Raw genomic sequence first — 115,343 nt, 5'->3', positions numbered from 1 at the left:
CAATCGCTTGTTCGAGGGCGCTGACGGCCTTGATCAAGGCGCTGCCCTGGCTATTGAGGTACACGCGAAACTCCGACAGCGGGCCGATAAAGGCCACCATCGACGGCTTGGCTTTGGCCTGGGCGTCGGACTCGGCGGTGGGGGTTACCTGCAGGGTGCCGCGAGGGTTGCTCAACAGGCCGCAGGTGATGGCGTAGTCGCCCGGCAGCAGGTTGGCGTTGATCACCTGGCTCAGGCCGGGGGCGATGTTTTCACGTTCTTCGACCACCAGTACGCCGTCGAGGATTTCCCACTCCACTGCGCGATCCGAGCGATTGATGATGCGAAAACTCGCACGACCGGCCGGCACCGTCAGGGCGTTGGGCTCGCAGGCGTGGGCGTGGATGATCACGGCGATTTCGTTGTGATTGACCTGGCGCTTGGCAGCGGCCAACTGCGAGGCGTAGTAGAACAGGCCACCGGCGGCGATCATCACGATCACCGAACCGGCTAGCGCCCAACGCAAGGCGCGAGGTGGCGAGGCGGGGGCAGGGGCTTGGTTTGGCAAGGGACGACCTTACTGGCTGGAGACGGAAGAGGAGGTGGCTGGCGCGGTGGGCATAAAGAACATCACCAACGCCAGCACCAGATAAGTCAGGTAGGCACCCAGGGTGCTGACGGTCGGCGCGTCCTGATAGCCAAACATGCCGGCCAGTACCGAACCCAGCGGGCCATCCATCGGCAGGGTGGCGCTGAAATCGAACAGCACGCTCTGCCAGTGGTTCCACACCCCGGCTTCATGCAGGGCCTGCACCGAGTTGGCGAGGATGCCGGCGGCTACTACCAGGATGAACAGCCCGGTCCAGCGAAAGAACGCGGCGAGGTTCAGGCGCATGCTGCCGCTGTAGATCAGGAACCCCACGACAATCGCCAGCACCAGGCCGAGCAGGGCGCCGATGGGCGCTGCCGGACCTTCGCTTTGCTGGAACACCGCGAGCAGGAAGAACACGGTTTCCAGGCCTTCGCGGGCCACGGCGAAAAACACCATGGCGATCAGCGCAATCACTTGGTTGCGCGAGCCGGCCAGCGCGTGATCCAGGGATTGATGCAGGGAGTGCTTGATCGAGCGCGCGACTTTACGCATCCAGAACACCATGGAACTGAGAATGCCCACGGCCACCAGGCCGACAATGCCTTCGAACAGTTCCTGCTGCTTTTGCGGGAACTCGGCGCTGACCAACTCCAGGCCACCGCCGACCAACAGCGCCAGGGCGGCGGCCAGAAACACGCCAATCCATACTGCCGGCATCCATTGGCCACGGCCGGTCTGTTGCAGGTAGCTGGCGATGATGCCAACGATCAATGCGGCTTCAATGCCTTCGCGCAGCATGATGAGAAAGGGAACGAGCATCGGGCACCGCAACGTAATTAGTTAGGGTGCTAAGTTGTAACATAATGATACTCATTGCTAAACAGAGGATCTTGACGTTTCCTGAACAGCCGCTGAACAGCCCTCTATCTCCTGGCTTCTGCAAGGATTGATGAAATGCCAGGCCTCTCTGTTCCTTCCAGGCCAGCACGCTCCTACAATGGCCGACCTACAAGATTGAGCCCTTGCCCATGTCGGAAAAAGACACAATCTCCATCCACCTGGTTCGCGAAGCCTTGTTGCAAAGTTGCGCCCCCGGTGCGGCGACGCGAGAGGCCCTGAACAAGGTAGGGATCGACCCAGCGTTGCTGGAGCAGCCCGCCGCCCGGGTTCCGGCCCTGGCGTACGCGCGGCTCTGGCGCTTGCTGGCGCGCCGCCGGGATGATGAGTTCTTTGGCATGGACCCGCGCAAGTTGAAGTCCGGCAGCCTGGAGTTCTTGTGTCGCGCCGCTATGGCCCAGCCCACCCTGGGCGAAGCCCTGGAAACCGGCCTGAGCTTCCTGTCGCTGATGCTCGAACACCTGCCGGCGCAATTGGTGCGCCAGCAAAGCCTGGCGGAAATTGTCTTGCTGGAACACGAGCCCGAACCGCGCCGGGCGTTCACCTATTTTTGCTACTGGATGATCGTCCACGGCGTCGCCTGCTGGCTGGCCGGGCGGCGCATCCCGATCCTGGCCATCGAATTACGCAGTGCGCAGCCGGCCTTTTGTGATGATTACCAGGTGATGTTTTCTGACAACCTGCGTTTTGATCGCACCCGTACGCGGATGATCTTTTCGGCAGACTGCCTCGACCTGCCGGTCAAGCGCAGCCCCGAAGAACTCAAGCGTTTCCTGGCCCATGCACCGGCCAATATCCTGGTCAAATACCGCGACCCCGACAGCCTGGCGATGCGCATCAAGCACGACCTGCGCCAGCGCCCGGCCCAACACTGGCCGGAAACCGAAAGCCTGGCCCATGACCTGTGCATGTCCGCCTCGACCCTGCGCCGGCGCCTGGCCGAAGAAGGGCAGACCTACCAGGGCCTCAAGGACAGCGTGCGCAAGGAACTGGCGGTTGTCTGGCTGGCCGAGGCCGATATCAGCTTCGCCGAGATCGCCAGCCGCCTGGGTTTTGCCGATGTGAGTTCGTTCTATAAGGCGTTTCGCAAGTGGTCGGGGTCCAATCCTGGGCATTACCGTAGCTTGATTCTTACCGACGCCAACTAAGCCGTCGGCACTGCGCAGTCTGCATGGCAACAGAGCTTCTGTGACAAGGGGGACAAGCCCCCTCTCCACAAAAGCCGCCGCAAACACCAGAGCAAAAAAAAGCCCCGTGACCGAATGGACCACGGGGCTAAAAATTGGCTGGATGCGACCAACCAAAGGAGCTCTTTACATCACTTGAGGGTGGCGACCACCGTGTCTGGCTGCCAGCCACCACCCAATGCCTTGTAGATCGCCACGATGCCGCGATACAGGTCTACTTCGGCCAGGGCCTGGGCGTCTTCGGCCGCCAGGCGTTCACGCTGGGCGTCGAGCAGCACGAGGAAGTCGGCGGTGCCTTCGCGGTAGCGGATCTCGGCCAGGTCGGCCGCAGCACGGCTGGATTCGCTTTGGCGGATCAGCGAGATCAGGCGCTGTTGGCGTTTGCCGTAGTCGCTGAACGCGTTCTCGGATTCCTCCAGCGCCAGCAACACTTGCTGCTCGTACGTCGCCAGGGCGCCGTCGGCCTCGGCATCGGCGCCGCGCAATCGGGCGCGCACGCTGCCCAGGTCAAAGGCGGCCCAGGTGATGCTCGGGCCCAGGGCCCAGGCATTGGCGGCAGACGAGCCGATCTGCGAGCCACGGCCGGCGGTAAAGCCAAGGAAGCCACTGAGGCTGACCCGAGGAAACAGGTCGGCCTTGGCCACGCCGATACGCGCGGTGGCCGCTGCCAGTTTGCGTTCAGCGCTGAGAATGCCCGGGCGCCGTTGCAGCAGTTGCCCCGGGTCGCCAATCGGCAAGGCCTTGGCAATCGCCGGCAGGTCGGCCGGGCTCAGGTCCACTGTGAGTTTGTCCGGGCGCTGGCCGAGCAGGGTGGCGATGCGGTTGCGTTCGCGCACTTGTTCGGCCTGCAATTGCGGCACGCTGGCTTCAACCGCCGCCAGGCGTGCGTCGGCCCGTACCACGTCCAGTTGGTCGCCGACGCCGGCATCGCGCAGGCTTTCAGTGATGGTGCGCGAATCCTGCTGGTTCTTCAGGTTGGCCAGGGCGATTTTTTCTCGTAGCTGCGCACCACGCAATTGGCCGTAGGCGTCCACCAGTTCGGCAATCATGCTGACTTGCAGTTGATAGAGGTCGGCTTCGGCAGCTTGCTGGTCGGCGTCGCTGGCCTCCAGGTTACGCTGGATACGGCCAAACAGGTCCAGCTCCCAGGCCATGTCCAGGCCCAGGTCATAGCGCTCGCTGTTGACCCGGCGGGTGGTCTGGCCCGGGATCTGCCCTTTGGCCAAGTCGCTGCTGGCGCGGCTGGTGATGGTGGGCATCGCGTCATTGCTGGCGTCATCCCGAATCGCCCGGGCGGCCCGCAGGCGGGCAAACGCTACGCGCAGGTCGCGGTTGCCGCTCAACGATTGCGTCACCAGTTGGTTGAGGATCGGGTCCTCGAACTGCTGCCACCAGATGCCTTCGAACTTGGCGTGGTCGTACTGCTTGGCATCGGCGGCGGCCGTGATATTGGCCGCCTCCAACTGCTGGGTTTTATAGTCCGGGCCCACGGCACAGGCGGCGAGCGCCAATACCAACAGGCTCGGCAAGAACACTTTCACACTCATTGCTGTGTCTCCAGCTTCAAGGCCTTGGCCGCTTTGCGTGCATCGCTGCGCTCCACATAACGGCGGATCAACACGTAGAACACCGGCGTCAGCAACAGGCCGAAGAAGGTCACGCCGATCATCCCGGAGAACACCGCCACACCCATGGCGTGCCGCATCTCGGCACCCGCGCCGCTGGAGAACACCAAGGGCACCACGCCCATGATGAAGGCGAACGAGGTCATCAGGATCGGCCGCAGACGCAGGCGGCAGGCTTCCAGCACCGCAGCCAGCGGGTCGAGGCCTTCTTCCTGTTTGTCCTTGGCGAATTCGACGATCAGAATCGCGTTCTTACAGGCCAGGCCCACCAGTACGATCAAGCCGATCTGGGTAAAGATGTTGTTGTCGCCACCGGACAGAATCACCCCGGTAATGGCCGACAACAGAGTCATCGGTACGATCAGGATTACCGCCAGTGGCAGGCTCCAGCTTTCGTATTGGGCGGCCAGTACCAGGAACGCCAGCAGTACGCAGAGCGGGAACACGAACAGCGCGGTATTGCCCGAGAGGATTTGCTGATAGGTCAGGTCCGTCCACTCGTAGGTCATGCCGTTGGGCAGTTCTTCCTTGAGCAGTTTCTCGATCGCCGCCTCAGCCTGGCCCGAGCTGTAGCCAGGGGCCGCGTTGCCGTTGATTTCGGCGGTGATAAAGCCGTTGTAGTGCATCACGCGGTCCGGCCCCGAGGTATCGCTGACCTTGATAAAGGTCGCCAGCGGGATCATTTCGCCCTTGTTGTTGCGCACTTTCAGCTGGCCGATCTGGTCTTCGTCGAGGCGGAACTGCTGCTCAGCCTGCACGTTGACTTGATAGGTACGGCCGAAGCGGTTGAAGTCGTTGGCATACAACGAGCCCAGGTAGATCTGCAGGGTGTCGAAGATGTCGCTGATCGCCACGCCGTGGGTCTTGGCCTTTTCACGGTCGATAGCCGCATCGACCTGGGGCACGTTGACCGTGTAGCTGGTGAACAGGCCAAACAGTTCAGGCACGTTGTGGCTCTTGGCGATGACGTTCTGCACTTCTTTGTACAGTTCTTCGTAGCCCAGGTTGCCGCGGTCTTCGACTTGCAGGCGGAACCCGCCAATGGTGCCCAGGCCCTGTACCGGCGGCGGCGGGAAGATCGCCATGTAGGCTTCCTGGATATCCGCATACTTGCCGTTCAGTGCCCCGGCAATCGCCCCGGCGGACATGCTCGGATCCTTGCGCTCGCCGAAGGGCTTCAAGGTCACGAACACGATGCCGCTGTTCGGGCTGTTGGTGAAGCCGTTGATCGACAGGCCCGGGAAGGCGATGGCGCTTTCCACGCCGGGCTGTTTCAGGGCGATGTCGGACATGCGCTTGATCACGTTTTCGGTGCGGTCCAGGCTGGCGGCGTCCGGTAACTGGGCGAAAGCCACCAGGTACTGCTTGTCCTGGGCCGGTACGAAACCGGTCGGCGTATGGGCAAACCCGAAGAAGGTCAGCACCATCAGGCCGCCATACACGAACAGCGCGATACCGGTGCCGCGAATCACCCGGCGCACGGTGCCCACGTAGCCATGGCTGGCTTTTTCAAAAAAGCGGTTGAATGGACGGAACAGCCAGCCACCGAAGAGCTTGTCGAGGAACCTGGAAAACCGGTCCTTTGGCGCGTTATGGCTGCGCAGTAACACCGCCGCCAGGGCCGGCGACAGAGTCAGGGAGTTGAATGCCGAGATCACGGTAGAGATGGCAATCGTCAACGCAAACTGTTTGTAGAACTGCCCGGTCAAGCCGCTGATAAAGGCGGCCGGAATAAACACCGCACACAGCACCAGCGCCGTGGCAATGATCGGCCCGGTCACTTCGCTCATGGCTTTTTCCGTGGCCGGGAAGGGCTCCAGGCCCAGCTCGATGTTACGTTCGACGTTCTCCACCACCACGATGGCGTCGTCCACCACGATCCCGATGGCCAGCACCAGGCCGAACAGCGACAGCGCATTGAGTGAGAACCCGAACAGGTGCATCACCGCAAAGGTACCGATCAATGACACCGGCACCGCGACCAGGGGAATGATCGACGCACGCCAGGTCTGCAGGAACAGGATCACCACCAGGACCACGAGGATCAACGCCTCGAACAAGGTGTGGACCACCGCCTCGATCGAGCCACGCACAAACACGGTCGGGTCGTAGGCGATGCGGTAATCCATGCCTTCAGGGAAGCTCTTTTTCAGCTCCGCCATTTTGCTGCGCACATCGTTGGAGATGTCGATGGCGTTGGAGCCCGGCCGCTGGAAAATCGGAATCGCCACCGCCGGCTGGTTGTCGATCAGGGAGCGCAAGGCATATTGGCTGGAGCCCAGCTCGATGCGCGCAATGTCCTTGAGGCGCGTGATCTCGCCGTTGTCGCCGGCGCGAATCACGATGTTTTCGAACTCTTCCTCGGTGACCAGGCGCCCCTGGGTATTGACCGACAGCTGGAAGCTGGTGTCATTCGGCGCAGGCTGCGCGCCCAGGGCACCGGCGGCCACCTGGCGGTTTTGCTCGCGAATCGCGGTCACGACATCGCTGGCGGTCAGGTTGCGCGAGGCGGTCTTGTTCGGATCGAGCCACACCCGCAGGGAGTAGTCGCCCATGCCGAACAGCTGCACATCACCCACACCACCCAGGCGTGCCAACTCATCCTTGATATTGAGGATCGCGTAGTTGGACAGGTAGAGCATGTCGTAGCGCTGGTCCGGGGAGGTCAGGTGCACGACCATGGTCAGGTCGGGGGAGGCCTTGTCCACGGTGATACCGATGCGCGTCACTTCTTCAGGCAGTTTTGGCTGAGTGCGCGTCACACGGTTTTGCACCTGCACCTGGGCGTTATCCAGGTCGGTACCCAGGGCGAAGGTGATGGTCAGGGTCAACTTGCCGTCGGCGGTCGACTGCGAGGACATGTAGAGCATGTTCTCGACGCCGGTGATCGCCTGCTCCAGCGGTGAGGCCACGGTTTCACCGATGACTTTGGGGTTGGCGCCCGGGAAGTTGGCACGCACGACCACGGTCGGCGGTACCACCTCCGGGTATTCGCTGATCGGCAACTGGAACAGCGAGATCGCGCCGGCGATCAGGATCAGCAGTGAGAGCACCGCTGCGAAGATCGGCCGTGATATGAAGAACTTGGAAAAATTCATCTTGTGTGTAGTCCCTTAACCGCGTGGAATCGCGACACTGGCGAGCTTGGGCGCGGCTTTGTTGTCCGGCGTCACTTGCTCCAGGTTGCTGGCTTCAAGCGCTTGTCGTTGTTGGGCCAAGGCGGCGAGGGTGGCCTGGCTGGCCATCGGGATAGTTTCCGGGGCGACCGGCGATCCCGGGCGCACCCGCTGCAGGCCCTTGACGATAATGGTGTCGTCCTTGCTCAGGCCGCTGCGTACGATGCGCAAGCCTTCGATCTTTGGCCCCAATTCAACGGCGCGGTAGGCGGACTTATTGTCGCCATCCATCACCAGTACGAATTTCTTGCCAAGGTCGGTGCCCACGGCCTCGTCGGTGATCAGCACGGCGGAGTAGGTGCCGCTGCCCACCAACTTCAGGCGCGCGTACAGGCCTGGGGTGAAGCGCCCGTCGCTGTTATCGAACACGGCGCGGCCCCGGATGGTGCCGGTGGCCGGGTTGACCTGGTTGTCGACAAAGTTCATCTGGCCCAGGTGCGGGTTGCCCTCTTCGTTGGACAGGCCCAGATACACCGGGGTGGTCGCGCCGCGACGGCCCTGGCGCGCCAGTTCGGTGTACTTGAGGTACACGCGCTCATCGGCGTCGAAGTAGGCATACACCTTGTCGGTGGAGACCACGCTGGTCAGTTCGGTGACGTCGGCGGTCACCAGGTTACCGGCGGTGATCGCTGCGCGGCTGACACGGCCGCTGATGGGCGAGGTGACGCGGGTGAAACTCAGGTTCAGGCGGGCCAGGTCCAACTGCGCCTGGATCCCGGCCACGGCGGCGCGGGCTTCCTGGGCGGCAGTGGTACGGGAGTCGGCCAGCTCGGCGGAAATCGCATTGCTCTGGCGCAGGCGCTCGCCACGCTGGGCTTCGTTGTCACTGCGCGATGCGGCGGCTCGGGTCTGTTGAAGCTGGGCTTCAAGGCGCCGCACTTCGGCCTGGAATGGACGTGGATCGATCTGGAACAGCAGGTCGCCTTTCTTCACCAGCGCGCCTTCGGTAAAGGCTACCTGGTCGATCTGGCCCGACACCCGTGGGCGGATCTGCACGGTTTCCGGGGCTTCGAGGCGGCCGGTGAACTCGTCCCACTCGTTGACGGGTTGCTCCAGCACCTTGGCAACGCTGACTTTGCTGGCGGGCATGGCGGCCGCTTGCTCGGGGGCCTTGCCGCATGCGCTCATCACCAGCACGGCCAGAAGGGCCAGGGGATAGCGCAAATGTTTGAGTGACTGTTCCATGAGGTGCATCCGCCAATGTATTTGAGATGGGCGGATCATGCTCGGCGGTGTGCTATCTCACGAATCGAATGAAACAAAGGTAACTATCATTCGGAATGATATAAGCCTGGGGAAAGCCCTCTAGCATGGGGTTTTCGTTAGGGTGCTATCAATCCCATTGATAGCAAAACACCTTTGCGCGATCTGCAGCCAATCTCGAGTGCCTACCCTGAAGATATTCCCTGTGGGGCTGCGTCAGTTCAGCCAGAGATGCATCAACTGACCCATCGCCATCGCAGGCAAGCCAGCTCCCACTTTCGTTCTGTGGTGTGGCCCAAATATCCAGTACCACCAAGATCCCCTGTAGGAGCGGGCTTGCCCGCGATGGCGCCCGCTCAGCCAGACAAGCATCAACTGACCCACCGAGCTCTCACAAGGCGACAAGCAATACCCCAGCGTGTACCGTTGCGGCCTTTGTGCCGCAGGTGCTGTGGCTGTGGACATTCTTAGAGAGGCATCCATGCAGATCAGGGGAGAGCGGGCCGCGACGGTGTGTGGTTTGGTGGCAATCCTTTTATGGAGCACCGCCGCCGGGTTGATCCGCAGCGTCAGCGAGGTGTTCGGGCCCCTGGGCGGCGCGGCGCTGATCTATACGTTGGGTGCGGTTCTGCTGGTGTCCTGGCTCGGACGTCCACGCTTGCGCGCCACGTCCTGGCCTTACTTGATCATGGGCAGCGGGTTGTTTGTGGCCTACGAGGTCTGTCTGTCTCTGGCCCTGGGCTTTGCCAGCAGTCGCAACCAGGCCATTGAATTAGGTGTGGTGAATTACCTATGGCCGTGCCTGACGGTGCTACTGGCGATTGTCATGAATGGGCAAAAGGCGCGCTGGATCATCGTGCCGGGCAGTGCGTTGGCGTTGTTTGGCATTCTCTGGGTGGTGAGTGGCGATGGCCTGGCATTGGCAACCATCGTCGCCAATGTGCAATCCAACCCGTTGAGTTACAGCCTGGCCCTGGGTTGCGCGATTACCTTTGCCTTGTATTGCAACGTCACACGGCGCTACGCGGGTGGGCAAAACCTGGTGGTGCTGTTTTTCATCCTCACCGCAGCGGTGCTATGGGTCAAATACGGCTTGAGTGCCGAGGTGCTGCCGGCTTTTAGCCTGGGCAGCAGCCTGGAATTGCTGGCCACGGGCGTCGCCATGGCGGGTGGTTATGCCCTGTGGAATATCGGCATCCTGCGCGGCAACCTGACGTTGCTGGCGACCGCGTCCTACGGCGCGCCGGTGTTGTCATCGGCCTTCGCCGCGCTGTGGCTGGGCGCCCACCTCACCCCGCAATTCTGGCAGGGCGCGGTGCTGGTCACGGCAGGTTCGCTACTGTGCTGGCACGCGACGCGCGAGCAGGCCTAGGCCCGCCAGACCAGGGCCGGAATCACGCGGATATAGATCAGCTCACAGACCAACTCGATCAATGTCTGGGTGATGATCGCCGCCGCAGCCAGCATGCGCATGTCTTCCGGCAAGGCCAGCGCCAATGGCAGGACCACCAACGAGTTGCGCGTGGCACTGCTGAAGGTGACTGAACGCGCCGTGGCCGCCGGCAGCCGGAAGGCCCGTGCCGTCAGGGCGCCAACCACAGGTGCGAGCAACATGAAGCCCAGGTAAACCGGGATCACGGGTAACAACTGCTCGATCTCCCGCGCCACGAACGCGATCTGCGAGCCAATCACTACCAGCAGCACCGTCGCCATGGCCGGCACCGGCATCCACGCCCAGCCCTGGTTCCAACGCGCAATATGGGGTGAGCGCCGGGCCCCGGCACACGTCAGTACCGCCAGCAGCAAAGGTACGGCGATCAGCAGCACAAACGCCTCGACAAACGGCCCGAGGGTGATCGTTACCGCAGCCTCACTGGGAATAACTGTCAGGTACAACGGCAGCAGCGCCAGTTGCAGCAACAGCAGAAAGGGCGTGGCGGCCAGGGTCAATCGGGCATCGCCTTTGCCAATATGGGTAAACACCACCACGTAGTCGATGCAGGGCGTGAGCAGCACCAGCAGCGCGCCGATCAGGATCGCCGGTTGATCATGCAGGCCAAGGGTAAGCGCCCAGACGAGCAGGGGGATCAACACAAAGTTGGCCACCAGCAACGCTGCGATGAAGCGTCTGTTGGCCAGGCCCTGGCGCAGTTGCAGAAACGGGATTTGCAGGAACATCGCGTACATCAACACCGCAATCGCCGGAGTGACGAGGCCGCCCAGGCCCTGCGCAGCCTGAGGGGCGAGCAAGCCGCCGACGGCGGCGACGATGACCACCACGAAGTAGATTGCGATCTGGTGCTGCTCAAGCTGGTCTCGGTTCACGGCGTGTCCTTTGGCGCGGGTTCATTGCTGGCGTAAAGCGTGACGGCGCGCAGCAGAGTCTGGTGTACGTGGCTGCGCAGGGTGGCCGGGGCCAAGACTTCAATATCCGCCGCATTGCTCAGCAAAAACAGGCGCAGGCCCTGGGTGTCGTAGAGGCTGCAACTCAAGTCCCAGTGCTGGTCACCCTGGGGCACGATCACTTGGTCGTCGGTCAGCGGGTTCTCGCTCAAGCGGTTATGCAGATTGGCACTCAGGCGCAGCTTGAGCGGCACCGGTGCCTCGCCATGGATGGTCATCAGGTGCTTTTGCGCGTCCAGCGAATTGACGTCGTAATGCGGCGGGCCAGGCACATCCAGCCAACTGGTCTTCACGGCCAGCATGCGATGCAGCATCAGCGCACACAGTGTGCGCGGCCCGTTGCTGCTGTACTTGCCACGCTGATCTGCAGGCACGTACCCGGCCGGCCAATGCTCCTGCTCCACATACGCAGACAGATAGACATTGGAGTCCTGATAGGAGAGGGCCAGGGGTTTCAACAGGTACCGACATTCGACGCCGCCTGCGTCCCTGGGCAGGTAGGTCACTTCCAGGGACACGTCTTCGAGGATCGCCGTTTGAATCGTGGCCAGGTGCGCGGGGTCGTGCTTGCCCGGCTGGAGCAGGGTAAACCGCGTGCCGCTGGTGATGCGTTGGGACCAGGCCAGGGGGCGGGCCGAATGCTTGGTCATCTCCGACGCCGCGTATTCGCGCAGTTCACCGAGCTGTTCGGTATGGGCGTTGAACCCGAAACGCTGGGCATGCTCGAAAATCGCTGCCAGGGTCATGGCTTCTGTGGGAGAGAGCGTCAGGTCAAAACTCTCGCGGCCGGACTTCCAGTATTTGGCCTTTTTATCCGGGCCTTTTTCCCCCACTGCCACCAGTTCGGTTTCGGTCAGGGCTTCAAGATCACGCAGGGTGGTTTTGCCATGGAGGCTGAAGTCATCGAACCACTTGCACAGCGCTGTATGGATGTCTGCGGTCTTCATCGACGTGCCGCTGCGCTGGAGAATCTTGCGCAGCGCGGTGCGGCGTCGGTGATAATTGATCATGGCCGATACTCAAAGACAAAAAGTGGGTTTATTCGCTGGGACTATGTGCTCGCTGGCAAGCAAACCCGCGATTTAGAGCGCCAGCCCACAGGAGCATTTCATGAACTGCAAAACCTATCTAGCCCTGCCACACGTTATTGCGTTCACGCGCTGGTTGGCCTCGGAGCTTGAATCCCAGGTGCTGTTCAAGCATCAGTACGTCAACCGCAAAACCGGCGTGCATTGGTCGTGCAGCAGCTTGTACAACGCATTCGAACACTACCGCTGGAACCATCCGGGCAATGCGCGCCTGGACTTTGCTCCAGGTACCAGTGCGCTCAGCAACGGCAAGGCCCTGGCAGCCTTGGGTAAAGACCTGGTGGCGGCTGCCGGCGACGACGCTCGCAGCGCAGCAGCGGCAAGTGATGTGATGCGCTGGGGTGGTGTCACGGCGCACAACGTGGACTGGTTGCAGACAAACAAGGTTGGCCTGGCGAGCATGCTGCAAACCATCGTGGCAGCGCTGGACGCCGGTGATGAGCGTGCATCGGTGTTGCGCTCCGACCAGTTGCGCTTCAACGCCGGGATGACCAAGGTGTATTCCTTGCTGTGCAAGGACTTCATTATCTATGACAGCCGCGTGGCCGCAGGCCTGGGCTGGTTGGTGGTGAAATACTGCCATGCACACGGCCTGGTAAAAGTACCGCGGGACCTCTGCTTCCCCTGGGCCAAAGCCAAGGAAGACAAAGATGCCCTCGCGCCAAAACGCCGCAATCCCGGCGGCGATGGGTTCAAGTTCACCGGTTTGCGCTCCGGCCACCACCACGCCATGTGGAACCTGCGCGCCAGCTGGTTGCTCAGTGCCGTGCTCAAGCATCCAGACGCTGCCGGCAGCCGCTTCCAGCAGGTGGCGGCGCCGAATGATCCATTGCGTGCCATGGAGGCGGCGCTGTTTATGATTGGCTATGACCTGGGCCAGGAAGCCGAGGCGCCATACCAGGAATACAGCGCCGAGTTTGCCGAGAAGATCCTAGCGGCTGCCCGTGGGAATTTTGTCGAGGTCAGTGCCGATGACCTGATTGCGCAGTTGGATGACATGCTGGCCAAGGCACGGGTGCCAGGCTAGCAATAGCATCTTTAGGCCGGTCTATTTTTGACTGAGTGCCGCCACCGAAAGCCCGGACGCGACGAAGGTCAGTCCGGCGCCCACGTTCAGGCCATTGACCACTTTTGGCTTGCGCTGCAGCCATGTCGACAGCCGCGTCGCAAAAATCCCCATGAGCGCAAAGCCCAGTGCGGTCAACGCGGCGAACCAGGCACCGTAGACCATCATCTGCATGGTGACCGAGCCCAATGACGGGTTGACGAACTGGGGGATGAATGCCAGCACAAACAGCCCCGGCTTGGGGTTCAGCGCCGCCGACAGGAAGCCAGTGAGGAAGATGCTTTTGAGCGGTTGCCGCGCCGCCGGCTTGAAGTTGATCAGGCTGCGCGAGCGCAGGACCTTGATGCCCAGCCATAACAGGTAGCTGGCGCCGATTACCTTGACCACCCAGAAGGCCACGGCGGATGTCTGCATCAGCAGGGTCAGGCCCAGCGATGCCGTAGCCACGTGAAACAGAATCCCGGTGCCTGACGCGATCCCCGAAATGGCTGCGGCCATACGCCCTTGGCTCAGGCCCCTGGCGATTGCCAGCAGATTGTCCGGTCCGGGGGAGAGCACCAATAACAGGCAGGCAGCGCTATAAGTCAGCCAGATATCCAGTGGGAACATTACGACAGTCCTTTCGTCAACGGTTCAAGTCCGCCATCGTGTTCCAACCGGATAACCCGGATCAAGCTTAATTCAACTGCCTGAAAGCTTGCGCTTCAGAACGTCGCCTTCACTTGCAGGCCCAGTATCAGCGCGTTGTCGATCTTCTCCGCGGAAAACGCCCCCGGTTCAATGATGTACTGCACATCCGGGCGCAGGATCAGCCAAGGCGTGGCTTGGTAGCCGTAACTCAGTTCGAGCAACTGTTCGGCACTGTCCAGGTTGGGGAAAGCATTGTCGCTGGCTTCTGCGGCCTGTTGCAGCACATCGCGGCTGCGTGGGTTGGGCACCGCACGGCCATATCCCAGGGCAACGGTGTCCCGTGGCCGGCCGGCGAACGGTTTGTACAGCACCAGGCCGGCGCCGTACCAGCGGCTGAATGGCGACGCTACCTTGCTCGCGGCCGAGTACTGGCCGAACGCATGCAAGGTGCGGCCCTCCGAGGTCTGGGAGTTCCACAGGGCCTGGTCGATCAGCAGATAATGGCCGCCGCGGCCGCTGACGTGTTTATCGCTGCCGATGCGTTGCACGTTGGAGCTGTCGTAGTAATAGCCGAGCTTGTACTCGCCGGGCAGTTCGCTGGCGTGCTTGTAGACCAGTTCGATGGGCACTACGGTGCCGGTGGTGTGCTTGGGCCCCACATGCCAGGCGCGGCTGGAGTTGCCGTTGCTTTGCGGGTCGACATTGAACGCCGCCACGCGCAATTGCCAGGCCGGCGAAAAGTCATACTTCACCCGTGCGCCCAGGTGTGCGTTGGGGTAGTTGGTCCAACCGCTGCCGCCGGACATGTTCAGCGGGTGCCCGCAGAAACCGGCGTTCATGAAGTTGCACAGGATCCCGCTGTCGAGGCCGCCCAGATCGTTGCCCATGGCCATATAACCGAGCTTGAGGTTCAGCGCCGGGGTGAACAGGGTGCGCTCATAACTCAACTCGGTAAGGCGGGTGTAGAGCCCACCGTAGTTTTCCTGGATCGGCAGGCGGTTGCCCACCAGATCCTCGGAGGCGCTATTGCCACGGCGGTCGTTGACCGTCAGTTGGATCTTGTCACCGTTGTGCAGGCCATACAGTTTGCCCAGGTCCAGCTGCACGCCAAGCTTGATGTTTTGCGAGTAACGCGCCGAACGATGCTGGCCGCCATGGGCGTTATAGGCGGTTTCGCCGCTGTAGTCGCCGGTGAACTTGATGCCTTGCTCGTCGAGCTGATGGCGCAGCCCACCCCAGTCGCCGGTGAGGGTGCTGCCGTAGGCGGGCAATATGGCGCCCAGCAGCAGGCTGCCGAGCAAGCGGGTAGAGAGAGTATTCAACGCGAGGTCTTCCTGGAAAAATCACACTATCAGTGGGAGCCGGGAAGTCCGGCTCCCACCTTCAAACAGCGGCGCATAAGCGCCGCGTGGGGCTCAAGGCAGGGCGTAGGCGATTACGTAGTCGCCACGGTCGGTGGACTGGCGCGCACCACCGGCCGTGATGACCACATATTGCTTGCCGGTCTTGGGTGACACGTAAGTCATCGGCCCACCCTGGCTGCCCACGGGCAGGCGGGCTTTCCAGGCTTCTTCGCCATTGGCGCTGTTGAAGGCGCGCAGGTAGAAGTCCTGGGTGCCGGCGATAAACACCAGGCCGCCCTGGGTGGACAGGGTACCGCCCAGGGTCGGCAGGCCCACCTTGATCGGCAGGTGCATGCGAATGCCCAGTGGGCCGGTGTCTTCAACCGTGCCAACGGGTACTTGCCAGGCAATTTTCTGGGTTTTCATGTCGATGGCGGTCAAGGTGCCGAATGGCGGTGCCTGGCACGGAATGCCGGCCACCGACAGGAAGCGGTTTTTGTTCACGGCGTAGGGCGTGCCCTTGAGCGGGACCGCGCCCATCCCGGTGTTCAGCGCTTCGCCACCGGAGGAGGCCTGGGCCTTGTTCTGCGACGGGATCATCTGGATCCACAGGCCCAGGCGCATATCGTTGACGAAGATAAAGCCATGCACCGGGTCGGTGGAAATGCTGCCCCAGTTCATACCGCCCAGGGAACCCGGGAAGCTCAGTGACTTATCGGTACCCGGTGCGGTGTACAAGCCTTCGTAGCGCATGCTTTTGAAGTCGATGCGGCACAGCAACTGGTCATAGGGGGTTGCGCCCCACATGTCCGATTCGCTCAGGGTTTGCGCGCCGATCTGCGGCATGCCCACGGACCTTGGCTGGGTGGGGGAGTATGGCTCATTGGGAATATTGGCAGCCTTGACGGGCACTTCTTCTACAGCGGTCAGCGGCTTGCCGGTGGCGCGGTCCAGTACATAGATCTGCCCGGCCTTGGTGCCGATCACCACGGCCGGTACGGTCTTGCCGTCGGCCAGGGTGAAGTCGATCAGGCTCGGTTGCATCGGCAGGTCGAAGTCCCAGAGGTCGTTGTGGACGGTCTGGTACACCCACTTTTCTTCACCGGTGGAGGCGTCCAGCGCCAGTACGGAGGCGCCGTATTTGTGGTTGAGCTGGGTGCGTTCGACACCATAGATATCGGTGGACGAGCTACCCATCGGCAGGAATACAGTATTCATCAGCGGGTCATAGGACATCGGCGCCCAGCTGTTGGGGGTGCTGCGCACATAGGTACTGTCTGCGGCAGGCGCTTGCTTGTCTTCAGGGTTGCCCGGGTCGAACGCCCAGCGCATTTGCCCGCTGATCACATCAAAACCGCGGATCACGCCGCCTGGCATATCGGTCTGGACGTTATCGGCGACGCGCCCGCCAACCACCACGGTGGTGCCGGCCATCAAGGGCGCCGAGGACAGCTGGTAATAGCTGTCCGGCACATTGCCCAGGCCGGCTTTCAGATCCACTTGGCCGTGGTTGCCAAAGCCTTCGCAGAACTCACCGGTATCGGCATCCACCGCAATCAGCCGTGCATCGATGGTATTGGTCAATAGGCGTCGCTGGCATTGCGCACCGGCGGGCACGCTGGCGGCAATGATCGGCGAACTGTTGGCCTGGTTCGGTTGGGCGATGGGCGCACTGGCGTCGAAATAGGCCATGCCACGGCAGCGCTGCCATACCGCTGATTGGGCGTTGATGCTGTTCTTCCACAGCTCTTTGCCGGTATCGGCATCCAGCGCGATCAGGTTGTTATGGGGCGTGCAGATAAACACCTTGTTGCCGATCTGCAGGGGCGTGAGTTGATCTTCGGCGCCGTTGCCGTCGCTGATGGCCACATCACCGGTGCGATAGGTCCAGGCCACCTTGAGCTTGTCGACGTTGCTGCGATTGATCTGGTCCAGTGCCGCAAAACGGCTGCCGCCTTCGGTGTTGCCGTAGTGTGCCCAGTCCTTCTGCGTCTCTGCCGGCGCAACGGGTGTCAAGCCTGGGCCATCGCCGTTTGGCGCGACGCTGGGGTGGGCGACAAACATATTGCCCGCCGCCACGGCCAGCGCCACCGCCAGCACGCCCGCCACACCGTAGGCACCACGGCCTGCGGCCGGTGCCAGCCACGGATAGACCAGCGCTACCGCCAGGCCAATAACGGCGAACATGAACAGCCGCGAAAACAGTGGCCAGAACACCAGGCCTACATCCAATACAGCCCACACGGCAGTGCCGAGCAGAAAGGCAGCGAACAACCAGGCACCCGCCGGTTTGCGCTGTGCAATCAACAGACCCGCGATGGCCATGGCCACGCCGCCGACCAGGAAGTAGCCCGAGCCTCCCAGACTCAGCAGTTTTGCGCCGCCGACAGCCAAGGCCACGCCGAGCAGGACGATAATGACGCCTAAGCCCAGCAACAGGAATCGAGAGGCGCCAGTGGCGCGGTGTGTGTGTTTCATGTCGAGAAAGCCCGAGGGTGATGGTCCAGGGGGGTAATGATAGCAAGCTAATTAACTGCTTGGTACATTCTATCTGCGCCCAAAAGCAAAAGCCCCGATTAACGGGGCTTTCGCTGGGTGTAGGGCGGCGGGTCAGCTCTCACATTTGATTGTTGGTGTGACGCAAATTTGTGCTTGGCAAAGATCCTCTGTGGGAGCGGGCTTGCCCGCGATAGCGGTGGTTCAGTCACTGTATTTGGCGGCTGATAGACCGCTATCGCAGGCAAGCCAGCTCCCACATTTGACTGTCGGTGTGACGCAAATTTGTGCTTGGCAAAGATCCCCTGTGGGAGCGGGCTTGCCCGCGATGGCGGTGGTTCAGTCACTGTATTTGGCGGCTGATAGACCGCTATCGCAGGCAAGCCAGCTCCCACATTTGACTGTCGGTGTGACGCAAATTTGTGCTTGGCAAAGATCCCCTGTGGGAGCGGGCTTGCTCGCGATGGCGGTGGTTCAGTCACTGTATTTGGCGGCTGATAGACCGCTATCGCAGGCAAGCCAGCTCCCACATTTGATTGTTGGTGTGACGCAAATTTGTGCTTGGCAAAGATCCCCTGTGGGAGCGGGCTTGCCCGCGATAGCGGTGGTTCAGTCACTATGTTTGGCGGCTGATAGACCGCTATCGCAGGCAAGCCAGCTCCCACATTTGACTGTCGGTGTGACGCAAATTTGTGCTTGGCAAAGATCCCCTGTGGGAGCGGGCTTGCTCGCGATGGCGGTGGTTCCGTCACTATGTTTGGTGGCTGATAGACCGCTATCGCAGGCAAGCCAGCTCCCACATTTGATTGTTGGTGTGACGCAAATTTGTGCTTGGCAAAGATCCCCTGTGGGAGCGGGCTTGCCCGCGATAGCGGTGGTTCAGTCACTATGTTTGGCGGCTGATAGACCGCTATCGCAGGCAAGCCAGCTCCCACATTTGACTGTCGGTGTGACGCAAATTTGTGCTTGGCAAAGATCCCCTGTGGGAGCGGGCTTGCTCGCGATGGCGGTGGTTCCGTCACTATGTTTGGTGGCTGATAGACCGCTATCGCAGGCAAGCCAGCTCCCACATTTGACCGTCGGTGTGACGCAAATTTGTGCTTGGCAAAGATCCCCTGTGGGAGCGGGCTTGCCCGCGATGGCGGTGGTTCAGTCACTATGTTTGGCGGCTGATAGACCGCTATCGCAGGCAAGCCAGCTCCCACATTTGATTGTCGGTGTGACGCAAATTTGTGCTTGGCCAAGATCCCCTGTGGGAGCGGGCTTGCCCGCGATAGCGGTGGTTCAGTCACTACATTTGGTGGCTGACACACCGCTAGTATCCGAAACCTCCCGCTGCCCCTTAGAAGGAATACTTCGCCGTAACGGTAAAGTTACGTGGGTCGCCAAATACGTCGTACGGGCTCCAGGTCGAGTTGCTGGCGATGCCCTGGTAGTACTTCTTGTCGAAGACGTTATTGATGTTCAGCTGGGTATCCAGATGCTTATCCACCTGGTAACCCGCCATCAGCCCGACCAGGGCGTAGGCATCCTGTTCGATATGGAATTTGCCGAACACGTTGCTGCCTTTGTTGAACGTCGCGCTCTGGCTATAGAGGTTGGCGCCGATGCGCCATTGGCTCATGTCGCCTTGCAGACGGTAGGTGGTATTGGCCTTGAACATGTGGCGCGGGACGTCGGTGTCGAACAGCGTGCCTTCCTTGCTCTTGTCCGCATCTTTTTCGTACTTGGCCTGGGCGAAGGTGTAGCCGGCAGCCACTTGCCAGTTGGGCGTCAGGGCACCGTTGATCTCCAGTTCCAGGCCCTGGCTGCGTACCTTGCCGGCGGCTTCATAGCAGCCGTAGCTGCCGACGGGGATGACCCGGCAGACGCTGGAGTCGGCCACTTCCGCCGCCCGATTGAGCTGGTCGATCTGGAACAGCGAAGCGCTGGCGTTCAGCGCGCCGCCAAAGTATTCGCCCTTGATACCCACTTCGTAGTTTTCGCCGGTGATCGGCTTGATCCCGTTACCTTCGCCATTCTTCTCGGTCTGGGGCTGGAAGATATCGGTGTAGCTGGCATAGACCGAGTGGTTGTCGTCCAGGTCATAGATAACCCCGGCATAGCGGGTGACGTGGCGCACTTCCTTGGTTTTGCCCGAGGTGTAGTACTGATCGTTGGTCTGGTCATAGATCGAGGTGGCGTCGTACCAGTCCAGGCGTGCGCCGAGGATGACTTTCAGTGGGTCGGCAAGGTTCCAGCGGGTGGTCAGGTAGAGACCTTCCTGATCCACTTTGTCATTGAGGGAGTAAACGTCCGGAACGGTTGGTCTAGCCAGGCCCTTGGGGCTGAAGCCGTTGATGTCGGGTACGCCGACAAACACGTGGCCGCCGGTGGCCTCGGTCTTGAGCTGGCGCTTGCTGGCGCCCACCACCAGTTCATGTTGGCGGCCCAATAGCGAGAAGGGGCCACTGGCAAAAAAGTCATAGGTGGACTGGTCGAAGTCACGGCCCTGGTTGAAGATGCGCTGGCGGTAGGTGGCGTCGTTGTTGCGTTCGAGCACGCCGCCCATCATCTTGAATTCGGACCAGTTTTTTGAGGCGCCCAGGTGCAGGCGCCAATCGTTATCGAAGCGTTGATCGAGTTCGACGAACAGTGTCTTGTTGTTGACGTCCTGGTGCGACCAGCTGTATCCGAAAGTCTTGGAGCGGGAGAAACCCATATGGCTGCCATCCGGATTCACCGGCAAGCCGCCCCAGTTGATGTTGTTATTGTCGTTCTGGTCGGACGCCCCCACGGTCAGGGTCGTACTGTCACTCAGGTCGAACTCGCTGATCCCGTAGAACACGCCGCGCTCGCGCCCGGCGTAATCCTGATAGCTGTCCTTGTCGTTGTAGGCGCCGACAAAGCGGCCACGCACGGTGCCGCTGGCATTGACCGGGCCGGAAACGTCCAGTTCGCTGCGGTAGTTGTCCCAACTGCCGGCGCTGCCGGTGATGCTGGCCTGGAACTCCTTGGTGGGACGCTTGCGCACCATGTTGATGGCGGCCGATGGGTTGCCGGCGCCTTGCATCATGCCGGTGGCGCCGCGTACCACTTCGACGCGGTCGTAGGGGGCCAGGTCGGCGGCCGCCACCCAGTCGGCGTTATAGGTGGTGGGCAGGCCATCGAACATCAGGTTGGTGATGGGAAAACCCCGGGCAAAGTACTCGCTGTTGGCCGGGCGCGAGGCCGACAACCGCAGCCCAGGCGTGGCCTGGACGACGTCGTCAAGGCTGCGCATGCCTTGGTCGTCCATGCGCTGGCGGGTGATCACTGTGACCGATTGCGGCGTCTCGCGCAGGGACAATGGCAGCTTGGTCGCGGTCTGCATCGCCCCGGTGGTGTAGGACCCGCTGTTTTCAGTGGTCGACCCAAGGGCCAGGCCGCTGACGGTAGTCGCGCCCAGCTCGACAGCGCCGCTGGCTTGGCTGCGCGGTATCAGCAGGTAGTTGCCGCTGGCATTGCGCGTAACGGCCAGACCACTGTCCACCAGCAGGCGGTCCAGACCCTCATGCACCCCAAAGTCACCCCGCAGCGCCGGCGCGCGCTTGCCCTGCACCAGGGCCGGATCAAAGGGCAGGGTGATCCCGGCCACCTGGGCGAAACTGTTGAGTGACTCTTCCAGCGACCCGGCGGCCAGGTCGTAATGGCGGCTCTCGGCCTGTTCGGCCTGGACGGCAAAGCTGGCCAGCGGCAGGCCAGTCGCGGCGCCCAGCAACAGGCTCTGGAGGGTTAGCGCCAGAACGCTGCGATGCAGGGGGCGAGGGGGAATCAACGCTTGGGACATGAACGGCGAGCTCCTTTCGAATGACGAGGTGTGTTGCCTGTCTGTCGAAGGGCTGGGCAAAACCCGTAAAAGTTTTTGCGATATTTTCTCATCCGGCTCAACGAGCGACGACACGGGTCCAGAGCGGCGTAAAGCGCTCGATGCGTACCGGCAGCGAATCACTCAGGGCGCTCAAGGCGCGGTCGATGTCATCGAGCTGGAAAACTCCCGAGACCTCTAACTGCGCGATGGCGGGATCGCAGTGCAACCAGCCATGGCGATAACGCGCCAGCTCGGCGCTCAGGTCCCCCAGGTGCATGCGTTTGGCGACCAATTGCCCACGGGTCCAGGCGCTGGCGTTGAGGGTGCTGATCTGGACACGGTGGCTGCCGTTGGCATCAATCAGGTATTCCTCACCGGCGGCAACCAGGACCGGCTCGCCAGCACCTTGAATGGCCACCACGCCATCCTCGACCCGCAGGCGCGTACCCTGTTGCTCGTCACGCACTGCAAAGGCGGTGCCGATGGCCTGTAACTGCGCATGCCGGGTGCTGACCCAGAAGCTGCGGCGCCCACCGGGATCGGCGTTGTCCTTGCCGGTATCGATGAAAATCTCGCCACGGCGCAGGGTGATCAGCCGACGCTGGGCGCCCAATTGCACGTCCACCGTACTGGCCGTGTTCAGTTGCAGGCGGGTGCCGTCGCTCAGCAGGAACTGCCGCCGTTCGCCCACCCCGGTGGCATAGTCCGCGCCCCAGGGCACCAGCGTGCTTTCGCGCAGTGACCAGCCGGTAACGCCACAGGCAAGCAGCCCCACCCCCAGCAGCTTGAGGGCCTGGCGCCGGCTGTGATGATTGTCGTTGAGGCGCTCGAGGGTATCCTGGGCCACGGTGCCGGGCAGCGCGGCCAGGCTCTGAAAGGTGGCGTCGCTTTTTTGCAGCGCTTGCCAGACGGTTTCATGCAGTGCATCGGCCTGGCGCCAGCGTTGGCAGGCTTCCAGGACCTCTGGGGTCGCGCCGCTGGACTCGATTCGCACCAGCCAGCCGACCGCTTGGTCCAGCACGTCATCTGGCGCGATCATCGTTGCGCCAGGTAGCAGTGGCGAATGGCAGTGGCCATGTACTTCTCCACCGAGCTGAGACTGATGGCCAGGCGCTCGGCGATCTCCTTGTAACTGAGGCCTTCGAGCCGCGACATCAGGAACGCCATGCGCACCTTGGGGCGCAGGCCATCGAGCAGTGCGTCGATGCGCACCAGGGTTTCCAACAGGATCAGCTGCGACTCCGGTGACGGCACCCCAGCTTCCGGGAGGTGGGCAATGGCTTGCAGGTAAGCCCGTTCGACTCGCTGGCGCCGCACGCGATCTACCAGTAGCCCGTGAGCCACCGTACTCAACCAGGCTCGTGGCTGACGCAACTCCTGTAACCGCTCCGGCTTGCCGAGGATGTGCACAAAGGTGTCGTGAGCCAGGTCCGCAGCGTTGTCGCCATGGCGCAGCCGCTTGCGCAACCAGTCCAGCAACCACGCGTGGTGATCGATGTATAGCGTGCGGATTTCGGCGTGAGGGGCTGAAGGAGTGGATGGCGACGACACGAAAAGCCTCCGCGCGATAACAGGATGCATTTGAGAATTCGTCGCATCTTAGTGTGGGTGTTGGTGTTCAGCAAGCAAAGTTGCTCACAAACCGGATAAACCAACTGGCGCATTTGCGTGGTGGTGCCTGCACGATCATCCGGCGGATGGGAGCTCAAAGCCGGTATTACCCACCGCAAGCCCAACCCACTAAACTGCGGGCCGACGTCGAATCAGGGAGAAGGCGCTCTATGTACATAGGTGAACTGGCATAACGTACTCATGGGTTGCCTTATCCGCTGACGATGAAACTGAAGTAGATAAGGCAGGGTAGAGCTTGTCCCAAGGGACAGAGTCAAGTGCGATGGTTATGTGAGGCGGCGCAGGTTTGAATACGCCTGCAGCCACCCACATTTGCACCGCAGGTAACTGGCCCTCTAAGTAGATCTCAAGTACCGATAAAGTGTCTGGCGGCTTATTTCAAAATCACGCGCTAGTTTGGATTTACTTTCTCCAGTGCCGGCGCGGTCAATTAAACTTACAACCTGATTGTCAGACAGTTTTTTCTTTCGGCCTCTATAAGCCCCACGCATTTTTGCGCTGGCAATGCCTATTGCCTGTTTTTCCCTCGTTGCTGCGCGCTCGAACTCTGCGATCAGTTCCATTACCGCAATGATGGGTTCCATGACTTCAAGGCAGTCATGCCGAAAGACCAGGTTTTCGTTCAAAAACTCCAGGGTTACCTGCTTTTCAATCAGCCGGCGAGTGATGGTGCACAGTTGCTCGGTGCTTGAGGTGAGCGATGTCATGCTGTCGACCACCACAGTGTCCCCGCACTGTGTGTAGCGAATCAGCCTTTCCAGGCCAGGGCGATTCGCGGCATGGTCTGCAGGGTCATCGCAAAACACTGCGTCAAATACATCATGGCTCGTTTTTTTCTCCGCGCTACCCTCGGATTCTTGTAGAGAGAGCCGAAAATATTTGATGCGATGCAATCTCATGGTGCCTCCTTGGCAATACTTGTACGCAGTTATTTTATCCTTGTACAAACTGTAACTAAATTATTAAAAATTACACAAATGCCTGTAACACTAAGCTCGCCCAAAATACACAGTTGCAAAGAACTGAACTTGTCTTATCATTTTGAAGCTTGGAATGATCCTAACAAGTTTTTCGAAAGCAGTCGATTTCATATTTATTGAGTGGCGCGAGTGAGTTTGCCCAATAAGTTTGAATGCCTGCTGTTTATCGCTCAGACAATTGACTTGACCGGCTTGACGAAGCTGGTAATTCCCCGACGCAAACAGAGGATGAATGGATGAAAGTCTTGGAAGACACCAGCGGAATTGACCGCCAAAGTACCGATCAGGAAAAGATTGATACTGTCACCCGGCGAATTACCGAACATGGGAACTACCTGCGCAAGCGCTACCCGCTCCTGCAGCATCAGGATGCTTTGGGGGCGGGTGTCATGGTGTTTTCCCTGGTAGGAATGGCGGTCACGGGAGGGCTCTACATCAAGGGTTTTATCCCGGGGTGGATGTGTATTTTTATCAATGCTCTGCTGACTTCGTTTATCCATGAAATCGAACATGACTTGATTCATCGGCTTTATTTCCGAAAACAACCACTGGCCCATAATGCCATGATGTTTTTTTGCTGGTTGGCTCGACCGGGAATGCCCAGCCCTTGGCTAAGGCGCAGTCTGCACTTTCATCACCATAAAGAGTCCGGAACTGATTCGGATGTGGAGGCCTGGATTACCACCAGCGGTAGCCCTTGGGGAATGCTCCGGTTATTGAAACTGATGGATGGGTTTGTATTTGGTTTCCTGAATGCGGTTTTTGCTCCGGGGTGGCGGCAAAAGGTAAGATTGTTAGGCAAGATTATTCGACTCAATACACCTTTCGGGCTTTTGTACTGGGGGTGCTGGTATGTGTTCCTCGGTTACCACCTGTATGTCTGGTTTGGTTCAATCGTGGGAGAGGAGGTTAATAGTTCTGCTACGACATTGGCGTTAATGGAAGTCGTCAATAGCGTAGTCGTTATTCTGATCGCTCCCAATCTTATAAGGCAGTTCTGCCTGTTCTTTATCAGCTCCAATATGCACTACTACGGTGATGTTGCCCCGCGTAATGCATTACAACAAACCCAGGTAATGAACCCTTGGTGGTTGTGGCCGTTCCAGATGTTCTGCTTTAACTTCGGCAGTACTCACAGTATTCACCACTTTGTTGTGCGAGACCCATTCTACCTGCGTCAGATGACGGCCCCTTATGCGCATAAAGTCATGGCGCAGGCAGGTGTCAGATTCAATGACTTCGGCACCTATAAACGCGCGAACCGTTTTTCAATGGACCACTCTCAAACGCGTTCGCGGGGTTGAATGTTCCACGCACATTAAATGGTGGGTTCGCGAGAATAACGTTGTTTTAGTAATGGCCGGCCAGGCAGCAGGATCTTTCCTGCCGCCTGGCAAACCAAGGGCAGTACTTCAAATACCAGGAGTTTGATGCATGAAAGCGCAAGGGATATGTGCCAAGCAGTTTGAAGCGGTCCAGCAAGCCTTCGAGGACATGTTTGATGATCCACAAGAGCGTGGCGCCGGGCTCTGCGTGCAAGTAGATGGAGAGAGGGTTATCGACCTGTGGGCCGGTATGGCGGACCAGGAGGGGTCCAAGCCTTGGACCCGCGATACCCTGGCCAATACGTTTTGCGTGGTAAAACCCTATGTCGCGGTGGCTGTGCTGATGTTGGTCGAGCAGGGCAAGCTGGAGCTGGATGCGCCGGTGGCCCGTTACTGGCCCGAGTTCGCCCAAAGTGGCAAAGCCAAGGTGACCTTGCGCCAGGTGATGAACCACACTGCGGGCCTGCCGGCGCTGCGAGCCCCCGACCATAACCCCATGATGTTTGACTGGGACCATATGATACGGGTCCTGGAGGCCGAGCCGCTGTGGTGGGAGCCGGGCACAGACCTGGGGTATGGCACCACCACCTTCGGCTGGATTCTCGGCGAGTTGATTCGCAGGGTGGACGGGCGCGATGCCTGTGTCTTTATCCACGAAGAGATTCTGGACCCCCATGACCTCGAGGTTCACCTCGGTGTGGACGAAAAGCACTTTCACCGTATCGCTCGTTTCGACAATGCCACAGGCCGGGTCGGTGATCCCTACTCACAAGCGTTGCGGACCGTGCTGAAAAACCAGCCATTGCATATCGCGACATTTGCCTTCACCAACCCCGGTATGGTGCCTAGACGCACCAATGACCCTCGCTGGTGGGCGTATCGGCAACCGGCGGTGTGTGGACACGGCACCGCTCACGGCCTGGCCGGTTTCTATAGCGCCTTGCTGGCGGGAAATTTTATCGGTCGCGAACTGCTCAACGAGTTCACCCAAGAGCACAGTCACGGCATGGACCGGACATGGATGCGCCCAATGCGTTATGGATTAGGTTGCATGCTGGAGCAGCAAATCGATCCGACGGCTTCGCTGGCCATGGGCCCCAATGCCTTTGGCCATCTTGGGCTTGGCGGTCCGGTGAGTTTCGCCGACCCCGAAAGTCGAGTGAGCTTTGGTTTTGTCACTACGACTTCGGGTAGCCATACGATGATTGACCCCCGTCCTGGCCGGCTATCGGCTCTTGTTTATGCGGCGCTTTGAAGGGGGTTAATGTTCACCCGTGCTTGATCTTTCAACTGGCGCAGAGGCGTTCATCGTGCAAGCGCCAGCGTGCTGGCCTTGCCCGGCAGGATGAGCGCCGCACCTATCAAACCGAGCACGACCATGCACGCGGACACCAGAATGGCATAGCTAAAACCCTGTACCGAGCTTCCTCCGCCGGCCAGCACTGCAATGCTCACGGCCACACCCACAGCCAGGCCCACCGCAGAGCCGACTTCCTGGGTCGTGGTCAGCATGCCCCCCGCCAGCCCGTGATCCACTTCAGCCACGCCCTCGATACCGGCCACGGTCCACGCCGGAAACGCGATGCCATAACCCACGCCTGCCAACACCGTGCCGGGGAGGATGGAGAGGGCCCAGGACGTATCCACGGCCAACGACATGCCCAGCAGCGCGAGGCCGGCAATGAACAGGGTCATGCCGCCGAGAATGACTGGCTTGGTGTCTACCCTGGCAATCAGTGCCGGCCCGGCCCAGGCGCTGGAGAGGGTGAAGGCGACCGCCATCGGGAGCAGCCCAAGGCCGGTCTGGGTGGCCGTAAAACCGAGGATTTCCTGCATATACAGCGCAACCACGACAAACGTCGGCCCCAGTGCCGTGTTCGCCAACAGCGACACCAGGTTCGCGCCGCCCGTTAGGCGCCTGCAGAAAATCGGAAGGGGCATCAACGGGTATTCGACTTTGCTTTCGACCCAGACGAACAAGGCCAGTAACCCCATGGCCAAAGCAATCAACCCATAGGTGACGGGAGACGAAAGGCCGACGTGCTCGCTGTTGGCAAACGCGAACACCAGTGTTGCGGCCCCCGCAGCGACCAGAATCGCTCCGCCTATGTCCAGGCGCCTTGCGCCCATTGCGGCATCGCGTTGGCCCACCGGCAGGTTGCCTGCCAGGGCTATCACCAACATACCCACGGGCACGTTGATCCACAGCACCCAACGCCAGCCCATGAGGTCGGTGATCATCCCGCCGAGGATCAGGCCTGCGACGAATCCGCTTGCAGCCACCGCAGTCCAGGCACCCAGGGCTCGGTTGCGTGAGGCCTGATCGGGGAAAAGCGCCAGTAGCAACGAAAACGCGGCGGGCGAAAATAAAGCCGCGCCAAAGCCTTGCATGGCCCGAGTGGCGATCAGCATGGCAGGGGTCTGTGAGAAGCCGCCAAGCAGGGAACCCAGGGTAAAGATCACCAACCCGAGCAGGAACACTCGCCGGCGACCAAGCATATCGGCGGCGCGTCCCCCCAACAGCAAAAAGCCGGCAATGGCGACGCCGTACGCGTTGATGACCCACTGCAAGGCGCCGGGCGTAAAGCCCAGGCTTTCCTGGATCTGCGGCAAAGGGATCATGGTGATGGAGAAGTCGAGCAGGGCGACGAATTGCGTCGTGCACAACAATATGAGGCAGAGCCGCCAACGAGGGTGATTCATAGGGGTATCCTGATTGATATAGTTTTTCTAATGATGTTTAACTTCGCTAAACAAGGCTTATCATCAGATGCCCGTTGGCACAGTGGAAACGATCCTTTTTAGTCGCTGAATTTAGGAAAACTAAACTTCATGGCCACATCCCTTCCTTATCTGGCGTTACGTACCTTCGTTGAGGTAGGCCAGCGCGGCAGTATCAAGGCGGCCGCCCAGGCCCTGAACGTCACATCGGGTGCGGTCAGCCAACAGATTCGGCTTCTGGAGGATCGGGTAGGCATGCGGCTCTTCACCCGTGAGCGCAGCGGCTTGCGTCTTACTGAGGCCGGGGCCAGCGTGCATCCCGCCTTGCTCCAGGCGTTCGAACAGATCCAGGAGACGCTGCTGTCGCTGGAACAAGCCAAATCCTGGCAAACCCTGACGGTCAGTACCGTTGCTACGTTCGCGGCGTCGTGGCTGGTGCCGCGCCTGGGCCGTTTCAACCAGCGATATCCACACATCGAAGTGCGGGTCGAAGCGACGTCCGCCATCGCGGACATGCGCCGGGATCGAGTCGACGTTGCATTGCGCCATGGGCTTGGGGTCTATCCCAACTTGCACGTCACGCACTTGATGGCGCCGGTATTGGTACCGGTGGGCAGCCCCGCCCTGGTGCCCGCAAACGTTGTGCTCACGCAGCCGCAGGATTGCCTCGAATACCCCCTGTTGCACGACGCCGACCGCGCAGATTGGCCCTTATGGCTTTCGGCCCATGGCGTTAGCAACGACCCACGTGCCGAACGTGGGAGCGCTTTGGAAGATGACTTCCTGCTTATTCGCGCAGCAGAAGCCGGGCAGGGGCTCGCCCTGGTGCCAGTGGAATATGCGAAAGAGGAAATTGCGGCGGGCCGCCTCGTGCAAGTTTTGGACAAGCCTTGGCCTGCACGATTTGCCTACTACGTCGTGACCCGGCCGGAGGCGATGCAACGTGATGAGGTCAAGGCGTTTGTGGAGTGGGTTATCGAAGAGGCCCAGGGCACTAGATAGTCCCAAGCCAAGGGGCCACGAGGCGCAAAAGTGTAAATCAGCGGCTGTTTTCGGCGTTGCGTTCACAACCCGTCACTTGAGGATAAGGTCGACAAACCAGCACCATATCCTCCTTCGGGGCAAAGCCGTGATTAAGCATGCAGCGTTGCGCCTGGGCTGTGCGCCCGATGCTGGCGACCTTCAGATTCGACCCGAGTGGTTTTGGATAGCCGCAGGCGTACATCACTGGCAGCGTTTCCTGATCATTGGCAAGTTCCGCCGAGAAGTGGCGTGATGCACCCGCTTTACGCCAGGTGACCTGCATACTTTCATACCGACCAGAATCGGGTTTTATTGGGTAGAAGCCTTTATCTTCGCCATAGGGCAATGCTTCAAGTTGGGCGAGACTAAGCGGATGACCATTTTTTTCTTCGACGCAAGCGGGAATGTCCTTCGCTAATTCACAATACTCAAACCCATCTTTACGCTTGAAACCCAGGCGCTGCATACACTGGAAGTGCCGCACACGCTCGTTTATTGGGTAATGCATCATCGAACTGCCCACCGGCTCTCCACATTCCTCCATAGCCGCCCTGACACCGTCTGTGGTCGTGGACGTGCGTTGCCACCGCGTGAATTCGGCTGACGGCGGACAACCGGTGAGTAACAAAGACAGGGCGATCAGGGCCGGGAGGGTGATGATCTGACTTTTGCGGAACATACTGATCCTTGTTAGCTTGAGGCTGCGTCAATGTGCTTTGAATTTTTGGAATTTCAGGCGCGGTAATAGTCGCGCCACAGAGACATAAGGTGTTTTCAGCATGTCCTCAGGCGCATGAGCTAAATTCGCCCGGGCCTGAACGTACGCGTCGTACCCCCGGTGCCTTGGCGCAGGGGGACGCTGTACTGCCGAGGAACCGCCTAGAAGCTGTATTTCACATTGAACATCACGTTGCGCGGCGCCCCCCAGAACACTGTGCCGTAATTGCCAATACCACTGTAGTAGTGCTTGTCGAACAGATTGTTGACGTTGAGGGTAGCCTTCAGGTCGCGGGTGACATCATAGCCGCCAACCAGTCCCACCAGGGCGTAAGACTTCTGCTCGAATTTGGCGGTTGGGTCTTTGATCTCGTACCAATCCTCGTCGCTTGGCTTAAAGAACGTCGAACTCTGCCAGTAGGCATTGCCGCCCACGGTGAATTTGTGCCAATCGCCCTGCAAGCGGTAGTTGGTTGCCATCTTGAGCAGGTGCTGCGGCTGGTTGGTGGCCACGCGCCGGTCAGCCGCGTTATGGGACTCGGCAAAGGTGTAGCCGGCCATCACCTGCAGGTCATTCAGAAGTTCGCCGTTTACTTCCAACTCGACGCCGCGAGTCGTCACGCCTTTCTCTGCCCGATAGGCACTGCTACCGCTCGGTGTGCTACCGCCGGTGGGGACGGCGAAGTTGTCCTGCTTGAGCTCGAACAGCGCCATGCTGGCATTTAGGCGGTTGTCGAAGTAGGCGCCCTTGATGCCGACTTCATAACTTTCGCCGGTGAGCGGGTCGATAGGTTTACCGTCCGGGCCGAGGCTGTAGGCCTGCGGTTTGAAGATGTCGGTGTAGCTGGCGTAGACCGTGTGGTAGGCATCCAGGTCGTAGGTGATACCGGCATAAGGCACGATTTCGCTTGAGTTGGTGGCGCTGGCCGGAAGGCGGCGACCGATGGCGTTGATCGTGTCGATGTCCCATTTGTAGTCGACGATCCGTGCGCCCAGGATCACTGCCAGCGCGTCGGTCGGTTTAAGGATGGTGGCCGCGAACCCGACTTTCTGCCGTGCTTGGATATTGAAGGTCGACCACCATTCGAAGTCCCTCGGTGTCTCGCCATAGCCATCCCACTGGAATACATCGTCGATGATGCCATTGGTAACCCCGTCGTGGCGCTTGGACGTGGATTCGGTACGGGCGATGCTGTAGCCGAATACGGCTTCGTGCATGCGACCACCCAGCGAAAACGGGCCGCGGGCATACAGGTCCAGGCCTTTTTCCTTGCTGGTAGTGTTGAACTTGCTCGCGGTGCCGCTGTTATTCACGTAGCCGCTGTCGCGGTCGACGTTGCCGCCGATGAAACCGTGGGAGATGCTTGCGTCGGCCTGAATGGCCTCACTGCTGATGCCCGAGATCAGCTCCCGCGAACGGTAGTCGCGGCTACTGGCGACCCCCTTGAGGACCCAGTCGTTGTCGAAGCTGTGGGCCAACTCCACGAAAGTGCGCTGGGTTTCCTGATTACGCCAGGTCCAGCGATCGGCAGCGTTGGTGTCACGGTCGAACCTGGCCCTGCGGCCATCTATAAAGAACGCGGGCAGGGCACCGGTTGTGCTGCCGTTGTCATAGTTTTTCTGTACGTCGTGGCCGAGTGTGAGCAGGGTTTTCTCGCTCAAGTCGGCTTCCAGCACACCGTAGAAGGTATTTTGTTCGCCGGTCAGGTAGTCGACATAACTGCGCTGAGACTGCGTACCCGCGACCATGCGGCCACGGATATTGCCGCTGTCGGTCAACGGCCCGGCGAAGTCAAAATCGGCCTGGTATTTATCCCAGGAGCCTGCGCCGACACTGATATGGCCCTGCGCCTCGGCAGTCGGGCGCTTGCGCACTAGGTTGATGACCCCCGAAGGATTGCCGGAGCCGTTGACCAGGCCGGTCGCACCCTTGAGCACTTCGACTCGGTCATAGATCAGGCTGTTGCCGATACTGTAGTTGTCGCGCAATGAGCCGCCGTCCGAGGACAGGCTGGGCACGCCATCGAACTGGAAGTTATCCAGCTTGAAACCGCGCGAATAGAAAGTGAAGGCCTCGGAGCTTTCCTGGTTGACGGTGATGCCGGGGGTTTGCTTCAGGACATCGGAGACACTTTGCAGATTCTGGTCGTCCATCTGCTGGCGTGTTACTACGCTGATTGACTGTGGCGTCTTGCGCAGGCTCAGGTCCAGGCGTGTGGCGGCGGCGGTTGCGCCGGTGGTGTAGGATCCACTGCCTTCTGTGGTGACGCTCAAGCTTTGGCCGGTGATGCTGGTTGCATCCAGTTGCAGCGCTGAACCGGCCTGCGCCTGAGGCGCAAGCACCCAATTGTTACCCACCAGCAGGGCCTCCAGCCCGCTACCAGCCAGTAGTTGGGAAAATCCCTGCTCGGTGCTGAAGCGACCTTTTAGCCCGCGACTCTGCAGCCCCTGGGTCAGCGCCGCATCAAACGATAGCAGCACCCCGGCCTCGCGGGCGAAGCGGTTCAAGGTTGCTACCAACGGCCCAGGGGCAATGTCGTAAACGCGGCTGACCTGTTCGGCATGGGCCTGGGCGTCCGGTGACAGCAGCGGGGCCAGCATCCCGGCCTGCAGCGCGATGGCGCTGCCAAGCAGCAGGGGGGTGAGGTGTGTTCGGCGCGCGTGTGAGTAGATTGTCGCTCTAGACATGACAGCTCCTTAAAATGCCTGTTTGGGCGGTTTTCAGAAGAGCTCGTACGAGAGTGGCCAATCCGACAATGCAACTGAGAATTTCTTTCATTCGTTTGGTTTAAACGGCCGGGGTGAGCCTGACCCAATAGCGCGTCCAGGTATTGACCTTTAGCTTTAGCGCCCCGGCGATTGCCACCAGTGCGCGGTCGGTGTCATCCAACGGGTACACCCCAGCGAGACGCAGCTGCGCTACATCGTCACTACAGCTCAACACACCCGGGCGGTAACGCTGGAGTTCGGCCAGGGCGCGGCGCAGCGGCCAGCCGTCCAACACCAACTGACCATCGCGCCACACAGTGCTGGCAAGGTCAGCCGGACGGGGCTTGGACAGCGGCCCGCTGTTGAACGCCAGGGCCATGCCGGCATCGACCCGCACCTCGTGTTCGCTTGCGGCGTTGTGCACCGCGACAGCGTGTTCGATGACGATCAGCTCGGTGCGGTCTGCATGCAGGCGCACGTTGAAGCGGGTACCGAGGGCGCGCATTCGGCCATGCACCGTGTGCACGCGCAACGGGCGTGGGTCGTTAGCGGTGTAAACGGCAATCTCGCCCTCGACCAGTTCTATCAGCCGCTGGTCTGCGCTGTAGCGGATATCGACGGCAGAATCTGTATTGAGCGTCAGCCGCGTGCCGTCCTCCAAGGTCAGGCTGCGGCGTTCGCCCTTGACGGTGCGCACGTCGGCCAACCAAACCGGCGAGTGGCGATAACCCGTCCAGACAGCCCCTGAAACGCCAAGACCCAGCACCAGGCCCTTGAGGAGCGTACGCCGCCCCAGTTCCCCATGGCCTGCGACAAGGGTGTGCCGTGCCAGCGGACCGGGAACACCGGCAAGATCTGCCTGCAACCGCTCAAGGCGCTCCCACGCCCAACCGTGCAACGGCGACTGATCGAGCCAGACCTGCCACTGCCTGCGGTTATCCGCACAGTCACGCGCCGCGTGGAGCCGCGCATGCCATTGCGCCGCCTCGCGCAGGGCTTTGCGTTGATCGGAAGGATTCATAGTTGCGCATCGAAAGCAAACAGCAGGCACCGCTCTGTCGCCTTGGCCATGTACTTGGTCACCGAGCTGACGGACACCCCGAGGCGCTGCGCGACATCAGCGTAGCTCAGGCCATCGAGCTGTACGTACAGGAAGGTATCGCGCACTTTCTGGCCCAGGCCGTCGAGCATGGCATCCAGTTGCAGCAGGGTTTCCAGCATCAGTAGGCGCTGTTCGGGGGAGCACTCCTCGAGGAGCGGCTGGCTGCCCAGAAACTCAATATAGGCCTGCTCCAGGTTGCGTCGGCGCAATTGGTCGATCATCACCCTGCGGGCCACCGTGGCCAGGAAGCTGCGCGGCTCTCTCAATGGTTGGCGCAGTGCGCTGCTGATCAGGCGCACGAACGTGTCCTGGGTAATATCCGCCGCACGATCTGCATCACCTAGGCGCCTACGCACCCAGCCCTGAAGCCATTGGCTGTGATCGCGATAGAGCGCATGCATATCATCCTGGGGGGAGGATTCGGGCGACTGAGGGTAGGACACCTAGATCTTCCTGGTTACAAGATGCGGATAAGAATGGATCTTAATTATAAGCGGACGAGGAAGGTTTGCAATGCAGTAGAAGGGGGCGATTCAAGTACGCGAATAGGTTGGGGACGCTGCCAGGCCCTCGGCAGTGCTACAGCGTCCTGCGTAGGGAAGGTATGCCCGCACCGTTTCTGCGCGGGCTCGGTCATATACTGGGTGACGCCATCCACGCCTGAACGAATGCATCTACAAGAATGGTAGTACGCGAGTTTGGCACGCGATGCTTAAAGCCCCCATCGCCCAAGCTCAGGCCTGCGCTCATCAAGTAACAGCGCAGGTGCCATCGCGCTCGCGATGTTCAGCAAATGCATGTCGGTAAATACCGGGGATAGCAACTGCACGCCAATCGGCATCTGTGCTTCGTCGAATCCGGCGGGGAGGGCGATTGCCGGCGTGCCGAGGTAGTTACTGGCTCGACTGAACTTGCCAATACTGGCGTGATCAGCGTCCTGGTCATCAAGGGGCAGGGCCCCATGGCCGCTGACAGGCATCAATAGAGCCCCGGATGAGCCGATCGCTCGGGTGAATGCCTCGGCTGCGTATGCACGCTGTGCAACGGCGCTTTCGTAGGCATCACGGCTGATATCCGCGCCGGCAAGGATTCGATTGCGTACAACCTTCCAGAGCAGTTGTTCGGGGTCATGTGCAAGGTGACCAAACTCGCGATACCCCTCATAAGCAATGATCATCGAGTTGCATTCGGAAAGCCGACCGATCGCTAACTCATCATCTGGAACCCAGTACTCCAGCGTCCAGCCGGCCGTGCCCAGCTTGGCCAAGGCTTGATCCCACACCCTGCGGGCGCCAATGGACAGGGCACAGGGGAACGCACTCTGGTCCAGTACCAACACTGTGCCCGGCTGGGGTTGCACCAGCCCACTTGCAAGTTCAGCCTGAACGTTCAACCCATTGTCCGTAGAAGGGCTGGCAAGGATGGCGGTAAGTGTGTGGGCATCGTAAACGTCGCGGGCGATTGGGCCCAGCACGTCCAGGCTGGGAGCGAGTGGCACGACACCGTCCAGGCTGATGAGCCCGCTGGACGGTTTGAAGCCGACCAAGTGATTCAGCGATGCGGGAGCCCGTATCGATCCGCCGGTATCACCACCCACTGCAATCGGGACCAGGCCTGCTGCAACAGCAACCGCCGCGCCTGAAGAGGATCCGCCCGGCGCGCGATGCAGCTTGGCGTCCCAGGGGTTCCAGGGCGTGCCTCGGGTCGGATTCTGCCCGGATAAACCGAAGGCAAACTCGGTCATCTGGGTCTTGCCCACGATCACCATGCCGGCCGCTTGTAATCGTTGCGCGACGGTGCTGGTCACGGCGCTGATCGTGGTCAGACGGCTCAACGAACCTGCCGACGCCAGGGTGTTGGCGATCTCGATATTGTCCTTGATGGCAACCGGTACGCCATGCAGTGGACTCAATGTGTGTCCGGTATCGAGCGCGCGGTCGGCGGCATCGGCTGCCGCCAGGGCCTGCTCGGCGAAGACTACGGTGAAGGCGTTAAGCGCACTGCTGCAAGCAATACGGTCCAGAAAGTACTGCGTGACCGCGCGTGAGGTGGTCTGCCGGGTAGCGATCAGATGGGCAATCTGCAGGGCAGTCTGGAAACAAAGGGCTTCGGATGGTTCGCGCATAATTTCTATCTAAGATATGTGGGTCGGTATCCCCGTGTTCGACCGTCGTTCACGGGGATCGCATCGCGGTGTTCGAGCCAGTGGCTATTTCAGTGGTTTCCCGGCTGTTTCTGGCATTTTGATGAACGTAATCAGGGTGAGCGCGGCGCCTGCGAGCACGTAATAGAAGAACCAGCTCTCTTGACCGTGGCTCTGCAGCCAGGTCAGCAGATAAGGCGTGGTACCGCCGAGCAATGCCACCATCAGGTTGTAGGGCGCACCAATGCCGACGGCGCGAACGCTGCTGGGGAATTGTTCAGACATGATTGCGGGCGCAATCGAGGTATAAAGCGCGTAGAGCAACAGGCCGAACAACTCCACCATCAGGATCGATGAGAACGTCGGCTGCATGCTGGTGATAATCGGGTAGAAGAACAGCAGGTAACCCAGGGCAAAAGCGATCAGTTGCGGCTTGCGCCCGAACTTGTCCGAGAGCATGCCGAAGAGTGGGTGCACGAGCATGAACGCGACCATTGCCACTGTATTCGCCGCAAAGGCTGTGGAGGACTCCACGTGCAGTGCTCGGATGGCATAGGTCGGGATGTAGATGACGAACAGGTAAAAGGCAAAGGTGCTGAGGATCGAAAAGCCCACGATCCGCAGGGTTTCGCGCGGATAATCACGCAGCAGGGTGCGCAGCGGTTGCTTCTCTACCTGCTTGGTTTTTTGCGTTGAGGCTTGCGCTTCAGGCACCGACATACGCAGCCAAATGCCTGCGATACCGCCCAAGGCGCCGAGCAAGAACGGAATGCGCCAGCCGAACTCCCTCATCTGCTCGTCGGTGAGGACGGTGGTCAGTGCCCAGCCAATCGCCGAAGCGGTCAGAATGCCCGCAGCGGAACTAAAGAATACAAAGCTCGAAAAGAAGCCGCGACGGTGGTCTGGCGCCAACTCGGCAAGGTAAGTAGAGGCTGACGCGTATTCACCGCCCAGCGACAAGCCTTGCATCAGTCGCGCGATCACCAGCAAAACCGGCGCCAGCAGGCCGATCTGCTCGTAGGTGGGGGTTATGCCGATCATCAGGGAGCCGCCGGCCATCAGCATGATGGTGACGCCCAGCGCTGATTTGCGGCCATAGCGATCAGAGTAGATCCCCAGGGCCCAGCCACCGATGGGACGCATGAAGAAACCTACGGCGAAAATAGCGAAAGTCGCTAGCAATGACGCCGTTTCGTCAGTTTTCGGAAAGAATTGGGTAGAAAAGAACACCGCGAACGACGCATAGATCGTCCAGTCAAACCACTCCACCGCATTGCCAATGCTGCCAGCAGCAATTTTGCGCGCGGTTGATACCTGCGGCTTTGCCGCGTGGGACGTTTGAGTCGCATAATTCATTGGCTTGTGCCTTTGGGTTTGAATTTTAATTATTTTTAGACATGTGCGGCCTTGTTTTGTTTTAATTTAGCCACTTGATCGAAGGTATTGTAAGAATATGGTCTCGTCAACCGTTGATACGGATGAAAAAAGACATGTTGCGCTGGATGAAACGGATCTGGCCTGCCTGATTGCACTGCAAGCCAACCCTCGTGGCACCTGGCGGGATCTGAGTGCCTGCTGCGATGTGGCGGAGCGTACGCTGTCGCGGCGCCTGCAACGCTTGATGGACAGTGGTTACATCCGGGTCATCGGCGAGCTCGATCCGGTTGTCGTCGGGAGCGGCCCGGTGCTGCATGCATGGATCCGGGTAGCCGACGGGCGCCAGCGGGAAGTGGCGGAGCATCTGGCGCAGTTGCCGCAGACCCAGGTGGTCATGGCGACAACGGGAGAGTTCGACATCTTCACCGAGATCAACTTACCCAGTGTGGAAGCGCTTTCTGACATGGTGGTGCAGGAGTTGCCGCTGGTGCCGGGGGTAAGGCAGGTGCAAACCCAAGTGGTACTCAGATCGTTCAGGCGAGCCAGTCGCTGGCGTATCGATGGTTCGGTGCCGACTGAGCCGGTGCTGGCCGGGCCGGTAAGCCTGAGTGCTGACGAAATGCGGCTACTGGGCGCGTTAATGCTCGATGGAAGGGCCAGCCTGGGCGTGCTTGCCGAAACCTGCGGCGTCAGTGAGCCCAAGGTCCAGCGCATGCTAAGTGGGCTGGTCGACAGTAATGCCCTGACATTTCGCGTGGAACTGGAGCCTCTGTTGGTGGGCTACGGGGTCGAGGCGATTGTGTCGCTCCAAACCCGACCGGGTGCGGCAGAGGGTATCGCCCAGGCGCTGGCAAAGGATGAACACACGCGTTGCCTGTTTGGTACCAGTGGCGGTTCACAGTTGTTTTGGCATGTCTTGTGTCGTGATATTCATGATCTGTGGAGCGTCTCAACCACGCGGATGGGCGCCTTGGAGGGGATCATTTCTTGTGAGACCAATACGGTGGTAAGAGCCTACAAAAGAGCGGGGCGCGTGCGTCGAGGGCTTATGGTTGAGTAGTGTTGCGGCCCATCGACAAGGAGTTTGTATGCAACGGGTGATGATTGTGGGCCAACCTGGGTCTGGCAAAAGCACGTTGGCGCGTAAGCTTGGCCAGTGCACCGGATTGCCAGTGGTTCATATCGACACTATCCACTGGCAGCCAGGATGGGTTGAACGAACCTGGGACGAGAAGACGCGGCTTTGTCTTGAGGTCGAGGCCCGCGATAACTGGATATTCGAGGGTGGCCATTCAGCCACGTGGGACAACCGAGTGGCCCGTGCAGATCTTTTGATCTGGATTGATCGTTCAGCGCCGCTTCGATTTTTGCGCGTCCTGCTCAGAGCACTACTCCATCGCGGGAAGTCTCGGCCTGACTTGCCCGAGAACTGCCCCGAAATGCTGGCGAACCTGCCGGAGTTTTTTGCATTCATGTGGCGGACGAAAAAATCAGCACGGGCAAAGATGCAGCACCTCGTGGCAACTGCACCAGCCGCTTGCCGTGTGGTTCATCTGCGGTCCAATCGGGACACCAGGATTTTTCTCGCAAGCATTGGAAGTTCGACTGGCCCGGCTCCGCGAGATTGATCGGCGCTTACCTGATTGTCACGGTGACTTTGCCTCTCGATCTGCCCTGTTCGACGTACCGCAGCGCCTCGGCTATGGACTCAAAAGGGAACGTTCGGTCAATGACCGGCTTGATGACACCTGTCTCGATAAGCGAAGTGATTTTCTGCAGTTGTGTCCCGTTGGCACGCATAAACAAAAATGCATAGTTCACCCCCTGTTTGCGCGCTTTCCTGCGAATGCCGCTGCTCAGCAGGCGCATCACTTGCCCCAGCACCCAGGACAAGCCTTGCGCTTGGGCAAATTGCGCAGTCGGCGGCCCCGAAAGGGAAATAAGCTGTCCGCCCGGCTTGAGCACCTTGAGCGACTTATCCAGTAGCGCGGTGCCGAGGCTGTGCAACACCACGTCGAAATCGCGCAACTCGTGTGCAAAATCCTGATGTGTGTAATCAATCACCACATCCGCCCCGAGTGCTTTCACCCATTGGACGTTCGCCGTGCTGGTGGTGGTCGCGACGAAGGCCCCGAGGTGTTTGGCAAGTTGAATGGCCAGCGTGCCGACACCGCCGGATCCGGCATGAATCAGCACCTTTTGGCCTTTTTTCAGTTGGGCGGTCTCGACCAGCGCCTGCCAGGCCGTCAAGGCAGCCAAGGGGATGGACGCCGCTTGGGCCATGTCCAGGTTCGCCGGCTTTAGCGCGAGGGCGTTTTCGTCCACGGCAATCAGTTCGGCAAACGTCCCGATCCGAGCCTCCGGGGGACGTGCGTAGACTTCGTCGCCCGGCTTGAATCGCTCCACCGCCGCGCCTGTGCGAATGACCACTCCGGCCAGGTCGTTGCCCAGTACCAATGGAAAGGTATAGGGCAGGATCAGTTTGAAGTCCCCCGTTTTAATCTTCGAGTCCAACGGGTTCACGCTTGTCGCATGCACCTGGATCAGCACGTCGTGCACACCCACCGCAGGGTCAGGCATGTCGCCAATCATTGCGCTCTGCTTGCCGTAGCGTTCGATAAAAAATGCCTTCATGTTGCAGCTGCCCTTGTCGGTGGATCGAGAGTGGGGTGAGGCCGGCCGGCTCGATAATCGTCAGACTTGCGTCAAATAGCGTTGCGCCACGGTGGACTGCCTGATTTGCGACAAAAGGCCCTGACGTGCGGTTTGCAGGGCATCCCAGCGCTCGCCTTCCTGCAGCGCGGGAATGGTCACCGGTTCGCGACGATCGAAGCCGACCAGCGCCGCATCGACCAAATCACCCACTTCCATGATTTCGCTCAAGGTATTGATGTCGATACCGGCGCGGTCCCAGATCTCTGTGCGGGTGGCGGCTGGCAATACGGCTTGCACGTAAACCCCCTGAGGCGAAAGCTCCAGGCTCAGGCCTTGGGAAAGGAACAGCACAAACGCCTTGGTCGCCCCATAGACCGACATGCCGAACTCCGGTGCCAGCCCCACCACGGAGCCGATATTGATGATCGCGCCTTCACCTGCTTTGGCCAGGCGTGGTGCGATGGCGCTGGCCAACCGCACCAACGCGGTGGTGTTGAGGGCCACCAGTTGCGCAACACTATCCGTGCTTTGCTCGATGAACGTGCCGGACTGTGCGGCGCCGGCATTGTTGACGAGGATGCCAATGCGCGCGTCATCACGCAGGCGCGCTTCGACGGTGTGCAGGTCGCTGAGTTGAGTCAGGTCGGCCTGAAGCACTTCAATGGCGACGCTGTGTTCGCCACGCAACGTCGCAGCCAGCGTTTCCAGGCGCGAATGGTCGCGGGCGACCAACACCAGGTCGTGCCCGCGTTGGGCGAAACGCTCGGCGTAAACCGCGCCGATGCCAGTGGACGCACCAGTGATAAGAACGGTAGGGCGAGTAGTCATGATGTGGGCTCTTGGTCTGGAATATGGATTGGGATTGCTGCAGCGATAAACCTGATTCGGTGGGCATGTCGCTGGCATTTAGGATGATGATCGAAATCTAAGCTGTCAACAGTTTTGATTATGATCAGCATCTATGTATGATCGGCTGATGAATTTCAGCGGTGCAGAGGTATCGAATATGCGAGTGTCCAAGGTCCAGGCCCAGGCAAATCGGGAGCACATTGTCGAAACAGCCTCAAAGGTGTTTCGCGAGCGCGGTTTTGATGGTGTCGGCGTGGCCGACCTGATGGCCGCCGCCGGTTTTACCCACGGCGGTTTCTACAAACATTTTGGCTCGAAGGCTGACCTGATGGCGCAAGCGTCGGCCAACAGTCTTGCGCAGTCATTGGCCAGCGCCGAAGCCATGAGCGTGAAGGATTTCATTGACGTGTACGTGTCCAGGGAGCATCGCGACGGGCGCTCCACGGGTTGCACCATGGCAGCGTTGTGCGGTGACGCGGCGCGTCAGTCCACCGAGTTGAAATCGGCCTTCGCTGAAGGTATCGAGCACATGTTGCAAACGCTCGGTGAAAAATACCCGACCGGGCCGGATGCGGCGCCGGGGGAGGCGAGGGCGAAGATGATCGACCTGCTGGCGCGCGCGGTCGGTGCGATCATGTTGTCGCGCGCCTGTCCTGACGACTCGGCGTTGGCCGATGAAATTCTGGCGGTATGTCACACGCAAATGAGCGAATCATTACCTACTCAGTCGTAGGCTCATTTCGTCTTTGGCCCATACCTTTCAAAAACAGCTGTTTGGCCAATTGCCCTGAATTAAGGGCCAGTACTGACCTGTGGCGAGCGGGCTTGCCCCGCGCTGGGCGGCGAAGCCGCCCCAATAGCCTCACCCCGTTCTGCCAGATATACCAAGGTGGCTGTTTTCGGGGCTGCTGCGCAGTCCAGCGGGGGACCCCCTCTCCGCAAGTCGACATCGGCCAACACGTATCAAGACGTGTCGCCATGCAGTCGGTGGCCCGCCGCCTGATGCCCGGGCTAGTGCGCATTATCAAGCCGCAATCAGTCCACCATACCTCCAGGGTATCCCTTTAGACCTTATCCATATTGGACGCTCGCCACGCCACGCCTCAGCCTGAGGCCAATAACTATAAAGAGGCGCACCATGACCGTGCTATTGAGTGAGCGCAGCCAGATTTTCCAGGGTGCCGATGCCTATGCCGTGTCGGATTACGTCAATCAGCATGTGGGCAGCCACTGTATCCGCCTGCCGCCCAAGGGCCGGCCCATGGCGAGTATCAGCCACCGGACTTTTTCCAGCCTGGACTTGTGCCGTATCAGCTACGGCGCGCCGGTGCAGGTCACGTCGGTGGCGCTGGAAACCATTTACCACCTGCAGATCCTGCTGACAGGCCACTGCCGCTCCAATTCCCGGGGTGAGGAGCTTATCTTCGGGCCGGGCGAGAGCCTGCTGATCAATCCCGATGACCCGGTGGACCTGACCTATTCCGCCGATTGCGAAAAATTCATCATCAAGTTGCCGGTGCGCCTGCTGGAAAACGCTTGCCTGGCGCAGCACTGGACACTGCCCCAAGCGGGTATCCGGTTTGCCGCGGCGCGCCATGCGTTGAGTGAAATGGACGGCTTCCTACAGTTGCTCGGGTTGATCTGCCACGAGGCGGAAAACGCCGCCGAGCCGCAAGTACAAGGCCTGTACGAGCGGATCGTGGCCAATAAGCTGTTGGCGCTGTTGGCCAGTAACGTGTTGCGGGTGGTGCCCCAGGCGGGTCAAGGCGGCGGCTTCGAGGCGGTGCGCGAGTTTATCGAGGAGCACTTGAGCGAAGACATCTGCATCGAGCAACTGATGGCCGTGGCCAAGGTCAGCGAGCGTTCGCTGTATAGCCTGTTCGAGCGTCAGGTCGGCCTGTCGCCCCGTGACTATGTGCGCCGGCGCAAGTTGGAACGGGTGCATGCGCGCCTGCAACTGTCCAGCGCGCGTAGCGTGACCGAGGTGGCGCTGGACCATGGCTTTGTGCACTTGGGGCGTTTTTCCGAGGCCTATCGCAAACGCTTTGGCGAGCTGCCTTCGCAGACCTGGAGGCGCCATCGCTGAGCCGCTTGCGCCAGCCGGATACAGATTTGCAGGAAGTGGATATTGGGGCAGGGGACGAACACGTACGGTGAGGGCGCCTGATACAAGAACAACGGAGGGCCTGCCCCATGACCAGTACACTCGACCGCCTCGCCGTACAACTGCGCGAGTCCGTCCAGGAAGACCCCGCGACCGGGGTGTTTCGCTGCCGCCGCGACATTTTTACCGACCCCGACCTGTTTGCTCTCGAGATCAAGCACATCTTCGAAGGCGGTTGGATCTACCTGGCCCATGAAAGCCAAGTGGCCGAGATCAACGACTACTACACCACCTGGATCGGCCGCCAACCGGTGGTCATCACCCGCGACAAACAGGGCACCCTGCATGGCCTGGTCAACGCCTGTGCCCACCGTGGCGCCATGCTGTGCCGGCGCAAACAGGGGAACAAAGGCTCATTCACCTGCCCATTCCACGGCTGGACGTTCAGCAACGCCGGCAAGCTGCTCAAGGTCAAGGATGGGAAGACCGGCGCCTACCCGGACAGCTTCGACTGCGAGGGTTCCCACGACCTCAAGCGCCTGGCGCGCTTTGAAAACTACCGCGGCTTTTTGTTCGGCAGCCTCAGCGAGGCGGTGCCGGAACTGAGCGATTACCTGGGCGAAACCCGAGTCATCATCGACCAGATGGTCGACCAGGCGCCCCTGGGCCTGGAGGTGCTGCGCGGCAGTTCGTCCTATGTCTACGACGGCAACTGGAAGCTGCAGATCGAGAACGGCGCCGATGGCTACCACGTCAGCTCTGTGCACTGGAACTACTCGGCAACCATGGGTCGGCGCAATTACGAGGCCGAAGGCACGCGCACCGTCGATGCCAATGGCTGGTCGAAAAGCCTGGGCGGGGTCTACGCCTTCGATCATGGGCATATCCTGCTGTGGACGCGCCTGCTCAACCCCGAGGTGCGGCCGGTACATGCCCACCGCGCGGCATTGGCCGAGCGCCTGGGCCAGGAACGCGCCGACTTTATCGTCGACCAGACCCGCAACCTGTGCCTCTACCCCAACGTGTACCTGATGGACCAGTTCTCCACACAGATCCGCGTGGTGCGGCCGCTGGCGGTGGACAAAACCGAGGTGACGATCTATTGCATGGCGCCGATTGGCGAAAGCCCCCAGGAGCGGGCGACGCGGATCCGTCAGTACGAAGACTTCTTCAACGTCAGCGGCATGGGCACTCCAGATGACCTGGAAGAGTTCCGTGCCTGCCAGACCGGCTACCAGGGCGCGAGCACCTTGTGGAATGACCTGAGCCGGGGTGCCAAGCAGTGGGTCGAGGGGGCGGACGACAACGCCAGGGCCATGGGCATGCAGCCGCAACTGAGCGGGGTGAAGACCGAAGACGAAGGCTTGTTCGTACGCCAGCATGCGCATTGGGCCCAGAGCCTGCAGCGCGCGATCGAGCGTGAACAGCAAGGCCTGATCGCCAGCGACCGGGAGGTGCAGCCATGAGCCTGTCCCGTGAGCGCCTGCTGGACTTTCTCTACCGCGAAGCGCGCCTGCTGGATGACCGCCAATGGGATGAATGGCTGGCGTGTTATTCCCCCAAGGCGCAGTTCTGGATGCCCGCCTGGGATGACTACGACACCCTCACCGAAGACCCGCACAGCGAAATCTCGCTGATCTACTACCCCAGCCGTGACGGCCTGGAAGACCGCATCTTCCGCATCAAGACCGAGCGCTCCAGCGCCAGCACGCCCGAGCCACGCACCGTGCACATGCTGTGCAACCTCGAAGTGCTGGCCGACGATGGTGCCCAGGTCGAGCTGCGCTTCAATTGGCATACCCTCAGCCACCGCTACAAGACCACCGACAGCTACTTCGGCACCTCGTTCTATGCCTTGGATATACGCGGCGAGCAGCCGCTGATCACGCGCAAGAAGGTGGTGCTGAAAAACGATTACATCCACCAGGTCATCGACATCTACCACATCTGAGGACACCGCCATGACGTATGCCATTGCCCTGAACTTCGAAGATGGCGTGACCCGCTTCATCGACTGCAAGGTGGGAGAGAAGGTGCTCGACGCCGCCTTTCGCCAACGCATCAACCTGCCCATGGATTGCTCGGATGGCGTCTGCGGCACCTGCAAATGCCGCTGTGAAACCGGCGCCTACGACTTGGGCGACGACTATATCAAAGACGCCCTGAGCGCGGACGAAGCCCAGGAGCGCCAGGTACTGACCTGCCAGATGGTGCCGCAGTCCGATTGCGTGATTGCCGTGCCCGTGCCGTCCAGTGCATGCAAGACCGGCACTACGCAGTTTGTCGCGACGCTGGCCGGCATCACCCGCCACGCCGATGCAGCATTGCAGGTGAGTTTCGAACTGGATCAGGCTCCGGTGTTTCTCCCAGGCCAGTACGTGAATATCGGCGTGCCCGACAGCGGGCAGACGCGCGCCTATTCATTCAGCAGCCGCCCTGGCGACACCCACGCCAGTTTCCTGATCAAGCATGTACCGGGCGGGTTGATGAGCGGCTGGCTGGAGCGTGCCCAACCGGGCGATAGCGTAGCGATGACCGGGCCGTTGGGCAGTTTTTACCTGCGAGAGGTGCAGCGACCGCTGCTGCTATTGGCCGGCGGCACCGGCCTGGCACCGTTTCTGTCGATGCTTGAAGTGCTGGCCCTGCGTGGGGAAACCCGGCCGATTACGCTGATTTATGGCGTGACCCGGGATCAGGACCTGGTGCTGGTCGAGGCCCTGGAGGCCTTCGCCGGGCGGTTGCCCAACCTCACGCTTGTCACCTGCGTGGCCGACCCGCAGACCGCGCACCCACGCCAGGGCTATGTCACCCAGCATATGGCCAGCGACGTTCTCAATGGCGGTGATGTGGACGTTTACCTGTGCGGGCCGCCGCCGATGGTTGATGCGGTGCGCCAGCACTTCAAGCAGATGGGTGTGACCCCAGCCAGTTTTCATTACGAGAAATTTACCCCCAACGTTGTCGCCAGCTCTGATGCGGCCTGAGGAAATCAGCATGACTCCACGTTTTGACGCCAAGGTTGCGCTGGTCACCGGTGCCGCCCAGGGCATCGGCCGGCGCGTTGCCGAACGGTTGCTTGGGGAGGGCGCCTGGGTGGTCGCCGTCGATCGCTCGGAACTGGTGCACGAGTTGCAGCACGCCCAGGTGCTGACCCTGACCGCCGACCTTGAGCAGCATGCCGAGTGTGCCGAGGTAATGGCCGCCGCCAAGGTACGGTTCGGGCGCATCGACATTCTGATCAACAACGTCGGCGGGACCATCTGGGCCAAGCCCTTTGAGTACTACGAGGTGGCGCAAATCGAAGCCGAAGTGCGCCGCTCGCTGTTCCCCACCCTGTGGTGCTGCCATTGCGTGCTGCCCTACATGCTGGAGCAGGGCAGCGGCGCCATCGTCAATGTGTCTTCGGTCGCCACGCGCGGGATCAATCGCGTGCCCTATGGCGCGGCCAAGGGCGGGGTGAATGCCCTGACCGCCTGCCTGGCGCTGGAAACCGCTGGCAGTGGTATCCGCGTCAACGCCACCGCGCCCGGTGGCACCGAGGCACCGCCGCGGCGCATCCCGCGCAATAACCAGCCGCAGAGCGAGCAGGAGCGCGTGTGGTACCAGCAGGTCGTCGACCAGACCCTGGATAGCAGCCTGATGAAGCGCTACGCCAACATCGACGAACAAGTGGGCGCAATCCTGTTCCTGGCCTCTGACGAAGCCTCCTATATCACCGGCGTGACCTTGCCGGTAGGCGGTGGTGACCTCGGCTGATTCGCGTTTTACCTGCAGACATTGACGCACAACACCAAGCGGGCAGGGCGTCAGGCCCTGCTCCCTTGGTTGCACCTGGGACCTGCGTCAGCGGCCCCTGATCGTCAGCCATAACCCGCCCCAACTGCCGAAGGGCAGCCAGGTGATATCACCGACGAATGTGTCGGCCAGTTGAGCGGGTTCTGACTCCAGGAGCCCCAGATTTCCCAGGACGCCGGAGGTTACGAACGAGAGCGTATTGGCATCACCGAGGTCGAACAGTCCAGAAAGCCCCTTTTGTGACGTCAGTGAGCTTTCAATGTAGTAAGCGCTCGTGGCGAGGGCGGGCTTGGGCAGTACTTTTACCCAAAAGCGTTCAAGTCCCCGGCCCAGGCTGGACTGCTTCAGCGGGCTGATCACCGCCCTGGATGCCTTGCTGATCAGATCCCTGGCGACTGCCGGTAACGACCGTCCCAGGTACCCGGTCAACTGCGCTGCTTTGCCCGCCAGTGTTCCCAGGCCGCCTAATGCTCCGGTGCCCAGTGACACCCAGGCCAGGATGCTTGACGCGTCGGGGTCATTGTCTGCGACCAGCACGGAGGTGACGCCGGTGGCCAGCGAGGTCGCGGCGAGCCCGACAAGGGCCGCTGTCAGCAACAGCGAGGTACCGCCTGTCATCACTGCGGTCATCACGCCGATCCCTCCCCATAGCAACGTGTTAATCAACGCTCCTTCTCCTCCCTTGAATCCCAACGGCTCTGGCAGCGTGTCCCCCCAGATCTCCCGTAGCCGCTTGTCCACGGAAAAGTGCCCAGTGGGGTCCTGATAATTCACGGGATCGCCTTCGGCACAGTAGGCATAGAGATTAGGCCCACCTTTGCCGAACGGGCTCAGTTCATCGGGGGCGTTAAAGCGCATGCTGGCGGCGTCATACCAGCGCACGCCCATCCCCAGGGGGTACTGGACGTCACGGTATTCACCGTTGAAGCCCAGCAGCGAGTCGGGTTCATCGGAAAAGTGTTCGCCATAGGCGGTGTAGGCGTGGTGCTTGAGGGTTTGTGCCTGTACGTCGTAGCTGGCCAACACGCTGCCACTCCTGTCCCGCAGCTCGAACAGTGTGCGCTCGACGCCTGAGCGCTTGACCCGTTGCGCGGTACAGGCGGTGCTGCCAGGGTTGAGGTTGCGGCTGTTGGCGTTGGTCCCAGGCGAATAGTCGCCGCAGGCCTTGAGTCCGTCGTAGAGCACCTGTTGGGGGCCTGTGCCCTCATCACGGGTCATCAGGCGGCTGGCCGGATCGTAACGATAATGTGTGCTCCCGGCCCGGATCAGCCGGCCCAGCCAGTCATAGCTGTAGGTCTTGCCCGACTGGTCCTGGGTTAGCCGCCCGGTGGCGTCATAACTCAACGTGGCAGACGCGGTGTAATCCCCATGGCTGTTCATGACTTTGACCAAACGGTAGCCATTAAGCGCGTCGTAGGTGTAGGTGGCGGTGTTTTTCGCGGTGCCAAAGGTGGTCACGCAGGTGAGGACGTCACCCAGTGCATCGTAAGTAAATTCCTGCTTGTCGATGGCTTTGTGCGTGGGCGTCTTGGGCCGCCAGACGCCGGTGGTGGTACAGGACTTGAGGCGGCCTGCGGGGGTATAGGTCAGGCTGCGCGAGCCCAACACAGTGGCGCCCTGTTTCAACTGCACCGACTTGAGTTTGTCGTCGGCGTAGTAGGTATTTTCCAGCAGCAGGTCGACTTGGCCGCTGAGGGTGAAGTGGCGGCGGGTTTCGCGCTGCTGGGAGTCGTGGGTGTACTTCACAAGAAAGGTGACGGGTGACGCGGGCGCGAGGTTATAGGGCCCAGCAATGATTTCTTCATTAAACCGCCCCTGGTCATCGTAGGAATGACTGGTGGTGAAATGAAAGTTGTTGGCCGCGTAGCGTTGCCCAGTCGAGCTATACGAGAACAGGGTCTGGTTGCCCAGCGCATCGGTGCTATTGAGCAGCCGCGAACCCAGCGAGTGGGTGTAGAGCAGGTCCTTGCTCTGGCCGGGCGCGGTTTGCACATGCTGTCGGCTGACCCGCAGATAGAGGTCATGGTCGTATTGCAGTAAGCGGTCACCCTCGCTGGCCGTCGCAACATCTTGCATGCCAAAGGCATAGGCAAAAGACGTGTGTGCACTGGCGTCTGCGGTGCTGGTCTTGGCCAGGCGATTGCCCAACTCCTTGATGTAGTCATGCTTCAGGGCCTGGCCATCGGCGGTCAGCGTCGTTGCCGGCACATGGTTGGTACCGTCGTAGGTATAGGTTTCGGTGCTACTGCCTCGGGTCAGCGAAGTGACTCGCCCCCAGCTGTCAACGCTGCGCTTGCCCAGGATCTGTCGAGTGCCACCCGTCTCGATCTCGATCTGCGTCGCGTCCAGCAACAGCCAATGCACTGGGTAGGTGTAGTGATAGGTGTAGACAAAGGGAAGGTCGAGCAGGCCCCGGCCTTTTTCGCTGTGTCTTTCTTTCAGCAGGCGGCCGGCGCTATCGAAGGTGTAGTCGAGGGTGGTGAAACCGAACTCGTTGTCGATTTTCAGTTGCTTGACGCGCTTGGACGGGGTGTAGCCAAACGTCTGGGTCTGGTAGACCTGGCCGGCCTGGTCTTTCCATTCAATCTTTTTGATAGTCTCGTCCACGTTGTAGGACGTTACGATTGCATGCTTGTCAGTGGCCGTGCCGGTCCATTGGGCTCGAGTCAGGGCGATGGGGTCGTACAGGTTGAAGGTCTGCCGGCCATCGCTGTAACGCTGGCTGCTGACCTCGTTCCAGTCGTCATAGTGCGCTTGCTGCCAGTGCACCAGTTGGTTCCCGGCAGCGTCGTAATCGAACTCGGACCGGCGCAGTTCACGGCCCAGGCTGTCATAGGTGACGGCCTTGGTCTGCTTGCTCTGGTTACCCTGCAGCAGGTGCTCGCTGACCAATTGGTCCTGGCCGTCGTATTGGCTCAAGCGCGTCTGGCCGTTGGGGGCGGTGATCTTTATCTGGCCGGGGGCGGGATAGGCATAGGTGGTGACCTGACGATAGGTGGTGCTTTGGGCGCAGACGGTCAGGGTAATCAGTTGACCGAAGTTGTTGTAGGCGTACTCAGTCCGGTTGCCGTCGGCATCCACCTGGCGCACCAGGCGCCCACTGAGGGTGCTCTGGGTTTGCGACGAGGTTCGGGTTTTGCCGGTTTCATCGGTGTCGGTGATGGTGGTGGTCAACTCGGTGTTACCGGCCCCGCCCAGTACATAGCCAAAGGTACGCGCGGGGTCGGAAGCAATCGGTCGCTGGTCACCTGTCCCCAGCGTGCTACGGGTCAGTGTCTTCACGCGGCCCTTGCGAAAGTCGTCGCCTTCGAAGTACTCGATACGCTGGCCGATCAGCGCGGCGCCAGAACGGGCTGCAAAGGTGAGGCTTCCTTGTAAAGTGCTGCTGATTTTCGACTCGCGCAAGCCTGGTATGTCTTTGTAGGCGTGATACTTGAAACTTGAGACGTTCAGAAGCTCAGGCAGTAAGCCGGGCAACAGTTCTGGAATGAGTGCCAGCAGGCCTGGGTTCTCGACGATTTCGGTGTCCAGATAAGTTGAAGGAAACAACTCATTAGGGATTAACTGAATAGGGGTCCATGAGGTGTCGACTTCTTGGTTGGTCTGCTGGGTTGACGCTGATCGGATCAAACTCAGCAAGCTCAGCAATGTATTTTCGCTGTCTGAGGGGCCGTGACTCGAGCCCCCTGGAATCGCCACTGGGGCAGGAATGTAATCCAGTGCCGTGGTGATTCTTTCTTGCCGGTTTTTGACCAGCATGGAGTGAGCATTGAAGCGGTTTTCATTTTTTTCCTCCCTGCTTGTACCCGCCTTTGTATAGGTGGTGGAAATCGTGCGGCTAAGCAATTCTTCCTGCACCTGCATCGTGTATCTTTTTTCGGTTTTAGCCGCCCCCTGAACCAGGACTTGCGATGTGACGTCGTGTTTTGCGTTGTAGTTATAAGTCGTCGTGCGAATCGTCGGATCGCCCTCACGCACGATGGTGCGGTAGTTGTCTTCATCCTGGCGCTCATAGACATACCGGGTAATGACCGGCGTCCCGCCACCGTTGGGGGTGCGGGTATGGGTGCTGACACAGGGCAACGCCGACAACTGGGGGTTGTCCGGGAAGGTCAGGCCGTTGTCCTCGTATTGCACCTGCTCCTGGAGCCCCTCGAAGTGGGTGATTTTGGTCAACAGCCAGCCACAGGTGGGGTGATCGTCGTACTCGAAACTGCTTTTGATAGTCGCACCCAGGCTGACGGATTTGAGTGCGTAATTTTCGATGGCCAGGGCGTAGTCCAGGGTTTCACTTGCGTCATCGGGCCAGAACGTCAGGTTGGCTGCGCTGATGACCGTCGCGGCATCGGGGTCGCCGGGGGTGTATTGCACCTTGAGCAGGCTGCGGGTGGCGTCGCGGATTTCGCTCAACTGGATCTGGTAATAGGTCCTGCCGTCAATGACATGGGGGGTATGCATCCAGCTCAGGGTCAGGCTGTTGTAACCATCGGTGGTCAGTGATTCGGGCACATAAATCCCTGTGTTCCCCACCGCCGCCAACACCTCCTTGCGGCCACCTCTGCGCTGGACCGTCAACTTGCCTGCACTCCATTGCGCAATAATCGCGGACTGCTTGAGATCTTTATCTTTTTCCATTGCCAACACTTCACCGGAATGCAGCGTGAGCTTCTTGTGGTGCTCGCTGAAAGTGGTCATGCAATAGAACCAGCCATCCCCCAGCGCGGCCTCGTTATTGACCACCGGCGTATTGTGCAGGCTCATTTCAATGACCGGTCCATTGCCGGCGTTGCCGATCACCGAGGGCAAGGGCACATAGACTTCAAATAGACCGGTGCGTGGGTCGACGACATTGCGCTTCTGAGTCGTCGCATTGAAGATCGGATCGTTTTCGTCGTCGGTTGGGTCGGTGCCCATAGGGTTATGCGCCATCATCCTCTCCTTGTGTGGGGTAGCCCTGTTTTTACCCAGAAACTACGGGCTCGGCGCCGAGGATGTAACTGTCATATTTCACAGTCGTTTATATCGTCTGGTAATAAATGCGCGCGTTTTTAAAGCTGGATTTTGGAGAGGGGGGCTGTTCTGAGCACTGTATCGCCCGGTGGGGCTAGGCAGAGGATCGCAATGTTCCAGGGCGATCCTTTTCTCCCGGGCTACAGCAGCTTGTCTGGTCAAAAACTCGGCTTCTTCAGGTGAACCTCAGACCACCGCCCGGTCACGGTCACTTCGCCACCGCCGACATCAGCAACTTGCGAATCTCCCCGGTAATCGCGCTTTTGGTGCCTTGCTCCAAAATCCCCACACGGCGTACCGCCAGATCACCCGGCAGCGGTAATACGCGCAGGCTGGGGTCTTTGTGCCAGTCAAAGTTCTTCAGCAGCGGCACGATCGCCACGCCAACTTGCTGGCGCACCAGGTCGGCGATGCCGATGATCGAGTTCAGTTCGAGGATTTCCAGCGGTTCGACCGATTCGCTCTTGATGATCGACTGCACCTTGCGGCCTACCGCGGTGGAGCGGTCATAGCGAATGAACGGCTGGGTCCTGAGCAATTCCACAGCGTCGTCGATGCCGGCGGTCTGGGCGGTGTTGGCGAGCATGACGATGGGCTCGTTGTAGAGCAGGGTCCAGCTCAATCCATCGAAGTTCTGCCGCGCCGTCTCGATCAGCAATGCCGCGTCGAGCTTGGCGGCGTGGACCAGGTTGACCACTTCGTCGGAGCGGGCGGTCATCAGGTTGACCGATATGCGCGGGTGCAGCTTTTTCAGTTGCACCAGGCAATTGGCGAGCAGGCCCATGCCGGAAGTAATGCCGCCGATGGACACTTCACCCTCCATGGCCATGCCATCGGGCGCCTCGGCAATCATTTGCTCGTAGTCCGCCAACAGGCGCTTGGCCTTGGGCAGCAACAACACGCCATCGCGGCTCAGCTTGATCTGCCGCTGGCTACGGTCGAACAGCGGTCGGCGCATCTCTTCTTCGAGGGCGCGCATTTGCTGGCCGACGGCGGCGTTGGTGAGGGCCACACGGTCGGCGGCGGCGGCAAAGCTGCCGTACTCGGCGACGGCGATAAACGTCTTGAAGAAACGAATGTTGCTCATGGGTAGGCCCGCGCTCATGGGTACGCCGGCATCGTAAAGCTTTTGTTTACTCTGATTAAAGTTAAATTAGTTTTTCTTTTTATAGTGCTCGACCAATACTCAAGTCCGAACTGACTCGGCGAACTTTCCAAATGAGCAATCCAGATATCAGCCCTGAAGACGCAGCATTACGTGCGGCAAAAAACGTGTATCACCTCGGCGCCACCACCGTGTACTCCCACTATGAGGACAGCCGGTTTGCCTACACCCTTTATGTGCCTGAAAGCATCGAGGACCGCACCCGGCCGGTAGACCTGGTGGTTTCGCTGCACGGCTCGACCCGCGCGATGGAGATTTACCGCAATGGTTTCGCGGAATTTGGCCGCTGGAACGATTGTGTGATCCTGTCGCCGCTGTTCCCGGTCGGCGTGTTGGGCGACGGCAATGGTGATGGCTACAAGCAGATGGTCGAAGGCGATATCCGTTACGACCAAGTGCTACTCGACATGATTGCCAGCGTTGGCAAGCGCTACGGTCGCAGCTTCGATACCTTTGCACTGTTCGGCTATTCCGGTGGTGGGCAATTCACCCATCGCTTCTGCTACCTGCACCCCGAAAAACTCTGGGCGGCGTCCATCGGCGCACCGGGTTCGGTGACCCTGCTCGATGCCGATCAGGACTGGTGGGTCGGCGTGCGGGACTTTGCCACGCGCTTTGGCAAACCATTGAACCTGCCAGCCTTGCAGCGGTTGCCCGTGCATATGGTGGTGGGTGATTCAGACCTCGAAACCTGGGAAATTACCCACCGTGAAGGCGGCAAACACTTCATGGCCGGTGCCAACGCTGCCGGGCGTACGCGACCCGAGCGCCTGGCTACCTTGAAGGCCAGCTTCGAGGCCGCCGGTGTGCAGGTGCATTTTGACCTGCTGCCCAACGTCGCGCACCAGGGCATCAAGGCCATGCCGGCTGCCCAGGACTTTTTCGCCAAGGTGTTGCGCCACAAGCGCAGCCTGGGCTGATACACCGCAAGTGATGCACTCAGAACAGACCGCATAACAATAACCAAGGATTCACTCATTCTGATGCCGGTCCTGCCTTGGCTCCCGCCACTGACCGGAAAATTCCTTCAAGGAGTCTTTCTCCCGTGAATAGTTACGTAAAGACGGCATTGGCCGTCGTAATGTCGGCGTGCACCGTCTCCATGGCCGTTGCCCAGGACAAGGTCATCAGCGTTGGGATCAACGGTGATATCCGCAGCACCGACCCTGGCGTCAACCGCGACGACAACACCGACGCGGTGATGATGCATCTCGTCGAAGGGTTGGTGGCGTACCGTGAAGACACCAGCATCGCCCCGATGCTAGCCAGCGCGGTTGACGTGTCGGCGGATGGCCTGCGCTACACCTTTACCCTGCGTGACGGCGTGCACTTTCACAACGGCCAGCTATTGACGGCCAAGGACGTGCAATGGACCTGGCAGCGCTACCTGGACCCCAAGACCCAGTGGCGCTGCCTGGCGGAGTTCGATGGGCGCGGTGCGGCCAAGATCGTTGATATCGCCAGCCCCGACCCGAAAACCGTGGTGTTCACCCTGGATCAAGCCAATGGCTTGTTCCTGGCCGCCATGGCCCGCCCGGATTGCGCGGGCAGCGGCATCCTGCACCCAGACTCCCTGGCCGCCGATGGCAGTTGGCGCGCGCCGATTGGCACTGGCCCGTTCACCCTGGGCAAATGGCAGAAGGGCCAGTACGTCGAACTGGATCGCTTCAAACAATACACCCCACGTGCCGAAGACAAGGCGGACGGTTACACCGGCAACAAGCAGGCGTTTGTCGACACCGTGCGGTTTGAGGTGATCCCCGATTCGGCCTCGGCCAAGGCGGCGCTGCTGTCGGGTGGCGTGGACCTGCTGCCGGACGTGACCGCAATGGATGCCGCACAACTCAAGCAGGTCAAGAACCTGCAGATCCAGGTCAGCCCGATCATGACCATCAGCGGGCTGTTGTTCCAGACCCGCGACCCGCTGCTCAAGGACGTGCGCATCCGTCGCGCCGTGGCGTTGTCCCTGGATTACGCGCAGATGGTGGCGGCGTTGTCCGATGGTTTATCGGTGGTCAACAACTCAATCATTCCCACTGCGAGTCCGTACTACGACAGCACCGCGCACCAGGGCTATACCTACAACCTCGACGAGGCCCGGAGCCTGCTGAAGGAAGCCGGCTACCGCGGTGAAAAAATCCGCATGCTGGTCAACAAACGCTACCCGCAGATGTTCGACATGGGCTTGCTCAGTCAGGCCATGACCCAGGCGGCAGGGCTGAACATCGAGATGGAAACCCTGGAGTGGGGCACACAGTTGGAGCGTTACCAGACCGGTAGCTACCAGATGATGTCGTTCTCCTACTCGGGACGTTTCGATGCGGCGCAAAGCTACGAGTCGGTGATCGGCGACAAGGCCAAGGAACCGCGTAAGGTCTGGGACAACCCCCAAGCCCTGGCCATATTGCGTGAGGCCCAGCGTGAAGTTGACCCAGCCAAGCGCCAGCCACTGTTCGACAAGCTGCACACGCTGATGCTCAAGGATGTGCCCATGGTGGTTATCTATAACGGCACGGCCATCGGCGCCATGGGCAAGCGCGTCGAGGGGTATCGCTCCTGGCCGGTTGCCAAGCCGCGCCTGTGGGGCGTGAAGCTGCTCGACACTTCCAAGTAAGGCGTAGCGCTATGTTTCGATTCATATTGCACAGGCTCGGCATGGCGGTGCCGACCCTGTTGCTGATCTCGGTGATTGTGTTTGCCTTGATCCGCCTGATCCCCGGCGACCCGGCACTCTTGATGCTCGGCGACATGGCCGACCCGCAAAGCCTGGCCGATATGCGCAGCAGCCTGGGGCTTGACCACTCAGTGGTGACCCAGTACCTGATCTGGATCAAGTCGGTGCTCAGTGGCGACCTCGGCGTGTCCATCAGCAGCCGCCAGCCGGTGTTGGAGTTGCTGCTCGAGCGCTTCAGCGTCAGTGCGACCGTGGTGCTGGTGGCGGTATTGCTGGCGACCCTGCTTGCAGTGCCGGTGGGTTTGCTCGCAGCCTGGAAGCAAAACAGTGCGATGGACCTGGGCCTGGTGGCGACGGCAACGTTGTTGCTGTCGGTACCCAGCTTCTGGTTGGGTTTGTTGCTGCTGTATGTCTTCGGCATTCAATTGGGCTGGTTGCCGGTGATCGGTTACGTGGGCTTTGCGACCGACCCGATGAAAGCGCTGACCTACGTGGTGCTGCCGATCATCACCCTGACGCTGGTGGAGTTCGGGGCCATTGCCCGGATGGCACGGGCCAGCACCATTGAGGTGCTACGCCTGGAGTACATCGCCCATGCCCGGGCCAAGGGGTTGTCGGAAGGCGCGGTGCTGTGCAGGCACGCCTTGCGCAACGCGTTTGCACCGACCTGGACCCTGATTGGCCTGATCCTTGGCAACTTGCTGGGCGGCATTGCGGTGCTGGAAACGGTGTTCACCCTGCCAGGTATCGGCCGGTTGATGGTCGATGCGATCTTCTCCCGCGACTACCCGGTGTTGCAGGGTTGCCTGCTGCTGGTCACCTGCATTTATGTGTTGGTCAACCTGTTGGTGGATCTGCTGTATCCGCTGTTCGATCCAAGGGTGAAGCTATGAACCTCAAGACTCCTGCCTTGCCCACCGTGGCGGCGGTTCCGCCCCGGCGGCGCCGGCGTTACCCGCCGCTGAACGCCCTGATCGGCACCAGCCTGCTCGCGGCACTGGTGTTGCTGGCTTTGCTCGGCGTGGTGTGGACACCTTACGACCCGCTCAAATTGGACCTGCTCTCACGCCTGCACGCACCGAACGCCGTGCACTGGCTGGGTACCGACGAATTTGGCCGCGATGTGTTCAGCCGGCTGATCATTGGTGCGCGTACCAGCCTGTGGATCAGCCTGCTCTCGGTCAGCGTAGCGGTGATCTGCGGCACGCTGATCGGCATGCTCGCCGGTTACCTGCGCGGCTGGACCGACCGGGTGCTGATGATGCTCAACGATGCGTTGCTGGCATTTCCCGGCATCCTTATGGCCCTGGGCATCATGGCAATTGTCGGCGCCAGCCAGTACGGCATCGTGCTCGCCCTGGGTATCGCCTACACCCCTTCGGTGGTGCGGGTGGTACGTGGCAGCGTGCTGTCGCTGCGTGAGTTGGAGTTCATCGAGGCCTCGCGGGTGATCGGCAACTCCGAGCTGTACACCATGTTCCGTCACATCACCCCCAACTGCCTGGCGCCGCTGTGTGTCTTGGCCACCAGCATGTTTGGCTGGGCGTTGCTCTCGGAGAGTGCGCTGAGTTTCCTCGGTCTTGGGGTTCCACCGCCGGCCGCGACCTGGGGCAGCATGCTCTCGGCCAGCCGCACTTATATCTCGACGGCGCCGTGGCTGGGGATCTTCCCGGGCATCTTTATCAGCCTGACGTTGCTGGCTATCAATCTGTTCGGCGATGCCTTGCGTGATCGTCTCGACCCGCGCATGAGGAAATGAGCATGAGCGCTCCAGTGCCTTTACTGGCCGTTGAAAATCTACAGATTCGCGTCGGCGTGGACGGTCCGCTGGCCGTCGATGACTTCAGCTTCACCATGGCCCCCGGCGAGATCGTCGCACTGGTGGGCGAGTCGGGCAGCGGCAAGACCATGGCCGCGCGCGCTGCCATTGGCTTGCTGCCAGCACCGATGCAGGTGTGCGGTGGGCGCATCATCTTCCAGGGCCAGGCCCTGGACAGCAGCAATGCCAAGGCCATGCGTGAAGTGCGTGGCGCACGGATCGGCATGGTGTTCCAGGAGCCGATGGTCTCGCTCAATCCCGCGCTGACCATCGGCCGGCAGATGAGCGAGGCACTCAAACTGCATACCACGCTGGATGCGGCGACGATCCGTGAGCGCTGCATCGCCATGCTGCAACGCATCGGCATTAAGGACGCCGAAAAGTGCCTGGCGTCCTACCCGCACCAATTCTCCGGTGGCATGCGCCAACGCATCATGCTGGCCTCGGTGATGCTGCTGCGTCCGGCGCTGCTGATTGCCGACGAACCCACCACGGCCCTGGATTGCCTGGCGCAACTGGACGTGATCGAGTTAATGCTGGAACTGACCCGCGAGCAGGGCACCGCGATTCTGTTTATCAGCCACGACCTGTCTTTGGTGGCGCGTTATGCCCACAAAGTCGTGGTGATGCGCTCGGGCAAGGCGGTAGAGCAGGGCCGTATCGAAGACATCCTCTTTGCCCCCAAGGCCGAATACACCCGGCAATTGCTCGAAGCGCTGCCGCGGCGCGGGGAACTGGTGCCCGTGCCGGCGGCCGACAGCGCGTTGTTGCAGGTCCGGGATGTGTGTATCGAACACCCGGGGCCGCGCAGCTTCTGGGGGCGTAGCGTGCCCAAGCGCGTGGTGCACTCGGTGAACCTGAGTATCGCGCCGGGCGAGACCCTGGCCCTGGTCGGTGGCAGCGGTTCGGGCAAGACCACCCTCGGGCGTGCGGTCGTCGGCTTGGTCAACCCCTGTGCCGGGGCAATCCTGTTCCAGGGCGTGGATATCCTCAAGGCCGCCAATCGGGCACATCGCTTGCAATGCCAGATGATCTTCCAGGACCCGTATTCGTCCCTCGACCCGCGCATGACTGTGGGCCAGATCCTCGCCGAACCGCTGCGCCATGAACCCGCCCTGACGGCTGCGCAAAAGCGCCAGCGGGTCACCGACACCCTGGTCGATGTGGGCTTGCCCGAACAGTTTCGCGAGCGTTTTGCCCACCAACTTTCCGGTGGTCAGCGCCAGCGCGTGGCGATTGGCCGGGCGTTGGTGCGCCGGCCCAAGCTGGTGATTGCCGACGAGCCGATTTCGGCACTGGACATGACCATCCAGAAGCAGATCCTCGAACTGTTCGAGCGCTTGCAACGCCAATACGGCTTTGCCTGCCTGTTCATTTCCCACGATCTCTCGGCGGTGGAACGCATCGCCCACCGTGTGGCGGTGATGAACCAGGGCGAGGTGGTCGAAATGGGCCCGCGTGACACGATTTTCGACGCCCCACAACACCCTTACACCCGTCGGCTACTCGCCGCGGCCAGCCCCTTGGAGAAACGTGCGGACGGCAGTTACCGCCTCCGTGCCAGCGTGATTTAGGTACTGCTGCACCCCAGGCCACGGCATTAAACCCAACCCTTCGCAAATCGACGATTTGCGAAGCGGGCGAAGCCATGGCCGAAGAAAACAAAAACAACCCCACTCAACCTGTCTGCCAGGAACCTACACATGAATAACCGCATCAACAAAGTTGTCGCCAGTGCCAGCGTCATGGGCGCCGGTTTCATGCCCTTGTTTGCCCAGGCCGACTTCGTCGCCGACAGCAAAGCGGCGCTGGAGTTGAAGAACTACTACTTCAACCGCGACTACCGCGAGTCCAGCGGGCAGAACAAGCGTGCCGAATGGGCTCAGGGTTTTATCCTCAAGATCGAGTCGGGCTTTACCGACGGTACCGTGGGTTTTGGCCTGGACGCGGTGGGTATGTTGGGCATCAAGCTCGATTCGAGCCCGGACAACTCCGGCACCGGGCTGCTGGCACGCTCCAGCATGGCCGAGCCAGGCTCCCCCAGCTACGCCCGCCGCGCCCATGACAACTACTCAAAACTGGGCATCACCGGCAAGGCGCGCCTGGCCAAAAGCGAGTTGCGCGTGGGTTACATGGTGCCTGACCTGCCGACGCTGCAACCGAACCTGAGCCGCCTGTTCCCGCAGAGTTTCAGCGGTACCGCAGTCACCTCCAAGGACATCGACAAGCTGACACTGAGCGCGGGCCAACTGGACCAGGTCAAGCAGCGTGACTCAACCCATTACGAGGATATGGGGCTTACCAGCCAGTACGGCGCCTACAAAAGCAGCGCCAAGAGCGATGAGTTCCGCTACGCCGGCGGCGAGTACGCACTCACGCCGACGACTTTGGTGACCTACCAGTTCGCGCAACTGGAAAGCCTGTACCAACAGCATTACCTGGGCTTGAAAAACAGCTTCAAGTGGGGCCCGGGCACGTTCAAGACCGATATCCGCTACTTCAGCGCCAGTGAAGACGCTGCAGGCCTGGCCGGCAAGGTGGACAACCGGGCGTTGAGTACGCGCATCGGCTATGGCCTCTACGGCCACAACCTCAGCGGCGGTTACCAGGAACAGTACGGCTCGACGCCGTTCACCTATGTGGACGGCACCAACACCTACCTGTTCACCGAGTATCAACTGGCCAACTTCTCCCAGACCGGCGAGCGCGTGTGGCATGCCCGCTATGACTATGACTTCGCCTCGCTGGGCATTCCGGGCCTGCTGTTCTCGACACGTTATGCCAAGGGCGACAACGCCAGGGTCATCGGCTTCAACGGCGAAGGACGCGAGTGGGAGAGGGACTTGAGCCTCGGCTATGTGGTGCAGAGCGGCACGTTCAAGGATGTCTCGCTGCGTTGGCAGAACGCCAGCGCGACGAGCAACTTCGCCCGTGACACCAACGAAAACAGAGTGATCCTGGGCTACACCGTGGCGCTCTGGTAGCGGTAATGGCGTGCAACAGGAACAGCCTGTTGCACGCCCAAGCAGTGGAAATGAGGGGATAGATCAGATGACGAGTTTGCCGTTGCGGCGGGCACTGCCCAGTCAACAACGCGTATCGGCGCGTGGCGTAAGTGATTTCATCGAAGCGGTGAACGCTGCGGACCTGGAGTTGCACAGCTTCATGCTGTACCGCGATGGCGCGGTGGTAGCTGAAGCGTTTTGGGCGCCTTATTGCGCCGAACGCCTGCATGTCCAGCATTCGGCGACCAAAAGCTGGGTGTCCATGGCTGTCGGGCTGTTGGTGGATGACGGCGTGCTGTCGCTGGACGCCAAGGTGGTGGATTTTTTTGCCGCCGATTGCCCGGCATCCATCAGCGCCAACCTGGCGGCCATGACCGTGCGGGATCTGCTGACCATGCGCACCGGCCATCGCCAGGGCATTTCGGGTGGCGCCTGGCGCGGGCGCAGTGACAGTTGGGTACGGTTGTTCCTCAATGAGCCGGTCGAAGACCCGCCAGGGCACCGGTTTATCTATAGCAGTGCGTCGAGCTTCATGCTCTCGGCGATTGTCAGCGTGGTCAGCGGCCAGACGGCGTTCGAGCTGTGCGACGCACGTATCTTCCAACCCATGGGCATGGGCCCCATCGAGTGGGACTTGGCTCCTGGCGGTTTCAACACCGGTGGCAATGGCCTCAGTTGCCGCACCGAAGACTTGCTCAAATTCGGCGTGTTGCACTTGCAACAGGGCAATTGGCAGGGGCAGCAATTGCTATCGCGCGAATGGGTAGCCGAAGCGACCCGTGGGCACGTCGATGATGTATGGATGGGTGCCTTCGATGGCAAGCGCTACCTGAGCCGCGACGAGTCGAGCGACGCGGCTGTCACGCGCCGCGAAGGCTACGGCTACCAGTGGTGGATGACCCAGCACGGTGGGTATTACGCCTCCGGCGTGTTTGGCCAGCAGTGCATTGTGCTACCGCGCCATAACGCGGTGATTGCGTTTACCGCAGGCCTTGCCCTGGGCGAGCGGCGCTTGCACAACCTGCTCTGGGAGCATCTTTTGCCGGCGCTGGACGTACCCAGCGAAGGCTCGGCGGATGCCGCGCTGGCGGCGCTGCTGGCCCATCAACAGCGGCCGGTCATGTCTGGCGCCGCCAGCTCGCCGCGTCAGGCTGAATTCAGCGCGACGTTTGCCATGCAGGCCAACGAAGACCAGGTCAGCGAAGTGCGGCTGGAGTTCGGGCCTGAGCATTGTGACTTTTACCTCACCGACCCCCGTGGCACCCATTGCATCCGGGCCGGGCTGAGCGCCGGCATCGAAACCCAGACCAGCATGACCGGCCACTATCTGCATCACCAATACCAGCCGGCACTCACCCCGGTGGTGGCGCAGGCACGCTGGACCGAAGACCGGGTGTTGAGCATGACCTGGCAGTTTGTCGAGACGGCGTTTTGTGATCGGGTCACCTGCCGTATCGAACACGGCACCTTGTACCTGGACCGCAGCGTCAACGTAAACGCAGGCCCGTTGCAGCGTCCGACGCTGACCGGCCATCCAACCCTCGCTTTGCAGGAGTCGCCATGAACGATCTTTCCAACCCTTCAGTTTCCGCGCGCGGCGCGTTCTGGGCGCCATTTACCCCGATGCGCCAGTTCCAACAACAACCGATGATGTTCGCCAGCGCCGACGGTATGTACTACACCACCACCGATGGGCGCCGCGTACTCGACGCAATGGCGGGGCTATGGTGCGTGAATGCCGGGCATGGCCAGCCGAAAATCGTCGAAGCCATTCGCGAAGCGGCGGGGCGCCTGGACTTTGTCTCGTCGTTCAAGATGAGCCACCCCCAGGCCCTGGAAATGGCCGAGCGCCTGATCGACATCAGCCCCGCCGGTATGGAGCAGGTGTTCTTCACCAACTCCGGCTCTGAAGCGGTGGATACCGCGCTGAAGATCGCGCGGGCGTATCACCAGGCGCGTGGTGATTGCCGTCGGACCAAATTTATCGGGCGTGCCAAGGGCTACCATGGCATGGGCTTCGGTGGGCTGTCGGTATCCGGTATCGGCCGTCAGAAACGTGACTTTGGCCCACTGCTGGGGGAGGTCTCGCACCTGCCATTGCCCTATGACGCAAGCATGCGTTTCAGCGCCGGGCAGCCGCAGCAGGGCGCCAGTTACGCTGATGCGCTGACACAACTGCTGGATATCCAGGACCCGAGCACCGTGGCCGCGGTGATTGTCGAGCCGGTGACCGGCTCCGGCGGGGTTTATGCGCCGCCCCAAGGCTATTTGCAACGCTTGCGCGAGATTTGCACACGGCATGGCGTGCTGTTGATTTTCGACGAGGTAATCACCGGTTTTGGCCGCGTCGGCGCGCCCTTTGCCGCGCAAGCCTTTGGCGTGCTGCCGGACCTGATCACCACCGCCAAGGGCCTGACCAACGGCGCCGTGCCCATGGGCGGCGTGCTGGTCAGTGGCGCGGTGTATGAAGCGTTCATGGCCGGCCCACAGAATGTCATCGAACTGATGCACGGCTACACCTATTCAGCGCACCCATTGGCGTGTGCGGCCGGGTTGGCGACCCTGGAGGTGCATCGTGAATTGGGCATCAACCAGCACGTCAACGCGGTGAGTGGGCTGTGGCAGTCGACCGCACTCGCGCTGCAAGGTGTCGGCGCGGTGCTGGACGTCCGCGCGATCGGTCTGCTTTGCGCGGTGGAACTCGAGCCGCGCCCAGGTTTCCCCGGCGCCCGTGGCAGTGAGGTTGCGCAGTGGTGCTTCGACAACGGCGTGCTGGTGCGCGGCTCGGGTGACACCATTGTGATTTCGCCGCCGCTGGTCATCAGCCCGCAGGAGATCGCCCAGGTGTTCGACACCCTGGCGAGCGCCCTGAAACACGTCGCCTGAAGGGAGCCCAAGGTATGTCGGATCTGTTTGAGTTCTACATTGACGGTGCCTGGGTCAAGCCCCACGGCACGGCCGTTGAAACCGTGGTCAACCCGTCCACCGAGCAGGCGGTTGCGCGCATCATCCTTGGCGACAGCCACGATGTGGACCGCGCAGTCGGCGCGGCCAGGCAAGCGTTTGCGGGGTTCGCCGCCAGTTCGCTGGAGGCGCGTATCGAGCTGCTGCAACGCATAATCCAGGCCTATCAGCGCCACAGCGAAGCGCTGATCGAAGCGGTTCACCTGGAAATGGGCGCGCCGCTGTCCCTGGCCCGCAGCGCCCATGTGCCGGCAGGCCTGGGCCATCTGGTGCAGGCGTTGAACGTGTTGCGTGAGTACCGCTTCGAGCGTCGTGTGGGCAATACGCTGGTGGTGCGCGAGCCCATTGGCGTGTGTGCTCTGATCACGCCCTGGAACTGGCCGCTTAATCAACTCACCTGCAAACTCGCCCCCGCACTGGCCGTGGGCTGCACCGTGGTGCTCAAACCCAGCGAGCGGGCGCCGTTGTCAGCCCGGATCATTGCCCAGGTGCTGCATGAGGCCGAGGTGCCAGCGGGGGTGTTCAACCTGGTCAACGGCGACGGCCCAGGGGTGGGTGCCGCGTTGGCGCGCCATGCCGAGGTGGACATGGTGTCTTTTACCGGCTCCACCCGTGCCGGCGTTGCAGTGGCCAAGGCGGCGGCGGATACGGTCAAGCGTGTGTCCCAGGAACTGGGCGGCAAATCCGCGAATATCCTGCTCGACGATGCCGACCTGCCCAGCGCGGTGCGCCATGGGGTGTTGGGCTGTATGCGCAATAGCGGCCAATCGTGCAATGCCCCGACGCGGCTGTTGGTGCCGCGTGCGCAGCAACCGGCGGTGATTGAGATCGCCCAGCAAGTACTTGCGCAGGTGTGCTACGACGACAGCAACCCCAGCACCGCCATCGGCCCTCTAGCCAACGCCATGCAGTTCGAGCGGGTACAAGACATGATTGCCCAGGCCATCGCTGAAGGTTCGCGGTTGATCGCCGGTGGGCTGGGGCGGCCAGCAGGCGTTGAGCATGGCTACTATGGGCAACCGACGCTATTTGCCGACGTCACAGCGGATATGCTGGTGGCCCGCGAAGAAATTTTCGGCCCGGTCTTGGCGATCATCCCGTATGACAGCGAAGCCGAGGCAATCGCCATCGCGAACGACAGCCCCTACGGCTTGTCCGGTTACGTCACCTCGGCCGACCTTGAACGCAGCCGCCAGGTCGCCCGGCAACTGCGCACCGGTATGGTCCACCTCAACGGCGCCCGCGCCGACCAGGCCGCGCCGTTTGGCGGCTACAAACAGTCGGGCAACGGCCGCGAGTGGGGGGAGTCCGGGTTTGACGAGTATCTGGAGAGCAAGTCGCTGTTTGGCTACTGATTTCACCGCTGGCGAGGGGCGCTCAAGGAAGAGCGTTTATTGCTCGTACTACCGCATCGGCGATGGTCTTTGTAATAACGCGACGCTGAGCGTTGTCAATCATGGGGCTTAACCATGCAGGCAGGCTGTTGAGCATCGGCAAAATGGCTACGAGCGCTCCCTCGCGCAACGGCCCGCCAGGCTGATGGCCTAGCTGGCCGACCAATTTCATGAATTCTGCCTCATAGGCCAGCCTCAACCGCTCGACGCTTGCCTGCATCGGGGCGCTCAGACAATGGGCATCCCTGACTGCCAACGTGAAGTGCCCGGTCATGTGTTCATGCAGTTGAAGATGACCTTCGATCAGCTTCGTCAGACGTTGTGCGGGCGTCAATCTTCGCGTTTTGACCAGCTCGACAAGGGACAGCAACGCCTGGTACAGCTCCATCAGCCATTCAAACAGCATTGCCTCCTTGCTCTCTACATGGTGATAAATCGCTCCCGGGCTGATGCCGACATGCGACGCCAGTTCACGCATGCTGACCTGACTGAAACTACGTTCCTTGAACAACTCCAGGGCTCTGCGCTGAAACTCCGATCGGCTCAGCACAGGCACCATCCGCCCATGGGTCATGTGTCGAGTGCCTGCTGTTTGGCTATTTCCTGATTGCGCAGAATGAACCGCTGCAACTTGCCACTGGGGGTCTTGGGCAACTGTTCGACGAACTCGATTTCCCGGGGGTACGCATGTGCGGCCAGGCGCTGTCGGACATGCAGACGCAGGACTTCCGCCAGTTCGGCGCTGGGCTGGTACTGACAGTTGAGCATGACAAACGCCTTGATGAGTTCGGTGCGTTGCGGGTCGGGCTTGCCGATCACCGCGGCTTCGACGACTGCAGGGTGTTCGATCAGCGCACTTTCGACATCGAAAGGTCCGACGCGATAGCCGGACGTGGTGATCACGTCGTCGTTGCGGCCGACAAAACTGATACTGCCGTCGTCATTAAGCTCGACGATATCGCCGCTCAAATAATAGCGGTCGACAAACGCCTTGGTGGGCATGCCGTAGTAGCCATTGAACCAGCACAGGGGCGAGCGCTCACGATCCACCGCCAGCACGCCCGGCTGACCCGTCGGTAACTCCCGATGGGCATCATCGAGCACGACAATCCGGTATCCCGGCACCGCATAACCGGCTGAGCCCTCGCGTATCGCATGGCTTAGCCCGTGGTGGTTGCACAGCACCATGCCGATCTCGGTTTGGCCGTAATGATCATGAATGACCACGCCGAGCTGTTCGCTAAACCAACGAATGACTTGCGGGTTGAGCGGCTCGCCGGCGCTGCTGACGACACGCAGATGGCCGCGCACCGCGTCGGCGAACTCGGCCTGCTCAGCGATCAGCAGGCGATACGCTGTCGGCGAACCGGCCAGGTTGCTGATCGCATACTTGTCGATGACTCGGCAGGTACTTTCGACACTGAACGGGCCATCATAGAAGAGGGTGGCCCGGCCGCACGCCAGTGGCCCGGTCACTGCGTAATAAAGGCCGTACGCCCAGCCCGGGTCGGCGAGGTTCCAAAAACGGTCGTCCTCGCGCAGGTCGATGGCGTCGCGCATATAGCCCTTGAACGCCAGGATGGCGCTTAAAGGCACCTCCAGCGGCTTGGCCGGCCCAGTAGTGCCCGAGGTGCACATCAGCAGGAAAGGAGCGTTGGCGTCCAGCAACTCAGGCGCGCAATCCGCTGGTTGGCGCTCCAATGCGCTCCAGAAGTCGTAGTCGCCGGGGCGCTGCGGCGCACCGTCGGTCACGATGATGGACGGGCAGTCAGTGACTTCGTCCAGCTTGGGGCGGTTTTGGGCGTCGGTCACTATCCAGCGCGCCTCGGAGCAGCCCAATCGCTGCTCGATGGCCTTGGGACCGAAGGCGGTAAAGAGCGGCTGGTAGACCGCCCCGATGCGCCAGGTGCCCAGAATGGCAATCAACAGTTCAACCGTGCGTGGCATCAGGCCCGCGACACGGTCTCCCGGGCGCACCCCTTGCTCTCGCAGAAAATTGCCAAAGCGCGCAGCGTGTACCTGCAGCTCGCTGAAGGTGTGGTGCGTGGCACGGCCATCCCGGGTTTCGCAGTACAACGCCACGACATCCCCGTGGGCGTGCCGGTCGCAGCATTCGATGCACGCGTTCAAGGCATCCAGCTCGCCGTGCAAGTCCTGGGCGGCCAGTTGCAGATAGTCGAAGGAGGTCACTGCTGAGTCGTAATCGCGCATAACATACCTGATTGTTTTTGTTGAAATATGCTCTGCACCCGCGCCCATCGCGCAGGTGTCCGGGTGTGGCTAGCTGTCCATCATTTCGGCCGCTTGCTGGGTCGCCTGGCTGGTCCGGGTGGCCAGTTTGCGTACTTCATCTGCGACCACCGCAAACCCGCGCCCGGCGTCGCCGGCCCGTGCGGCCTCGATGGCGGCGTTCAACGCCAACAGGTTGGTCTGGCTGGCAATGCCCTGGATGGTGGAGACGATCTGCGTCAGCTTGCTGAGGGTTTCCTGCATCACCCGATGCTGCTGTGCCTGCGCCTCGCGCATCGTGTTTTCTTCATGGTGGGCATGGATATCGGTGATGGCGCCCACCACCCGTTGCGGGGACCCGTCCTGGGCACGGCGCGTTTGCCCACGGCCGCGAAACCAGCGGTAAGTGCCATTTTTGTGCTTGAGTCGATAGTCCACATCGAACGGCGTTTTACCGCTGCGGTCGTCGACGTGTGCCACAAACGCCGCAATGGCCCGTGCGCTGTCGTCGGGATGCAAGCGCGAGGTCCAGCTCTCCAGGGTGTTAGGAAACTCCTCAACGGTGTTGCACCCCAGTAACCGGCGCATTTGTGAAGACCACCAAATGGTGTTTTTCGGGTTCGCCGGGTCGCCGGCCACCACCTCGATATCCCAGAGCCCGTCATGCAGCATTTCCCGGGAGATATCGAAACGTGTGGCGGCCAGTTCGAGCGCTTCGTTGTGCAGGTGCTCTTCATGCACGTCACGCACGCTTCCGCCGATGGCCAGCGCCACGCCTTGCGCGTCGCGTCTTGAAGCACCGCTGATCCTGCACCAGCGATAGTCACCACCTGTTGCAGGCTTCATCCTCGCGAGCAGCGTAAAGGGGGGGCGTTCGCTGCGATCGGCCAGGTGCCTGGCGAGCGCCTCCAAGTGCGGTTGCCGGTCAGCCGGATGCAACCGTTCGCCCCAACTCCCCAGTTGATCTGGGCCTTCGCCCGTCCACGTCAGCGCAGATTCCGGCGCAGGTGCACCAGCCCCATTCAGCTCCAATGACCAAAACCGTTCGCCTGCGCCGTGGCTTATCAGCGCCCAATGCGCCTGCGCTTGGCGCAATGCCTTGTCGCTACCAGCGAGGCGCTCCTCCAGTTGACTGATTTGCAAGGTCTGCGCCCGGGCCTGCTCCTTGAGGTCCCGTCGCTCTTGCAGCAGGTGCTCGACGCTTGCCAGGATGGGGCGCAACAAGGGGTTGCTTGATGATAAAGGCGTGCTCGCCTTGTCAGGCTGCTCCAGCCTGTCTGCGAGTGACGCCAGAACCCAGCGGGTGGTTCGGCTAAAAAAAAGCATGGAACACCTCTTTCACGGTCAAATGGGGTCAGCTTGCAAGGCGGGACGTAGGGCGTGCTGATAAGGCCCGAGCGTCAAAAGCTTGCGCCCCCGGCAGGGCTTGCCAGGCCGAGGGGCCGTCGGCAATTTCCCGAGCACTCAGCAGGCAATTGTCGAGCTCGCGCTGCAACGCGTGGGTGTCCAGGTTCTGGCCAATAAAGACCAACTCCTGCCGGCAGTCGCCGACAACGCTGTCCCACTTGGCCATGATCCTGTGCAACCGATATTCATCCCGTGGCCATTGCGGCTGCTCGATGAAGTTCCACCAGTGCCCTACGTAATCCCATTGGAACTGTTTGCCGCTTTGTACCAGCAGGCCGGTTTCCAGGTGTCGGCTGGCGAGCCAGAAGTAACCTTTGCTGCGCAATAACTGCCCGTTGCACCAGGGGCGCTCGAGAAAGTCGAGCAAGCGCTGTGGGTGAAAGGGCGCTCGTTCGCGGTACACCCAGGAAGTCACGCCATAGGTGTCTGATTCGGAGGCGGGTGCATCGCTGGCCTCCATGCTTTTCATCCAGCCCGGCGACGCTGCAAGGCTGGGTAAATCAAACAGGTGCGTACCGAGGATGGCGGGCAGCTCAACGTTGCCGTGGGCCATCGGCACGATCCGCGCACTGGGGTTGAGACCGGTGAGGATTGCGTGCAACGCCTGGTAACCGGCCTCGTCGATCAAGTCCAGTTTGTTGACAAGAATGACGTTGGCGTACTCCACCTGCTCAATCAGAAGATCGGCCAGATGGCGTTGGGGGGCGTCTTGCTGTGCGTCATCGCGGGCCACGGTATCCGGTGACTCCAGCAGCGCCTGGAAACGGCTGGCATCGACCACTGTCACCAAGGTATCGAGCCGCGCCAGTTCGCTGAGGCTGAAACCCTCGGCGTCAAGGAAGGCGAATGTCTCTGCGACCGGCATCGGTTCGGAAATCCCCGTGGACTCGATCAGCAGGTAATCGAAGCGCTGCTGACGTGCCAGGGCACTGATCTGCTCCAGCAAATCAGCGCGCAGCGTGCAGCAGATACAGCCATTGCTCATCTCGATCAATTCATCCCGGCCACGGTGCAGCGACACATCGCGCTGCACCTCTGCGGCATCGATGTTGACCTCGCTCATGTCATTGACGATGACCGCTACCCGCAGCCCTTCGCGATTGCGCAGGATATGGTTGAGCAGGGTGGTCTTGCCGGCGCCGAGGAAGCCGGAAAGCACGGTCACCGGCAGTCGGCCCGCCTGGGCGCCGTCCATCATACGTTCACCGCTCGATTGCCCTGGGCGTGGTCCAGGTAGCTTTCGAACAGGTCGACCACCACGAAGCCTTCGTCTGCCGCATCGCCCCACAGGTCTTTGGTGTGGAACTCGACATGGTAGGTGGGCTGATGCGCCGCGCTCGTATCGCCATGGCCAATGGCGTCCGGGAATGGCCATTTTTCTGATGTGCGATGCAATACCACGCCTTGCTTGCCGCGCACGTAGGCCGGCATGCGGATATGCCCGGCCACGTATTCGTCCCGCACCACCACTCGGTCGCCGACCTCAAAGGGGGCGCGACCGGTGATCGCCGCTCGACCTTGAGCGTGCGCCGGGTTCGCCAGCTTGAAGTGCGAACCCAGCGCCTGGTCGAGTTCAGCCTGGGTGATGACACCGGTTTCGACCAGCAGGGTGGCGGTCGCGATAACGTAGCGTTCGTAGTACTGGGTGCCGACATGTTGGCGAACATCCAGGCGTTCGACGGCGTGACGCACTTCGTCCACGCTGAACTTTTTCAAGTGATCGGCACCGATAAACATCAAGCTGTAGGCTAGGTGCTCCCAGTCCTGCTTGAACACCTGTTTGTAACTCAGGCTATTGATGGTGTGAGGGACTTTGCCAAAGCCTTGGAAACCGCCGAGATCGTGAAAGCCATCCATAATAGAAACTCCGGGAATTGAACGAAGATGCGCTGTTTTTCAGTCAGCGCGGGGCAGAGCGACGCCGATCAGCACGTCTTTGGTCACCAGTGTCTGAAGCTGCTCCTCACTCATGTGCTCGCAGCCTTCAGGCCTTAGCGGCAACACCAGATAGCGGGTTTCGGCGCTGGTATCCCAAACCTTGACCACCACGTCACTGGGTAACTCGGTGCCCAGTTCGCGCAGTACGGTGCGGCCCTCCCGGACCAGGCGCGCACGGAACTCGAAGCCCTTGTACCACTCAGGTGGCAGGCCGAGCACAGGCCAATTGGTGCAGGAGCACAGGCTGCAGACAATGACGTTCTTAACCTCAGGCGTATCTTCCAGGGCGACGATGTATTCGCCCTGCGGGCCGGTATAGCCGAACTGGGCGCATGCAGCGGTGCCGTCCTTGAGCAACTGCGCCCGGAACTGCGGATCGACCCAGGCCTTGGCGACCACGCGGGCGCCGTTTTGAGGGCTCCAGCCGTGTTCCATCAGTTGCGTGAGCTGCTCGACGTAGCCCTGCGGGATGAGTTCCTTGCTCTTGAGCACTTGAAACAATGCCCAGGCCCGTTCACCGGGGGTTGAAGTGCTCGCAGGCGTAGAAGTGGATGCACTCATGGGGTATCTCCTATCAGTCAACGCGGTTGTGGTGTGATTGAAACGTGCCGGTCTTTGTTATTGTTTTTCAGGTAAGCCACTCAGAGCGTGCGCCAGTCCGCCGAGGCCTCAAATGCCGCCGCCGCTTGGTAAATCGTGCCTTCGGCATAGTGTTTGGCGACCAGCATCAACCCCACGGGCAGGCCGTCTACCAGGCCGCAAGGGATCGACATGGCCGGATGCCCGGTGATGTCTTGTGGCGCTGTGTTGCCGATCATTTCCAGTGCCCGCGCCACGTATTCGCTGATCGAACAACCTGCGGCCGGGTGGGGTTGGGCCGTGATGGGGGTGGTTGGCATCACCAGCAGGTCATAGGTTTGCAGTGCCTTGTCATAGCTTTGTCGGGCGAAGCGGGCGAGGTTTTGTGCCTTGGCGTAGTAACGCCCGTTGTAGTGGTTCAGTCCGTATTGGCCGACGAACATGCACAGCTTGAGCGATGCGGACAATTGGTCGGCCTGCTCGCGCCAACCGGCTTGTTTGTCCAGCAGGCCGACGTCGTACAGGCCTTTCCAGTTAAAGCCCGCGCCGTTGCCATGCATCATTTGCATGGTCAAGCCTTCGCAACCGATGGGGTGCCACAGCGCCCCGGCCAAGTCGTGTTCGGGAATGGATACCGGCTCGATATGCGCACCCAACGCCTCAAGGCGGGCGATAGCCTCACGCACCTTGTCCGCCACACGGGCATCCTGGTTGGCCAGCGCGAATCCCTCCTGCAGCACACCGATTCTGAGTCCGCTCACCCCCCGTCCCAGGTAGCTGCAATAGTCATCGACCTGAGGCGCCGCCTGGCGCGGGTCGAGACCATCCGAACCGGCCATGGCCTGCAACATCAGCGCGTTGTCGCGCACGTTGGCGGTGATGGGGCCGACATGATCGATGGTGGCTTCAATCGCCATGATGCCGGTGTAGGGCACCAAGCCATGGGTCGGCTTCATGCCGTAGGTCCCGCAGAACGCCGATGGGATGCGTATGGAGCCGCCCTGATCACCGCCTACGGCGATGTCCACTTCGCCGGCGGCGACCAGTGCGGCACTACCCGACGACGAGCCGCCCGCGGCATAACCGTGGCGGTAGGGGTTGTGCACCGGGGCGGGGTCGGAAGTGTGGCTGCCGCCTGACAGGCAGTAGTGCTCGCACGTGGCTTTGCCGAGGATGGTTGCGCCGGCATTGAGCAAACGCGTGACCACGGTGGCATCAAAACCCGGCACAAAACCTTCCAGCGGTGCGGCGCCGTTCATCATGGGCACGCCGGCCAAGGAGACGTTGTCTTTGAGCGCGACGGTTTTGCCCGCCAGCAGGCCGTCGCGGGCGCCATTGACTTCGGTGCGGTAATACCAGGCATTGAGCGGGTTCTCCCTGTTCGAGGGACGATAGCCCGCACTGCGGTCGTAACGGATGGGGGGCACGAAATCACACAGCTCGTCGACCAGGTCGTATGCATCGAAACTCGATTGCATCAGCTCCAGGTAGGACGCCGCCTGCTCGTGGGTCAGCTGCATGTTCAACTGCGCCGCGATGGCTAGCAGTTGATCAAGTGTGGGACGAATAATGGCCATGATTTTCCTGTCTTTTATCAGTTCAGTCCGGGTAGCAATAGCGACCAAATTAGGCATCTATTGCCGTATGCGCATGGTTGAGCAGGACACTCATTTGGCTGAGAAAGACATCGGGACTCAGAACACTTTCAACACGCGCAGATTCAAGCGCGCGCCTTCCTTGAAGCCTTGCTCAACCTCGATGTCCTTGCCCAGCTGGGCCTGGATCTGCAGGGTCGGGTCGATGAAATGAGTGACCGTGAAGCGGGCGTAGGAGGTCGAGACACCATCGTGCTGGTCAACACCGTCCACGGTGGTCGCGGCCCCGCTGACGTAACCCCCGCCGAGTGCGAATGTGGTGCTTGGCGTCCAGTTGTAGCGCACGGCCGCCTGGTACTCGTAGCGCGTGTTTTCTTCGAGTTTTGCGCGGGTGGCGCCGAAGTCATTATTGGCCGAGACCCAGGACACGTCGGCGACGGTGTCCAACGCCCACTGAGCGGAGAAGTGGTGGATATAGGCCGCTTGTAACGTCGCCCGCCAGCGGTTCTCGCCCAGGTTCAAGCCATCGTTTTTGTTGTAGCTGCCGACGGGGATATAGAGGTAAGGGGCGATGGCAAACACATCTTTGTTTGCGGTAGGTAATGTCCACTTCAGAGGGGCGGTGATGATCGGGTCACCCACGCCATGGGTGTGGCCCAGCGCGCCGACATCGCCCGAGGCGTTCATATAGCCGAACGGCAGCAGAATCTGCGGTTCCCATGAAAGGTTCTCGGAAATCCCTATGGCATGGATATAACGCAGGATGCCCACGTCGGAGCTGAGCTTGGCGTTGTCGGAGGTTCGATGGCCGTTGCGATAAAGATCGGACCTGTCGGCGTGTTGGTAGTAAAACAGCACGGCATCGGCCCCTGCGGGCAGCGGTTCGAAATCCCCCGGCGATACTTCAAGGGCCTGGCTTTTTGCAAACGGCAACATCCCCAGCACAAGTACGAGTCGACTCAGTTTCATGGTCGCTCTCCTTGCGCGACAGCAGCATCGCGTAGCATTCCGGTGTGCGGGTGGCAGTTGATGTACTCGAAAATCTGGCTTTTGGCGTCCGATACCGACACTTCGTGGTACAGCCGCAACTTCTGCAAGCCCGCGGCCACGCGGAAGAACGTCACGAAGATACGCAGGTGGGTGGGGTGGGATTCGGCCCAGCGTTCGAGCTTCTCCACCGAGCGCCAGTGACCGATGTTGTAGCTGACGTCGAGAAAGTTGCCGTCCCGGTCGATATTGCGCACGAACCGGTTGCTGTAGCAGCCCAGCGCTTGGCCGTTGTCACGCAGGAAGTCCATGCCGTCCTGCAACGTCGGCAGGATCTCGTCGAGGTACAGTGAGCGCTCGTGCGCCTCGGCGTCGGCCCAGTCCTGGCCGGAACGAATCAGGGTGAGGTTGTCATGCCCCAGCACCACGACCCGTCCGCCTTTGGCAGGATCACCGGCGATCACTTGCAGCTCGCTCGTTGGCTTCATCCAGTCCGTTTGCGAGATGGGGAAACGGTCGCGCATCGAACCCCAGTAACCGTGCTCTTCGATTTCGCCGCTGGTTGTATCCATGACTGCGCCGACACCGGGCAGGTTGTCCTGGAAGGCGTAGAGTGTTTCGAACTGCTCAGCACGCGGTGCGCTGATTTCACGGAAATAGCCCAGGCCGTCGTTGAGCCTGTCCTGTGACGTCCACCAGTCGTTCACCGGCGCGCAGCGCAACCAGCGGCAGTGGGCCGCCGGGCTCTTCCAGTAGCCGACCACTATCAAATTATCAAAGCCGCGGCTGTCGGTGTGGTGGGTCAAATCATGGGTCTGTGGACCATCGGCCAGGTCGAAACTGGCGACGATGTGCCGCATGGCCTGGAGTGCCGCTGCGCGCTGCGCCTCGCCTCGATACTGCACGCCGAGGTAGGCCATCACCACTTGTTCCAACTGCTCGTCGGCGCGTGCGACCCACATCGGGAACGGCGGTTGATACTCGTCGGGCACACGGCGCGATAGAGTGCGTGGGCATTTGAGATGTGTGTCGATTGCAGATTCCATCTTGAGCTCCTCGTTATTTTGGTTCAGGCCTACGGTTGGGCTTCAGTGCTTGCTTGATTGACCGCGCTTGGCGGTCTGGCGTCGGTGCAGCAGCTTCATGGACCCCCACTCAATCAACCAACAAGCCGACTCTTCGGGGGCCAGATCGCGCCTGTGCAAAAGCCAGGAGGAATCAGCCAATCGTTGTGAATAGTCTCGATGCATGGCGTGCCTCATCAGCGGGGAAGGGCTGCTGTGAGGAGAAAATTAGGCGTGACGGCGAGGGGCCGCTTGGTTCGTCGAGACAACCGCTTGGTTGGAAAAGACAACGCCGCAAGGGGCGCCACAGCGGTGATCGGCGTTGGTGCACCAGCCCCCAAAGCCAGGGTTCTGTGCCTCTTAATGGTGACGCAAAGGGGGCAGGGCGCCGCGATGCACACGTGAGCGCGACCCTGATTGTGCTTGGCCTGTTAATTGCTAGCGCTGACACGCCGGTTACACTTTTTCCAGCGCTTACTGCATTGCTGTACCGAGGCCAGTGCCATGAATCCAAGCACTCAATATTCAACCCTTGCCGTTGCTGCACCACGTCGCTTTGATTACTGGAAAGAAGTGGTGTGCCGCCACTGCCTGGCGGCCGATAGCAAACCCTTGTCCCAGAGCAGTTTCGATGGCGCGCTGGCGATCAACAGCCTGGGCGGTCTGGACATCTGTTCACTGTCATCGCCACTGCATTATTGGGAACGCTCCGAACGGCATCTGCGCAGCGGTCCCGCCGAAGATTTATGGTTGGGTTTCGTGCGAAATGGCCATGGCCAGATTGAACAGGGCGCAAGAAAAGCCAGCCTGGCAGTTGGCAATTTGTTTCTTTATGACGCAACTCAAGCGTTCCGATTCAGCTTCGGTGGTACCGAAAACCACCTGGTCCGTATTCCACGAGCGTTGCTGACCGAACGCCTGCCGCGCATTGCGGAATACACCGCGATGGTTCTCGACGACCGCAGGCCAGGGGTGATCCCTTTGCGCGAAATGTTGCGCCAGGCGGCGAGCGCCCCGGCTTCGTTGCAGGATGACTCCATCTCCAATCGTTATTCAGAGGCGTTGCTCGACCTGCTGGTAATCAGCCTGGAGCTCCAGGACCTGAAGGCTACCCACCAGGAACTGGACCTCTACGGCCGCATCATGCAGTACATTCAACGGCACTTGACCGAGCCAGACTTGTCGATTGAAGTCATCGCCCAGGCCCACAATGTATCCACCCGCACTGTCACGCGGGCCTTTGCGCGCTACCAGAAAACCCCCGTTGCAGAGATTTGGAAGGAGCGCCTGAATGCTAGCCGTGAAGCGATCGAGCGCGGCCAGGTGCGCAGTGTCTCCGAGGCGGCGCTGGACTTCGGGTTTTCTGATTTCTCCCATTTCAGCCATGCGTTTCGCAAGGCGTTCGGTGTGGCGCCGAATACGCTTTTACGCCGCGATTGAAACTGCCAGATACTGACCATTTCCCTGTGGCAAGCGGGCTTGCCACTGCATTAAAACTCGGTAATGACCGTTACCCCAGCCGTCTCGAACCGGTCCATATTGGTCAACGCGTCGATAGATTGCTCCAGGCTGATGGTCTTACCCACGAGTTTTTCAGGCGCCAGCTTGCCTGAGGTGATCATCTCGATCATTGCCCCATAGCGATGCGCTTGCATCCCGTGGCTACCGTAGATTTCAAGTTCGTGCGCGATAACCTTGCTCATGGGGATTGCCGGCGTGGCGTGATCAGCCAGCATCAGCCCCACCTGGACGTGCTTGCCGCGACGGCGCAGGTTGTTGATGGAGTTGAAACACGTGGTTGGGTGACCCAATGCGTCCAGCGATACGTGGGCACCGCCCTGGGTGATTTCCAGCACGGCTTCGGTGACGTTCGCGACGCACTGGGCATTCAGGGTGGCGACAGCGCCGAGTGCGCGTGCCAGGTCGAGTTTATCCTGGGAAATATCGATGGCGATCACGTTCGCGCCGATGGCGTGGGCGATCATCACCGCAGACAGACCTACTCCGCCGCAACCGTGAACCGCGACCCATTGACCGGCGCTGACTTTGCCTTGGTCAACCACTGCACGGAACGAGGTGGCAAAGCGACAACCCAGGCTTGCAGCGGTAGCAAAATCCATGCTTTCAGGCAGCGCGACCAGGTTCAGATCGGCCTGATGGATACCGACGTATTCGGCAAAAGAGCCCCAATGAGTGAAGCCTGGCTGGAACTGCGTGTGGCACACCTGTTGATTGCCGCTGTTGCACTCGGCACAAGCACCACACCCGCCCACGAACGGCACGGTCACGCGGTCACCGACCTTCCATCGCGTGACATCGTTACCCACCTCGGCCACGATGCCCGCCAGCTCGTGCCCGGGTACATGCGGCAGTTCAATGTCGGGGTCATGGCCTTTCCAGCCATGCCAGTCGCTGCGGCATACGCCGGTGCCAAGCACTTGAATCACCACACCATGCCGTTGCGCAGAAGGATCTGCCACGTTCATCAGGCGCGGCGGTTTGGCAAAGGCTTCGTAGACGACTGCTTTCATTCAAATTACCTATGTTTGGATGGGCGGTGCGACTCAACCGGCTGCTGGTCATCCTCGGTTCGCTTCGAAACGTGATGATCCAGGCATTGCCAATTATGAATGAATGCCTTGAAATTACCCTTCAAGTTGCAATTGACGGATCAACAGATCTGAAATTAATCTTCGTTTTTTGGCCTTAATATGAGGAGTTATTTCATGATCGAGCAGCTCGATAAGGCGGACATTGCAATAACGGAACGTTTGCAACGCGACGGCAAGCTGTCGAATGTCAAGCTGGCCGAGCAACTGTCCCTCAGCGAAGCATCCTGTTGGCGCAAGCAAAGACGGCTTGAGGAATGCGGTGTTATCGAGGGGTACCAAGCCATTCTCAATCGAAAAAAACTAGGGCTAGGCCTGAAGGCCTTTGTTCAGATCTCTTGCACTGATCACAGCGAAGAAGCCACGGCGACGTTTGAAAAGATTATTCTGGCGGCCCCACAGGTCCTGAGTTGCCACAACACGACGGGCGAGGCGGACTTTTTGCTTGAGGTAGTTGCCCGGGACCTGGACAGCTATAGCCGCTTTGTCGAAAAAGTGTTGAGAAAGCTCCCTGGCGTTTTAAGTATTCGCTCCAACCTCTCCCTGCGAGAGGTGAAGACCACCAATCGGCTGCCCGTCAGCGAGCTCTTGAGTATCTGAATGCTGTCAGGACAGGCGCGAAGATAATGCTGCAGGTGGCTGACAAACTGACAGCCGACTCAACTAAACTCCACCAGAGCTGCTCCCGACAGCGCCTGGTGAGACGTCATGATTGCCCATACCCCCACGCTATTTGCCTGCGTCGCCTTAGTGGCGACGATCATGGCGTTTTGTCTGATATTGGTCGGCCAGTTCAACCAGCGTGACGGCTTGCTGACCATTGGCTTTGGTTTGCTGGCACATGCCCTGGCCTACATTGGATATACCTTGTACGGCCACGCCCCGCTATGGTTGACCTATGGGGCTGCGAACACATTGTTGGCGGTCGCGCTGGCCTTTTACGGGGCCAGCGTATTTCGGATCGTTGAGTTGCGCGTCTGCTGGTGGCAGATATTTGCACCTGCCGCATTGATGCTTGTGTTGATGGTCAGTCTGATCGACACGCTGGAGCCGCGAATGCTCGCCGCCACGCTTGTGTTGATGGTGCAGTGCGCCCTGATCATCTATTGGACGCGTCGCTACATACCCGCTCAGGGGCGTGCGCGCATGCTGTTGATCATCGGCTCAAGCATCAGCCTGATCGGCCTGGGCATGCGGGTGGTCGCCATCATCGGCGGAGGGGCTGCCGAGATGCGCTATGACGTCAGTAACCTTAAGCAAACCATCTCAGTCAGCATCGGCACGTTCACCGCCATGATGATCTCCCTCGGGCTGGTGCTGCTGGCCAAAGAGCGCAGTGAATCGTTGTTCCAGCGCCTGGCGTTGCGTGACGTGCTGACCGGCATTCTCAATCGCAGAGCCGTCCTCGAGCAATTTTCCAAAGAACTGGAACGCGCGCGTCGAGACGCTTCCTACCTGGCAGTGGCGATGGTCGACATCGACCATTTCAAGCAGATCAATGATGTGTATGGGCACCTGGCGGGTGATGAGGTGATTTGCCACTGCGTCAATCAACTTACCCAGCGAATTCGTGAGTCCGACAGTATCGGGCGTTACGGTGGCGAGGAGTTTCTGGTGCTGCTTCCCCACACCAACCCCGAAAACGCCGTGGCAGTCCTGGACCAGTTGCGTGCGTCGGTCGCTGAGTCACCGGCTCGGTTTGGCGAGGCAAGCATCTCATTGCGCATCAGCATCGGTGTTTGCTGCGTGGTGCCAAACGAAGATGACACCACGGCCAGCCTGCTTGCCCGTGCGGATGCCGCTCTTTATGAAGCCAAGGGTTTGGGGCGCAATACCTTGTGTTTGGCGCCGCCGCAAGAGCATCGCGAGAACACGGCCCCGTTCACGTCATTGAGTACTGAACGGGAGTAGAGGTGAAAATGCCTTGTAACCATGTTGAAAATCGGTCACAAGTTGTCAACTGCGACCTGGATCCGTAAGCTACGGACATGAACCAGCCATCTATTTCCTCGCCCGGCGTTCGGGGCCCAGCCGATCATGACATTCGAGATCAGATCGTCGCGGCGGCCAACGAACATTTCAGCCAGTACGGTTACAGCAAAACTACGGTTTCTGATCTGGCCAAAGCCATCGGATTTTCCAAGGCTTACATCTACAAATTCTTTGATTCCAAACAGGCGATCGGTGAAGCCATATGCGCCAATTGCTTGGCGGAAATTGTTGCTGCCGTTGAAAAGGCCATTGATGTCGAGAACATTTCGTCCACCGAGCGGTTTCGGCGTCTGGTCAGAACCCTGATCTCCACAGGTGTCGACCTGTTCTTCAATGACCGAAAACTCTATGATATCGCCGCGTTTTCGGCGTCGGAGAGCTGGCCCAGTTCACAGGTCTACGACGCACAGATCAAACGCTTCGTATTGCAGATCGTGCGTGATGGGCGCGAGAGCGGCGAATTTGAACGCAAGACTCCATTGGACGAGACGGTAGATTCCATCCATTTTGCTTTGCGGCCTTTCGTCAACCCTTTGCTGCTGCAATACAATCTTGATTTCGTTGAGACAGCACCCACGCTCACCTCAAACCTGATATTGCGCAGCCTCATGCCGTAATTCCAGGCTGCGCATTCTGCGCAGCTTTCATGTGAGCGTCGAAAAAATACCTTTTCAGTTTCAGCCATTGCATCGAGCAGCGGCGTATAGGCTTTTGTCTGGCTAGTGACTATTGACATAAATGGTCACATGACTAAACATGACGCCTCAGCTTCGCAGGCATTGCCATGATTCAGCGCCGCCCTGTTACTTGCGTGGCGGTCGCCCGGTCCTTTGGGCGCGCCAGACAGTGGCCTTTTTACGTGATGCAAACGAACTGGACCCCCCAACAAAACTACGGCTAACCGGCTCTTTCCGGTGATCACGAAGAGTTCCAATAATGAAAAGAAAATTGCTCAAGCGTCCACTTGGACTGGCTGTCGTGCTTGCTTCCTCTAATGTGCTGGCGAGTGGTTTTGCGCTCAACGAACAAAGCATCAGCGGGATGGGCTCCGGGTTTGCCGGTCGTTCTTCTGCGGCTGAAGATGCGAGCACGGTCTTCGGTAATCCGGCTGGTATGGCTCGCTTGAAGGGCGAGCAGGTCAGCGTGGGCGGCGCGACACTTTTCGCGAAGTCGGATATAAGCCATACGCGCAGTACATTCGGCGGTCAGGAAGACGGCGACATGGTGCCAGTGACCACGGTACCGATGGGGTACTACGTCAAGCCTATTGATGAGCATTGGGCATTCGGTGTGGGGTTCTACGTGCCGTTTGGTCTGATGACCGATTACGGCAGCGGTTTTGCTGGCCGGTACTATGCCAACAAAAGTGAAGTCACGACCCTTACGTTTCAGCCCACCGTCAGCTATGCGTTTAACGAAAAAGTATCGATCGGGGTTGGTCCTACCATTAACCGCATCAGTGGTGAACTGTCCGGGATGGTGCCAAATCCACTGAGCCCCGGGCGCAATGACGGCAAACTTAAAAGTACCGGCGATGACACGGCTCTGGGTTTCAACGTCGGTATTTTGGTGCAGGCTACAGACCGAACCCGCCTGGGGATGACTTACCATTCCAAGGTCAGCTACCGCCTGGATGCCAAGACCAAGGTCACTGACGGTCTCTTTAGCGTGCTGGGGGTGAGTGGTCGCAGCTATGACGCTTCGTTGGAAGTGGATACTCCAGAGTCGGTGGACATGTCGTTGACTCATCAACTGGATGATGACTGGACCCTATACGCTGGGAGTACCTGGACGCGGTGGAGTCGCTTCAAGGAATTGACCAGCGAGACCAAAGGGTTGCCTCCTTTGTTGAATGCTCAGCTAGGTTCCGTCACTGAAGAACAGAACTGGCATGATACGTGGGCTCACGCGATCGGTGCGGCGTACAAGCTAAACGATCAGTGGGTGCTTCGTTCTGGCTTCTCGGTCGATCAGTCGCCGACTAATAACACCGATCGAGGGCCACGCATTCCTACGGGCGACCGGAAGGTGTTCAGCGTCGGCGCAGGCTGGACCCCGGTAGACAATGTCACGATCGATGTCGCTTACTCTTATCTGTGGGAAGAGAGTGTTCAGATCAACCACGTCTCCGCGACCAGAGGTGCCTACAGCTCCAAATACAAGAACAGCGCAAGCGGTCTTGGAGCATCGCTCAGTTATCGGTTCTGATTGGCTGCGGTTCCACACATCGGCCGGAAGTCGCGCATTACTTCCGGCCGTTTACAACATTCCCAACGCTTCCCGTTGGTAAAGGCCATTTTTTTACTCGCGCTCAGACGCCCATCACGTGCTCCATAAGCCCCTGATGAAACCGACGAGGCGTGGCCCAGGTCAGGACGCTAATGGCCTTGTTGCCGAAACCCGGCACAACGCTCATTCGTCCCGCTTGCAGTGCGCGGATTCCTGCTTGTACCACGGGCTGGGGTTGCATCATCACCCTACGCAAGAGGGGTGTGATCTTTTGCTTGGCGTTTGATGCAAAGCCTGTGTCAGACATGCCTGGACACAGCGCAGTGACGACGACGCCGTCACGTTTGAGTTCGCGATGCAGCGCATCGGAAAATCTAAGCACATACGCCTTGGCTGCAGAGTAAACGGCAAAATTCTTGACGCCCTGATAGGACAACAAGCTGGCAACCATCAAAATATGTCCTTTTCGCCGTGCTCGCATATCCCCGGCAAAGAGGCGGGTCATGGCGGTCAGACTGGCGATATCCAAGTCGATCATAGCCAGGGAGCTTTCCAGGGGGGCGTCCAGGAATGCGCCCTGTAGGCCATAGCCGGCGTTGTTGATCAGTATGTCGACGACAATATTGCGGTCATGCAGATCCCGATGCAGATCGATAATCACATCAATGGATGACAGGTCCGCCTGTTGCACCAACACATCGACGGCGTAACGTGCGCGCAACTCTTCAGCGAGCATTTCAAGTTCATTCAGCCTGCGCGCGACCAGGATCAGTGATCTTCCTTCGGCAGCATATTGTTGCGCAAACTCTCTGCCGAAACCGCTTGATGCACCGGTAATGAGTACCCATGAATTATCGCTCGACTGCATAGTAATGTTCTCCGACGGATTACTGTTGTGTGGTTCGGCAACTCGCTGGCCTGGCCGCCCAAGGGCCGCCAGTCGCTCCTGCGTGGCTCATCGGGTCGCCACAGGCTTGGGTTCAGGCGCTTTCCAGCCACCGCCGAGCGCTCTGAATGCGGCGACCGCCGCCCGTGCCGATTCTGTTCGAGCTTGCGCGCGAGCATCGGAAGACCGCAGCAGGGTCTCGTCGGCGTGCAGAACATCGATCAGGCTGGCTGTGCCCTTTTCATAGGCTGTGAACGATGATTGACGGGCCTGTGTCAGAGCGTCCTCGCCAGTGGTGAGGGTGGTGGCTTGAAGTTCCCGGTTCACCAGGGCAGAGAAGGCGTTTTCAACATCCTCCGTGGCGCGCAGGACAGACTGGCGGTAAGCAGCCAGGGCTTCGGCTTCCTGCCCCCTTGCCTGGTCAATCTGTGCGTTTATGCGACCGAAGTCGAAGAGCCTCCAGCGCAGGCCCAAGACGCCTGCCGACTGGCTGGCACCGCCGGTAAACAGGTTGCCGCCGGATACCGCCGTGGCACTGCCGAGCAATGCGCCAAGTGAAAACTTCGGGTAGTACTCAGCGCTGGCTTCACCAATGCGTGCGCTGGAGGCCGCGAGGCGGCGCTCAGCCACAATCAGATCTGGCCGGCGGCGCAGCAAATCGGCGGGTGTTCCTGTGTCCTTCAATTGTGGCGCCAGAGGAATCGTGCCCTGACTCGCCAATTGCGGTCGATGCGTGCCTGGAGGTGTGCCGAGGATCACATCGAGCGCGTTCATCGCGGCATCCAGGCCGATTTGCAGGGCCGGTACTATCGCCTGGACCTGCGACAGCGCGCCCTCTGTTTGGCGAACCTCATAGCTGGCGGCGAGCCCTTTGCCGTAGAGCAGTTGGACTTTTTCCAACAGTTGCTCCTGGGTTTTGACTTGTCGGTTTGCGATGTCCAGCCGGGCCTGCAATCCACGGACCGTGATGTAGATATCAGCCGTCTGCGCAACGATGGCCAGACGTGTGGCGGCAACGCCAGCCTCGCTGGCCTGGTACTCCGCCAGTGCGGCCTCGCGTCCGCGGCGCAGGCCGCCAAACACATCCGCCTCCCAACTCGCATCAAGGTTGAGCTCGTAGGAACTTCCGTATCGATCAAAGCCAGGGGTTGAATTCAGCACTTGGCCCAGGGGCGTCTCGATTGACTGATAGGAACGCGCAGCCTGACCACTGATGTTTCCCGAGGGCAGTAAAGCGGCATTGGCGGCGCCCAGTCCTGCGCGCGCTTGTGTGACTCGTGCCGCCGCTTGTGCCAGGTCCAGGTTCTGTGCAAGGGCTGTAGAAACGAAGTCGGCCAGCTGTGGATCACCAAAGCCTTCCCACCACGCGACAAGACTCGCCTGCGGCGCACCAGGTCGCTGTTCAACAGCGGCCTGGCCCATATATCCACTGGAAAGCGGCGCGTCAGGACGCTGATAGTCCGGACCGACCGCGCAACCTGCTATCAGGCTGGCGCTCACCAAAAGAGCGAGAGGGTGAAGGGAGGGCATTGAGATTCCTTGAATCGAATGTTGTTCGTGACCATATTACAACATGGTCACTTCCTGTCAATTGACACCGCTGGCCTACGTTCAAGGTGGCTCGTAAAAAGCATTGCTCCTGGTTCCAAGGTGACAAATCAAGATTGTGACCATTGACAAAGATGGTCACGAGTCTAAAAATATGATTTCCATCCTATTATTGAATCAAGGGAATCTATGCGCCGGCTTCGACCTGTCCCTATTGCCGTTTGCTTGTTGCCTCTTGTCCTGACGGCATGTGGCGACTCATCCACCGCTCAAGATCCACGCACGCAAGCCCCTTTGGTGAGGTCCGCAGCGGTTCAGGGTTCCTCCCATATCTCACGCTCTTTCACCGGAGTGGTCGCTGCCCGTACTCAGGGCGATTTGGGCTTTCGGGTGGCGGGCAAGATCCTTGAGCGTCTGGTTGACACCGGCCAGACCGTCAAGCGCGGCCAGCCGCTCATGCGCCTCGACCCGATTGACTTGGGTTTACAGGCGCGGGCACAGCAAGAGTCGGTCACAGCCGCTCGGGCCCGAGCCAAGCAGACTGCGGATGACGAAGCGCGCTACCGTGAACTGGTGGCTGCAGGCGCGGTCTCTGCATCGGCCTATGACCAGATCAAAGCGGCGGCGGATACCGCGAGGGCGCAACTGGGCGCCGCGCAGGCACAGGCTGACGTGGCGCGCAATGCTTCTGGCTATGCGGTGCTGGTGGCCGATACCGACGGCGTCGTGGTGGAGACGCTCGCTGAGCCTGGGCAAGTCGTCAGTCCGGGGCAGCCGGTGGTTCGGCTCGCGAGGGCAGGGCAGCGCGAAGCGGTCGTGCACCTGCCGGAGACCGTACGCCCGGCAGCCGGGTCTTACGCGCAAGCGACACTTTATGGCAACACCACCGGTGCGGTGACCGCAAAGCTCAGGCTGTTGTCGGACTCGGCGGACCGTATGACTCGTACCTTCGAGGCGCGGTATGTGCTGGAGGGCGCACTGGCGAATGCACCGCTTGGTTCGACCGTCACGCTCAGGATTGCCGACGGCGCGGCGCAGGGGCCGGTGCTGCAAGTACCCATCGCGGCGGTTTATGACCCAGGCACGGGGACGGGGGTGTGGGTCATCGCCGGTACACCGGCGAAAGTGAGCTGGCGGCCTGTACAGGTCCTGGGTTTAAGCGACGACGCAGCACGCGTCGCAGGCGACCTCAAGGAAGGCGAGCCTGTCGTAGCCTTGGGCGCACACCTGCTGCGCGAAGGCGAAGAGGTGCGGCTGGCTCAACAGGGTGACGTCAACGTTGCGGGGACTCATCCATGAGCGAGGGTCGCTTCAACCTTTCGGCGCTCGCCGTACGCGAGCGCTCGATCACGGTATTTTTGATCTTCCTGATTGCCGTTGCGGGCATCCTGTCGTTCTTCCAGTTGGGACGCGCGGAGGATCCTCCCTTTACGGTCAAGCAGTTGACGGTGATCACCGCGTGGCCGGGGGCGACTGCCCAGGAGATGCAGGATCAGGTCGCAGAGCCGCTTGAAAAGCGCCTGCAGGAACTGAAGTGGTACGACCGCTCGGAAACCTATACCCGTCCAGGCCTGGCGTTCACGATGCTGTCATTGCTCGATAGCACGCCGCCGTCGCAGGTGCAGGAGGAGTTCTATCAGGCGCGTAAAAAGCTCGATGATGAGGCGATCAAGCTGCCGGCCGGTGTGATCGGGCCGATGGTCAACGACGAATTCTCGGACGTGACATTCGCCCTGTTTGCCTTGAAAGCCAAAGGTGAGCCACAGCGCCTGTTGGTACGTGATGCCGAATCGTTGCGCCAGCGCCTGTTGCATGTGCCGGGTGTGAAGAAGGTCAATATTATCGGGGAGCAGCCCGAACGTATCTTTGTCTCGTTTTCCCATGATCGGCTGGCCACCCTGGGCGTATTGCCTCAGGACATCTTTGCCGCGCTGAACAATCAAAATGTGCTCACGCCCGCCGGCTCGATCGAGACCGAGGGCCCCCAGGTCTTCCTCCGCCTGGATGGCGCCTTCGACAAGCTGCAGAAGATTCGGGATACGCCTATTACGCTCCAGGGACGCACGCTCAAACTCTCTGACGTCGCGACGATTGAACGTGGTTATGAAGATCCCAAAACCTTTCTCGTACGTAACAACGGTGAAGATGCATTGTTGTTGGGGATCGTGATGCGCGAGGGCTGGAACGGCCTGGACCTCGGCAAGGCGCTGGACGCGGAGACGATCAAGATCAATCAGGGCATGCCGCTGGGCATGGCGCTTACCAAAGTCACCGATCAAGCGGTGAATATCGATTCGGCCGTCGGCGAGTTCATGGTCAAGTTCTTCGTCGCACTGCTCGTGGTGATGCTGGTGTGCTTTCTCAGCATGGGCTGGCGTGTCGGCGTTGTCGTGGCGGCAGCGGTGCCGTTGACATTGGCCGTAGTGTTTGTGGTGATGGAGGCTACGGGGAAGAACTTTGACCGGATTACCCTCGGCTCATTGATTCTGGCGCTCGGCCTGCTGGTGGACGACGCCATCATTGCTATCGAAATGATGGTGGTGAAAATGGAAGAGGGCTACGACCGCATCAAGGCGTCCGCGTACGCCTGGAGTCATACGGCAGCGCCGATGCTGTCTGGTACCTTGGTAACGGCGATCGGCTTTATGCCCAATGGCTTCGCGCAGTCGACAGCCGGCGAGTACACCAGCAACATGTTCTGGATTGTCGGCATCGCGCTCATCGCCTCCTGGGTGGTGGCCGTGGTCTTCACCCCGTATCTTGGCGTGAAGATGTTGCCGGAAGTCAAGAAGGTCGAGGGCGGCCATGCCGCGATCTATAACACCCGTCATTACAACCGCTTCCGCCGGGTGCTGAAGCAGGTCATTGCGCGCAAATGGCTGGTGGCAGGTACCGTTATCGCTTTGTTTGTGGTGTCGATCCTCGGCATGGGCCTGGTCAAGAAGCAGTTCTTCCCGACCTCGGACCGGCCTGAGGTGCTGATTGAAGTGCAAATGCCCTATGGAACGTCCATTGAGCAGACCAGCGCCACCACCGCCAAGATAGAAGCCTGGCTGCAACAGCAGGATGAGGCAAAAATCGTCACGGCCTACATCGGGCAAGGTGCACCGCGTTTCTATCTGGCGATGGCACCGGAACTGCCGGATCCGTCATTCGCCAAAATCGTGGTGCTGACGGACAGCCAGGAGTCCCGTGAAGCCCTCAAGTTCCGGCTCCGCGAGGCGGTTGCCGAAGGCCTTGCCCCGCAAGCGCGGGTTAGGGTCACGCAACTGGTGTTTGGTCCGTACTCGCCATTCCCGGTCGCCTATCGGGTGATGGGACCTGACCCGGTAAAACTTCGCGAAATCGCCAGCCAGGTTCAGGACGTGTTGCAGGCCAGTCCGATGATGAGAACCGTCAACACCGACTGGGGCCCGCTGACGCCGACGTTGCATTTCACGCTGGATCAGGACCGCTTGCAGGCCGTGGGGTTGACGTCAAACGCAGTCGCGCAGCAACTGCAGTTTCTGCTGGCGGGCGTACCGATCACGGCGGTTCGCGAGGACATTCGCTCGGTGCAGGTGGTCGGGCGCGCGGCAGGCGATATCCGCCTTGATCCCGCCAGGATCGAAGGCTTTACCCTGGTCGGCACGGCGGGTCAGCGGATTCCGTTATCTCAGGTAGGGGAGGTCGATGTACGCATGGAGGATCCGATCCTTCGCCGTCGTGACCGTACACCGACCATCACTGTACGAGGCGACATTGCCGAGGATCTGCAACCGCCGGATGTTTCGAGTGTGATTGTGAAGGCGCTGCAGCCGATCATCGACAAACTGCCGGATGGCTATCGGATTGAGCAAGCGGGTGCAATCGAGGAGTCTGGCAAGGCCGGTACGGCGATGTTGCCGCTGTTCCCGATCATGATTGCCATGACGCTGCTGGTCATCATCCTGCAGGTTCGCTCAATCTCCGCGATGATCATGGTGTTCCTCACCTCGCCGCTGGGGTTGATTGGTGTAGTGCCGACCTTGTTACTGTTTCAGCAACCCTTTGGTATCAACGCGCTGGTCGGGCTGATCGCGCTCTCGGGCATCCTGATGCGCAATACGCTGATTCTGATTGGGCAAATCCATCACAACGAACAAGAAGGGCTGGACCCTTTTCACGCAGTGGTCGAAGCCACGGTACAGCGGGCCCGACCGGTCTTGCTGACGGCGATGGCGGCAATCCTGGCGTTCATCCCGCTGACCCATTCGGTCTTCTGGGGAACGCTGGCCTACACCTTGATCGGCGGCACGTTTGTCGGAACCATTGTGACGTTGGTATTCCTACCCGCGATGTACTCCATCTGGTTCAAGATCCGTCCAGAGCCTGCGAGCAGCACTCATGCAGCGAAACCCACCCAAGCACTTTCGACTGATAAATGAAGAGGGTTCAATGAATAAGCTCAACGGTCAAAAACGAATCGTAGTCACGGGCGTCGGCATTGTAGGGCCGCTGGGGTGCGGCGTTGAGGAGGTCTGGAAGCGCTTGTTGGCAGGGCGCTCGGGTATCCGCCAGTTACCAGACGAGGTGACCGAGGGGACGGGTGTTGCCGTCGGCGGTCAGGTGCCGTCACTGGCGGAAGACGCCATCGCGGGCTATGACCCGGAGCGCATCATTTCGGCCAAGGACCGCAAGAAGATGGATCGCTTCATTGAGTTTGCCCTCGTGGCGGCGCATGAGGCGCTTGAGCAGGCAGACTGGCACCCGACTGAAAGCGCAGACCAGCAAAGGACCGCGACGATTATTGCATCTGGCGTGGGCGGGTTTGGTGTGATTGCCGATGCTGTGCGGACCACCGACACACGTGGCCCGCGCAGATTGTCGCCATTCACTGCACCGTCTTTTCTCGCCAACATGGCGGCCGGGCACGTTTCCATCCGGCACGGTTTCAAAGGGCCGCTCGGCGCGCCGGTAACGGCTTGTGCCGCCGGCGTACAGGCCATTGGCGATGCCGCCAGAATCATCAGAAGTGGTGAGGCAGATATCGCCCTTTGCGGCGGTACCGAAGCGGCGATCGACCGTGTGACCCTGGGATGTTTTGCGGCGGCCCGTGCGCTATCCACCGGTTTTTCCGAGCACCCGCAGCAGGCTTCACGGCCTTTTGATCGGGATCGTGATGGCTTCGTGATGTCCGAAGGCGCGGGGTTGTTAGTGATCGAGTCACTGGAGCATGCCCTTGCGCGTGGCGCCAAGCCACTGGCTGAACTGGTGGGTTATGGCACCAGTGCCGACGCCTATCACCTGACCGCAGGTCCCGAGGACGGTAGCGGCGCACGCCGCGCCATGGAGCAGGCACTGCGTCAGGCTGCTGTCAGCCCCGCGGATGTTCAGCACATCAACGCACATGCGACCTCCACACAGGTCGGTGACAAGGGCGAGTTGGCCGCTATTCGTTCGGTGTTCGGGAGTGGTTCTGGCGTGGCAATCAGCTCGACCAAGTCTGCCACCGGGCATCTTCTGGGTGCGGCCGGAGGTATCGAGGCGATCTTTACCGTATTGGCCCTTCGTGACCAGATCGTGCCTCCCACGCTCAACCTGAATCATGCCGATGAGGCTGCTGCTGGGCTTGACCTGGTAAGCCTCAAGTCCCGGGAGATGGTGATCACGCACGCACTCTCAAATGGGTTTGGTTTTGGCGGCGTTAACGCGAGCGTGCTGTTGCGCCGCTGGGCGCCTGAATCTGAAGTGTGAGGGGAGGTTGTTTTTCAAAAAGGCTTTGCTGGATCAATTGGACTGACAGCGTGCCGGTAAACACTAAGCACTGCTAGCGGCTTGCCTGAAACAGCACGCGACCATCGTTACCCTGGGGCGTGCCTACAGGAAAAATTACGTACCGCTGGGTGAGAGGTAAAGCGATGAGCATTTATGACGTGGTGATTATCGGAGAGCGCTGCGCCAGGCTTCAATGAGCGTGATTGGGCTGCCGACGCAGTGTTGATGGCTGTGCGCCGTAGCGGTGCGCCAGGCGCGGGGCCGCCATGCCAGTCAACGTATGGGTAATGCAAGTCAATGTGCAAGCAGAGCTTCATTCTCCGCAGGCTATGCAGTCATGAAGCTCTTCAATAACATCGTCACAGTAACGCTAGTTACACAAAGTCCCGAACACCCTCGCAAGCCTTCGAACGTGACTCCACCACCCCCGAGCCTGCTACAAAATCTTCTTTGCGCAGCGCCGTCAGGGCAATCAACGACATCACACCGGTGCCAATGTAGAAATACCACGGTGAGGTAATGTCGCCGGTTTGCTGGATCAACCACGTTGAAATAAACGGCGCGCTGCCGCCGAATACGGCCACCGGAACGTTGTAGGCCACCGCGATGCCGGTCGAGCGGATACGCGTTGGCAACAGTTCGCTCATGGTTGCGTAGGTCGACGACGCGTACAGCCCGAACGTGATCGCAACGGCCATCAAGGGCAGGAAAAACGTCGCAGGCGTCGCGTTAGGCGCAGATTTAAAGAACCAATACATCGCCAGCGTCGCCAACACCCCGACGACTATCAGGAACGGTTTACGCCCGTATTTGTCGGTGAACGCACCACCCAGCGGCATCACAAGGGCCGCCGACAGGCTGGCGATGAACACGTAAAACAATGTGGTGCCGCTGTCGAATTTCAGGATGCGCGACATGTAGGTCGAGGCGAACGTCAGCACCAGGTAAAAGATCGAACTGTGCAAGGTGATGATGAAAAACACCAAGGTAATTGCCCGCTTCCACTGCCAGACTTCACGCAAGGGCGCCTTCGATGTTTCCCCGGCCTTTTGCAGCGCCAGAAATTCCGGGCTGTCTTCTAGCTTGAGGCGGATGTACATCGAAATCAGGCCCATGGGGCCCGCGATCAGAAACGGAATGCGCCAGCCTCCGGCCTGCATCGTTTCGGCGCCCAGCACCCAGGTCATGCCGTTGGCGACAGCGCCGCCCAACACCAGCCCCAGAACGGCGGTCACCATCAGCCAGCAGGTAGAAAACCCGCGCCGACCAGGGCCCGCGTACTCGGAAATGAAGCTGGTGATCGTGCCGATTTCGCCTCCGGCCGAGAAACCCTGCACGCAGCGGATCAGCACTAGCAGGATAGGGGCCGCGATGCCGATGGACGCGTAAGTGGGCAGCAAACCCAGCAAGCAGGTTGAGCCAGCCATCATTAACAGTACGGCAATCAGCGTTTTGCGCCGGCCGATCTTGTCGGCCAACGGGCCAAAAAACAGGCCGCCCAACGGCCGAATGAAGAAGCTCAACGCGAACGCGGCAAAGCTACTGAGCAAACTGGTGGCGGGATCATCCGACACGAAAAAAGCCTGGCCGATGTACACCGCCAGAAAACCATACACGCCGTAGTCATACCATTCGATGAGGTGCCCGGACGTCGCGCCGATAAACGCGCGGCGCCGCTGCCGTGCTGGATTGTGTTGTTGAGTAGCCATCGTTGTATTCCTGTCTTGTTTTTATTGATGGAAAGCACGCAGTTCACTGTTAACCGGCACGCTGGCGGCCTCCTTGAGCCATTGGCGCAGGTCGGTTTTGAGGATTTTTCCGTAACTGTTTTTCGGCAACTCGGTGCGAAACAGGTATTTCTTCGGTTTCTTGAACGACGCCATGCGCTCGGTAAACCATTGGTTGAGCTGACTTTCATCCAGGCTGCTCTGGTCACGAGCGACCACGAATGCCACCACCGACTCGCCCCAATCCGCGTCCGGCTCGCCCACCACGCACACTTCGAATACCTCCGGATGTGACGCCAGCACCTCTTCCACCTCACGCGGATACACGTTGCTGCCGCCGGTGATGATTACGTCCTTGGAGCGGTCGGTCAGGGTCAGATAACCCTGTGCGTCGAGGTAGCCGATGTCGCCGGTGAACAGCCAACCATCCACCAGGACCTCCCGCGTCGAGGCTTCGTTGCGCCAGTAACCGTGCATCACCGTTGCCCCGCGCACCGCGATTTCTCCGGCTTGCCCGGCGCCAAGGGGTTCGCGCGCAGTGCCGACGATGCGAATCTCGATGCACGATTGCGCCCGTCCCACTGACGATGCCAGACGTGCCCAATCCGTATGGTTGCGATCAGCGATCAGTTCCCGTGGCAGGGCGCTAACCGTCATCGGGCTTTCACCCTGGCCGTAAATCTGCACCAGTCGAGGGCCAAAGGTGTCCACGGCATTCTGCAAGTCCGCCAGGTACATCGGCGCACCACCATAGACGATGGTTTTCAGGCCTTCACCGGCATAACCTTGCTGGCGCGCCTGCTCGACCATGCGCTTGACCATGGTCGGCGCGGCGAACAGCGTCACATTGCCAAGCGAAGTGGCCAGTTCGAATAGCTCGCCTGCTTTGAACCCGCGAGACACCGGCACCACATGCCGTGCGCCGCAACGCACATGAATGAAGTTGTACAGCCCGGCGCCGTGGGACATCGGTGCGGCGTACACCACCGAGTCATCTTCGCGCACGGGGTCGACATCGATCGGGTAACACAGCGACATTGCTATCAGGTTGCCATGGGACAACATCACGCCTTTCGAGCGCCCGGTGGTGCCCGAGGTGTAGAACAACCAGGCCAGGTCGTCGGCATGACGTGGGGCTGGAGTGTAAGCGGGCAGTAACTCAAGCGAGGACTCGAGAATATCGTCCAACCCCTCCCACTCCCTACACCCGTCAGGCAACTGGGCCTGATCAAACAGCCTGCCGTCGTCGGTGAAGATCAGCCGCGCTTGCGCGTTGTCGGCGATCCAGGCGGCTTCGTTGCGATGCAGTTTACAGTTGATCGGCACTGCGACTGCGCCGATCCACCAGATGGCGTACAGCAGTTCCAGGTATTGGCAGCAGTTTTTCATGAAGAGGGCGACACGGTCGCCGGCCTGAACACCGTGGTGATCGCTCAGCGCTAGGGCCCGCACCCGTACGTTTCTGGCGAAGTTCTGGTAGTCGGCCACTTGTCGATCACCTTCGAATAACGCAGGCCGCGTCGGCCAACGATGGGCCGCGTCGTTCAGCCAATTGGCAATGTTCATCGCTAGGCTCTCCGCGCCTGAAGCACCGAGGCGTAGTTGGCCACGGCCATTCCGCCCATGTTGAACAGCAACCCGAACTCGGCGTCGGGTACAGCGATACCGACAGCCTCTGCGGTCAATTGTCGGAAGGCCATGGCGTGCATCGACACGCCCGTGGCGCCCACTGGATGCCCCTTGGCCTTGAGCCCGCCAGACAGGTTGACCGGAAGTCGCCCGTCGGCCTGCACGATGCCGTCATCCAGCGCGCGATGGCCTTCGCCTCTCGGCGCCAGCCCCATGGCTTCGTAGATCAGCAATTCGGCGATAGTGAAACAGTCGTGGACCTCGGCGAAATTGATGTCGCTCAACGTCACTTGCGCGCTGCGCAACGCGTTCTGAATGGCTCGCTGCGGGCCTTCGAAGGCCAACAGATCGCGCTGGGAGATGGGGAGGAAGTCGTTGACCTGGGACGTCGCGCGAATCAGCACTTCACGGCGAAACTGCTTGGCGCGCTCGGCCGAAGCCAACACGATGGCCGCGGCACCATCGGTGATCAATGAGCAATCGGTCAGGCGCAGTGGCTCGGCGATGTACGGGTTACTCTCGGACACGGTGTTGCAGTGCTCAAAACTCATGGCCTTATGCATCTGTGCCAGGGGATTGGTCAGTGCGTTGGCATGGTTCTTTACGGCGATCTTCGCCATCGACGCTAGCGGACTCTGGTAGCGCTGCAGGTATTGCTGCGCCACCAGGCCAAACAGTTGCGGGAAGCTGAGGCCGGATTCCTCTGTGTCATTTTGATAACCCGCACCGGCAAGGGCCTTGGTCACTTGCGCGGTAGTGTTGGCGGTCATTTTTTCTGCGCCAATCACCAGCACCAGGTCTGCCGAGCCCGAAAGAATCGCGTTGATCCCGGCCTGAATGGCGGCTGAGCCTGACGCGCAGGCGTTTTCGCAACGGGTGGCTGGTTTGAAGCGAAGCGCAGGGTCCGCTTGCAGCACCAAGGAAGCCGGAAAACCGTCAGGGACCATGCCCGAATTGAAGTGGCCGAGGAAGATTGCGTCGATCTCAGACGCATCGACGGCCGCATCGGTGAGCGCTTCGCGGGTAACTTGCACGATCAGATCTTCGAGGGTCAAATCAGTCACTCGACCGAAGCGACTGTGTCCAGCGGCGACGATGGAAACGGTATTTTTAGCCATTGTTATTTTTCCTTTGCGAGGCGGGCGTTCACTACAATGGCCCACAGCAAAGTCTGATCGCTAGTTCGTGCAACTACGTATAGGGGTGAGTAGCGGAACTGGCCGATACTGGGCTCATATCCATAAAAAGCAGCAGGACTGCACAATGAGAGATCAACTGGAAGACCTTGAACGGCTAGCGTTTCAAGTATCGCCGGCTCCCCAAGTGATCACCGGCAACCGTCGCATGCTTGATCTCAACGTGGCATTTCTCGACTTGTTCGGGTTCCAGCGCGACGAGCTGATCGGTGAGCTAATCCTCAAGCTTTATCCCTCTCAAACCGACTATAAAGCTATAGGCGAACGCAGTCTGAGCTGGCTACAGCACAGCAAGAACGGCTCCTATTCCGATGAGCGCTTTATGCAGCATCACAGCGGGGAAGTGTTCTGGACCAGGGCCAATGGCTACACGCTGACGCCCAATGATCCGTTTCAGTTGATGGTCTGGCATTTCGAGCGCATGGATCGCGTGTTCCACGCGACGGTCAACTTGACGCCACGGGAACGGGAAATCTCGGCGTACATTGTCAACGGCCTGACCTGCAAGGAAATCGGCCGCAAGTTGAACATTTCCCACCGCACTGTCGAAGTCCATCGGGCCCGGCTGATGAAAAAGCTGCAGGCCAAGAACAGCGCAGAGTTGGTTTCAAAGATCATTGTGTTGAACTGATAACGATGGGAGCCCGAGCGCTACCTTGGACATAGCATGAGCAGATGCCCCGGCAAGGCGATGCTTTCGCGTGTGATTACTCGCCTATCCAGCACACCGAAAATCCTTTGCGTCGTTGAACATCCAGTTTCAGTTGAGCCACTGCCTCGCTAGGAAGGCGATGTTTACAGTGAATTTGGCAGCTGCATGAGCTAACGTTCATGTATGTGCTTTTCCGATAACTGAATGAACTCCGCCTTATGAGAGACCTACCGCCCACCGCCACCTTACGCGCTTTTGAAGTTGCTACCCGCCATCCGACATTTACCGCAGCCGCACAGGAGCTACATGTCACTCAAAGCGCGGTCAGTCACCAGCTCAAGCATCTTGAGGCGCTTTGGGGCGTGCAGTTGTTTGAGCGTGGCAAGGCGTTACGCCTCACTGCAGCGGGGGCTGCGCTGGCGCCGATCGTGCGGGAGTTTTTCATCAGTCTGGAGGCGACTCTGGGTGATTTGCGCGAGCAAAAAGACAGGGTTCGACTCAGCGTCAGCACCACCTATTCCTTCGCGCTCAAATGGCTGCTGCCACGCTTGCCGCGTCTCTCTCGTCAGTACCCCGAGCTGCTGGTCTCGCTGGACACCACGGATAAAATAATCCACTTCTCCCACGGCCAGGCGGATGTTGCGATCAGGCTCGGCAAGGGCAACTACCCCGGTCTGCATTCTGAGTTCCTGTTTGGGGAGCAGGTGTTTCCTGTGGCCAGCCCCGAACTGTTGCGGCGCGTCGGGACTCCGCAGAGCCCCGCAGACCTGTTGCATTTCCCGCTGCTGACGCGCGATGGTGCCGAGTTGGTGCCTAAATGGGAGGTATGGTTTCAAGCCGTCGGGCTGGCCTATTTGCCGCTCAAGGAGAGCGTCAGGTTTGGCGATACCAACATGACGGTCGAGGCGGCCTTGCTCGGCCAGGGCGTTGCATTGGTGCGCAGCGGGCATGTCGAGAACGAAATCAGCGATGGCCGTTTGGTGCGGTTGTTTGATGTGCCGCTTCCATCGCCATTGGCTTACTACTTCGTATGCCCCAAGGGCATTGAATCGCAACCGCACATCGCCAGCTTTCGCCAATGGTTGGTCGGCGAGGCACTGAAAGTCCAACGGCTGGACGAGTGAATTATGAGCATCCGTTCATGCTCCGATGAGGAGACTTCGCTTTAGTCCCGGCGCGGCATTGCCTAGAGTGGCGCATGCCTATTCATATCATCTTCCTCGTGCTTTTCGCCGCGCTCCTGCATGCCAGCTGGAATGCGCTGCTGCGTAGCGGTGCCGATCGCTTGTGGTCCATGACGGTGATGTGCATTGCCATTGCCATCACCTGTGTCGTCGCCGCAGTGTTCATGGTGCCCCCCGCGATTGAGAGCTGGGGCTACGCGGTGCTTTCGGGATTGCTGCATGTGGGCTACAACCTGTTTCTGGTGCGCAGTTACCGGGTCGGCGACCTGGGGCAGGTCTATCCGATTGCACGGGGTTCGTCGCCGGTGCTGGTTACCGTGGGCGCCGCGGTTTTTGCTGGAGAAAGCATCACGCCCGGCCAATTGCTGGGGATTGCGCTGGTGTCAGGCGGGATTATTTCGTTGGCCTTCAGAGGGCGCAGTCTGTCGGTTCCCAGCTTGCCCTATGCGCTGGGTACGGGCGGCTTTATCGCGGCCTACAGCGTGGTCGACGGCATCGGCGCCAGGCTCTCCGGCGCGCCGCTTGCGTACACCGTGTGGATGTGCGCCCTGTGGGGCGTGCTGATGCCAGTGGTCTACATCGGCCTGCGTGACACCCGCAGCTTGTTCTGCGTGAGGCCCGGAACAGTGACCGCCTTGGTCGGCGGGCTGGTCTCTTTGCTTGCGTATGGAATGGTCATCTACGCCATGACCGAAGCGCCCCTGGGCGCGGTATCGGCATTGCGCGAAACCAGCGTGCTGTTTGCGGTGTTGATCGGCTATGTGTTTCTCGGCGAGACGCTCACCGCGCGCCGGATACTGGCATGCGCAGTGATCGCCAGCGGCACCCTCATCATCGGCTGATACAGCCAACAGCGCAGGAGCTATATGTCATGGTCAACGTCTCGCAGGTACCGCTGATTCTAATCACGGGTGGAAGTCGGGGAGTAGGGGCGGCAACCGCCCGGCTGGCTGCGGCAAGAGGTTATGACGTGGCTATCAGCTACGTTGCCAACGAGCCCGCAGCGCGGGCGGTGGTTGCGGATATTGAAGCGTTGGGGCGCAAAGCCTTGGCGATGCGGGCAGACAGTGCGGACCCCCAGCAGGTGGCCGATTTGTTCGCGGCCATCGATCGCACATTCGGCCGCATTGACGTCCTGGTCAATAACGCCGGGATGCTGGCGCCTCAATCACGCCTGGAAGACCTCGGCTTCGAGCGGATGCAGCGCATCTTTGCGGTCAATGCGATTGGGCCAATTCTCTGCGCGCAACAGGCGGTAAAGCGCATGGCTTACCGTCACAACGGCCCGGGCGGCGTGGTGATCAATGTCTCATCGGCATCCGCGCGCCTTGGCAGCCCCAATGAGTACGTCGACTATGCGGCGTCAAAGGGGGCGTTGGAGACGTTCACCATTGGCTTTGCAAAGGAGGTGGCTCGGGAAGGCATACGCGTCAACTGTATTCGCCCCGGGCATATTTATACCGACATGCATGCCAGTGGCGGTGAGCCGGGGCGGGTCGATCGTGTCAAGGACTCGATCCCCATGGGGCGGGGCGGACAGCCGGAGGAAGTGGCCCGTGCGATTCTATGGTTGGCGAGCGCCGAGGCATCGTTCGTGACCGGTACGTTCCTGGACGTAACGGGCGGTAAATGAGTCAGAGGCGTGGATCATCGACTCGGTTTCAAGTAACAGCGGGCTGCCTCACCTTACGACTCAATCCAGGTGTTTTGCCCGTGATGCGCTTGAATGCACGACTGAAAGCGGCCTGCGATGTATAGCCCAAACGCTGCGCTACCTCTTCAATCGGTAGCCTTTCGAGGGTCAGCCACTGGCTCGCCAGCCGCATGCGCAGTTCGGTGACATAGCGCAGCGGGGCCATGCCAATCGTCAGTTGGAAGCGGTCCGCGAAGACCGAGCGTGAGGTATTGCAGTGCTCGGCCAACTGCGCAACGGTCCAGTCGCGGCCCGGTTGCTGATGGAGCGCAAGCAGCGCGCCGGCCAAGCGTGGATCGCGCAAGGCGGCGACCAGGCCCGAGGCATTGCCGCAGGCGCACTCCACCCAACCGCGAACGACCATGGCAGCCACCACGTCGGCCAAACGCGCGAGGATCCCGGCGAAGCCGACACGTGCGGCGCTGACCTCGCGTTCCATGGTTGTCAGGATCGGTACCAGGCCGGGGTAACGCTGGCCGCCAGCATCAATCAGCATCAGGCCCGGCATCAGCTTGCCAAGGCCATGGATACTGCCCAGTTCAAACTCCATACAACCACTGAACAAAATAGTGCTCGGCGTGGAGCTGGCATCGGCGCCGGCATCCACTGCGCTGACGGTGTCACCGAGCGGGGCGCCGTCTAGACGGTCGATGTCTAGAACAGGCGCGTGCGGATGTGAAAGCAGTTGATGGGCCGCGCCATGGGAGATGAACACGGCGTTGCCGGCAGACAGTTCGTAGGTGGTGCCATCCTCCATGCGCAGCACCGCATTGCCGACGGCGATGAAGTGGAACCAGGCGTGCCCAGGTTTTTCCGGGAAGCCCAAACCGAAGGCGGGGCCTGCCTGAATACGCCGGTATTCGACGCCACGCAGGCGCATGCCGCGCAATAGCTCGTTGATGAGGTCCGAGGAGAGAGCAAACTGGTCAGTAGGCATCGTTCAGGTGTTTCAGTCAAAAAGTAGAGATTTTCAATCATAGATCATCCGGATTACGGCGCCTAGACTTCGGTTCGTAATGAAGATTGGGAGATCCGTACGATGACCGACTGTGTATGTAATGCCGTCCCTGAGCGCCATCCTGGCGCCGACTTGGATGTTGAGCCTGCGACCCCCGCGTGGATGGCCGTCTTTTCGTTGGCAATGGGGGTGTTCGGGTTACTGACCGCTGAGTACCTTCCGGCCAGTTTGTTGACGCTGATGGCGACTGACCTGGGGGTGTCCGAAGCGCTGGCTGGCCAGGCGGTAACGGTGACAGCCGTCGTAGCGCTGTTCGCCGGCTTGTTGGTGCCTGGCCTGACCCGTGGCATCGACCGGCGTTGGGTGTTGCTGGGGTTTTCCACGTTGATGGTCGCTTCCAATCTGTTGGTCGCCGTTTCCTCCAGCTTCGCGGTGCTGTTGTTGATGCGCATCTTGCTGGGTATCGCCCTTGGCGGGTTCTGGAGCATGGCGGCGGCGGTAGCGATGCGGTTGGTGCCGAGTGCGCTATTGCCCCGGGCGCTATCGATCATTTTCAGTGGCATTGCCATCGGGACGGTTGTTGCAGTGCCGCTGGGCAGCTATCTGGGCGGGCTGTATGGCTGGCGCAGCGCGTTCTTTGCAGCGGCGGCGTTAGGCATGGTGACCCTGGCTTTTCAGTCGTTCACTCTGCCGCGCCTCGCGCCGCGTCGGCCGGCAAGACTGCGCACTGTTTTAGAGGTGCTGCAGCGCCCAGGCATCGCCATGGGGATGTTCGGTTGCGTGCTGGTGCACAGCGGGCACTTCGCGATGTTCACCTATGTTCGGCCATTCCTTGAAGGGACTACGGGCATTGGCTCGCAAGGGCTGTCACTGATGTTGCTGGGGTTCGGTGTGGCCAACTTCGTCGGCACGCTGTTGGCCGGGAGGCTGCTGGAGCGCCACCCGCTGGCCACTCTGGTGTTGATGCCCGCCCTGGTCGGCGTTGCAGCACTGGCGTTGGTGCTGTTGCCGGCATCGTTGCCGGGGCAGGCGATACTCCTGGCGATCTGGGGCTTGGCCTTTGGTGGGGTGCCGGTAGCGTGGTCGAACTGGGTTGCCAGTGCGGTACCTGATCAGGCGGAAAGCGCCGGAGGCATGGTGGTGGCATCTGTGCAATCCGCCATCGCAACAGGCGCCGCCGCTGGCGGTGCAGTGTTCAGCTTCGGTGGCAGCGCAGGCGTATTCGTCGCAGCGGCCGTGCTGATGCTGCTGGCCGCGCTGTTGATTGCGCTGCGGGTCCGCGTCCCTTCTGCCCAGGGCGTTCGCCAGCCCAAGCCCGCGTTGCACCTTTGATCAGGTTTGCCAAATCGCCTCGATCCCATCCAATCAGGAATTAACCCATGAACAATACGACGTCTCACCAAGGACGCCTCAAATCGTTGCGCGCGGCAGGTATCGGCAATGCGCTCGAATGGTTTGACTGGACCCTGTACGCAACCTTCTCGGTGTACCTGGCAAGCAATCTGTTCGACAAGACCGATGCGCGCTCGGCGATGCTCGCGACCCTGGCTGTGTTTGCGGTTGGCTTTGTCGCGCGCCCTATCGGCGGATGGTTGTTTGGCCGACTGAGCGACCGGCTGGGGCGTCGGACCATCATGGTGCTCACCATGCTGCTGCTGGCGATCAGCAGCCTGGGCATCGCGCTTATTCCCGACTACCAGAGCATCGGCCTGTATGCCTCGGTCGCGCTGCTGTTTTTCCGGCTTATGCAGGGGCTCGCCCATGGTGGCGAGACAGGGGTTTCCTACACCTATGTCGCCGAGATCGCCCCAAGCAAACACCGTGGCTTATGGTCGAGTTCGGTCTATGTGGGGGTGACGCTAGGGGTGATGGCGGCGACGGCCGTGGCGGCAACACTCACCTGGTTGCTGGGTGCGCAGGCCATGAGTGACTACGGCTGGAGGATAGGCTTCGCCATGGGTGGAGTGCTCGGTATTTACGCGCTGTTCTTGCGTCGCGGCGCGCAGGAATCGCATGTGTTTGTAGCGCAGCAGGGGCAAGCGCGGCCGCCGCGCAAGCTGTCCACGGCGCAGATGCTGCGTGTCGCGCGTAACATCGTCATGCTTGCAGCGGCCGCCAATGTCACTTACTACGCTTGGGTCACGTTCGGCGCCGCGACGGCGATTGCCCAGGGCATGGACGCCACGGGTGCCTATGTTGCCAGTCTTCTCGCGCAGATCCTCTGTGTGTGCTGGTTGCCGCTTTGCGGGATGTTGTCCGATCGGGTAGGCCGCCGCCCCATGGTCATCGCCTGGGGCCTGGGCGTGATCGTTCTGACCTATCCCATCTCGATAATGGTGACCACTGAGCCCTACACGCTGTTCTTGGCCCAGGTGCTGGGGCTGGGCGCCTGGTCGCTGATCGCGGCGATTTTCCCCGCAGTGCTCTCCGAGCAGGTACCCACCCAGGCGCGGGCACAGGGTGTCGGCTTGGTCTCGTCGGTGTCAGTGGCGATCTTTGGCGGCACTGCCCCCTATCTGCACAACTATCTTAGCGGCGCCGACCTTGGCTATCTGTACGTCAGCTACGTCATCGGGTTGGGCGTAGTCACCGTCCTGGCAGGGTTTCTGATCGACGAAACGGCGGGCATCGACCTTGCGCACATCGAGGCGCCTGGCGCTCGAGCCAGGGTAAATACCTTGGCTGGTCGATCCGCCGAATCCGCCGAATAAAGGAATACGACTCAATGAATTCCACAGACCTCAAAACCCCCGCTGCACGAGGTGAGCGACCCGGCGCCAGCGTGACCGTCAGCCAGACTTCAGGGCCACGTCAGGCCGCACGCGAGACCTGGGTTGAAGTGCCTTCAGAGTCAGGCCCGGCGGCCGCCTGGTGCTATTCGGATCGCCGCGCCTATAGCCCGGGTGAATCGGTTTGCCTTTATCTGTCGTCGAACTGCCCGCAAGTGACGCTCAGGATCTATCGCGATGGAGCCATTGCCCGCACGCTGCATACCACCGACAGCCTGGATGCTCGATTCCACCCCATACCTGAACGTGCCTATGAGCATGGCTGCCAATGGCCAGTCTTCATGCAATGGTCAATCCCGGCTGATGCCGAGCAGGGTGGCTATATAGTGGAAGTACGGGACGGCGCTGGCAGCGTCCTCGGGCATCATCTGTTCATCGTCAAGGCGCTGCGCAAGCGTGCCGATGCCTTGGTACTCGTCGCGGCCACATCGACGTGGGCCGCTTATAACGACTGGGGTGGTGCCAATCATTACTTTGGCCTTCACCCCGGCACGCCGCGTGGCCGCTCACCGTTGCTGTCGGCGCAGCGCCCCTGGGCGCGAGGGCAGGTGTGGCTGCCGGACGATGCGCCACGTTGCGTCAACGCGACCCGGCCCCGCCAGCCAGGGCCAGCGCGCTATGAGTTCATCGAATGGGCTGGCCTTAATGGGTACGCCAAGTACTACGCGCTGGCGGGGTGGGCTTCTTACGAGAGACCCTTTGTGGTCTGGGCCGAACAGCAAGGATATACGGTGCATCTCCTCACCCAGGACGATTTGCATCACGACCCGCACGCGCTTAAGGGCTACGCCTGCGCTGTCTTCGCCGGGCACGACGAGTACTGGACGCGGGAAATGCGCGACCATGTCGACGCCTTTGTCGAGGAGGGCGGCAGGGTCGCGCGATTCGCCGGCAATTTTATGTGGCAGATTCGCCTGGAGGATGAGGGGCGGCGGCAGGTGGCCTACAAGTACGATGCTGGCGCGCTCGATCCTGTGGCGGCTACCGAGCCTCATCGGCAAACGGGGGCCTGGGAAGATCCGCGGGTAAATCACCCTGGGGCATCGACGTTCGGGGTGAATGCTCTGCGCGGGATATACGGTAGCTTTGGCGGGATGGCACCGCGCAACCCGCGCGGGTACACGGTCTTCAGGCCTGAGCACTGGGCATTTATGGGCACGGGCCTCGGCTACGCGGACATGTTCGCAGACGAAGCCAACATCTTTGGCTATGAAGTGGATGGCCTCGAATACACGTTCGTCGACGGCCTTCCAGAACCGCTCGGCACAGACGGGGCGCCCAGCGGATTGCAAATTCTCGCAATGGGTTGGGCGACCAATGCCGAGCATGGCCGATCCGAGGATGCCTACTCATTCATGCTCGGCGACGGCGATGCCCGGTTTCGTGCGTCCATCCTGGCGCCCGACCTCAGCGACGGCAGCATCGCGTTGCACAGCCGTGGGGCGGGCATGGTAGTGCACTTCCACAAAGGTCGCGGCGAGGTCTTTACCGCCGCCACGTGTGAATGGGTGCATGGGCTGATGCAGGCAGACATTTACACCGTGATGATCACAAAAAATGTGCTCGATCGTTTCTTGGGCAATGCGCAGGAGGTGCGGTGATTTTCTAAAAAAGGAAATGTGGCGCTTGCGTCGATGCCGTGACACTACGGTGGCGAGCAGCGGTTGATTCTCCAAGAAGGGATTGCTGAGCGTTAGGCTGGGGCGTCCTTTTCAAACCATCCAAAGCATGCCCCCACTTTTGCCCCTGTTCGCACCGAGTACGCGAGTGGCGATCTCTGTCGAACTCCAGCATCGCCGTGGCTGGTATTCAGTGCGCCTGCGGACACTTGATCAGCGACCCGTATCTGGTAAACCCTCGGTCACTTGGAAGAGGATATGAGTAATGAGTCGACACCTTAAGCAGGGTTGTCGGGTCTTTCAGCATCTAACTTGAAATTAACTCGCGAGATACTCGTACTCTGCGTGATTTTGCCAGGGCTCTGGTCGCCTGGGGCATCGATATGCGTGTCCATCGACAACTGTAGCAATGCTAGGCGCCTGATCGCGGGAAACGCCTAAGAAGCGGTTGTTCTGCATTGAAAGTGGTGCGCAAAGTTGAAAGTAGTGATTCTGGTCGTGGGCCTCGATAGCCAGGTTGGCTCCGGAACCTCCCGCTTCAATTGCCCGCCAAGTCGGCTGATCACAAGGGCGCTCAGATTGAGATTTAGAGGAGGGGCTTACCTTTGCTATACCTGGCCAGTTAATCCGTTGGGCCAGGTCGCTGATCAATCGTAGGTAAGTGCAACTGCACTTCCATGGCGTCATGAAGGAGTCTTACGACCTCGATAATGTCGTCGTTTGCCACACGATAGAACACGATATGGCGTGGTTTTTTGACCATTCCATGGGTTTGTTTGGCCTGCTGGCGTGAATAGATGAGGTGATAGCTGCGAAGGCCCGGTGCAAGCTCATCGCGATCGTGGCTGCCAATGCGACAAGGCGTGTCGGCAAGCGCTTGCAGCGCCGCGAGGATCAGCGTCTGGTAGCGCTGGCGCGCTTGATCGCCGAACTGCGTCTGGGAGAGCCTGAGGATGTCGACAATGTCGGCGCGTGCTGTGTTGGAAACACGATACCGCGGCATGCTCAGTGTTTGCCTCTCGCGGGGAGGGTTGCTTCCAGGCTCAAGGCCTCGAGGTAGTGCTCCAGATCCCCTTCGTTTACCTGAGTAAAGCGCTCGTGCGCAAGATCCATGATGCCGATCGAGGTCGCGTGGCGTAGTGCCTCAATTTTGGCGGTGTCTTCGGCGACACGCTGTTCCAATAGCCGCAAACCTTCCCGCATCACTTCGCTGGCATTCTGATAACGGCCGGACTGCACCAGGTCGTGGATAACCTGATCCTGGTGAGGGGTGAGCACAACGTTTCGCGTCGCCATAACTAGCTCCAGTTCGATGCAAGCAGGTACTTTTGATTGTTGGCATATTATGCCATTTTCACTCGGGAGAATAGCTTGGGGCCCACATCCGGCGATCAGGTGATGGGTGACTCGGCGCCAATCAGCAAGGTTCAAAGTCATCCGTCCATAATAAAGCAACCTGCAGATTGATTTGAGAATTGATATGCCTGACTGTGCGTGGGAGGAGCCGCGCGATGTGTGCTTCTCGATCCGCCCTGACATGTTCGATGCCCATCAATATTTGCGTTTAGAGGCATCAAGAGAGGTTCCAATGCCCTACGAGTTAGAAAATCGCCTGGTGATCGGTGTCGCTTCCAGCGCTGTGTTTGATTTGTTGGCATCGGACGCAGTGTTTCAGAGTCAGGGGGAGGAGGAATACCGCAAGTTTCAGCAAAAAAATCTTCACGTCCCGCTTCCTAAGGGGATAGCGTTCCCCTTCATCAAGCGCTTACTGTCAGTGAATGACCTGAGCGTCGATCCTACGGATCCGCTCGTTGAGGTAATACTTCTTTCGCGCAATGATCCCGACACTGGGCTGCGCGTACTGAAGACTATCGAGCACTACGGGCTTGGGATGACAAGGGCGATTTTCATGCAAGGAAAATCCCCTTATGAATACATACCAGCACTGAATATCGCTTTATTTTTGTCGGGTGACAAAAAAGACGTGGAAGCGGCTATCAAGGCCGGGTACCCGGCTGGCCAGGTGCTCGATTCAAAATTTGAAGACGACGAAACTGATAAAACCCTACGCATCGCATTCGACTTTGACGGCGTACTCGCTGGCGATGAGTCCGAAACGATCATGCAGGCCTCTGGATTGTCTGAGTTCCATGCGCACGAAGTGAAGAACGTTATGCAGCCCCATAACCCGGGGCCGCTGAAGGAGTTCATGGTGCGAATATCCAAAATCCAGTCAGTCGAGGAGAAGCACAAAAAGCTCAATCCTAAATACGAAAACCGCATACGCGTCTCGATCGTCACAGCCCGCAATGCTCCGTCTCATGAGCGTGCGATGAATACACTCAAGAGTTGGGGTGTCATGGCCAATGACGCATTCTTCCTGGGTGGCATCGAGAAAGGAAAAATTTTAGGTGTATTGAAACCACACATCTTCTTCGATGACCAATCAGGGCACCTTAAATCGACTAGCGCAGTTGCTCCATCCGTGCACATTCCTTTCGGCATCACCAACCATGTCGCTACTGTGGATGCGCTAGAGCCTGAAGCGGATCAGGTCCAGAAGGTGGTGTAACACGGTGGCTTGAGCGCTCAGTACCACTACAGTAGGGTACAACGTGACTATCGATTCGGTAATTTCCGCCCGGTCTGGTCTGATCGGAACGGTACCATTGATAGGTTGGTGGATGAGAGGACACGGGTGCATCCAGTGCCTTACTATGCCCCAACTGACATAGCGTTTCTTCCATCCATGGCCAAATTCTTTCCAGCACTCGATCATGCGGAATTCCGCAGCAAAGGCGAATTTACGCTTTTTCAGGAACTAGCGGCACTTGACGATGGGTTTGTCGTCATCCACTCGCTACCTTGGCTACGCGGCCGGACAAAGCGGGTGTACTCGCAGGATCTGCAGGACTACCTGCGAGTTTCCTTAGAGAGGAGGCACCTGTCTGGCGAGGTGGACTTCGTAATCTTACATGCGGAGCTGGGTATGCTTTGCATAGAGACGAAGTCAGGTTTGTATCAGCCGTCGGGCGTTCGATTCATTCACGAACGTGACGGTTATGAAATCGATCCTCTGAATCAGGTCAAGGACAACGCTTTCGTCCTCGTCGATATGTTGCAATCGTGGCAGATGAAGTGCCCAGTCGGTTATGCAGTGCATTTTCCAGACTTCGATCTGGAGAGCTCGCAAATCGCCAGTGCATACGTGCCGCTCGACCGGCAGTTGCCCGACGGTATTCTAATCCTCCAAAAGCACCGTCAGGACATGCCTTCGCGCATCATGCAATTGATGGCGCACTGGAAGTCCGCACTGAACTACGACATCAAGGATAATTTCAGCCATGAAATCAAACAATTTCTCGACTCCGTCTGGCCGCGGGAATTACGGGAAGGGGCTCTTGGCCGGAAAATCGTTGCGGACAGCGAGTTGTGGCTTCAATTAGACAAAAAGCAGGCGAATCAGGTGGCATTGTGCGTCGACTCTGATCGAAGGTTGATCGCGGGGTTTTCGGGCAGCGGCAAGACGTTGATAGCGCGTTCTCTTGCTGAGCAGTTTGTCGCTCGGGACCTCAAGGTAATGTTCCTTCTGAAGAACCGCCAGATTACGCATAAGGTGGCCGCTCAATTGAGCCAGTTTGGCCGGGCGGTGACTGTTCAAACCTTTCATTCCTACTGCGAGTCCCAGGGCAAGCGGAACAGGGAAAACAGCTCCGGCGAGCCCAACTATGACGAGCATCACCTGGCCCTGCATGGGTCGGTAGATCAACAGTACGCGGCGTTGATCGTCGATGAGGCCCAGGCGCTCAATGAGGCCGATCACTTGGCGCTGCGCGACCATTTCGCCAACGCACGCAAGTTCGTTTTTGCTGATGAGCTCCAGGTACTACCTGGGATCGAAAAAGGCAGTTCCTATCGATTTCTGGAGGATACCTATGGCGAGCGATTCTTCTATCTGACAACGGTCTACCGGAATCCCGGAGGCATCACTCAGACGATGATGGAGATGCTACCGCTACGACATGAGGTGAATTGCCCTCGGCCGATCTCCGTTGAGGACTTGTCCAGAAGCATTAGCTGGGATGTTTCCAAGACAATCCAGACCATGACGGCGAGCCTTGCTAAATCCGGTGTCATGAACGAGGACTTGATCGTGCTCAGTCAGTTCTCCTCGTCGCTTGAGGAGATCGATGTTCCACGCTCCACGATCTCGGCGTATCGCGGTATGGAGGCGCCAGTCGTCATCGTCGTAGCAGGCTTCGAAATGGATGACATCACATTGGCTTGCGCTCTCGGACGAGCCACCACCCGTGCCTACATCATCGTGCCTATTGAACTGCTTGTGGGTCAGAGCAGCGTAAAATCAGATTTCCTTCGCAAAGGTTTGGAGAATATTGATCGCAAATCAGTGCTCGATCAGGATGCCCGTGCTCCGGCCCCACGGTTTATCGTTAACAGAATGCGGAAATACGCCGACTTGGGCGGAAGACACGAAATCTTCGGCGAAGGATTTGTTTACGCAAGCCGATGGAGGCGATGGGTATATGAAGGCGGCGCCAGATGGAGCAATCGCGGAGTTCAGCTTTGGGGCTGGTGGATATCGCTATCGACAGGTGTTTCCATAGCTGGAATCGACTTTGTGCATAATGAACTGACAGAGGGCTATCTCAAGCCCTGCACCGAATGCAATACGATGACACCGCATAACATGTACGGCGCATGTCTGACTTGCCTCGCGGAGCCATTGGACGAGGCCAAGGTTTTTGAGGTCGCCCAGCAGGCGGTTGAATTGGGTACTGCGCGACCAATGAAGCGCGGGCAGTCTTTAATCAAGGTGGCCGCACTGGTCGGCAATTTTCAATTTCCGCGCTCTAATGACCCAGTGCATGGGATTAGTGAAGTCCCTGTCCTATTCCTCGCCACTACGATCGTCGAGTTTCGGATGCGCAATGAGGCGACCGTTGCCACCAAATCCCAAGTAGTACAATGGTTGCGGGAAGGGTTGGTACCCAGTGATTTAGATGACTCCATCGAGAGCCTTGCGGGCCGAACAATAGGCAGTCTCTGCGGGCAGAAGCTCATGGTGAAGATTGAGGCCGGAAAGTACCGGCTTACCGATTCTCAATAGCCTCGTAAAGGTGGGGGCATCCTTTTCAAACCATCCAAAGTATGCCCTCAGATATGCCACCAATGTAGCAATAGTCTGGAAGTGAATGGGCCTTCATGACCTATGAAAAGCCAGAAATGATCAACTAAACAGCCTGCCCGACAACGCCTAAAGACTCTCAGGATCCCCAAAAAACATCTGAATCCGCGAACGCAACCACCGTTCCCCCGGGTCATTGTCCTGCGACCCTCGCCATGCCATGTGCAGTTCAAAGCTGCGCACCGGCAACGGTGGGTCTTCGGCGCGCAGGCCGCCGGCGGCGGTCAGGGCTTCGGCGGTGTAGTCCGGCACGGTCGCCAGGATGTCGGTGCCGGCCAGCAGGGTGCCCAGGCCGTTGAACTGTGGCACGGCCAGTACTACGTGGCGCTTGCGGTCGAGTTTTTCCAACTCTTCGTCGATAAACCCGCTGAGGTCGCCAGCGAATGAGACCAGGGCGTGGGGGCGGGCGCAGAAGTCATCCAGGCTCAGGGCGCCGGGTACGCTGTCGGCGCGCAGTAGCTTGGGCAGGCTGCGCCGCAGCAGTTTGCGCTTGGCGTTGGCCGGCAGGTCGGCGGTGTAGCTGACGCCAATGGAGATTTCCCCGGAGGCCAGCAGGCCGGGCATCAGGATGTAGTTGACGCGACGGATTACCAGCACGATGCCCGGCGCTTCGGCGCGCAGGCGTTTGAGCAGTTGCGGCAGCAGGGCGAACTCCACATCGTCCGACAGGCCGATGCGAAACACCGCGGTGCTGGTGGCTGGATCGAATTCGGCGGCGCGGCTGACAGCGGTGGAAATCGAATCCAGGGCCGGCGACAGCAAGGCGAAGATCTCTACCGCCCGTGCCGAGGGTTCCATGCTGCGCCCGGTACGCACGAACAGAGGATCGTCGAACAGCCCGCGCAGGCGTGACAAGGCCGCGCTGATGGCGGGCTGGCCGAGGAACAATTTCTCGGCGGCGCGGGTCACACTGCGCTCATGCATCAAGGTTTCGAATACGATCAACAGGTTCAGGTCGACACGACGCAGGTCGTTACGGTTCATCTTGTGTCCTGGCAGATTCAGCGAACTTGACGTGAGCGGCCACATGGGAACAATGGCCGGCATGAATCTTACGGGGAAAGGCTGGTACTCTGCACCGGCTAATTCAGATTTCCTACGCTGCCTGGCGTATTTTCCTAGGCAGTGGAATCAATGACAGACATGACGACTATTAATGGCGACCGGTGGCCTTGCCCCGAAAGCCCAGATAAAGTTCATGGCATTAGAGGTTACTTTGGCGAGGTTTGCGATGTCCCGCACGATCCGTTTTCACAAGTTTGGTCCGGCCGAGGTGCTCAAGTGCGAAGAGCATGAAGCCACGTTGCCCGCACCGGGCGAAGTGCAGGTGCGTGTCGAAGCGATTGGCATCAGCTGGTACGACATTCTCTGGCGGCAGAACCTGGCGTCCTCCCATGCCCGGCTGCCATCGGGCCTTGGCCATGAAATGGCTGGCGTGGTGGTGGCCGTGGGTGAGGGCGTCGATGACCTGGTGGTAGGCGACAAGGTTGCCAGCTTTCCGGCCGAAAGCCCTAATGATTACCCGGTGTATGGCGAGGTGATTGTATTGCCTCGTTCTGCCTTGACCCGTTACCCGGACGTGTTGAGCGCGGTGCAGGCCAGCGTGCATTACACGCCGTTGTTGATTGCCTACTTTGCCTACATCGATCTGGCACGGGCCAAACCCGGGCAGTTCGCTCTGGTGACGGATGCCAGCCATTGTGCCGGGCCATCGTTCGTGCAATTGGGCAAGGCTTTGGGCGTGCGGGTGATCGCGGCCACCAAGTCGCCGGAGGAACGCGAATACCTGCTGTCCCTGGGCGCGGAAAAGGTCATCGTCACCGAAGAACAGGATTTGCTGATGCAAATCAACAAGTTCACGGATGGGCGCGGCGTGGATGTAGTGTTCGACGGCCTGGGCGGCCCGCAGATGTCGCTGTTGGGCGATGTGCTCGCGCCCCGTGGCAGCCTGGTGTTGTACGGCCTGCAAGGCGGCAACCAGACTCCGTTCCCGGCCTGCGCCGCGTTCCAGAAGAACATCCAGTTCTTTGTGCACTGCATCGGCAACTTCACCGGCAAGCCGGAGTTGGGTATTGCTCAGGATCAGGCCGCGCTGCAGCGGGCCCTGAACGAGATCAACCAGTTGACCGCAGATGGCCTGCTGGTGCCGCTCAAGACCCGGGTGTTTCCATTCAGCCAGTTCGTCGACGCCCATCGCTACATGGATGAATGCCCGTGCCGTGAGCGGGTAGCGTTGCAGGTTGAAGCCGTTTGATCTGTGGGAATGTTCGCAAACGGACATTCTGCGAGTGTTTGCCATGGGGCAAATACGCCATTTAGAAGGACTGGATCTACGTCCTTGCTGAGCCCCCTGCCGGGATTTCTTCCCTGCAAAACCTGCCCTTGATGCCGCCGCTGCCCTGAATCCCAGAGCGGCGGCGTTTTGTTTGGGCGCTGCGGTCAATCCCCGTCCACCGAACTGCACTGGTTTTTGCCCTGAGTCTGTATCTTTTAATCATCAATCAAGCGCTGATAATTGCCCGGTCACTTTCATCTCAAGGACTGAGCAATGAATACAGCAAACAACTCAAAACAACGGCTCGCCGAAACTAACAAGTCGCTTTGTATGCCGGCCCAAGGATGTGGGTCTGCAGAAAGAGCCTTTAAGTGTGCGCGAACCAAATCCGATTTTTACCCTGCGCTGCATATGTCAGATCATTCTTTAATATTCGAGTTAAAGATTAGTAGGAGGTTGTAAGACCATTCCTAGGCCGGCCAGTGGGCCGCTGTAGGGGCTTTCCTCCGTAGGTGATGGCATCTTCGTCAGGATGTTCCAACTGGCGCTTTGTTGTGCGGTGCTAACATTTAGCTATCAGCCTTAATCACAACAGGCGTCAACTTTAAGTAAACGCAGATCGGACAGGCACGCCTAACTGCATGCCCGAAACTGCCAGTTAACCTCAGGTAGTAAAGCTATGAGCGCTATTCACGAACAAGCCATGAATTATGTTTATCAGCAAGTTTTGCAGCGATTGCTGGGTCACTTTTCGCGAGCGGAGCGCACGGCACTTCAGTTATTGATTCAGCGATTGATTGTGGCGGCCGGGGGCCTGGAGCAGATCGGCGACTACAAGGTACTGGTGGCTCATGGGGGCGGTAAAAGCAGCAGTTACGCATTGGCTTTCCTGCGGGCTGCCCAATTGACCATTGCGGGACGCGCGCCGAGGAGTTTCCAATTGCGCGTCGCGACCCTGCGCCATACGGGCATGACGCAAGCGGCGCTGGACAGCATTCACCGTGGTTACAGCGCGTTGTTTTTCCATGACGACCCCAGGGTTGAGTTGCTGATGGTGGAAAACCAGGAGGTTTTGCCTTTCAACCATCTGCGGCCGGCGTCCGCCGCGGGGCAGGATGCGGGACGGCGCAACATGCTGATGGTCGGGCACATGAGTTCGGGGGATATCCGCGCCAGTTTGTGCAACGACGGCTACCTGTCCCTGGGGGATTTCTACCGCCGCATCACGGCGTGGGACGGCGGGGTACACGCCTTGGCCAGCAGCGATTCACCGCGCAAACAGAATCAATACCTGGCGTGGCTGGCCAGGACCACCCGCGCTGCGGGCATGAAAGGTCATTCCGGGCAGCCATTGGCGCTCAACGCGTTGTTCTCCCGCATGGACGATTGCAGTGCCGGTTATTACCGCAATGTGTATGGCGAGCATTACGCAGCACAGGATGCATCCGCCGCCAAGGAGGTGCACCGTCACCTGGCCTACATTGGCGTGGCTGACCTGTTACGCGCCACGGAGCACGGCTGCACGGCCTTGCTCAATGATTTCATGGGCTACAAGCAAGATGAGTTCGCCTTTCAGTTCAGCACCCCGGCCTACGCCAACCCGTTGCTGATGGCCCACCTGCATGGCCTGCATGCGCAAGTGCTGCAGGGCCTGGACTATCAGCAGGGTGTCACGCGGTTTATCGAGCAGGCCATCGGCTTCATGCGCCGTAAACAAATCCCTGACGTGCTGATTGCCCAAGCCGGGACGCGGGATGGCCGCGTATTGGCGGCGACGTACGCCCGCGAGTTCTTTGGCCTGGAGGAAAGCCAATTGGTATGCCTGTTGTTTTCACCGTTTATCCAGCAAGGGCAGCGGCTGGAAGCCTTCTTGCGCCGCTGTCATCCCGGCATGCTGGTGGCACTGCCCGAACTGCACAAAGTCCTTGAGGGCAAGCCCTCGGCAGAGTTGATCCAGCACTGGATTGTCGATACCAGTGGCTTGCCCCTGGCGCTGTTGCAGCACCTGTACGGCGCCCATGTCGCAGCCAATGCGGCCTGTATCAACAGCGAGGATGGGGCCACGGTGCCGCATGGCATACCAGGGCACTGAGGGTGATTGCGCTACGCCAGCCAGTGCTGCGGCAGCCAAGGTCATGAAGGGGGATAAGCAGGCTGACTTCGCCTATCAGGCTGTCTACCGCTACATGATCAACCTGATCAACGAAGTGGGCACTGAGGCGAGGGTCAAGCTGCCGTCCCTGCGGCACTTGGCAGAGCGTTTGAATGTGTCGATTTCCACCATTCAATACGCCTACTCGCTCCTGGAAAAGGAGGGCAGGGTGTATTCGGTGGCCAAGTCCGGCTACTACGCCCTGCCCATTGCCAGCAATACGCCATGCTGCACCGCAGGCGATCTCCTTGAGCGCCTGTATGTCGGGGCACGCAGGCCGGGGATGCTGGTCCTCAGTGCCGATGAGCCGGGCCAGTTGTTGTCCCTGGACGCGCCGTTGCTGCAATTGGAGCGTGAGCTGGTGCGCCAGTACCCGCGCCAGCTGCAGCCTTATTCCCAGCCGTGCGGCATTTGGGAGCTGCGGGCGGCGCTGGCGGCGCGTTATACCCATTCGCCCACACGGTGCTGGCAGGCCGATGATGTGTATATCGGTGCTGACCTGCGGGGAGTGTTGGCCATCCTGATCGAGGTGTTGGCGCTCAGAGGGGCTGCGGTGTTGGTGGAGTCGCCATGTGACTGGCTTGTCCTGCGGTTGCTGCAAGATGCCGGGGTGCGCATGATCGAGTGGCCGTGTAACGAACAGGGCAGGCTCGACCTCGGTTACTTGCAGCAGCAACTGCGGAGCGAGGAAGTGCAACTGGCAGTGCTGTCTTCGACCCCGGGCATTGGCACGGGGGCGGCCTTGAGTTTGGCGGATCAGGCGCAGGTGGCGCGGTTGCTGGAACATGCCGGTTGCTGGGTGCTGGAGAATGACATCCACGGCGGGTTGGAATTCGAGGCGGGCACCCGCTACCTGCGCGATCTGGTGAACCCTGATCGATTGATGGTGTTTTCTTCTTTCGAAAAAGTCATGGGCCCGGAAGCGCCCTACGGCTATCTGCTGTCGCGGCACCTGAGCACGCAATTGCAGCGCCAGTTCCTGTTGCGCGCGTTCCGTTTGTCCTCGATTCGCCAGCGTGCAATCGCCCGGCTGCACCACAATGGCCGTTTTGACCAGCATCTTGAGCAGTTGCGCGACTTGCTCAAGGGGCACGCCGACGCCATGCACGTGCGCCTGGAGCAACATCTGGGCGGGCGCTTGACGTACCGTCGACCCCAGGCGGGTGCTACTTACTGGCTGCGCTCCACCGAGGCCGTCGATATGCGTCGGGTCTTTCAAAACATGCTGGCGCGCCAGGTGGTGATTGCCCCTGGCGAGTTGTTCAGCGTGAGTGGCCTGTACCAGCAACATTTTCGGCTGAGCCATGTGGCAAGCACTCATCACAGCCTGGACCTGGTGTTGGAGGAGTTGGCACAGGCACTCAAGCAGGGGCAGCACGGATGAATTGGCTTTGTGGGAAATATCGCTGATTATTGTGGGATAGATACCGGCCCGCGGCGGTCGAACACCCAGTAAACTGCATCCTTTTCCGAATCCTTCTTTTCAGAGGTTTTTGCATGACTCTCAGTCCTTTTGCGGGCAAACCGGCGCCGGCTCAGTTGCTGGTGGACATCCCGCGACTGGTAACGGCCTATTACACCGGCCAGCCCGATGCAGCCATCTCCACTCAACGCGTGGCTTTCGGTACTTCCGGGCACCGTGGCAGCTCTTTTGACTTGAGCTTCAACGAATGGCACGTGTTGGCCATCAGCCAGGCGATTTGCCTGTACCGCGCAGCACAAGGCATCACCGGCCCGCTATTCGTTGGCCTCGACACCCATGCGCTGTCCACGCCGGCGGGCGCCAGTGCGCTGGAAGTGCTGGCGGCCAACGGGGTGCATGTGATGCTTGCCGAAGGTGACGAATACACGCCAACTCCGGCGATTTCCCACGCCATCCTCTGCTACAACCGTGGCCGCACTAGCGGGCTGGCCGATGGCATTGTCATCACCCCGTCCCATAACCCGCCCCAGAGCGGCGGTTATAAATACAACCCGCCCAACGGCGGCCCGGCCGACACCCACGTCACCAAATGGATCGAAGCCAAGGCCAACGAACTGCTGGCTGCCAAATTGGCCGGGGTCAAGCGCATCACCCATGCCCAGGCATTGAAAGCCGATACCACCCATCGCCATGACTACCTCAACAGCTACGTGGCCGACCTGATCAATGTCATCGACATGGACGCGATCCGCAGCGCCGACTTGCGCCTGGGCGTAGACCCGTTGGGCGGAGCAGGGGTGCGCTACTGGTCGGCGATTGCCGAGCATTACCGTCTGAACCTGGAAGTGGTGAATACCGAAGTCGACCCGACATTCCGCTTCATGAGCGTGGATTGGGACGGCCAGATTCGCATGGACCCATCCTCCAGCTATGCGATGCAAGGCCTGATCGGCCTCAAGGAACGCTTCGACGTGGCGTTTGCCTGTGACCCGGACCACGACCGCCACGGCATCGTTACCCCGTCTGGTGGGCTGTTGGCGCCGAACAACTACCTGGCCGTGTCCATCGATTACCTGTTCCAGAACCGTCCCCAGTGGCGCGCTGATGCAGCCGTGGGTAAAACCGTGGTCAGCAGTGGCTTGATCGACCGTGTGGCGGCGCGCATGGGCCGGCGGCTGTATGAAGTGCCGGTGGGCTTCAAATGGTTTGCCGATGGCCTGTTCGAAGGCTCCCTGGGCTTTGGCGGCGAAGAAAGCGCCGGGGCTTCGTTCCTGCGCAAGGACGGCAGCGTGTGGAGTACTGACAAGGACGGCCTGATCCCGGCATTGCTGGCTGCGGAAATGACCTCGCGCAAAGGCCAGGAC

At 60.0% G+C, this 115,343-nt stretch carries 87 protein-coding genes and 2 pseudogenes (2 of these 89 running past the window's edge); 44 read left to right on the top strand and 45 right to left on the bottom strand.

Annotated features, from left to right (window positions below):
- Both efeO and efeU read right to left on the bottom strand, forming a co-directional pair.
- Positions 1 to 547, bottom strand: the 5' portion of a protein-coding gene (gene efeO, locus HKK57_RS23905) for an iron uptake system protein EfeO (RefSeq protein WP_169390917.1). Its footprint begins 656 nt before the window's first position; 547 of the gene's 1,203 nt are visible here — the first part of the coding sequence; it begins with the start codon at positions 545 to 547; its stop codon lies beyond the left edge, outside the window.
- A 9-nt stretch (positions 548 to 556) separates the two neighbouring features.
- Entirely contained in the window at positions 557 to 1,390 is an 834-nt protein-coding gene (gene efeU / locus HKK57_RS23900) for an iron uptake transporter permease EfeU (protein WP_029290577.1), read from the bottom strand.
- A 209-nt stretch (positions 1,391 to 1,599) separates the two neighbouring features.
- On the opposite strand from efeU, the gene HKK57_RS23895 reads away from it, so the two are divergent.
- Entirely contained in the window at positions 1,600 to 2,616 is a 1,017-nt protein-coding gene (locus HKK57_RS23895; protein WP_029290579.1) for an AraC family transcriptional regulator, read from the top strand.
- 170 nt (positions 2,617 to 2,786) lie between these two features.
- On the opposite strand, the gene HKK57_RS23890 is transcribed toward HKK57_RS23895, so the two are convergent.
- The 3 genes from HKK57_RS23890 to mexE are packed head-to-tail and all read right to left on the bottom strand — an operon-like array spanning position 2,787 to position 8,641.
- Entirely contained in the window at positions 2,787 to 4,202 is a 1,416-nt protein-coding gene (locus HKK57_RS23890; RefSeq protein WP_169390916.1) for an efflux transporter outer membrane subunit, read from the bottom strand.
- Positions 4,199 to 7,378 carry an efflux RND transporter permease subunit gene (locus HKK57_RS23885; protein ID WP_029290583.1) on the bottom strand — a complete coding sequence of 1,060 codons (3,180 nt, stop codon included), beginning with the start codon at positions 7,376 to 7,378 and terminating at the stop codon, positions 4,199 to 4,201. The genes HKK57_RS23890 and HKK57_RS23885 overlap by 4 nt, the downstream gene beginning before the upstream one ends.
- Before the next feature lie 15 nt (positions 7,379 to 7,393).
- Positions 7,394 to 8,641 (bottom strand): multidrug efflux RND transporter periplasmic adaptor subunit MexE, encoded by a 1,248-nt coding sequence (mexE, locus tag HKK57_RS23880; RefSeq protein ID WP_070996344.1) that lies wholly within the window; start codon positions 8,639 to 8,641, stop codon positions 7,394 to 7,396.
- A 499-nt stretch (positions 8,642 to 9,140) separates the two neighbouring features.
- Here mexE and yddG point away from each other — a divergent pair, with 499 nt between their 5' ends.
- Positions 9,141 to 10,031, top strand: coding sequence for an aromatic amino acid DMT transporter YddG (gene yddG / locus HKK57_RS23875; RefSeq protein ID WP_070996245.1), 891 nt, complete (start codon positions 9,141 to 9,143; stop codon positions 10,029 to 10,031).
- On the opposite strand, the gene HKK57_RS23870 is transcribed toward yddG, so the two are convergent.
- Together HKK57_RS23870 and HKK57_RS23865 are read right to left on the bottom strand one after the other, a co-directional pair.
- The gene (locus tag HKK57_RS23870; RefSeq protein ID WP_169390915.1) at positions 10,028 to 10,984 is read right to left on the bottom strand and encodes an arsenic resistance protein; all 957 of its coding nucleotides are present in this window, start codon (positions 10,982 to 10,984) and stop codon (positions 10,028 to 10,030) included. The two genes, yddG and HKK57_RS23870, sit on opposite strands and share 4 nt — an antisense overlap.
- Positions 10,981 to 12,072: a helix-turn-helix transcriptional regulator gene (locus HKK57_RS23865; protein ID WP_133714398.1), complete on the bottom strand. Its 1,092-nt coding sequence runs from the start codon at positions 12,070 to 12,072 to the stop codon at positions 10,981 to 10,983. The genes HKK57_RS23870 and HKK57_RS23865 overlap by 4 nt, the downstream gene beginning before the upstream one ends.
- 100 nt (positions 12,073 to 12,172) lie before the next feature.
- Here HKK57_RS23865 and HKK57_RS23860 point away from each other — a divergent pair, with 100 nt between their 5' ends.
- Entirely contained in the window at positions 12,173 to 13,177 is a 1,005-nt protein-coding gene (locus HKK57_RS23860) for a hypothetical protein (protein WP_169390914.1), read from the top strand.
- 21 nt (positions 13,178 to 13,198) lie between these two features.
- Here the strand turns inward: HKK57_RS23860 and HKK57_RS23855 are convergent, their stop codons facing one another.
- The 7 genes from HKK57_RS23855 to HKK57_RS23825 form a co-directional block, all read right to left on the bottom strand.
- Positions 13,199 to 13,825 carry a LysE family translocator gene (locus tag HKK57_RS23855; RefSeq protein ID WP_169390913.1) on the bottom strand — a complete coding sequence of 209 codons (627 nt, stop codon included), beginning with the start codon at positions 13,823 to 13,825 and terminating at the stop codon, positions 13,199 to 13,201.
- 95 nt (positions 13,826 to 13,920) lie between these two features.
- On the bottom strand, positions 13,921 to 15,147 hold the full coding sequence (locus HKK57_RS23850; RefSeq protein ID WP_237150448.1) for a carbohydrate porin: 1,227 nt from the start codon (positions 15,145 to 15,147) through the stop codon (positions 13,921 to 13,923).
- A gap of 114 nt (positions 15,148 to 15,261) precedes the next feature.
- Complete coding sequence (locus HKK57_RS23845; RefSeq protein ID WP_169390911.1) at positions 15,262 to 17,667, bottom strand: glucose/quinate/shikimate family membrane-bound PQQ-dependent dehydrogenase; 2,406 nt, start codon at positions 17,665 to 17,667, stop codon at positions 15,262 to 15,264.
- A 1,360-nt stretch (positions 17,668 to 19,027) separates the two neighbouring features.
- Positions 19,028 to 21,493, bottom strand: a complete 2,466-nt coding sequence (locus tag HKK57_RS23840) for a TonB-dependent siderophore receptor (protein ID WP_083335474.1) — start codon at positions 21,491 to 21,493, stop codon at positions 19,028 to 19,030.
- A gap of 97 nt (positions 21,494 to 21,590) precedes the next feature.
- Positions 21,591 to 22,553, bottom strand: coding sequence for a FecR domain-containing protein (locus HKK57_RS23835; RefSeq protein WP_169390910.1), 963 nt, complete (start codon positions 22,551 to 22,553; stop codon positions 21,591 to 21,593).
- A complete protein-coding gene (locus HKK57_RS23830) occupies positions 22,550 to 23,065 on the bottom strand; it encodes a sigma-70 family RNA polymerase sigma factor (protein WP_224791073.1) in 516 nt (171 codons plus the stop codon). Before HKK57_RS23830 ends, HKK57_RS23835 begins: the two co-directional genes overlap by 4 nt.
- 416 nt (positions 23,066 to 23,481) lie before the next feature.
- A complete protein-coding gene (locus tag HKK57_RS23825; RefSeq protein ID WP_070996240.1) occupies positions 23,482 to 24,045 on the bottom strand; it encodes a recombinase family protein in 564 nt (187 codons plus the stop codon).
- Between the two features lie 317 nt (positions 24,046 to 24,362).
- On the opposite strand from HKK57_RS23825, the gene HKK57_RS23820 reads away from it, so the two are divergent.
- Together HKK57_RS23820 and HKK57_RS23815 are read left to right on the top strand one after the other, a co-directional pair.
- Positions 24,363 to 25,430 (top strand): fatty acid desaturase, encoded by a 1,068-nt coding sequence (locus tag HKK57_RS23820; protein ID WP_169390909.1) that lies wholly within the window; start codon positions 24,363 to 24,365, stop codon positions 25,428 to 25,430.
- Between the two features lie 130 nt (positions 25,431 to 25,560).
- Positions 25,561 to 26,706, top strand: a complete 1,146-nt coding sequence (locus tag HKK57_RS23815) for a serine hydrolase domain-containing protein (protein ID WP_169390908.1) — start codon at positions 25,561 to 25,563, stop codon at positions 26,704 to 26,706.
- Positions 26,707 to 26,756: 50 nt separating this feature from the next.
- On the opposite strand, the gene HKK57_RS23810 is transcribed toward HKK57_RS23815, so the two are convergent.
- Positions 26,757 to 28,154 (bottom strand): MFS transporter, encoded by a 1,398-nt coding sequence (locus tag HKK57_RS23810; protein WP_169390907.1) that lies wholly within the window; start codon positions 28,152 to 28,154, stop codon positions 26,757 to 26,759.
- A 129-nt stretch (positions 28,155 to 28,283) separates the two neighbouring features.
- On the opposite strand from HKK57_RS23810, the gene HKK57_RS23805 reads away from it, so the two are divergent.
- The gene (locus HKK57_RS23805; RefSeq protein WP_169390906.1) at positions 28,284 to 29,174 is read left to right on the top strand and encodes a LysR substrate-binding domain-containing protein; all 891 of its coding nucleotides are present in this window, start codon (positions 28,284 to 28,286) and stop codon (positions 29,172 to 29,174) included.
- Between the two features lie 37 nt (positions 29,175 to 29,211).
- Here HKK57_RS23805 and HKK57_RS23800 read toward each other — a convergent pair whose 3' ends face one another.
- From HKK57_RS23800 to HKK57_RS23775, 6 genes are all read right to left on the bottom strand, one after another.
- Positions 29,212 to 29,874 carry a hypothetical protein gene (locus HKK57_RS23800; protein WP_169390905.1) on the bottom strand — a complete coding sequence of 221 codons (663 nt, stop codon included), beginning with the start codon at positions 29,872 to 29,874 and terminating at the stop codon, positions 29,212 to 29,214.
- Between the two features lie 200 nt (positions 29,875 to 30,074).
- Positions 30,075 to 32,600 carry a TonB-dependent siderophore receptor gene (locus HKK57_RS23795; RefSeq protein WP_029290610.1) on the bottom strand — a complete coding sequence of 842 codons (2,526 nt, stop codon included), beginning with the start codon at positions 32,598 to 32,600 and terminating at the stop codon, positions 30,075 to 30,077.
- 100 nt (positions 32,601 to 32,700) lie between these two features.
- Positions 32,701 to 33,642, bottom strand: a complete 942-nt coding sequence (locus tag HKK57_RS23790; protein ID WP_029290611.1) for a FecR domain-containing protein — start codon at positions 33,640 to 33,642, stop codon at positions 32,701 to 32,703.
- On the bottom strand, positions 33,639 to 34,124 hold the full coding sequence (locus HKK57_RS23785; RefSeq protein ID WP_029290612.1) for a sigma-70 family RNA polymerase sigma factor: 486 nt from the start codon (positions 34,122 to 34,124) through the stop codon (positions 33,639 to 33,641). The genes HKK57_RS23790 and HKK57_RS23785 overlap by 4 nt, the downstream gene beginning before the upstream one ends.
- A gap of 311 nt (positions 34,125 to 34,435) precedes the next feature.
- On the bottom strand, positions 34,436 to 35,848 hold the full coding sequence (locus HKK57_RS23780; RefSeq protein WP_169390904.1) for an amidase: 1,413 nt from the start codon (positions 35,846 to 35,848) through the stop codon (positions 34,436 to 34,438).
- Positions 35,849 to 35,932: 84 nt separating this feature from the next.
- Positions 35,933 to 37,222, bottom strand: coding sequence for an MFS transporter (locus tag HKK57_RS23775; RefSeq protein ID WP_029290616.1), 1,290 nt, complete (start codon positions 37,220 to 37,222; stop codon positions 35,933 to 35,935).
- Between the two features lie 97 nt (positions 37,223 to 37,319).
- Between HKK57_RS23775 and HKK57_RS23770 the strand changes: the two genes are divergently transcribed.
- Positions 37,320 to 38,303, top strand: a complete 984-nt coding sequence (locus HKK57_RS23770) for an Lrp/AsnC family transcriptional regulator (RefSeq protein WP_050492663.1) — start codon at positions 37,320 to 37,322, stop codon at positions 38,301 to 38,303.
- Between the two features lie 28 nt (positions 38,304 to 38,331).
- On the top strand, positions 38,332 to 38,871 hold the full coding sequence (locus tag HKK57_RS27105) for an ATPase AAA (RefSeq protein WP_029290620.1): 540 nt from the start codon (positions 38,332 to 38,334) through the stop codon (positions 38,869 to 38,871).
- A 7-nt stretch (positions 38,872 to 38,878) separates the two neighbouring features.
- Here HKK57_RS27105 and HKK57_RS23765 read toward each other — a convergent pair whose 3' ends face one another.
- Positions 38,879 to 39,877, bottom strand: coding sequence for an NADP-dependent oxidoreductase (locus HKK57_RS23765; protein WP_169390903.1), 999 nt, complete (start codon positions 39,875 to 39,877; stop codon positions 38,879 to 38,881).
- 60 nt (positions 39,878 to 39,937) lie between these two features.
- Entirely contained in the window at positions 39,938 to 40,726 is a 789-nt protein-coding gene (locus tag HKK57_RS23760) for an SDR family NAD(P)-dependent oxidoreductase (protein WP_092236557.1), read from the bottom strand.
- 178 nt (positions 40,727 to 40,904) lie between these two features.
- Here HKK57_RS23760 and HKK57_RS23755 point away from each other — a divergent pair, with 178 nt between their 5' ends.
- The 6 genes from HKK57_RS23755 to HKK57_RS23730 all read left to right on the top strand — a co-directional run bounded on the left by HKK57_RS23755 (position 40,905) and on the right by HKK57_RS23730 (position 46,607).
- Positions 40,905 to 41,480, top strand: a complete 576-nt coding sequence (locus HKK57_RS23755) for a TetR/AcrR family transcriptional regulator (protein WP_169390902.1) — start codon at positions 40,905 to 40,907, stop codon at positions 41,478 to 41,480.
- A gap of 405 nt (positions 41,481 to 41,885) precedes the next feature.
- On the top strand, positions 41,886 to 42,833 hold the full coding sequence (locus tag HKK57_RS23750; RefSeq protein WP_169390901.1) for an AraC family transcriptional regulator: 948 nt from the start codon (positions 41,886 to 41,888) through the stop codon (positions 42,831 to 42,833).
- A gap of 107 nt (positions 42,834 to 42,940) precedes the next feature.
- The gene (locus HKK57_RS23745) at positions 42,941 to 44,317 is read left to right on the top strand and encodes a Rieske 2Fe-2S domain-containing protein (RefSeq protein WP_092236561.1); all 1,377 of its coding nucleotides are present in this window, start codon (positions 42,941 to 42,943) and stop codon (positions 44,315 to 44,317) included.
- Positions 44,314 to 44,802: a benzoate 1,2-dioxygenase small subunit gene (benB, locus tag HKK57_RS23740; RefSeq protein WP_070994934.1), complete on the top strand. Its 489-nt coding sequence runs from the start codon at positions 44,314 to 44,316 to the stop codon at positions 44,800 to 44,802. The genes HKK57_RS23745 and benB overlap by 4 nt, the downstream gene beginning before the upstream one ends.
- Positions 44,803 to 44,812: 10 nt before the next feature.
- Positions 44,813 to 45,835, top strand: coding sequence for a benzoate 1,2-dioxygenase electron transfer component BenC (gene benC / locus HKK57_RS23735; protein ID WP_169390900.1), 1,023 nt, complete (start codon positions 44,813 to 44,815; stop codon positions 45,833 to 45,835).
- A gap of 10 nt (positions 45,836 to 45,845) precedes the next feature.
- Positions 45,846 to 46,607: a 1,6-dihydroxycyclohexa-2,4-diene-1-carboxylate dehydrogenase gene (locus tag HKK57_RS23730; RefSeq protein WP_169390899.1), complete on the top strand. Its 762-nt coding sequence runs from the start codon at positions 45,846 to 45,848 to the stop codon at positions 46,605 to 46,607.
- Positions 46,608 to 46,694: 87 nt separating this feature from the next.
- Here HKK57_RS23730 and HKK57_RS23725 read toward each other — a convergent pair whose 3' ends face one another.
- Positions 46,695 to 51,575: an RHS repeat domain-containing protein gene (locus tag HKK57_RS23725; protein ID WP_169390898.1), complete on the bottom strand. Its 4,881-nt coding sequence runs from the start codon at positions 51,573 to 51,575 to the stop codon at positions 46,695 to 46,697.
- 289 nt (positions 51,576 to 51,864) lie between these two features.
- Complete coding sequence (locus tag HKK57_RS23720; RefSeq protein ID WP_029290644.1) at positions 51,865 to 52,743, bottom strand: LysR family transcriptional regulator; 879 nt, start codon at positions 52,741 to 52,743, stop codon at positions 51,865 to 51,867.
- Positions 52,744 to 52,874: 131 nt separating this feature from the next.
- Here HKK57_RS23720 and HKK57_RS23715 point away from each other — a divergent pair, with 131 nt between their 5' ends.
- From HKK57_RS23715 to HKK57_RS23675, 9 genes are all read left to right on the top strand, one after another.
- Positions 52,875 to 53,741: a hydrolase gene (locus HKK57_RS23715; RefSeq protein ID WP_070994931.1), complete on the top strand. Its 867-nt coding sequence runs from the start codon at positions 52,875 to 52,877 to the stop codon at positions 53,739 to 53,741.
- Between the two features lie 125 nt (positions 53,742 to 53,866).
- A complete protein-coding gene (locus HKK57_RS23710; RefSeq protein WP_154905866.1) occupies positions 53,867 to 55,435 on the top strand; it encodes an ABC transporter substrate-binding protein in 1,569 nt (522 codons plus the stop codon).
- An 11-nt stretch (positions 55,436 to 55,446) separates the two neighbouring features.
- A complete protein-coding gene (locus HKK57_RS23705) occupies positions 55,447 to 56,388 on the top strand; it encodes an ABC transporter permease (protein ID WP_070994929.1) in 942 nt (313 codons plus the stop codon).
- Positions 56,385 to 57,254 (top strand): ABC transporter permease, encoded by an 870-nt coding sequence (locus HKK57_RS23700; RefSeq protein ID WP_159907473.1) that lies wholly within the window; start codon positions 56,385 to 56,387, stop codon positions 57,252 to 57,254. Before HKK57_RS23705 ends, HKK57_RS23700 begins: the two co-directional genes overlap by 4 nt.
- A 2-nt stretch (positions 57,255 to 57,256) precedes the next feature.
- The gene (locus tag HKK57_RS23695) at positions 57,257 to 58,888 is read left to right on the top strand and encodes an ABC transporter ATP-binding protein (RefSeq protein ID WP_092236584.1); all 1,632 of its coding nucleotides are present in this window, start codon (positions 57,257 to 57,259) and stop codon (positions 58,886 to 58,888) included.
- A 129-nt stretch (positions 58,889 to 59,017) separates the two neighbouring features.
- Positions 59,018 to 60,298, top strand: coding sequence for an OprD family porin (locus HKK57_RS23690; protein WP_169390897.1), 1,281 nt, complete (start codon positions 59,018 to 59,020; stop codon positions 60,296 to 60,298).
- Positions 60,299 to 60,365: 67 nt separating this feature from the next.
- On the top strand, positions 60,366 to 61,883 hold the full coding sequence (locus HKK57_RS23685; protein WP_169390896.1) for a serine hydrolase domain-containing protein: 1,518 nt from the start codon (positions 60,366 to 60,368) through the stop codon (positions 61,881 to 61,883).
- A complete protein-coding gene (locus HKK57_RS23680; protein WP_070994924.1) occupies positions 61,880 to 63,205 on the top strand; it encodes an aminotransferase class III-fold pyridoxal phosphate-dependent enzyme in 1,326 nt (441 codons plus the stop codon). Before HKK57_RS23685 ends, HKK57_RS23680 begins: the two co-directional genes overlap by 4 nt.
- Before the next feature lie 14 nt (positions 63,206 to 63,219).
- Complete coding sequence (locus tag HKK57_RS23675) at positions 63,220 to 64,638, top strand: aldehyde dehydrogenase family protein (RefSeq protein WP_154905870.1); 1,419 nt, start codon at positions 63,220 to 63,222, stop codon at positions 64,636 to 64,638.
- Positions 64,639 to 64,660: 22 nt separating this feature from the next.
- Here the strand turns inward: HKK57_RS23675 and HKK57_RS23670 are convergent, their stop codons facing one another.
- The 10 genes and pseudogenes from HKK57_RS23670 to oxdA form a co-directional block, all read right to left on the bottom strand.
- Positions 64,661 to 65,236 (bottom strand): TetR/AcrR family transcriptional regulator, encoded by a 576-nt coding sequence (locus HKK57_RS23670; RefSeq protein WP_169391247.1) that lies wholly within the window; start codon positions 65,234 to 65,236, stop codon positions 64,661 to 64,663.
- A gap of 11 nt (positions 65,237 to 65,247) precedes the next feature.
- Positions 65,248 to 66,888, bottom strand: a complete 1,641-nt coding sequence (locus tag HKK57_RS23665; RefSeq protein WP_169390895.1) for an AMP-binding protein — start codon at positions 66,886 to 66,888, stop codon at positions 65,248 to 65,250.
- A gap of 78 nt (positions 66,889 to 66,966) precedes the next feature.
- Positions 66,967 to 67,248: pseudogene (locus HKK57_RS27445) on the bottom strand (methyl-accepting chemotaxis protein); the annotation flags it as partial.
- A 3-nt stretch (positions 67,249 to 67,251) separates the two neighbouring features.
- Positions 67,252 to 67,578 (bottom strand): annotated as a pseudogene (locus tag HKK57_RS27440) (PAS domain-containing protein); the annotation flags it as partial.
- Positions 67,579 to 68,260: 682 nt separating this feature from the next.
- Positions 68,261 to 69,511, bottom strand: coding sequence for a GTP-binding protein (locus HKK57_RS23655; protein ID WP_169390893.1), 1,251 nt, complete (start codon positions 69,509 to 69,511; stop codon positions 68,261 to 68,263).
- Entirely contained in the window at positions 69,508 to 70,170 is a 663-nt protein-coding gene (nthB, locus tag HKK57_RS23650; RefSeq protein ID WP_169390892.1) for a nitrile hydratase subunit beta, read from the bottom strand. The genes HKK57_RS23655 and nthB overlap by 4 nt, the downstream gene beginning before the upstream one ends.
- 39 nt (positions 70,171 to 70,209) lie before the next feature.
- Positions 70,210 to 70,812 carry a nitrile hydratase subunit alpha gene (gene nthA, locus HKK57_RS23645; protein ID WP_070994918.1) on the bottom strand — a complete coding sequence of 201 codons (603 nt, stop codon included), beginning with the start codon at positions 70,810 to 70,812 and terminating at the stop codon, positions 70,210 to 70,212.
- Between the two features lie 80 nt (positions 70,813 to 70,892).
- A complete protein-coding gene (locus HKK57_RS23640) occupies positions 70,893 to 72,407 on the bottom strand; it encodes an amidase (protein ID WP_070994917.1) in 1,515 nt (504 codons plus the stop codon).
- A 117-nt stretch (positions 72,408 to 72,524) separates the two neighbouring features.
- Complete coding sequence (locus tag HKK57_RS23635) at positions 72,525 to 73,394, bottom strand: transporter (protein ID WP_070994916.1); 870 nt, start codon at positions 73,392 to 73,394, stop codon at positions 72,525 to 72,527.
- Entirely contained in the window at positions 73,391 to 74,458 is a 1,068-nt protein-coding gene (gene oxdA / locus HKK57_RS23630) for an aliphatic aldoxime dehydratase (protein WP_169390891.1), read from the bottom strand. The genes HKK57_RS23635 and oxdA overlap by 4 nt, the downstream gene beginning before the upstream one ends.
- Before the next feature lie 522 nt (positions 74,459 to 74,980).
- Between oxdA and HKK57_RS23625 the strand changes: the two genes are divergently transcribed.
- Complete coding sequence (locus tag HKK57_RS23625) at positions 74,981 to 75,916, top strand: helix-turn-helix domain-containing protein (RefSeq protein ID WP_070994914.1); 936 nt, start codon at positions 74,981 to 74,983, stop codon at positions 75,914 to 75,916.
- A 50-nt stretch (positions 75,917 to 75,966) separates the two neighbouring features.
- Here HKK57_RS23625 and HKK57_RS23620 read toward each other — a convergent pair whose 3' ends face one another.
- A complete protein-coding gene (locus tag HKK57_RS23620; protein WP_070994913.1) occupies positions 75,967 to 77,007 on the bottom strand; it encodes a zinc-dependent alcohol dehydrogenase family protein in 1,041 nt (346 codons plus the stop codon).
- 195 nt (positions 77,008 to 77,202) lie between these two features.
- On the opposite strand from HKK57_RS23620, the gene HKK57_RS23615 reads away from it, so the two are divergent.
- From HKK57_RS23615 to HKK57_RS23600, 4 genes are all read left to right on the top strand, one after another.
- Positions 77,203 to 77,685, top strand: coding sequence for an Lrp/AsnC family transcriptional regulator (locus tag HKK57_RS23615; RefSeq protein WP_070994912.1), 483 nt, complete (start codon positions 77,203 to 77,205; stop codon positions 77,683 to 77,685).
- Positions 77,686 to 77,793: 108 nt separating this feature from the next.
- Positions 77,794 to 78,996 carry a GGDEF domain-containing protein gene (locus HKK57_RS23610; protein ID WP_169390890.1) on the top strand — a complete coding sequence of 401 codons (1,203 nt, stop codon included), beginning with the start codon at positions 77,794 to 77,796 and terminating at the stop codon, positions 78,994 to 78,996.
- A gap of 77 nt (positions 78,997 to 79,073) precedes the next feature.
- Positions 79,074 to 79,694, top strand: a complete 621-nt coding sequence (locus tag HKK57_RS23605; protein WP_029290660.1) for a TetR/AcrR family transcriptional regulator — start codon at positions 79,074 to 79,076, stop codon at positions 79,692 to 79,694.
- A gap of 319 nt (positions 79,695 to 80,013) precedes the next feature.
- Positions 80,014 to 81,285, top strand: a complete 1,272-nt coding sequence (locus HKK57_RS23600; RefSeq protein ID WP_169390889.1) for an OmpP1/FadL family transporter — start codon at positions 80,014 to 80,016, stop codon at positions 81,283 to 81,285.
- A gap of 103 nt (positions 81,286 to 81,388) precedes the next feature.
- Here HKK57_RS23600 and HKK57_RS23595 read toward each other — a convergent pair whose 3' ends face one another.
- Together HKK57_RS23595 and HKK57_RS23590 are read right to left on the bottom strand one after the other, a co-directional pair.
- Positions 81,389 to 82,174 (bottom strand): SDR family NAD(P)-dependent oxidoreductase, encoded by a 786-nt coding sequence (locus tag HKK57_RS23595; RefSeq protein WP_029290662.1) that lies wholly within the window; start codon positions 82,172 to 82,174, stop codon positions 81,389 to 81,391.
- 87 nt (positions 82,175 to 82,261) lie between these two features.
- Positions 82,262 to 83,722, bottom strand: coding sequence for an efflux transporter outer membrane subunit (locus HKK57_RS23590; protein WP_029290663.1), 1,461 nt, complete (start codon positions 83,720 to 83,722; stop codon positions 82,262 to 82,264).
- Between the two features lie 207 nt (positions 83,723 to 83,929).
- Here HKK57_RS23590 and HKK57_RS23585 point away from each other — a divergent pair, with 207 nt between their 5' ends.
- Genes HKK57_RS23585 through fabF form a run of 3 tightly spaced genes read left to right on the top strand, consistent with a single transcriptional unit; the run spans position 83,930 to position 89,455 of the window.
- Complete coding sequence (locus tag HKK57_RS23585) at positions 83,930 to 85,039, top strand: efflux RND transporter periplasmic adaptor subunit (RefSeq protein WP_169390888.1); 1,110 nt, start codon at positions 83,930 to 83,932, stop codon at positions 85,037 to 85,039.
- Complete coding sequence (locus HKK57_RS23580; protein WP_169390887.1) at positions 85,036 to 88,146, top strand: efflux RND transporter permease subunit; 3,111 nt, start codon at positions 85,036 to 85,038, stop codon at positions 88,144 to 88,146. Before HKK57_RS23585 ends, HKK57_RS23580 begins: the two co-directional genes overlap by 4 nt.
- Positions 88,147 to 88,156: 10 nt before the next feature.
- Complete coding sequence (gene fabF / locus HKK57_RS23575) at positions 88,157 to 89,455, top strand: beta-ketoacyl-ACP synthase II (RefSeq protein WP_169390886.1); 1,299 nt, start codon at positions 88,157 to 88,159, stop codon at positions 89,453 to 89,455.
- 395 nt (positions 89,456 to 89,850) lie between these two features.
- Here fabF and HKK57_RS23570 read toward each other — a convergent pair whose 3' ends face one another.
- From HKK57_RS23570 to HKK57_RS23560, 3 genes are read right to left on the bottom strand one after another with little or no spacing between them, the layout of a single operon-like run.
- Positions 89,851 to 91,185, bottom strand: a complete 1,335-nt coding sequence (locus tag HKK57_RS23570) for an MFS transporter (protein WP_029290669.1) — start codon at positions 91,183 to 91,185, stop codon at positions 89,851 to 89,853.
- A 21-nt stretch (positions 91,186 to 91,206) separates the two neighbouring features.
- Positions 91,207 to 92,769, bottom strand: coding sequence for a class I adenylate-forming enzyme family protein (locus HKK57_RS23565; protein ID WP_169390885.1), 1,563 nt, complete (start codon positions 92,767 to 92,769; stop codon positions 91,207 to 91,209).
- A gap of 2 nt (positions 92,770 to 92,771) precedes the next feature.
- A complete protein-coding gene (locus HKK57_RS23560; RefSeq protein ID WP_169390884.1) occupies positions 92,772 to 93,950 on the bottom strand; it encodes an acetyl-CoA acetyltransferase in 1,179 nt (392 codons plus the stop codon).
- A 145-nt stretch (positions 93,951 to 94,095) separates the two neighbouring features.
- On the opposite strand from HKK57_RS23560, the gene HKK57_RS23555 reads away from it, so the two are divergent.
- The 4 genes from HKK57_RS23555 to HKK57_RS23540 all read left to right on the top strand — a co-directional run bounded on the left by HKK57_RS23555 (position 94,096) and on the right by HKK57_RS23540 (position 97,497).
- Positions 94,096 to 94,659, top strand: a complete 564-nt coding sequence (locus HKK57_RS23555; RefSeq protein ID WP_029290675.1) for a LuxR C-terminal-related transcriptional regulator — start codon at positions 94,096 to 94,098, stop codon at positions 94,657 to 94,659.
- 239 nt (positions 94,660 to 94,898) lie between these two features.
- Positions 94,899 to 95,804: a transcriptional regulator GcvA gene (gene gcvA, locus HKK57_RS23550; protein ID WP_169390883.1), complete on the top strand. Its 906-nt coding sequence runs from the start codon at positions 94,899 to 94,901 to the stop codon at positions 95,802 to 95,804.
- 74 nt (positions 95,805 to 95,878) lie between these two features.
- Entirely contained in the window at positions 95,879 to 96,706 is an 828-nt protein-coding gene (locus HKK57_RS23545) for a DMT family transporter (RefSeq protein ID WP_169390882.1), read from the top strand.
- Between the two features lie 29 nt (positions 96,707 to 96,735).
- Positions 96,736 to 97,497: an SDR family oxidoreductase gene (locus HKK57_RS23540; protein ID WP_169390881.1), complete on the top strand. Its 762-nt coding sequence runs from the start codon at positions 96,736 to 96,738 to the stop codon at positions 97,495 to 97,497.
- Positions 97,498 to 97,525: 28 nt separating this feature from the next.
- On the opposite strand, the gene HKK57_RS23535 is transcribed toward HKK57_RS23540, so the two are convergent.
- Entirely contained in the window at positions 97,526 to 98,494 is a 969-nt protein-coding gene (locus HKK57_RS23535; protein WP_169390880.1) for an AraC family transcriptional regulator, read from the bottom strand.
- A 102-nt stretch (positions 98,495 to 98,596) separates the two neighbouring features.
- Here HKK57_RS23535 and HKK57_RS23530 point away from each other — a divergent pair, with 102 nt between their 5' ends.
- From HKK57_RS23530 to HKK57_RS23520, 3 genes are read left to right on the top strand one after another with little or no spacing between them, the layout of a single operon-like run.
- On the top strand, positions 98,597 to 99,847 hold the full coding sequence (locus tag HKK57_RS23530; RefSeq protein WP_154905875.1) for an MFS transporter: 1,251 nt from the start codon (positions 98,597 to 98,599) through the stop codon (positions 99,845 to 99,847).
- 47 nt (positions 99,848 to 99,894) lie between these two features.
- Positions 99,895 to 101,226 carry an MFS transporter gene (locus HKK57_RS23525; RefSeq protein ID WP_169390879.1) on the top strand — a complete coding sequence of 444 codons (1,332 nt, stop codon included), beginning with the start codon at positions 99,895 to 99,897 and terminating at the stop codon, positions 101,224 to 101,226.
- Between the two features lie 14 nt (positions 101,227 to 101,240).
- Positions 101,241 to 102,905 (top strand): N,N-dimethylformamidase beta subunit family domain-containing protein, encoded by a 1,665-nt coding sequence (locus HKK57_RS23520; RefSeq protein WP_169390878.1) that lies wholly within the window; start codon positions 101,241 to 101,243, stop codon positions 102,903 to 102,905.
- A 640-nt stretch (positions 102,906 to 103,545) separates the two neighbouring features.
- Here HKK57_RS23520 and HKK57_RS23515 read toward each other — a convergent pair.
- Together HKK57_RS23515 and HKK57_RS23510 are read right to left on the bottom strand one after the other, a co-directional pair.
- Positions 103,546 to 103,926, bottom strand: a complete 381-nt coding sequence (locus HKK57_RS23515) for a type II toxin-antitoxin system RelE/ParE family toxin (protein WP_070994898.1) — start codon at positions 103,924 to 103,926, stop codon at positions 103,546 to 103,548.
- 2 nt (positions 103,927 to 103,928) lie between these two features.
- A complete protein-coding gene (locus HKK57_RS23510) occupies positions 103,929 to 104,219 on the bottom strand; it encodes a type II toxin-antitoxin system ParD family antitoxin (protein WP_070994897.1) in 291 nt (96 codons plus the stop codon).
- Between the two features lie 292 nt (positions 104,220 to 104,511).
- Here HKK57_RS23510 and HKK57_RS23505 point away from each other — a divergent pair, with 292 nt between their 5' ends.
- Positions 104,512 to 105,495: a 5'-nucleotidase gene (locus HKK57_RS23505; protein ID WP_169391246.1), complete on the top strand. Its 984-nt coding sequence runs from the start codon at positions 104,512 to 104,514 to the stop codon at positions 105,493 to 105,495.
- Positions 105,496 to 105,672: 177 nt separating this feature from the next.
- Positions 105,673 to 108,051, top strand: a complete 2,379-nt coding sequence (locus HKK57_RS23500; RefSeq protein ID WP_169390877.1) for an NERD domain-containing protein/DEAD/DEAH box helicase — start codon at positions 105,673 to 105,675, stop codon at positions 108,049 to 108,051.
- Between the two features lie 147 nt (positions 108,052 to 108,198).
- Here HKK57_RS23500 and HKK57_RS23495 read toward each other — a convergent pair whose 3' ends face one another.
- Positions 108,199 to 109,113 (bottom strand): LysR substrate-binding domain-containing protein, encoded by a 915-nt coding sequence (locus HKK57_RS23495; RefSeq protein WP_070994887.1) that lies wholly within the window; start codon positions 109,111 to 109,113, stop codon positions 108,199 to 108,201.
- 247 nt (positions 109,114 to 109,360) lie between these two features.
- On the opposite strand from HKK57_RS23495, the gene HKK57_RS23490 reads away from it, so the two are divergent.
- The 4 genes from HKK57_RS23490 to pgm all read left to right on the top strand — a co-directional run.
- Positions 109,361 to 110,383 carry a zinc-dependent alcohol dehydrogenase family protein gene (locus HKK57_RS23490; RefSeq protein ID WP_029300001.1) on the top strand — a complete coding sequence of 341 codons (1,023 nt, stop codon included), beginning with the start codon at positions 109,361 to 109,363 and terminating at the stop codon, positions 110,381 to 110,383.
- A gap of 700 nt (positions 110,384 to 111,083) precedes the next feature.
- Entirely contained in the window at positions 111,084 to 112,496 is a 1,413-nt protein-coding gene (locus HKK57_RS23485; protein ID WP_104912321.1) for a hypothetical protein, read from the top strand.
- A gap of 43 nt (positions 112,497 to 112,539) precedes the next feature.
- The gene (locus tag HKK57_RS23480; RefSeq protein WP_169391245.1) at positions 112,540 to 113,940 is read left to right on the top strand and encodes an aminotransferase-like domain-containing protein; all 1,401 of its coding nucleotides are present in this window, start codon (positions 112,540 to 112,542) and stop codon (positions 113,938 to 113,940) included.
- Between the two features lie 113 nt (positions 113,941 to 114,053).
- Positions 114,054 to 115,343: the 5' portion of a phosphoglucomutase (alpha-D-glucose-1,6-bisphosphate-dependent) gene (pgm, locus tag HKK57_RS23475; RefSeq protein WP_169390876.1), read on the top strand. 360 nt of this gene lie beyond the right edge of the window; only the first 1,290 of its 1,650 coding nucleotides appear in the window; the start codon lies at positions 114,054 to 114,056; its stop codon lies beyond the right edge, outside the window.

The organism is Pseudomonas sp. ADAK21, assembly GCF_012935735.1.
Classification (GTDB): Bacteria; Pseudomonadota; Gammaproteobacteria; order Pseudomonadales; family Pseudomonadaceae; genus Aquipseudomonas; species Aquipseudomonas proteolytica.
This window is presented reverse-complemented; position numbering and strand designations above follow the sequence as displayed.

What these genes read in the sequence shown, in the direction of transcription:
- HKK57_RS23885 (WP_029290583.1), bottom strand. Translation starts at nt 7,378, where the DNA reads ATGAATTTTTCCAAGTTCTTCATATCACGGCCGATCTTCGCAGCGGTG.
- HKK57_RS23505 (WP_169391246.1), top strand. Translation starts at nt 104,512, where the DNA reads ATGCCCTACGAGTTAGAAAATCGCCTGGTGATCGGTGTCGCTTCCAGC.
- HKK57_RS23530 (WP_154905875.1), top strand. Translation starts at nt 98,597, where the DNA reads ATGACCGACTGTGTATGTAATGCCGTCCCTGAGCGCCATCCTGGCGCC.
- HKK57_RS23745 (WP_092236561.1), top strand. Translation starts at nt 42,941, where the DNA reads ATGACCAGTACACTCGACCGCCTCGCCGTACAACTGCGCGAGTCCGTC.
- HKK57_RS23805 (WP_169390906.1), top strand. Translation starts at nt 28,284, where the DNA reads ATGGCCACATCCCTTCCTTATCTGGCGTTACGTACCTTCGTTGAGGTA.
- HKK57_RS23755 (WP_169390902.1), top strand. Translation starts at nt 40,905, where the DNA reads ATGCGAGTGTCCAAGGTCCAGGCCCAGGCAAATCGGGAGCACATTGTC.
- HKK57_RS23635 (WP_070994916.1), bottom strand. Translation starts at nt 73,394, where the DNA reads ATGAAACTGAGTCGACTCGTACTTGTGCTGGGGATGTTGCCGTTTGCA.
- HKK57_RS23490 (WP_029300001.1), top strand. Translation starts at nt 109,361, where the DNA reads ATGTCCCGCACGATCCGTTTTCACAAGTTTGGTCCGGCCGAGGTGCTC.
- HKK57_RS23640 (WP_070994917.1), bottom strand. Translation starts at nt 72,407, where the DNA reads ATGGCCATTATTCGTCCCACACTTGATCAACTGCTAGCCATCGCGGCG.
- HKK57_RS23570 (WP_029290669.1), bottom strand. Translation starts at nt 91,185, where the DNA reads ATGGCTACTCAACAACACAATCCAGCACGGCAGCGGCGCCGCGCGTTT.
- gcvA (WP_169390883.1), top strand. Translation starts at nt 94,899, where the DNA reads ATGAGAGACCTACCGCCCACCGCCACCTTACGCGCTTTTGAAGTTGCT.
- HKK57_RS23585 (WP_169390888.1), top strand. Translation starts at nt 83,930, where the DNA reads ATGCGCCGGCTTCGACCTGTCCCTATTGCCGTTTGCTTGTTGCCTCTT.
- HKK57_RS23680 (WP_070994924.1), top strand. Translation starts at nt 61,880, where the DNA reads ATGAACGATCTTTCCAACCCTTCAGTTTCCGCGCGCGGCGCGTTCTGG.
- HKK57_RS23765 (WP_169390903.1), bottom strand. Translation starts at nt 39,877, where the DNA reads ATGAAGGCATTTTTTATCGAACGCTACGGCAAGCAGAGCGCAATGATT.
- HKK57_RS23515 (WP_070994898.1), bottom strand. Translation starts at nt 103,926, where the DNA reads ATGCCGCGGTATCGTGTTTCCAACACAGCACGCGCCGACATTGTCGAC.
- HKK57_RS23770 (WP_050492663.1), top strand. Translation starts at nt 37,320, where the DNA reads ATGGTCTCGTCAACCGTTGATACGGATGAAAAAAGACATGTTGCGCTG.
- HKK57_RS23780 (WP_169390904.1), bottom strand. Translation starts at nt 35,848, where the DNA reads ATGCGCGAACCATCCGAAGCCCTTTGTTTCCAGACTGCCCTGCAGATT.
- HKK57_RS23695 (WP_092236584.1), top strand. Translation starts at nt 57,257, where the DNA reads ATGAGCGCTCCAGTGCCTTTACTGGCCGTTGAAAATCTACAGATTCGC.
- HKK57_RS23605 (WP_029290660.1), top strand. Translation starts at nt 79,074, where the DNA reads ATGAACCAGCCATCTATTTCCTCGCCCGGCGTTCGGGGCCCAGCCGAT.
- HKK57_RS23655 (WP_169390893.1), bottom strand. Translation starts at nt 69,511, where the DNA reads ATGATGGACGGCGCCCAGGCGGGCCGACTGCCGGTGACCGTGCTTTCC.
- HKK57_RS23825 (WP_070996240.1), bottom strand. Translation starts at nt 24,045, where the DNA reads ATGAGATTGCATCGCATCAAATATTTTCGGCTCTCTCTACAAGAATCC.
- HKK57_RS23820 (WP_169390909.1), top strand. Translation starts at nt 24,363, where the DNA reads ATGAAAGTCTTGGAAGACACCAGCGGAATTGACCGCCAAAGTACCGAT.
- HKK57_RS23785 (WP_029290612.1), bottom strand. Translation starts at nt 34,124, where the DNA reads ATGCATGCGCTCTATCGCGATCACAGCCAATGGCTTCAGGGCTGGGTG.
- HKK57_RS23540 (WP_169390881.1), top strand. Translation starts at nt 96,736, where the DNA reads ATGGTCAACGTCTCGCAGGTACCGCTGATTCTAATCACGGGTGGAAGT.
- HKK57_RS23760 (WP_092236557.1), bottom strand. Translation starts at nt 40,726, where the DNA reads ATGACTACTCGCCCTACCGTTCTTATCACTGGTGCGTCCACTGGCATC.
- HKK57_RS23890 (WP_169390916.1), bottom strand. Translation starts at nt 4,202, where the DNA reads ATGAGTGTGAAAGTGTTCTTGCCGAGCCTGTTGGTATTGGCGCTCGCC.
- oxdA (WP_169390891.1), bottom strand. Translation starts at nt 74,458, where the DNA reads ATGGAATCTGCAATCGACACACATCTCAAATGCCCACGCACTCTATCG.
- HKK57_RS23895 (WP_029290579.1), top strand. Translation starts at nt 1,600, where the DNA reads ATGTCGGAAAAAGACACAATCTCCATCCACCTGGTTCGCGAAGCCTTG.
- HKK57_RS23600 (WP_169390889.1), top strand. Translation starts at nt 80,014, where the DNA reads ATGAAAAGAAAATTGCTCAAGCGTCCACTTGGACTGGCTGTCGTGCTT.
- mexE (WP_070996344.1), bottom strand. Translation starts at nt 8,641, where the DNA reads ATGGAACAGTCACTCAAACATTTGCGCTATCCCCTGGCCCTTCTGGCC.
- HKK57_RS23815 (WP_169390908.1), top strand. Translation starts at nt 25,561, where the DNA reads ATGAAAGCGCAAGGGATATGTGCCAAGCAGTTTGAAGCGGTCCAGCAA.
- HKK57_RS23860 (WP_169390914.1), top strand. Translation starts at nt 12,173, where the DNA reads ATGAACTGCAAAACCTATCTAGCCCTGCCACACGTTATTGCGTTCACG.
- HKK57_RS23580 (WP_169390887.1), top strand. Translation starts at nt 85,036, where the DNA reads ATGAGCGAGGGTCGCTTCAACCTTTCGGCGCTCGCCGTACGCGAGCGC.
- HKK57_RS23800 (WP_169390905.1), bottom strand. Translation starts at nt 29,874, where the DNA reads ATGTTCCGCAAAAGTCAGATCATCACCCTCCCGGCCCTGATCGCCCTG.
- HKK57_RS23865 (WP_133714398.1), bottom strand. Translation starts at nt 12,072, where the DNA reads ATGATCAATTATCACCGACGCCGCACCGCGCTGCGCAAGATTCTCCAG.
- HKK57_RS23565 (WP_169390885.1), bottom strand. Translation starts at nt 92,769, where the DNA reads ATGAACATTGCCAATTGGCTGAACGACGCGGCCCATCGTTGGCCGACG.
- benB (WP_070994934.1), top strand. Translation starts at nt 44,314, where the DNA reads ATGAGCCTGTCCCGTGAGCGCCTGCTGGACTTTCTCTACCGCGAAGCG.
- HKK57_RS23615 (WP_070994912.1), top strand. Translation starts at nt 77,203, where the DNA reads ATGATCGAGCAGCTCGATAAGGCGGACATTGCAATAACGGAACGTTTG.
- HKK57_RS23705 (WP_070994929.1), top strand. Translation starts at nt 55,447, where the DNA reads ATGTTTCGATTCATATTGCACAGGCTCGGCATGGCGGTGCCGACCCTG.
- HKK57_RS23795 (WP_029290610.1), bottom strand. Translation starts at nt 32,600, where the DNA reads ATGTCTAGAGCGACAATCTACTCACACGCGCGCCGAACACACCTCACC.
- HKK57_RS23485 (WP_104912321.1), top strand. Translation starts at nt 111,084, where the DNA reads ATGAGCGCTATTCACGAACAAGCCATGAATTATGTTTATCAGCAAGTT.
- HKK57_RS23675 (WP_154905870.1), top strand. Translation starts at nt 63,220, where the DNA reads ATGTCGGATCTGTTTGAGTTCTACATTGACGGTGCCTGGGTCAAGCCC.
- HKK57_RS23790 (WP_029290611.1), bottom strand. Translation starts at nt 33,642, where the DNA reads ATGAATCCTTCCGATCAACGCAAAGCCCTGCGCGAGGCGGCGCAATGG.
- HKK57_RS23500 (WP_169390877.1), top strand. Translation starts at nt 105,673, where the DNA reads ATGGCCAAATTCTTTCCAGCACTCGATCATGCGGAATTCCGCAGCAAA.
- HKK57_RS23665 (WP_169390895.1), bottom strand. Translation starts at nt 66,888, where the DNA reads ATGCGCGATTACGACTCAGCAGTGACCTCCTTCGACTATCTGCAACTG.
- HKK57_RS23840 (WP_083335474.1), bottom strand. Translation starts at nt 21,493, where the DNA reads ATGTCCCAAGCGTTGATTCCCCCTCGCCCCCTGCATCGCAGCGTTCTG.
- HKK57_RS23560 (WP_169390884.1), bottom strand. Translation starts at nt 93,950, where the DNA reads ATGGCTAAAAATACCGTTTCCATCGTCGCCGCTGGACACAGTCGCTTC.
- HKK57_RS23620 (WP_070994913.1), bottom strand. Translation starts at nt 77,007, where the DNA reads ATGAAAGCAGTCGTCTACGAAGCCTTTGCCAAACCGCCGCGCCTGATG.
- HKK57_RS23730 (WP_169390899.1), top strand. Translation starts at nt 45,846, where the DNA reads ATGACTCCACGTTTTGACGCCAAGGTTGCGCTGGTCACCGGTGCCGCC.
- HKK57_RS23855 (WP_169390913.1), bottom strand. Translation starts at nt 13,825, where the DNA reads ATGTTCCCACTGGATATCTGGCTGACTTATAGCGCTGCCTGCCTGTTA.
- efeU (WP_029290577.1), bottom strand. Translation starts at nt 1,390, where the DNA reads ATGCTCGTTCCCTTTCTCATCATGCTGCGCGAAGGCATTGAAGCCGCA.
- HKK57_RS23495 (WP_070994887.1), bottom strand. Translation starts at nt 109,113, where the DNA reads ATGAACCGTAACGACCTGCGTCGTGTCGACCTGAACCTGTTGATCGTA.
- HKK57_RS23625 (WP_070994914.1), top strand. Translation starts at nt 74,981, where the DNA reads ATGAATCCAAGCACTCAATATTCAACCCTTGCCGTTGCTGCACCACGT.
- HKK57_RS23595 (WP_029290662.1), bottom strand. Translation starts at nt 82,174, where the DNA reads ATGCAGTCGAGCGATAATTCATGGGTACTCATTACCGGTGCATCAAGC.
- HKK57_RS23555 (WP_029290675.1), top strand. Translation starts at nt 94,096, where the DNA reads ATGAGAGATCAACTGGAAGACCTTGAACGGCTAGCGTTTCAAGTATCG.
- HKK57_RS23480 (WP_169391245.1), top strand. Translation starts at nt 112,540, where the DNA reads ATGAAGGGGGATAAGCAGGCTGACTTCGCCTATCAGGCTGTCTACCGC.
- HKK57_RS23545 (WP_169390882.1), top strand. Translation starts at nt 95,879, where the DNA reads ATGCCTATTCATATCATCTTCCTCGTGCTTTTCGCCGCGCTCCTGCAT.
- HKK57_RS27105 (WP_029290620.1), top strand. Translation starts at nt 38,332, where the DNA reads ATGCAACGGGTGATGATTGTGGGCCAACCTGGGTCTGGCAAAAGCACG.
- HKK57_RS23810 (WP_169390907.1), bottom strand. Translation starts at nt 28,154, where the DNA reads ATGAATCACCCTCGTTGGCGGCTCTGCCTCATATTGTTGTGCACGACG.
- HKK57_RS23670 (WP_169391247.1), bottom strand. Translation starts at nt 65,236, where the DNA reads ATGGTGCCTGTGCTGAGCCGATCGGAGTTTCAGCGCAGAGCCCTGGAG.
- HKK57_RS23750 (WP_169390901.1), top strand. Translation starts at nt 41,886, where the DNA reads ATGACCGTGCTATTGAGTGAGCGCAGCCAGATTTTCCAGGGTGCCGAT.
- HKK57_RS23520 (WP_169390878.1), top strand. Translation starts at nt 101,241, where the DNA reads ATGAATTCCACAGACCTCAAAACCCCCGCTGCACGAGGTGAGCGACCC.
- HKK57_RS23525 (WP_169390879.1), top strand. Translation starts at nt 99,895, where the DNA reads ATGAACAATACGACGTCTCACCAAGGACGCCTCAAATCGTTGCGCGCG.
- HKK57_RS23610 (WP_169390890.1), top strand. Translation starts at nt 77,794, where the DNA reads ATGATTGCCCATACCCCCACGCTATTTGCCTGCGTCGCCTTAGTGGCG.
- yddG (WP_070996245.1), top strand. Translation starts at nt 9,141, where the DNA reads ATGCAGATCAGGGGAGAGCGGGCCGCGACGGTGTGTGGTTTGGTGGCA.
- HKK57_RS23510 (WP_070994897.1), bottom strand. Translation starts at nt 104,219, where the DNA reads ATGGCGACGCGAAACGTTGTGCTCACCCCTCACCAGGATCAGGTTATC.
- HKK57_RS23535 (WP_169390880.1), bottom strand. Translation starts at nt 98,494, where the DNA reads ATGCCTACTGACCAGTTTGCTCTCTCCTCGGACCTCATCAACGAGCTA.
- HKK57_RS23685 (WP_169390896.1), top strand. Translation starts at nt 60,366, where the DNA reads ATGACGAGTTTGCCGTTGCGGCGGGCACTGCCCAGTCAACAACGCGTA.
- HKK57_RS23835 (WP_169390910.1), bottom strand. Translation starts at nt 22,553, where the DNA reads ATGATCGCGCCAGATGACGTGCTGGACCAAGCGGTCGGCTGGCTGGTG.
- benC (WP_169390900.1), top strand. Translation starts at nt 44,813, where the DNA reads ATGACGTATGCCATTGCCCTGAACTTCGAAGATGGCGTGACCCGCTTC.
- HKK57_RS23715 (WP_070994931.1), top strand. Translation starts at nt 52,875, where the DNA reads ATGAGCAATCCAGATATCAGCCCTGAAGACGCAGCATTACGTGCGGCA.
- HKK57_RS23690 (WP_169390897.1), top strand. Translation starts at nt 59,018, where the DNA reads ATGAATAACCGCATCAACAAAGTTGTCGCCAGTGCCAGCGTCATGGGC.
- HKK57_RS23700 (WP_159907473.1), top strand. Translation starts at nt 56,385, where the DNA reads ATGAACCTCAAGACTCCTGCCTTGCCCACCGTGGCGGCGGTTCCGCCC.
- fabF (WP_169390886.1), top strand. Translation starts at nt 88,157, where the DNA reads ATGAATAAGCTCAACGGTCAAAAACGAATCGTAGTCACGGGCGTCGGC.
- HKK57_RS23845 (WP_169390911.1), bottom strand. Translation starts at nt 17,667, where the DNA reads ATGAAACACACACACCGCGCCACTGGCGCCTCTCGATTCCTGTTGCTG.
- HKK57_RS23720 (WP_029290644.1), bottom strand. Translation starts at nt 52,743, where the DNA reads ATGAGCAACATTCGTTTCTTCAAGACGTTTATCGCCGTCGCCGAGTAC.
- HKK57_RS23775 (WP_029290616.1), bottom strand. Translation starts at nt 37,222, where the DNA reads ATGAATTATGCGACTCAAACGTCCCACGCGGCAAAGCCGCAGGTATCA.
- HKK57_RS23725 (WP_169390898.1), bottom strand. Translation starts at nt 51,575, where the DNA reads ATGGCGCATAACCCTATGGGCACCGACCCAACCGACGACGAAAACGAT.
- nthB (WP_169390892.1), bottom strand. Translation starts at nt 70,170, where the DNA reads ATGGATGGCTTTCACGATCTCGGCGGTTTCCAAGGCTTTGGCAAAGTC.
- HKK57_RS23590 (WP_029290663.1), bottom strand. Translation starts at nt 83,722, where the DNA reads ATGCCCTCCCTTCACCCTCTCGCTCTTTTGGTGAGCGCCAGCCTGATA.
- nthA (WP_070994918.1), bottom strand. Translation starts at nt 70,812, where the DNA reads ATGAGTGCATCCACTTCTACGCCTGCGAGCACTTCAACCCCCGGTGAA.